We start from the raw sequence: 112,356 nt of genomic DNA, 5'->3' as shown, positions 1-112,356 counted from the left end.
GTGATGTCCGCGCTGGTCGCCACCACCGAGGCGGAGCGTGCCGAGTACGGCGCCGAGGAGGTGACCGAGCACGGCCGGACGATGATCGAGAAGTTCGACGCGGCGGCCGCGCTGGCCCCCGCGGCGCTGCGAGCGGACTACGCGCAGGCGCGTCCGCAGGTGGTCGAGTACGCCGACGCGGCGGCCGGGACCGTGAGCTCCGCCGCGACCGATCCGGCGGCCGCCCAGCGGTCGCTGGCCGGCTTCCTGGAGACCTACGCGGCCCTCGAGGAGAGCCTCGGCGCCCTGGACGACCGGGTGGCGGCCGAGGTGACCGCGGCCAGCGAACGCGGCCGGGCGGCGTCGGAGTCGAGCAGCACGTTCATCAAGGTGGCGGCGACCGTGGCGAACCTGCTCACGGTGATCGCCTGTCTGCTCACCATCCGGGCGGTCCGGCGGCCGCTGCGCTCGATGCGCGAGACGCTGCGCACGCTGGCCCAGCGCGACCTGACCGTGCGGGCGCCGGTCGTCAACCGCGACGAGTTCGGCGAGATGGCCGGGGCGCTGAACGAGGCGCTGGCCGCGCTGCAGAGCACGGTCGCGGCGACCGCGGCCCGGGTGGACACCCTGGGTGAGGCGAGCTCCGAGCTGCAGGTGCTCGCCGGTGAACTGGACAGCTCCGCCGAGCGGACCTCGTCGCAGGCCCGGAACGCGGACAGTTCGGCCGGGCACGTCTCCGGGTCGGTGCACGACATGCTGTCCGCAACTGATCAGCTCTCCGCCTCGATCCGGGAGATCGCGAAGCAGGCCTCGTCGGCGGCCAGCACGACGAACGAGGCGACGGCGACCGCGAACCGGACCGCGGAGGCGGTGGGCCGGCTGAGCGAGGCGAGCCGGGAGGTCGGCGACATCGTCCGGATGATCACCAACATCGCGGAGCAGACGAACCTGCTGGCGCTCAACGCCAGCATCGAGGCCGCCCGGGCCGGGCACGCCGGCAAGGGTTTCGCGGTGGTCGCCACCGAGGTCAAGGACCTGGCGCAGGAGACCGCGCAGGCGACCGGCGAGATCACCTCGAAGATCCTGGCCATCCAGGAGATGACCACGGGCACCGCGGAGGCGATCGAGGCGATCGCCGCGGTGATCAAAAGAATCGACGAGGGTCAGCGTACGATCGCCGCCGCGGTGGAACAGCAGGCGGCCACCACCGACCTGATGGCCCGCAATGTCGGCGCCGTCTCGGCGGCCGCCACCCAGATCAGCGGCACGGTCTCGCACATCACCGAGTCGAGCGCGTCCACCGCCGAGGGGGCGAACACCACCCGGCACTCGGCGGGGATGGTCAGCGGAGCGGCCGACGAGATCCGCTCCCTGATCGGCCAGTTCCGCTACTGATCCCGGTCACTTCCGGGAGCTCAGCACGCAGAACTCGTTGCCCTCCGGGTCGGCCAGCACCACCCAGCCGACGCCCTGCTGACCGATGTCGGCCTGCCGGGCGCCCATGTCCACCAGCCGCTCCACCTCGGCCTCCTGGTCGTCCGGGCGCAGGTCGATGTGCAGCCGGTTCTTCACCACCTTGGCATCGGTGACCGGCGTGAAGAGCAGACCGGGCAGCTCGTCCGGGGTGCGGCGGATCTCGACCTCGTCCGGGGTCTCGTTCACGATCACGTAGCCGAGCGCCTCGGCCCACCACTGTGCCAGCCGTGCCGGATCCTTCGCGTCCACCACGACCTGCTCCCACCGGACCGGCATGAAACCTCCCGAAATCGATAAATGGCGATCATGTTACGCGACCCGAGTGGGTGACACCGGGGCAAACAGCGCACCGGCCGTGCGACGACGCACCTCGATGCGTTCCCAGGATGACGTTCCGTGATTCCAGGTTCACCGGCGACCGCGTCGATGCGGCGCCTGCTCACCGAACTGGGCGAGTCGGGACGTACCGGCGCGCTGCACATTGGCGGCGCTCCCGGCGGGGTGCTCTACCTGACCGCCGGCCGCATCACCTACGCCGAGACACCGGCCCGTCCGGGTCTCGGTGAACGTCTCGTGTCCTCGGGGCGGCTGGCCCCGCACGCGTGGCGGACCGCCTACGCCGAGGGCCGCGGCACCCACCGGGTCGGCCGGGCCCTGCTCCGCGACGGCCGGCTCGGACAGAACGAACTGGCCCTGCGGGTGGTGGCGGTGATCGCCGACGCCACCCACGAGCTGCTGCAGCAGGCACACGCGCCGGCCCGTTTCGCACCCGGCGAACGGCACTGGCTCGGCGAGGTGGCCGGCGTGGAACTGGGGTCGCTCGGGCACCTGACGGCCGTACGGCTGCGGGCTGTTCCGGGCCCGCGGCGCCCGCGCTCCCGGCGGCCCGTAACGGCCGGCGGCATCCGGCGGGAACGACTTCCCGCAGGTGGACCATGACGCACAAAACGTGCGACTTGTCGTCGCAGTGTCACCGGAGGATGGCCCACGGTGGCGGCACGGGAAGCACCGGACGTCGCCAGGGCAACGGAGCCCGGTACGACCGGGAGCGACGAAGCGCTGAGGAGTGAAGTGCCCGGCGTCGATCACTGTCTACAGGAGGCCATGACGATCCCCGGCGCTGTCGGGGCCAGCATCGTCGACTACACCACGGGGTTCCCGGTCGCCACGACCGGAGCCGCCCCCAACGCCGACCACGAGGCCGCCGCAGCCGGCACGGCCGAGGTGGTCCAGGCCGCGAACAGCCGGTCGCTGTTCGTCTCGGCCATCCCGCACGACCTACTCGAAGACCTGATCATCACCACCGCCGGGGGCTACCACCTCCTGCGGATCGTGCAGACCGAGTTCGACAGCCGGCTGGTCCTGTACGTCTGGCTGGACCGGGTGCGCGGCAACCTCGCCGTGGCCCGCCGCCAGATGCAACGCCTCACCGACGAATTGGTCGCGACCTGAACGGGAGTACTAGGTGACCTCCACGAAGACCGCAACGCCCGGAAGCCTGCTGATGCAGGTCGCCGGCGAGCGGCAGACCGGAGCGCTGATGGTGGGTGGCCACCCCGGCGGCGCGGTCTACGTCTTCGAGGGCCGGATCATCTACGCCGAGTCACCGGCGGCGCCGGGCGTCGGCGCGCTGCTCACCTCCTCCGGGCGGCTCGCCGCGCGGACCTGGCAGAACGCGCTCGACCTGGGCACCTCAACGGCCCGGGTCGGGCGGCTGCTGGTCGAGCAGGGCCACCTCACCCAGGGCGAACTGGAACTCTGCGTGCTCACCGCGACCTACGACGCGGCGTACTTCGCGCTCAGCTCGCCGTCCGCCCCGGTGGACTTCCTGCCGGGCGCGACGCACTGGATCGGCCCGGTCGTGCACATCGACGCGACCGCCGTCGACCGCGAGGTGGGCCGCCGGGTCCGGCTGCTCGACGAGATCATCGCGAACCCGCGGATCGACACCGCGGCGGTCATCCCGGTCACCCGGGCGCCGCGGGAACGGGTCGTGCTGACCGCGCTCCAGTGGGAGCTGCTGGTGCATGCCGACGGCCAGCGTACCCCCGCTGACCTGGCTCTTCTGCTGGGCCGCGCGGGCTTCGCGACCATCCAGGAGCTACGGCGCCTCGCGGCGCTGGGTCTGATCGAACAGCCCGAGGTACGCCCGAACGACGCTCCCGACTTCGTCCGGCTGCCACAGCCGCGCGGGGCCGCCGCGCCGCTCGCCCGGTCGGCCCCGGACTCCCACGCTCGGCCGGCCCCGGCCCCGAATCCCCGGCCGGCAGCGGACCCGCTCGCCGGGCCGGCGCCGGACAACAGCGACGCGCCGACCGTACCGGTGATCAGCGGGGCGGAGCCCGTGCCCGTCCGCGCCAACCCGCCGAACAGCGACCCACCGCTGGCCCCGCCGTCCGGCGACAACAACGCGGGGGTGTACCGGCCACCCCGGCTGGCCCGCCGTAAACCCGGCGCCAAGCTCCCCAAGGAGATGGCGACCGAGAACCCGCCGGTGCACCAGGGCACCGACGAAGTCCTGCTCAAGCGCATACGCACCGCATTGAGGGCACTGCGGTGACGCGCGCACCCCCTTTCAGCCGAAGGAGCGAGGAACCCATGACGGTGGATCCGGCGGTACTCGAGGAGCTCGGCCGCCTGCGCAGCAAGGTGCCCGAACTCTCCGGCAGCGTGCTCGCCACCGCCGACGGGCTCGTCGTCGCGCACGATTCGCACGGCATGGAGCCGGACACCCTGGCCGCGCTGGCCGCGGCACACCTGGCACTGGCCCGGCGGTTCGCCCACGCGGTCAACCACGGCGAACTCCGGGAGTCGGTGGTGGAGTGCGACGGCGGCTACATCACGTCGTACGCCGCCGGCCCGAACGCGCTGCTCACCGTGGTCACCTCGGGTGACGCGAACCTCGCCATGGTCCATCTGGAGGCGCGTCGCTGCGTACGCCGCCTCATTCGCATCATGGCCCTGGAAGCCGCGCCGCAGATGCGGCCGGAGATCCCCACGCAGGCCGGTCCCTCGACCCCGCTGGCCCGGCGGACGCCGATGGCCACGCTGCCGAACGTCGGCCGCCGCCGCCAGGCGGCCGGCTGACCGGCAACCGATCCGCGGCTCAGCCGCACAGAGGCGTGGCATCCGCCATGCCGGACCCGGCGCCGACGTCCGCACCGGACGCGGCCCGCCACCCACCGCAACGGAGGAACGAATCCCATGACCGACATGGACACCTCGCTCAAGGAAATCATGGAGATCGACGGCTGCATCGGCGTCGCGCTCGTGGACCACACCAGCGGGATGGCCCTGGGCACCCTGGGCGGAGGCAAGGACCTCGACCTGACCGTCGCGGCAGCCGGCAACACCGATGTGGTCCGGGCCAAGCTGCGGGCGATGGAGATGCTCAACCTGTCCGAGAAGATCGAGGACATCCTGATCACCCTGGACACGCAGTACCACATGATCCGGCCGCTCACGAGCCGGTCCGGCAAGGGGCTGTTCCTGTATGTGGCGTTGCGCCGGGACCGCTCGAACCTGGCGATGGCCCGGCACCACCTGCGCCGCATCGAGAACGAGCTCGACGTCTGACCCCGGCGGCGTGATCGCCACCCCTGGCGGGGAGGGCCCGCACCGCCCTCCCCGCCCACGCCGGGCCATCTGACCGGCAACTACCATCTGCACTCATGACGGCCCGCGAGATCGTCGACCGCGTCCGGGCCGGAGAGATCGACCACGAGACAGCGCTCGACCTGCTGACCGGCGCGCCCGCCGCCGAGGTGGACACGGCGCTTCAGGCGGCGCTGACCGAGCAGTTCGAGCGCCTGTTCCGCAACGGCTGGCAGCCCCTCGAGCTGCACCGGGCGGTCGCCCGCCGAGGGAACCCGGTCCAGGCCCGGCTGGTCGCCGAGGCGGCGACGGCGTTCCTGCGGGGCAAGGAGCCGGTGGACGAGCGCTGGCGCGAGCAGATCCCGAAATATCAGGAGAAGCGGCACGATCGGATCGCGGTCCTGGACGCGTCCCTCGACCTGCTGTGCGAGCTGCGCCGGCTCCCGGCCATCGAGATCCTGGTCCCGCCGCCCGGCACCCCGCTCACCAAGGTGCCGCACCACGGCGACGAGCGCATCCTCGGGCGGGTGCGGGCGCTGCTGGCCAAGGCGGAGGCCACCGACTTCCCGGCCGAGGCGGAGACGTACAGCGCCAAGGCCCAGGAGCTGATCACCCGGTACCGGATCGAGGAGGTCACCGCGCCGGCGGTGGACGTCACGCCGTTCGCCCGCCGGATCGGGGTGGATCATCCGTACGAGAGCGAGAAGGCCAGCCTGCTCGACGCGGTGGCCCGGGCCAACACCTGCCGCACGGTCTGGTCGCCGGAGCTGGGCTTCAGCACGATCTTCGGCTTCGACTCCGACATCGATGCGGTCGAACTGCTCTACACGTCACTGTTGGTGCAGGCCAACCGGGCGATGACCCGGGACGAGCCGGCCCGCGGCAAAGCCCGGGTGAAGGCGTTCCGGCGGTCGTTCCTGGTCGCGTACGCGATCCGGATCGGCGAACGGCTCCGCCAGGCGACCGAGCGTGAGTTCGCCGGTCACGGCGACCTGCTGCCGGTGCTGCGCAAACGGGAGATCCAGGTGGACGCGGCGATGGACAAGGCGTTCCCGCGCACGGTCCGGGCCCGCGGCCGGCGGGTCTACAGCCTGGAAGGCTGGGAGTCCGGCCGGGCAGCAGCGGACGAGGCCGAATTGCGTTGACGGTTGCGGCAGACTGGGGGCATGCACCCGATTTGACGCTGACAACGGCTGTTCCACGCGGTGTGTGCCCTCGAGGAGGGCGTGCTTCTCTACCCGGTCTACGCGCTGCTCTTCGCCGACACCGGGCTCACGACCGCCGAGATCTCGTCGCTGTTCGCGATCTGGTCGGTGGTCTCCTTCGTGTGCGAGATCCCGGCCGGCGCCCTCGCCGACGTCTGGTCCCGTAAGCGGCTCTACGCGCTCGGCCAGCTCATCACGGCAGCCGGTTTCGCCTGCTGGCTGATCTGGCCCGCCTATCAGGGCTTCGCGCTCGGCTTCGTCCTGTGGGGCGTGGGCGGCGCGCTCAGCTCCGGCACGCTGGAAGCGCTCGTCTACGACGAACTCGGCGAATCCACCGCATACGCCCGGCTGATCGGCCGCTCCGGCACGGTCGCCCTGCTCGCGATGCTCGTCGCGACGCTGCTGGCCACTCCCGCCTATACGGCCGGCGGCTACCTCCTGGTCGGCCTGGCCAGCATTGTGACGGTCGCCGTGGGCGGCTTGCTCGCGCTTCGCCTCCCCGAGAAACCCCGCCCCGGTACGAGCGACGCGTCCCCGACCGGCGACCCCGGCACCGTGGGCGGTGGCGGGGCCGGCACGGCGAGCGGAATCGGCACGGCTAGCGAGTCCGGCGCGGCCGGCGAGACCGGCGCGGCGAGCGAGACCGGCGCGGCGAGCGAGACCGGCGTGGCGAGCGAGACCGGCGCGGCGAGCGAGACCGGCGCGGCGAGCGAGACCGGCGTGGCGAGCGAGACCGGCGCGGCCAGCGAGACCGGCGCGGCGAGCGAGACCGGCGCGGCGAGCGGGGGCGAGACCGGCACGGCGGGCGGTGGCGAGGCCGGCACGGCGAGCGGCGGTGAGGACGAGCCGGGTGGCTATCTGGCGATGCTGCGGGCCGGGCTGCGCGAGGTGAGCGGCAGCGGCCGGGTGGCGCGGGTGCTGCTCGTCAGCGCCGCCGTGCCCGGGTTCAGCGCGCTGGACGAGTACCTGCCGCTTCTCGCCCGGGAGAAGGGTTCGCCCACTTCGGGCGTACCCCTGGTGTTCGCCCTGATCGCCCTGGCAATGGCGGCCGGCAGTGCGCTGGCCGGCCGGATCCCGCCGACCTCGTCGCGTCCGCTAGCCGGCGCGCTGGCGCTGGCCGCCGCGCTGCTGGCGCTCGGCTCGCTGGTCCCGCACCTGGCCGGCATGGCCGCGGTGGCGGTCGCCTTCGGCCTGCTCCAGTTCGCCATGGTGCACGCCGAGACCCGCCTGCAGGAGAGCATCACCGGACCGGCCCGCACCACCGTCCTGTCGATCAGCGGCTTCGCCGCCGAGGTGTGCGCGGTCGCCCTTTACGCCGCGTTCGCCCTACCGATCTCCCTCCCGCTGCTGTTCAGCATCGCGGGCGTCCCACTGCTGGCCACGGCTCTGCTCGCCGCCCGCCGCTGACCGCCACCCTCGCTGCCACGGACCCGATTCTGCCCGGCCGGTACGACATTTTTTCGTTGTGCGCACGGCGCCGGCGCATCTACTGCGATGCCGGCCCCGGACTTTTTCCGGCAGCGCGAGCAACCTTTTCAGCGCTGCAAGAAACGTACGGGGCATCCCCATCGAAAGGCGATCCCCAATGCTCCGCAAGACGCTCCTGGCCGGAGTGACCGGCCTGCTGGCAGTGGCGGCCAGCGTGTACGGCCTGAAGATGGCCGACGCCGCGACCTACCCGAACCCCGGCGCGGTCACCGGTTCGACGTTCGCCCACGACCCGACCATGGTGAAGCGACCCACCGGCGGTTACCTGCTCGCCTACACGGCGCCGGGCATCGGGCTGAAGACCTCGTCGGACCGGACCCGGTTCACCGACGCCGGGAAGGCCTTTCCGAACGGCACGCCGTGGGCCGACCCGTACACGAACGGTGACACCAACCTGTGGGCGCCGGACATCTCGTACCACGGCGGCAAATACCTGATGTATTACTCGGCCTCCACGTTCGGCTCGAGCAAATCGGCGATCTTCCTGGCCGGCAGCACGACCGGCGCGGCCGGCACGTGGACGAACTACGGCAAGGTCATCGAAAGCACGACCAGCAGCGGGTTCAACGCGATCGACCCGAACCTGACCGTCACCCCGGCCGGCGAGTGGTACCTGAGCTTCGGCTCCTTCTGGTCCGGCATCAAGATGGTCAAGCTGAACCCGTCGACCGGCAAGCGGGCGGACAGCACGATCCACCACCTCGCCGAGCGGTTCGTGAACAGCAAGTCGGTCGAGGCGCCGCACATCTACTACCGCGGCGGCTACTACTACCTCTTCGTCGCGTTCGACTTCTGCTGCAAGGGCGCGTCCAGCACGTACCGAACGATGGTCGGCCGCTCCAAGTCGATCACCGGCCCGTACGTGGACCGGGCCGGCACCGCGATGACCGCGGGCGGCGGCACCGAGATCCTCGCCTCGCACGACGCCGTGCACGGCCCGGGACACCCGGCGGTCTTCGGCGACACCGACGCTGACGTGCTGGTCTACCACTACTACACGGCTGCGGGTGACGCCCGGCTCGGGATCAACCTGCTCCGCTGGGACTCGTCCGCCTGGCCGGTCGTCTACTGATCAGATCCGCCGCGACCGAGGCCGTGCCGGGTCGCGTACCCGGCCGCCTCGGTTCGGTTGCGGGCCCCGATCTTGGCGAACGCGTTGTTGATGTGCGTCTTCACGGTCGTCTCCGCCACGAACAGGGCCGCCGCGATCTCCGCGTTGGTCCGGCCGTGGGCGATCTGCCCGAGCACCTCGGCCTCGCGCTGAGTGAGCCCGTCCGGCAACCGGTCGGCGGGCGGGGGCGTCGCCGGCCGTCTCATCGCATCGGCCAGCCGGGCCGCGACCACCGGGTCGAACAGCGAGTGCCCGGCCGCCGCGGCCCGCAACGCCATCCCGATCTCGGTCCGCCCGGCGTCCTTGGTCAGATAACCGCGTGCGCCGGCCGCCAGCGCACCGGCGATCGAGTCCTCGTCGGCGTACGTGGTGAGCACGACCACGGCCACGTCGGGGAACTGCTCCCGGACCCGGGCGGTGGCGGTGATCCCGTCCAGAACCGGCATCCGCAGATCCATCAGGACGACGTCCGGCCGGTGCTCGGCGACGAGCTCCAGGGCCCGGGCGCCGTCCGCAGCCGATCCGACGACCTCGACACCGTCGGTGAGCTCCAGCAGGGCGGTCAGCCCCTCCCGGACCAGTTGCTGGTCATCGACGACCAGCACCCGCAGCAGCGTGTCCGTCACGATGGCACCTCCACGGTCACCCGCCAGATCTCGCCGGCCCGGCCGGCCGTCACCGTGCCGCCGACCAGGGCGATCCGCTCCCTGGCTCCGGTCAGGCCGTGTCCGCCCGTACCCCCGCTGTTGTCGTCAGCCGGCGCCGGATTGTCCACCGTGAGCCGCACCGCCGCCGCGCCATGATCCAGGGTCATCGCGATCGGCGCGCCCGGCGCATGCCGGGCCGCGTTGGTGAGCGCCTCGCGCGCCACCCGCAGCAGCGCGACCTCCGCGCCGGGTGACAGCGCGCGAGGGCAACCATCGGTGCGCAGGGTGATTTCCACCCCATGATCGGTACGGTGACCGTCCACCAGGTCGGCAAGTGCTCGCGACAGCGATGGCACATCCTCCCGCAACGCGGCCACCGCCGAACGCGCCTCGGTCAGCCCGTCGGCGGCCAGCTTCCGGGCCCGGCGGACCCGTGCGGCGGCGCCCTCGACATCACCCTTCTCGGTCAGCTGCGCCTCGGCCACCTCCAACTGCACGCCGAGCGCGCCGAGCGAATGGGCCAGCACGTCGTGCAGCTCACGGGCGATCCGGGTCCGCTCGTTCAGCGCCGCGGCCCGGGCCTGGGCCTCCTGCATGCGCGAAGTCTGCTCCAGCAGCAGCGCGGTCTGCTCGGCACGCAGCCGGTACTCACGCCGGTGCAGGCTGAAGAGCACCAGCACGGCGATCAGCGCGGGCTGCGTCAGCATGGCCGCCGGCCCGCGGCCGGCGAGCCACAGGCCGGTCAGCAGAACCACCAGGACGGTTGCGGTGAGCACGAGGATGGCCCACATCGGGGTACGCGGAAGCAGGACGAAGGTGAACAGCGCCGCATAGAGGTAGAGCAGCGCGTGCGCGTCCTCGGGCAGTCCGGCCACGGTCGCCGGAAGGACCGCCGCGCAGGCCAGTGCGGTCCGCGCGAGCCGGGGCCACCGCCGGTCGGCCACCAGGAAGAGGGTCCAGCAGGCCAGGGCACCGGCGAGCACCGGACGCACGCCCGGACTCGCCGGTCCCGCGGTCAGGAAAGCCCAGAGCAGCAGCGCGCTGAGCACGATCCGGACCAGCCAGCCGGTCTCCGGGTCGTCCGCCCGGAGCCTCTCGCGCAGGGTCAACCTTGCTCCCCCACCAGGGTCAGGATCAGGTCGATCATCAACAGACGGTAGGCGACGAACGCGAGGCCCGCCACGCCGAGTATCACCAGAACGGCGATGATCGCGCGGCCGGTGACCCGTCCGCCGTCCCGCTCGATGACCTTGCCGATGACCTGACCGGCGAGCCGGGTGCTCCGGTTGCCCTCACGGTCACCGGTCAGGACGTAGTTGACGGCGCTCGTCTTCTTGTTGCGTTCGCGTTCGGTCATACCCGGAAAGCTACGAACCGGACGGGGTGGACCGGCACCTTCGGAGGGTGGAGATCCGGGTGGAGCCGCTCAGCCGCCGGACTCGTCGGTCTCGGCGCCCTCCGGGACGGTGTCGTCGTCCCGGCTGTCCAGCCAGCCGTGCGGCAGGGACACCTTGCCGGGCGCGTTGACCCGGCCGCGCGGCTGGCCCAGCGCCTCGGCCGGGAACGGCACCGCCGGGTCCAGCTTGGCGAGCAGGTCGTCCAGCTCGGCGAGCGACGAGATCATCGCCAGGTTGCGGCGCAGCTCGCCGCCGACCGGGAAGCCCTTCAGGTACCACGCGACGTGCTTACGGAAGTCCGCACAACCGTGCTTCTCGTCCTCCAGCGCCTCGACCAGCAGCTGCGCGTGCCGGGAGATGATCTTCGCGACCTCACCGAGGGTGGGCAGCACCGGACGGTAGTCGGCGCCCTGGGTGAACGCGGCCTCCAGGTCGGCGAAGAGCCACGGTCGGCCGAGACAGCCACGGCCGACCACCACGCCGTCGACACCGGTGTGCTCGACCATCCGCAGCGCGTCCGAACCCTCCCAGATGTCGCCGTTGCCGAGCACCGGCACGTCGAGGGCCTGCTTCAGGGTGGCGATCGCGTCCCAGTCCGCCTTGCCGGAATAGCGCTGCTCGGCGGTGCGGGCGTGCAGGGCCACCGCGGCCACGCCGGCATCCTGCGCGGCGAGGCCTGCTTCCACGTACGTCAAATGGTCTTCATCGATGCCCTTGCGCATCTTGATCGTGACCGGGATGCCGTAGGGCTTCGCGGCCTCCACCGCCTGGCCCACGATCCGGGCGAAGAGCCGGCGCCGCCACGGCAGAGCCGACCCGCCGCCGCGCCGCGTCACCTTCGGCACCGGGCACCCGAAGTTCAGATCGATGTGATCGGCGAGGCCGTCCTCACCGATCATCCGGACCGCGGCCGCCGTGACGTCCGGGTCCACGCCGTAGAGCTGCAGGCTGCGGAAACCCTCGTCCTCGGCGAACGCGATCATCTTGAGCGTCTTGGGAATCCGCTCGACCAGCGCCCGCGTGGTGATCATCTCGCAGACGTAGACGCCGCCGCCCTGCTCCCGGCAGAGACGCCGGAACGCCACGTTGGTGATCCCCGCCATCGGGGCGAGCACGACAGGCGGGTTGACGGCATGGTCGCCGAGCATGAGCGGTGCGGTCACGCGCTCTAGGGTGACACGCCCCGCCCGTCTGCTCCGAATCGCCCGCTCGTTACCGTCCGCCCTCGCGGTCGATCAACGTGTCGAGCATGCCGATGATCTGCTCCACGCCGTCCTTGAGCGTGTGCGTGCTGAGAGTGAGATGCGCAAGCGCCGCGGCGTGCTCCTTGTGCATCGCCGTATGCCGGTCGAGCGTCGCAGTATGCCGGTCGAGCGTCGCGGTGTGCCGGTCGAGCGTCGCGGTGTGCTCGGACTGGGTCTTCGCCAGAGCCTTGAGAAGCTTGTCCTGGCCCCGCAGTTTCTCGGTGATGTCGGCGAGGTCGCGGTCCCGACCGGCCCGGAGCCTCTTCTGCTCGGCGATGTCGCGCTTCTGCTCGGCGATGTCGCGCTTCTGCTCGGCCACGTCGTGCTCCAGTCGGGTGACGCGCTCTTCAAGGGTGGGCATCGGTGCCTCCGGAGTGAAGGGTAGTCGCTCAACGAGCCGCCCGTTGAGCTCTCGCTGCGCATGACTATAGGCGCTGAGCCAGTTGTCGAGCGACCCCGAGAATCTGGCAGAGTTGTCAGGTTCGCTCGAACCTTGCGGCGTCCGGACTTACCCTGCGGATGATCTTGCGGGGTCCGGAGACAGGTTGCGGATTCACTCGGACGTGCCGGGCCGGTGACGCGGCTAGGTCGATGCGGCGGTTGATGCTGGGGGCATGGCCGTCGATTCGTCGATGGGTGCAGCTGTGGCGTTAGCGGCCGGACGGGCCGGTGCGCCGGTTCCGCTTGGTCGTGTGCAGGGCGGCTTTGAGATCGGCTTCCTTGCGGAGGACGGCACCGATTGCCGGGTCGCGCTGAAGCAGGCGTGGCAGTGCCGGTTGGAGTGGTGTCGGCCGGTACGGCAGTTTCCGCAGTACAAAGGGCAGCGGCATTTCCCGGGCCGGTGGTGGACGGCGACGATGGGCTGCCATGTCGGGTACGAGTCGTGGCTGGAACGTGATCACCTGATGCTGCTGGATTTCGACCCGGCGGTTGTCGCGGTGGCCTCGCAGCCGTTCTGGCTGTTCTGGACGATGGAGCAGGGGAAGGCTCGGTCGCACGTGCCGGATTACTTCGCGCGGCTGGTCGATGGCAGCGCTGTGGTGGTCGACTGTCGCCCGGCCGACCGCATCCGGCCGAGGGACGCCGCCGCGTTCGCGGCCACCCGCGATGCTTGTGATCAGCTCGGATGGCACTACCGCGTGGTGGGTGCCACGGATGTCGTTCTGACCCGCAACGTTCGCTGGCTGGCTGGTTACCGGCACCCTCGGCACCGGGTGCCTGCGGTCGCGGAAGCGTTGCAGCGGGTCTTCGTGCAGCCGGCTGCTCTGATGGCCGGCGGCGAGGCGGTTGGCGACCCGATCGCCGTGCTGCCGACGTTGTTTCATCTGCTGTGGCATCGCGAGTTGCTTGCTGACCTGTCGATGTCTTTGCATCCGGACACCACGGTCCGGGCCGCCGCAGCGGGGGTGCCCGCATGAACGTCTCGGGGTCCGCGCTGCGGCTGGGTGACTGGGTGCGGTTCGACGGCGACGATCATCAGGTGGTCGGGCTCAACGGCACTGCCGTGCGTCTTCGCTGTTCCGCAGGGGCCGAGCAGGTGCTGTTGATCGGATATCTGCTGGGTGCGTCAGACTTTTGCGTCGCCGGAACTGACCGAATCTCGGAAGTGGAGCCGTTCGGTCTGCTCGACTCGCTACCTGACGATGTCCTCGCCACGGCCAGGTGCTGGGAGCGTCACGTCGTGGAGGTCGAGACCGGGCTGCCGCCAGACGCGCCACCCGACGCGACGCCGAAGGTTGAGTACGACCCGATGAGGCACGGCCTGGCCGAGCGGCAGCGGGCCAAAGCGGCCGAGTTGGGCGTCAGCTACCGCACGATCGAGGGTCGCCGGTCTCGCTATCTCGCCCACGGGCTCTGGGGGTTGGTCGACCGAAGGGCAGTGCGGGCCTGGGCGGTTACGGGTCGCGCGGACGCCCGGCTGGTTGAGCGGTTCGCGAGATTCTCGCCGAGGAGACGGACGCATCGACCGGTACTCGGTCACGGTTGATGCGGCGGGTGGTCAAGCGGGTCGAGCAGATTCACGGGCCGGGGGTGGTGCCGTTACCCGGCCGGACGGCGTTCTACCAGTTGGTGGACCGGTTGTCCGAGGGCAGGCACACGTTCGGGTCGGCGGTGACGCGTCGGCAGATGGCCAATCGGCCGGCCGGGCCGTTCACTCCGACGTTCGCCTACCGGCCGGGTGAGCAGGTCCAGATCGACTCCACCCCGATCGACGTGATGGTGCTGCTCGACGACGGATTGCCGGTCCGGGCCGATCTGACCTTGGCGGTTGATGTCGCTACCCGCACGATCGGCGCCGCGGTGTTGCGGCCGGTCGGCACCAAGGCCGTCGATGCCGCGCTGCTGCTGGCCAAGATGCTCGTCCCTGAGCCGATGCGTCCGGGTTGGGCGAACGCGCTGCGGCTGTCCGCGTCCCGGATGCCCTATGCGCGGCTGGTCGACATCGATGCCCGGATGCGGGAGGCGGCGGCTCGGCCGGTGATCGTCCCGGATCAGATCGTCATCGACCACGGCCGGGTGTTCGTCTCGCAGACCTTCGTCCGGGCCTGCGAGCGGCTCGGCATCTCCGTCCAGCCGGCACGCAAGGGCACCCCGACCGACAAGGGCGTCGTCGAGGCCACGAACGCGGCGGTGAAGACCTTGTTCGCGCAGCACGTCGCCGGCTACACCGGCGGCAACCCGACCCTGCGCGGCCGCGACGTCACCGGCGAGTGGACCATCGGCGAGTTGCAGGACCTGCTCGACGAATGGCTCATCGCCGGCTGGCAGCACCGGCCGCACGACGATCTGCGGGACCCGCATCAGCCTCGGCGGATCCTCACACCGAACGAGAAGTACGCGACGCTGGTCGCTGCGGCCGGCTACCTGCCGCTGACCTTGACCGGCGAGGACTATCTCGAACTGCTGCCCGTTTCCTGGCGGCGGATCACCGACGAGGGCATCCGGATCGACAACCGCACCTACGACGACGCGGCCCTCAACCCCTACCGGCGCCAGCGTTCCGGGATCACGGCGAGACAGAACCGGTGGGAGGTCCACTACGACCCCTACGACGTCTCCCAGGTCCACATGCGCACCCCGGACGGCTGGATCACCGTCGCGTGGACCCACCTGCCGATGGTGTCCGCGCCGTTCGCCGACTTCACCTGGCGCCACGCCCGCCGCCTGGCCGGCACCGCAGCAACCGAGGCCGAGATCGCCCGGATCCTCGACGGGCTGCTCACCCGCGCGCAGCAAGGACCGGACAGAGCCGGCGCCCGTGTCACCGCCCGCACCCGCGCCGGGCAGGCCGCTCACCGACCCCTGTTACCGGAACCTGCCCCGCCGGAGGGCGCGAGCACCGCCCGGCCGGGCACCGAAGTCGTCGCGTTCGGCGTCTTCGACGCCGATGCAGAAGCAGAGAAGTGGCTATGAGCCTCGCCCCAGACGGTGGCGTGTTCGCGCCGGACGAACCGCCGACGACCAAGGAAGGCTGGCGCCGGTTCGTCGACTACCAGCCGCATCCACCCGCATTGCTCACTACTGAGCAAGCCCTGCAGCTCAGCGGTGAGCAACGGGCCGCGCACGACGAAAGACGTCATGACTACCATGCCGAACTACCGCTGGTGCACACCCCGACGATCCGGCAAGTGCTCAACACCGGCCGGCTGCTGATCCAGCTCAACCGGCGGCAAGTCTCCGCCCGGCGCGGCCTGATCCTGTCCGGCGCCTCGGGCACCGGCAAGACCACCGCGCTGACCCAGTTGGGGCGCACCCACGAACGCGCCGTCCGCAAGCGGCAGCCGTCGCTACCGCACCGGTTGCCGGTCGCCTATGTCACCGTCCCGCCGGCGGCCACGGCCCGGATGCTCGCCAAGGAGTTCGCCCGCTTCTACGGCCTGGCGTTCACCGACCACACCAACAACATGGCGGACATCGTCAACGCCGTCTGCACCACCGCGACCCGCACCGGCATCAACCTGGTTCTGGTCGACGAGATACACAACATCAGCCTCGCCACCCGCACCGGCGCCGAGGTGTCCGACCAGCTCAAATACTTCGCCGAGCGGCTGCCCGCCACCTTCGTCTACGCCGGTATCGATGTCGAAGCCCAAGGCTTGTTCACCGGCGTCCGCGGCCGGCAGATCGCAGGACGATTCACCCTCATCGGCTCGGCGCCGTTCGCCTACGGCACCGCCGAGCAACGGGCGGCCTGGCAGTCACTGATCGCCACCCTTGAAGCGATGCTGCGACTGCACCGTCACATCCCCGGCACGCTCGTCGCCCTGGACGAATATCTCTACCGCCGCACCGCCGGCATGATCGGCAGCCTGTCCCAGCTGATCCGCGGCGCGGCCATCCTCGCCATCGAGAACTCCACCGAACAGATCACCCGCGAACTGCTCGACACGGTCCCCGTCGACTACGCCGCCGAACGCAGCCATGTCACGCCCGCAACACGATCCAAGACCCGGCCCAAGTCCGCATGATGCGCTCGCGCCTCCCCATCGCCGTCGGCCCCGCGCACTGCGAAACCGTCACCTCCTACCTCAGCCGGCTCGCGACCCTGCACGCCATGCCCTTGCGTCTGCTCTGGCGGCAGGTCAGCCAGCCTCGCAACAACAGGACCCTCACCCGCATCGTCGTCGCCGAGCAACTCGCCGAGGTCACCGGCCACCCGATCGGCCGGCTCCGCAACGCCCTCATCGAGCTGCGCCACCCACAGCCCGACTGGTCGAGCATGCGCACCGAGCCGCAACGCGGCTGCCCTCGTTGCACCAGCCGCCATCCCGGCGGCCAGGTTCTGCAACTGCTCCCACACCACCGCTACGTCTGCCCCCACCACCACATCTGGATCGGCCCCCCGGATCTGGTCACTCTGCCCCTGGCCAACCTGGACACCGAACCCGCCATCGTCGCCGCTCAGCACGCCCACCTGCGGCTACTGCGCCGGCTCGGTCCCGTCGCGACCCATGACGCCGTCCTGACCGCGTTCCTCGTCTGCGGACATCGGTGGATGAACCCACCCAGCAGCACCACCGACGTCTGGCATCACTGGAACCACCGGCTCCACCGCATGATCCCGCCCGGCACCGAAGTCCGGCTCTTCAGCACCTCCCGCCTGTTCGCGGCGACCTATCCCGAAGTCATCGCGCTGGCCGCCCTCATCGGCTCGCCCTACTGGCGTCGGCTCGCCGCCGCCGACATCCGCCACCAGCGCCGCTTCACCGACGAGATCGCCCAGCGACTCGGCGACCCCCTCTACCGGCCCCGCGTCGCCAACGACCCTCTCGCGAAGTGGATCCACGAAGACTGCTGGCGTCTGCCGTCCCCACCGGCCAGCACCTACGAAACCGAGCACGACTTCGGCGGCGGAGCACCCCGCAAGGTCAGCTCCGCCATCATGAAACGTCACGCCAGCAGCCTCGCGTGGTTCACCAGCAACCGCTCAACCGGCCAACTCGGCCGGATCATGATCAGCCACCGTCACCTCGGACCGGTGATCATGCGCGGCCGCTCACCAACCCCACAGCACTTCGTCGGCTTCCTCTACAGCAGCCACAACACGAAGCAGTTCAACGTCCACCACGAGTCAGAGCACCCGACACACCGACGCCGGGTCGTCAAATCAGCCCAATACATCCGCACCGAACCCGCACCCACCGACTACCTCGACACGCTCACCAACAGCCACTGAACGGCGTATCCCGTAATCAGACACCGGCCGGTTCGAGGGCTACGCCAGGCCACCTTCAGTGAGAACCTGCGACAACGCATTGATCGTGTCGACTGCTTCAGCAGCGTCGCCCGGATCCGTCCACCCCTGATGCCAAGGACGCCCAGGGCCAGCAACGAACAACAGCGCGTCGAGCGCTGCCGGCGCCAACTCCGGCGCAGGCCGCGGCAGCCGGACATCCGAGGCAAGCTCCTCGTCAGCCAACTCTTCGCTGAATCCTTCCCCGCCCGAAAGACTTGCCGCGACCACCGCCACGGCGGCAACGACCTGATCCGGGAAGAAGTCCCGCCAGAGCAGCTCAGGCTTGTCCTTGACGAACTTGAACATGTGCTCCAGCGCTGCGGCGCGCCGCTCAGGCGCCCGTTCGGCCAGTTCTTCGAGGAAGTCCACGGCCCCATCGCTAGCGAACGCACCCGTCCCGAACGTTCCCATGCCCGCCGCCCTTCCTCGATCCGAACCCGAGCCTCGCCGAAGCCACGAGATCATCTCACCTACCGGCGCGCCCCGCCCTCAGACGAAATCCGCAACGTGAATCCGGACAACCAGCTTCGCTGCCGTCCGGACCTACCTTGCGGGTCGCTGGTCAAGGCCCGGTCCATCCGCAAGGTTCAAACGGACGCGACAAGAGTCAATGGCATGGGTGATGAGGTGAGTCCGCGGCGGCTGGTGGCCGTCTTCGCATCGCCGGTCGCTGAGGCGCTGCTGCGTTTCGGCAGTGAGCTCGGCTTTCAGACCGTGCTCGTGGAGCCGGATCCGACCCGGCTGGGCGGGACGCCGCGGCCGCACGGGGACACCTTCGTGGGCGACCTCGCGGCTGCCGAGCTGGACGAGCACACCGACGTCGTGCTGACCGACCACCACCGCAATGAGATCGGGGCCGTTCTCGAGGAGACCCTGGAGCGGCCGACCCGGTGGATCGGCATCGTGGGCAACCCGCGGCACGAGGGTCCGCACGTGGCGGCGCTACGGGAGCTGGGTGTGGCGGACGAGCAGATCGCGCGGGTTCGGCGGCCGATCGGGTTGAACATCGGTAGCCGTACCGGGCCGGAGATCGCCGTCGCGATCCTGGCCGGGCTGATCGCCGACCGCAATGACCGGCCCGGCGGGTTCGAGTTCTGATCCGCAAGAATGCGCAACGCGCATTCGCTCCTTATTGAATAGCTCTTGGTCTATTCACGCGCGCATTACCGAATGCCTAATGTATTCCCCATAAGGAAAACCAAGAACCGATAAAGGGGAATACATCATGAAACGAATCGCTCGCGCGACGGTGCTGCTCGCCGGCCTCGCCACGCTGATCTACACCATCGGCGCCCCGCACCTCAGCATCGGCTGAGCGTCATGAAGCGATTGATCCATGCCGCCTTTCTGCTGGCCGGCATCGCCACGCTGATCTACACGATCGGCGCCCCGCACATCAGCACCGGCTGACTGGAGAAGACCATGAAGCGAATGATCCGTGCCGCATTCCTGCTCGCCGGCCTCGGCACCCTCGTCTACACGATCGGCGCGCCCTACCTCAGCGGCGGCTGACGATGGCCGCTCTCATGCTGGCGCCGCTGCTGCTCGCCGTGCCCGCCGGTTATCTCGCCGGCGGGCGGCTGCGGCATCTGATCCACGTTCCGCTGCGGCACGCGTGGCTGCTGTGGCTGGCAGTCGGGCTGCAGTTCCTGCAACTGCGTCATGTCCGTCCCGGGTTCTCGCTGCTGATCCCGGTGTTCGGCCTGGTCTTCGCATTCCTGCTGGGCAACCTGCGCGGACGCGGCCGCGGCCTGCAACTGGCCGTCGGCGCGGTGCTGACCGGCGGGGCGCTGAACGCGGCGGCGATCGCCTCGAACGGGCGCATGCCGCACACCGCCGAGGCGCTTCGGGCCGCCGCCGCCCTTCCGGCCGATCCCACGGCCGCCAAACACTTCGTCGCTGACGCCGGCACCCGGCTGCTGTGGCTCGGCGACGTGATCCCGGTGCCGGCGATCCACGGCGTCATCTCGATCGGCGACATCGCCCTGCTGCTGGGCGCGGCCGGCATCGTCGTGGCCGGCATGCGAGGCAGTGCTGCGCGTCAGCCGTCGCGACGCTCGACGACGTAGTGGCCGCCTTTGCGGCTGAAGGCGTTCCACAGGTTGAAGGCGATGATCGCGATGCCGAAGATCAGCCAGAACGCCAGGAATCCCCAGTTGCCGGTGCGGCTCGTCTGGATCGCGCCGAAGACCAGGATCCCGGCGCCCACCACCGCACCGGCGACCGCCATCGGCCGTCCGCCCGGCATCCGCACCGGTTGCGGCTCGTCGCCGGTCGCCGCGGTAGCGCGGGGCGGGCCGAAGCCCTGCGCCGCGGTGGCGCGGGGCCGGCCGAAGCCCCTGCGCCGCGGTAGCGCGGGGCCGGCCGATGCCCTGGACCAGCGGCTTGCTGGGGCGCAAGACGGAGCGGGGCATGGCCCACGCCATGCCCCGCATCGTCATCGATCAAACTGTCAGCAACCGGGCAGGCGCTTGATCAGGTAGTCCTCGATCTGGTCCAGCGACACCCGCTCCTGCTTCATGGTGTCGCGGTCGCGCACGGTCACCGCGTTGTCGGTGAGGGTGTCGAAGTCGACCGTGACGCAGAACGGCGTACCGATCTCGTCCTGGCGCCGGTAGCGGCGCCCGATCGCCTGCGAGTCGTCGAACTCGACGACCCAGCGCTTGCGCAGGTTGGCCGAGAGCTCGCGCGCCTTCGGCGACAGCTCGGGGTTGCGCGAGAGCGGCAGCACGGCGACCTTGACCGGCGCGAGCCGGGGGTCGAACCGCATGACCGTACGCTTGTCGACCCCACCCTTGGTGTTCGGCGCCTCGTCCTCGTCGTAGGCCTCGAGCAGGAACGCCAGCACCGCGCGGGTCAGGCCGGCCGCCGGCTCGATCACGTACGGCACCCAGCGCTCGCCCTTCTCCTGGTCGAAGTAGGAGAGGTCGACCCCGGAGTGCTTGGAGTGCGTCGACAGGTCGAAGTCGGTGCGGTTCGCGATGCCCTCGAGCTCGGCGAACTCGCTGCCGCCGAACTGGAAGCGGTACTCGATGTCGACGGTCCGCTTCGAGTAGTGCGAGAGCTTCTCCTTCGGGTGCTCGAAGAAGCGCAGGTTGCTCTCGGACAGACCCAGGTCGCGATACCAGTCCCAGCGCTGCTGCAGCCAGTACTCGTGCCACTCCTCGTCGCTGCCGGGCGCGACGAAGAACTCCATCTCCATCTGCTCGAACTCGCGCGTACGGAAGATGAAGTTGCCCGGGGTGATCTCGTTGCGGAAGCTCTTGCCCACCTGGGCGATGCCGAACGGCGGCTTCTTGCGGGCCGCGGTCGCCACGTTGTTGTAGTTGACGAAGATGCCCTGGGCGGTCTCGGGCCGCAGGTAGTGCAGGCCTTCGGCGCTCTCGGTCGGGCCGAGGTAGGTCTTCATCAGGCCGTTGAACATCTTCGGCTCGGTGAAGGTGCCCTTGTTGCCGCAGTTCGGGCAGTTCAGCTCCTGGAGCGAGGACGGGAGCGAGCCGTGCTTCGCCTCCCACGCCTCCTCCAGGTGGTCGGCCCGGAACCGCTTGTGGCAGGACTGGCACTCGGTCAGCGGGTCGACGAACGCGTCGAGGTGACCGGAGGCGGCCCAGACGTCGCGGGACAGGATGACGGCGGAGTCCAGGCCGACGATGTCGTCACGCTGCTGGACCATCGTGCGCCACCACTGCCGGCGGACGTTCTCCTTCAGCTCCACGCCGAGCGGACCGTAGTCCCAGGCCGAGCGGGTTCCTCCGTAGATCTCGCTGGAGGGGAAGACGAAGCCGCGGCGCTTGGCCAGGCTGACGACGCTGTCGATACGGTCGGCAGGCATGTTCGGTTTCCTCCTACGCCGGCTGGGTGTCGGCGGGGAAATTCGTAGGTGACGGGACGAAAAGCGAGATTACTCCCCGAGCTCGCACACCTCGAACGCGCCCGTCGAAGTGTTCTGCGCCACCTCGGCCTGCAGGGTGGCCACGTCGCCGTCGGTGTAGGTCACCCGGACCGGGACGGTGAACGTGTACGAGTTGAAATCGCCGACCTGGAACGACCGGAACGGCTCGCTCGCGCTCATCCGCTCCGTGTACTCGGCGCGGCTCTCCTCGTCCTTCGAGTCCTGGCACAACTGCCGGTACGCCTTGTCGAAGTCGCGGTCCTGCACCGCTTCGAGATACCGGCTCACCACGACGGTGGTCTGCTCGTTGAGAGCCTCCTGACCCGCAGTCCCCAGCCCCCACAGCGCAGCCGCGCCGCCGCCGCAGACCAGCAGCAGCACCCCGCCGCCGATGCCGAAGCCCAGGCCGATCCGCCGGCCCTTGCCCTCGACCGGGGGCGCCGGGAAGGGCGGGTGCACGCCGGGACCGGGCGGGGGCGGCGGAATGGACCCGGGGTAGGGCGGCGCCGTGCTCATGTTTTCAGCCTAGTGCTCACCGCCACGGATCCGCGGCCCGGTCACTGGCGGTGATCACCACCTGCTCGCCGGGAGCGGCCTCGGCCAGGGTCTCGAAGGCCGACGGCTCGTCGAGCGACACCGCGAGCAACGGGGTGGCGTGCACCTTGACGTCGAAGTTGCCGAGGGCACGCCGGTAGGCTCCCACCGACTCCCACTCGGTGACCAGGGTCCAGGCGGACGGGTCCTCCAGGGCCCGGGCGAGCCGGCCGGAGCGGTATCCCGGACAGCGCGCCAGGGCCGCGAGCGCGGCATGCGCCTGCTCGCGGAATCCGTCCTGCGTGTCCGGTGGGACCTGGAAGCGGTTGAGCACCAGCATGTGACGAGGGTACGCACGCGACAGGAGCCGCCAGTGACACCGTCCGACCATTTCATGCGCCGCCTCTCGCGAGTGAGCCCGACGGCGGCGTTCGTCGGCGCGCTCGTGCTGCTCCTGGCCGGGCTCTTCCTGCCGGGCATCATCGGCGCCCTGCTGCTCGGGGTGCTGGCCGCCGGTCTGGGCGCTCTGACCTTCACCACCTGGCCGGTGCAGTCGCCGCCGACCCGGGTCATCCGGGTGGTCCTGCTCACCCTGCTGGTCGTGGCGGCGGTGTCGAAGGCGCTGTGACGAATCCATGCGCTTTTGACAATCATTGTCATTATCGACGACAGTTGCTGGCATGATGCGCCGCCTGCTACCCGCCCTGTTCCTTCTGGTTGCCCTGACCGGCTGTGGCGGGACGGCGAGCGACGACGGCAGACTTGCCGTCGTGACCGCCTTCTACCCGCTCCAGTTCGTCAGCGAGCGGGTCGGCGGCGACGTCGTCAGCGTCTCCAACCTCACCAAGCCCGGCGCGGAGCCGCACGACGTGGAGCTGACCGCGCAGCAGGTGGGCGAGATCACCGAGTCCGGCCTGGTGGTCTATCTGAGCGGTTTCCAGCCCGCGGTGGACGACGCGGTGAAGCAGAACGCCGGTGACCGCGCCTTCGACGCCGGCTCCGTGGTGGAGCTGTTGACCGCCGAGGCCGCGGACGCCCACGCCCACGAGGGCGAGGCCGAGGAGGCGCACGCCGAGGAGAGCGGCGCCACCGACCCGCACGTCTGGCTGGACCCGACCCGGCTGGCCACCATCGCGGAGAAGCTGGCTGAGCGGCTCGGCCAGGCCGATCCCGACCACGCGGCCGACTACACCGCCCGGGCCGCCGCCCTGCGCACCGAGCTGACCACCCTGGACGGCGAGTTCACCGCGGGGCTGAAGACCTGTGCGCGGCGTGAGCTGGTGACCAGCCACACCGCGTTCCACTACCTCGCCGACCGGTACCAGCTGACCCAGATCGGCATCACCGGCATCGACCCGCAGGCCGAGCCCTCCCCCGCCCGCCTCGCCGCGGTCGCCGAGGAGGCCAGGGAGCACGGCGCCACCACGATCTTCTTCGAGACGCTGGTCAGCCCGAAGGTCGCCGAGACCATCGCGAGCGAGGTGGGCGCCACCACCGCGGTGCTGGACCCGATCGAGGGCCTGACCGACGAGAACGCTGACTACTTCACCGTGATGCGCGCCAACCTGGCCGCGCTCACCAAGGGCCTGGGGTGCACCTCATGACAGTTGTCGAAGTACGGCACGGGGCCGCCGGATACGACGGCCGGGAGATCCTGCGGGACGTGTCGCTGAGCGTGGCCGCCGGCGACGTGGTCGCGATCCTCGGTGCCAACGGATCCGGCAAGTCCACCCTGATCCGCACCGTGCTGGGGCTGGTGCCGCTGCTGCGCGGCGAGATCGAGCTGTTCGGGACGCCGCAGCGCCGGTTCCGGCAGTGGGCCCGGATCGGGTACGTCCCGCAGCGTCTGGGCGCCGGCAGCGGCGTACCGGCCACGGTCGGGGAGGTGGTGGCGTCCGGGCGGCTGGCCCGGCGCGGCATCTTCCGGCTCCCCGGGGCCGCCGACAAGGCCGCGGTCCGCGACGCGCTCACCGACGTCGGCCTGCTGGACCGGATCGACGACCCGGTCGCCACCCTCTCCGGCGGCCAGCAGCAGCGCACCCTGATCGCCCGCGCCCTGGCCGGCAAGCCGGACCTGCTGGTGCTCGACGAGCCGAACGCCGGCGTGGACGCGGCCAGCCAGGAGGCGTTCGCCGCGGCGCTGACCCGGTTCGCCGGCAACGGCGGCACGATCCTGCTGGTGCTGCACGAGCTGGGCCCGCTGCGGCCGCTGATCGGCCGGGCCGTGGTGGTGCACGACGGGCGGATCGCGCACGAGGGGGCGCCGCCGGAGCCGGCCGGGCACCACGCCGAGCCGGACCACGACCACGTGCATCCGCATGCCGACGAGGTCAAGGCGGGCATCTGCGAGTGGGCGCCCACCGAGGGAGCGAAGACGTTCTGATGGAGCTGCTGGCGTACCCCTTCATGCTCCGCGCCCTGGCCGGCGCCCTGATCATCGGCCTGACCGCGCCGGCGCTGGGTATCTACCTGGTGCAGCGGCGCCTGTCCCTGATCGGGGACGGGATCGGCCACGTCGCGCTCACCGGCGTCGGGGTGGGCCTGCTCACCAACAACTCGCCGGTGCTGACCGCGGTGCTGGTCGCCACGATCGGCGCGGTCGGTGTCGAGCTGATCCGCGAACGCGGCCGCACCTCCGGCGACCTGGCGCTGGCGCTGCTCTTCTACGGGGGCATCGCGGGCGGTGTGGTGCTGGTCGGCCTCTCCGGCGACAAGAGCAACACCAACCTGATGCAGTACCTGTTCGGGTCGCTGATCACCACGTCGCCCGGGGACATCGCGGTGATCGGCGGTCTGGCCGCGGCGGTGCTGGTGGCGATGCTGCTGCTCCGGCCGGCGCTGTTCGCCCTCTGCAACGACGAGGAGTACGCCCGGGTCAGCGGCCTGCCGGTGCGTACGCTCAACATCCTGCTCGCGGTGACCACCGCGGTGACCGTGACCATCGCGATGCGCACCGTCGGCCTGCTGCTGGTCTCCGCCCTGATGGTCGTCCCGGTCGCCGCCGCCCAGCAGGTCACCCGCGGCTTCCGGACGACCATGGCGGCCGCGATGCTGATCGGCCTGGGCTCGGCCGGCCTCGGCGTTCTCGTCTCGGCCGAGGCGGACACCGCACCGGGCGCCACCACGGTCCTGATGGCCCTGCTCGCGTTCCTCGTCACGACGATCGGTGGGATGATCCGGCGGAACCTGCGCCGCCGGCAGACCCGCCCGCCGGTGACCGCCGAACCTCCGGATGTGGTGCTGCATGGCTGACGGCTACGAGGCGTACGAGTCGGCGGGTGCGCTGCTGCGCGCCCTCTCCGCGCCGATCCGGGTGGCGATCGTGGTGGAACTGGGCGACGGCGAACGATGCGTGCATGATTTGGTGGCGAAGTTGGGCGCCCCGCAGCCGCTGGTCTCCCAGCACCTGCGGGTTCTGCGTGGCGCCGGTGTGGTGCGGGGTGTGCGGCGCGGCCGGGAGATCGCATACTCCCTGGTGGACGAACACGTCGCCCACATCGTCACCGACGCCGTGAGCCACGCCAGGGAGAGCCGATAGTGAACCCGGACCAAGCCCCCCGCAACACCAAGCAGCGCAGCGCGGTCAGCGCCGTCCTCGCCGAGACCGAGGGCTTCCACAGCGCGCAGGACCTGCACGCGATGCTGCGGGACCGGGGCGAACGGGTCGGGCTGACGACGGTGTACCGGACGTTGCAGGGCCTCGCCGACGCCGGGGAGATCGACGTGATGCGCCCGCCCGGCGGTGAGCACCTGTACCGGCGGTGCAGCCAGGGGCATCACCACCACCTGGTGTGCCGTTCCTGCGGGCGGACCGTCGAGGTGGCCGGCCCGGCGGTCGAGTCCTGGGCCGACAAGGTGGCCGGTCAGCACGGCTTCGTCGACGTCTCGCACACGTTGGAGATCTTCGGGACATGCCCGGAGTGCGCCGCGAAGAGCTGAATGGGAACCTTCCGGTGTGAAGCTCTACGCCGACCGCGTTCCCGTCGCCCTTCGCCAGCTGATCACCGACCTTCTCGTCGTCGTCTGGGTCTACCTGTGGATCCGGGTCGCGCTCTGGATCCACGACCTGGTGCTGAAGCTCGCCGTGCCGGGTCAGAAGCTGGAGGGCGCCGGCAACGGCATCGCCGACAACCTGGCCGACGCCGGCGGCAAGGTGGACGACGTGCCGGTGGTCGGCGACGAGCTCACCGAGCCGTTCACCCGGGCCGCGGACGCGGCCCGGGCGCTGGCCGACGCCGGCCGGGAGCAGCAGGAGTTCGTCGACCAGATGGCGCTGATCCTGCCGCTGATGGCGATCGCGGTGCCACTGGCGCTGGTGCTCTTCGTCTGGCTGCCGCTACGGCTGCGCTGGATCCGCCGGGCGGGGGTGGCCGCCGCGGTGCGCACCGACCCGGCCGGCCGGGATCTGCTGGCGCTGCGGGCCCTGGCCGGCCGCCCGCTCAACGAGCTGGCCAGGCTGGGCCCGGACATCGCGCAGAGCTGGCGGGCCGGCGACCCGGAGGCTGTGGACGCGCTAGCCGAGCTGGAACTCAGGCGTCTCGGTCTGCGCGGCCGTCGCTGACGTCGTCGTCATCGTCATCGTCGTCCTCACCCCAGTTGCGGTGCGCGAACGGGAGCGCCACCCAGTAGGTGACGAACCAGCCCGCGGTGACCACGGTCAGCGGGACGGCCCACTTCCAGTCCAGCACGTAATCGGTGATCAGCAGGACGCTGCTGACCATCGAGATCAGCATGAACGCCAGACCCGCGGAAGCCATCTTGTGGGCGTACCGGACCAGCTCGGGCTTGCGGCCCTGCCGGAACAGCGCCCGGTGGAACGCCACCGGCGAGATGATCAGCGCCGTGGCGAACGCGGCGCTGATCAGCGCCACCACGTACACGTCCTTCTGGAACGCGGTGGCGTCCGGAAAGCCGTTGCTGAACGGGATGGTCAGCAGGAAGGCGAAAAGGATCTGCACACCGGTCTGTGCGACCCGCAGCTCCTGCAGCAGGTCCGCGAAGTTGCGGTCCCAGCGCTGCTTCTCGGTTTCGCCGGACGGATTCTTTCGGGGGGTGTGTGTTTCGACCGCCATGACGCGCCAGCGTTCCCCCGCACGCTCATGGTCAAACGTTGATGCGTGCCAGCACGGCGTCGGCCAGTTCGCGTGGTGCCTGTTCAGGCACCCAGTGGCTGACACCCTTCATCGCCACGAGCTGATAGTCACCTTCCACCCAATCGGCGGTCCGCAGGGCGGCGGTCAGCCCGACCACGCCGTCCCGGTCGCTCCACACATACGTGGTCGGGACCTTCACCACGCCGGTCGAGGCGATCTGATCGGTGGTGAACGCGCGGTACCAGTTCAGCCCGCCGGTGAGCCGGCCCGGCTCGTACATCGCCTCGACGTACTGCTCGGCGTGGTGCAGCGGGCGCAGCATCCAGCGCAGCAGCGTGCCGTTGCGGGCCAGCAGGAGCCGCTCGGCGACCGGCGACCGGAAGACCTCGAAGTAGGCGAAGCGGGCGCGCTGCGACGGGCGTACCCGCAGGGCCAGCATGAGCGCGCGCGGATGCGGCACCGAGATGGCGGTCAGCGTGCGCACCCGGCCCGGATGGCGGGCGGCGAGCAGCCAGGCCACGTGCGCGCCCCAGTCATGGCCGACCAGGTGGGCGCGTTCCACCCCCAGGGCGTCCAGCACGGCGAGAGCGTCCGAGGTCAGTTCCCCCATCCGGTACGCGGAGACCTCGGCGGGCCGGGCACCCGGTGAGTAGCCGCGCTGGTCCATCGCGTACGTGCGGAGACCGGCCGCGTGCAGGCGGGGTGTGAGCAGATCGAACTCGCGGTGATCCTGGGGAAAGCCGTGCAGCAGCAGGACCGGCTCGCCGTCCTCGGGGCCGCCCTCGTACACATCGAAGGTCAGCCCGCGAGCTTTGATCTCCATGTGATGGCTCCCTCTCTATTCCAGCCCTCTACCAGGTGTTAGCGTCATCGAAGCACATGTAATCCGACAGGGGAGCGCACAGCGCTGAGAGTGCGGGCGACCGCAGACCCTCGTACCTGATCTGGGTAATGCCAGCGCAGGAAGTTCGGTCTTCTCCAGCCGCGTCGTGTCCGGGCACTGCCGCCCGGCCGCGGCGTGCGTCTCCTCCCGGTACCCGCTGGGAGGCGTTTCAATGAAAAACACCAATCCGAATCGCTGGCGCACGATAGACGTCGTGATCGCCTCGGTCATCGCCGTGGCGTTCGGCGTGATCTTCTGGGCCTGGAACATGGTCTGGAGCGCCACCGAGAGCGCGTTCGCCTTCTTCCCGCCCGCGCAGACCCTGCTCTACGGCATCTGGCTGATGCCCGCGGTGCTGGGCGGGCTGATCATCCGCAAGCCGGGCGCCTCGCTCTACACCGAGCTGGTCGCGGCGATCATCTCGGCGCTGCTCGGCAACGCGTGGGGCGCGACCGTCATCCCGCAGGGCCTGATCCAGGGGCTGGGCGCGGAGCTGGCGTTCGCGGCGCTGCGCTACCGCTCCTTCAAACTGCCGGTGGCCCTGCTCGCCGGAGCGCTGACCGGTGTGAGCGCGGGCATCTACGACTTCTTCGTGTGGAACTCGGAGACCGCCCTCTGGTCCTACCGGATCCCGTACGCGCTGCTGACCGTGGTGAGCGGCGCCGTCCTGGCCGGGCTGGGCAGCTGGGCGCTGGTCCGGGCGCTGGTGCCGACCGGTGTGCTCGACCGGTTCGGAGCGGGCCGGGAACGGGCACTGATCTGAGTCATGAGTGAGGTTCGGCTTCGCGGGTTCGGGTGGCGGCACGCCGGGCGCCGCGCCTGGGCAGTCCGCGGACTCGACCTGCACATCCGGCACGGCGAGCGGGTGCTGCTGCTCGGTCCCTCCGGGGCCGGCAAGAGCACCCTGCTCGCCGCGCTGGCCGGCCTGCTCCCGGAGGACTCCGGCGAGGCCGAGGGCACGATCGAGATCGACGGTCTGCCACCCGCCGAGGCGCGCGAGCGGACCGGGATCGTCTTCCAGGATCCGCAGACGCAGCTGGTGATGGCGCGCAGCGGCGACGACGTGGCGTTCGGCTGCGAGAACCGGGGCGTGCCGGCCGGCGACATCTGGCCCCGGGTCAGTGACGTGCTGGATCGGGTCGGCTTCCCGTACCCGATCAATCGCTCCACCGCGGCCCTCTCCGGCGGCGAGGCGCAGCGCCTCGCCCTCGCCGGTGTCCTGGTCATGCGGCCCGGATTGTTGCTGCTCGATGAACCGACCGCCAACCTGGACCCGCTGGGCGCCGAACTGATCCGGGAGGCGGTGGCCCGGGCCACCGGCCCGGAGACCACGCTGATCATCGTGGAACACCGGGTCGCCGAGGCGCTCGAGCTGGTCGACCGGGTGGTGGTGCTGGAGCCGGGCGGCGGCGTGCGCGCCGACGGCGCACCCGATGTGATCTTCGCCGCCTACGGCGACAAGCTGGCCGACGAGGGCGTCTGGGTGCCGGGTTTCAACACCTCACCGATCAAGGCAACGACCATGGCAAACCCCGATCTGGTACGCGCGGAGCAGGTCACCGTGCCAGGCCGGTTGACTCCCGTCTCGATCGCCGCCGGCGCCGGTGAGGTGCTGGCGGTCACCGGTCCCAACGGCGCGGGGAAGTCCACCCTGGCCCTGCTGCTCGGCGGTCTGCTGGCGCCGGCCGCCGGGCGGATCGTGGCGTTCGGCGACAAACGGCCCCCGCACCGGTGGCGGGCCGCGACCCTGACCCAGCGGATCGGGTCGGTCTTCCAGAACCCGGAGCACCAGTTCGTCACCGGCCGGGTCGCCGACGAGCTCGCGCTCGGCCCACGCCGGGTCGGCCGGTCCCCGGACGAGGTCCGGCGGATCGTGGACGGGCTGCTGGAACGGCTGCGGCTGACGAAACTGGCGGCGGCCAACCCGTACACGCTCTCCGGCGGCGAGGCCCGGCGGCTCAGCGTGGCCACCGCCCTCGCCACCGCTCCGCAGCTGCTCATCCTCGACGAGCCGACGTTCGGGCAGGACCGGCGCACGTGGCGGGAACTGGTCGATCTCCTCGCCGAGCTGCGGGCCGAGGGGCACGGGATCGTCGCGGTCACCCATGATGACGCGTTCGTGCGTACGCTCGCCGACCGTACCGTTCCGCTCGGTGTGCCGGAGCCGGCGCCGCTGCCGCGGAGGTCGCGTCCGTGACCCTCACCCTGGAACCGATCGCGGATCTGTCGGCGCCGCTCGCCCGGCGCAACCCGGTCGCCAAGCTGGGCGCCGCCCTGCTCTTCTCGCTGCCGCTGATCGCAACGGTCGATCCGTTCACGCCGGCCGCCGCGCTGCTGCTCGAGCTCGCCGTGCTGCCGTTCTTCGGCGTCCGCTACCGGGTGCTGGCCCGGCGCGCGGCGCCTCTGCTGCTGGCCGCTGCCGGGGTGCTGGTCACGATGGTGCTGTTCGCCGCCGAACGCAGTGGCGACCTGGTCTTCTCCGCCGGGCCGTTCGACGTCACCACCGGTGTGCTCGGCACCGCCACCGGGCTGATCCTGCGGATCTTCGCCGTGGCGCTGCCCGGCATGATCGTCTTCCTCACCACCGACCCCACCGATCTGGCCGACGCGCTGGTGCAGAACGCCAAGGCGCCGCCGCGGTTCGCGATCGGCGCGCTCGCCGCGTTCCGGCTGCTCCCGCTGCTGGCGCAGGAGTGGCGGGCGCTCACCCTGGCCCGCCGCGCGCGCGGCGTGGACGCCGGCCGCAATCCGGTGGCCAGGCTGCGGCTCTTCGCCTCGACCGCGTTCGCGCTTCTGGTCGGCGCGCTGCGGCGCGGGGTCCGGCTGGCGGTGGCGATGGACGCCCGCGGCTTCGACTCGGGAACACCGCGGACGTACGCGCGCCGGCAGCACTTCACCGCCGCGGACACCGCCCTGCTGGCCTGCGCCGGAGTGGCCGCGGCCGCGATCCTGGCCGCCTCCGTGGCGTGGGGTGTTTTCCGGCCGATTGTCGGCTGATCGTTCGCCGGACGGTCACGGGATCGCCAGCGGCTGTTGTCCTGTTCGGACCAGGGTGACGATCATGGGTCACGGCCACGATCATCATCATTCTCCCGACGCCGTCGGGGGCGACCTTCCGGACGCCCTCGACCTCTCGGTTCCCACTTCCGAGCTCTCGTCGTCCGACGCGTCCCGCCGCCGCTTCCTGCTCGGCGCCGGCCTGCTCGGCGCCGGCGCAGCCTCGTCCGTGCTGGCGCGCCCGGGCGCGGCCGCCGCAGCCGGGCTGCCGCACACCCACGACAGCGCCGGCGGCGGCACGGCCAAGGGCGGCTTCCGGTGGCTCGCCGGCGATCACCACATCCACACCCAGTACAGCTCGGACGCCCAGTACCGGGTGATCGACCAGGCCCGGCACGGGCAGGCCTACGGGCTGGACTGGCTCGTCATCACCGACCACGGCAGCGCCACCCACGCCAAGATCGGTGTGGACAAGGTCAACCCGGACATCGTCGCGACGCGCTCCTCGCTGCCCGGCCTGCTCACCTTCCAGGGGCTGGAGTGGAACATCCCGGCCGCCGAGCACGCCACCGTCTTCGTGCACCCGGGCAGGAACGAGGTGGAGGTGCTCAAGCAGTTCGAGAACGCGTACGACGGCTCGCTGCTGCCGACCACCAACACCGCCGCCCAGAACGAGGCCATGGCGATCGCCGGCATCCAGTTCCTCGGCGAGCAGGTCCGCAAGCGCAAGATCGACGGCGCGCTGTTCTTCGCCAACCACCCGGCCCGGCGCGGCATCGACTCGCCGCACGAGATCCGCAACTGGCGCGACGCCGACCCGACCGTCGCGGTCGGCTTCGAGGGCGCGCCCGGCCACCAGGCCGCCGGCATCCCGGCCCCGAACGGTCGCGGCGGCGCCCGCGGCTACTACGACAACAACCCGTCGGCCGCGTCGTTCGCCGGCTACCCGCTGGAGAGCTACCGCACCTGGGGCGGCTTCGACTGGATGACCGCCACCGTCGGCGGCCTCTGGGACAGCCTGCTCGCCGAGGGCAAGGCGTGGTGGATCACCGTCAACTCGGACAGCCACGTCAACTACCTGGACCAGACCGACCGCGGGCCGGGCAGCGACTTCAACGCCAACGGCAAGTACAACGACCCGGTCTACACCGGCACGATCAACACCCAGGCCGGTGACTTCTGGCCCGGCTACTACGGCCGGACCAACGTGGGCGCGTCGACGTTCTCGTACAAGGCGGTCATGGACGGTCTGCGCGCGGGCCGCGTCTGGGTCGACCACGGCCGGCTGATCAAGGGCCTGGACGCCCGGGTCCGGGTCGCCGGTGACCGCCGCTCCGCGAACGGGACGCCGCTCGGCGGCGTGCTGCAGGTCAAGCGGGGCACCTCCACCGAGCTGGTCCTCGACATCGACCTGCAGGACATCCCGAACTGGGCCGGCTTCATCCCGGTCCTCAAGCGGGTCGACGTGATCGTCGGCACGGTCACCGGGCCGGTCGCCGACAAGGACGCGTTCACCACCCCGAACACCCGGGTGGTCAAGTCGTTCGAGGTCTCGCGGACCAGCGGGCGGATCTCGCTCAGCTACGACCTGGGACGCCTCGACAAGCCGTTCTACCTGCGGGTACGCGGCACCGACGGGAACCGCACCCAGCCCGGTCTGCTCGGCGCCTCGGTCGACCCGTACGGTCCCCAGCTCGATGTGGTCGGCTCCGCCGACCCGTGGGGTGACCTGTGGTTCTACACCAACCCCATCTGGGTCCTGCCTAGATGAGCTCCGCCTCGCGGATCATCGGGGTCAGCCTCGGCCACCGCACCCTGGCCGAGGCCGACCACTGGATCCAATCGCTGCAGCCGGCGCCGGTGCTGGCCTGCACCCACCTGGTCAGCGTGCCGTACCCGCACGTGGCGATCAGCCTCCTCACCACGTCGTCCTTCCGCACCGAACCGTCCCTCGCCGCGGCCGCGGACGCCGCTTCCTCGGGACAGACCGGGCGCGCAGTCCGGTTCCCCGGCGTGGAACGGCTGACCGGTGAGCTGACCGTCAGCGAAATCCTGCAACGCAGCTCGATCTCCCGGGTCGAGGTGCTGGGCTCCGGGCCGGCCGACCCGTCCACGGTCGTGGAGACCGGCGACTTCGTCCGGCCACAGTTCCGCGGCGGCGAACTGGTCCTGGTCGCCACCCCGGCGGCCGGTGGGCGGCTCGTCCCGTTCGAAAGGCGGGAACCGACCCCCTGCTGTGCGGATCACTGACGGGGCGCTTCCTAGGGTGGTGGGATGTCTCGTCCGCGTCTGCACGACCAACTGTCCGAGGCCTGCAGCGGCGTGCTGCTCTTCAGCATCACGCCGCCGCGGCGCAGTGCCACCGAGGAACGGGTCAAGGAGATCGCCGAGGTCACCCTCGACCGGCTCAGCAGGCTCGACCTCGACGGCCTGATCCTGTACGACATCGACGACGAGTCCGACCGCAACCCGGAAGAGCGGCCCTTCCCGTACCTGCCGACCCTCGACCCGGCGCACTACTACACCGGGTACCTGAGCGGCTGGCGGCAGCCGGTGATCATCTACCGCTGCGTCGGAAAGTACGCCGAGGACGAGCTCCGCACCTGGATGACCGGCGCGGACCCTTCCGTTCTCGGCGTCTTCGTCGGAGCCTCGTCCGGCAGCAAGGTCGTCCGCACCGGCCTGCGCCGCGCCCAGGAGCTGCGCGCCGAGACCCGCCCCGACCTGCCGCTCGGCGCGGTCGTCATCGGCGAACGGCGCGACGAACACCTGCGCATGCTGGCCAAGCAGGAACGCGGCACCTCGTTCTTCATCTCCCAGGTGATCTACCACGTCAACGAGACGAAGAACCTGATCTCCGACTACTTCTACGAGTGCCGAACCCGCGGCGTCGAGCCCCGCACGATCATCTTCACCCTGTCGCTGTGCGGCTCCCTGAAGACCCTGGAGTTCGTCCGCTGGCTCGGCGTGGACGTGCCCCGCTGGCTGGAGAACTCGATCCGGCACGCCCCCGACCCGCTCGCCGAGTCCTACCGCCAGTGCGTGGCGATCGCCAACGACCTCGCCACCTTCTGCGAGCACCTGGGCGTGCCGTACGGCTTCAACGTGGAAAGCGTCTCCATCCGCAAGGCCGAGATCGAAGCCTCCACCCACCTGGCCACCGAAATCGCATCCCTGCTCCGCGCCCGCCACGGATAGCCGAACGCTGGGCCCGGGCTCCGCCCGGACCCACCTGCCGTCAGTCGATCGTCCCGGCCTCGGCAACCCACCGAGTCTGCTGCCCGGTCACCTCAGCCACCTGGAGAAAGTCGGCGTCGTAGTGAAGCAGCGTCAGCCCATGCTGCTCCGCTGTCGCCGCGGTCAGCAGGTCGACCGGGCCTGCTGACCGATGTGTGCCCTTGTCGGTCAGCGCCTCCTGCACCTCGCGGGCCTCCTTGAAGACCCGGTCGGGCATCACCACCCAGCCGAACGTTTCCCTGATCAGCGACTCCTGCCGGTCCCGGTCAGCCCTCGACTTCGCCGTGTAGAGCAGCTCGATCTCCGTGATCGCGCAGGTCGCGATAGATCCGTCCGTGATCTCCCGCCGCCATTCGCGGCTCAACTCCGGGTTGCGCAGCAACCTGATGAGCGCGCTCGTGTCGACCAGGTACCTCACTTCTTCCACGGCCGATTCCGCTTGTCGACCAACTCGTCGAACTGACCGGTCGCGGCGATCTCCATCAACTCGTCGAGCGCCCGGCCACGGCGCGCTCGAGCCGCAGCGTCACGCAAGGCGGCGACGATGGTCTCGTCCTTGGTGGTCGTCCCGTACAGCTCGGCGGCGTCAGCCAACACCTCGCTGTCCGTATCGACCTCATGATTGGTCATCAGGTCCCCCATGGTTGCTGCCGACCTCCCCACTGTATGCCCGCAGATGCGTGCGCCTAGTTGCCTTACGCCTAGGCTAGTCGCGTGCATTGATCGACTCAATGGGAGGATGGCGGGATGTTGGTTGCCTTCTCTGTCACGCCGATCGGGAGCGGGGACTCCGTCGGCGACGCGGTCGCCGAGGCGGTCCGGGTGGTGCGCGCCTCCGGGCTGCCCAACCGGACCGATGCCATGTTCACCACGATCGAGGGTGAGTGGGACGAGGTGATGGCCGTCGTCAAGCAGGCCGTCGACGCGGTCGCGGCGGTCTCGCCGCGGGTCAGCCTCTCACTCAAGGCCGATGTGCGGCCGGGTGTCACCGGCGCGCTGACCGCCAAGGTGGAACACATCGAGCGGGTGCTGAACCAGTGACGAGACGGCTAGTCATGTGGGACATCGACTACACGCTGCTGCGCGGCGGCGGGGTCGCGGCCCGGGCGTGGAGGTCGGCGTTCACCGAGGTGACCGGGGTGGACTGGCGGGCGACGCCGAACTTCGGTGGGCGTACCGATCTGGACATCTGTGCCGAGGTCTTCACCTCGCACGGGGTGACCGACTGCACGCCGGAGCGATTCTTCGCCCGGTATGTGCAGATCATTCACGAGATCAAGCACGAGTTCGCCGAGCAGGGCGAGCTGATGCCGGGCGTCCGCGAGGTGCTGGGCCGCCTCGGTGACCACCCGGGCGTGGTGCAGACCCTGGTCACCGGCAACGTCCCGGAGGTGGCCGCGGTGAAGGTCGCGGCGTTCGGGCTGGCCGGGTCGTTCGACGCCGAGGTGGGTGGTTACGGCACCGACGACAGTGTGCGGGCCACCCTGGTCCGCCGCAGCCTGGAACGGGCCCGCACCAAGTACGGCGAGCCCTTCCGCCCGGTGGTGGTCGGCGACACGGTGAACGACGTGACGGCCGCGCTGGCGAACGGCGCAGTCGCGGTCGGCGTGGCGACCGGCGCGACCGCCGCGGCCGACCTGATCGCCGCCGGTGCGCACACCGTGCTGCCCGACCTGGCCGACGCGGACGCGGCGATCCGGGCCATCACCGCCTGAGCCGGACCGGTCAGGTCGGGCTGACCGGGTTGGGCAGGGCGCCGCCGAAGCGGCGGTCGCGCTGAGCGTAGAGCTCGCACGCATACCACAGATGGCGGCGGTCGAAGTCGGGCCAGAGGGTGTCCAGGTAGACCATCTCCGCATACGCCGACTGCCAGAGCAGGAAATTCGACGTACGCTGCTCGCCGGAGGGACGCAGGAACATGTCCACCTCCGGGATCTCGGGGTGGTAGAGGTACTTCGCGATCGTCTTCTCGTTGACCTTGTCGGCCTTGAGCTTGCCGGCCGCCACGTCCCGCGCGATCGCCGCCGCCGCGTCCGCGATCTCGGCCTGACCGCCGTAGTTGACGCAGAACTGCAGGGTGAGCGTCGAATTCTGCCGGCTCATCTCCTCGGCGGTCTGCAGCTCGGAGATCACGCTTTTCCACAGCCGCCCGGCCCGCCCCGACCAGACCACCCGGACGCCGAGGTCGACCAGCTGGTCGCGGCGGCGCCGGATCACGTCCCGGTTGAAGCCCATCAGGAACCGCACTTCCTCGGGGGAACGCTTCCAGTTCTCGGTGGAGAACGCGTACGCCGAGAGATAGGGGATGCCCATCTCGATGGCGCCCTCGATCGTGTCGAAGAGCGAATACTCCCCCTGCTCGTGCCCCTTGGTCCGGGACAGGCCCCGCTCCTTGGCCCAGCGGCCGTTGCCGTCCATCACGATCGCCACGTGACGTGGGACCGCGGCGGGCGGCAGCTTGGGTGGCCGGGCACCGGAGATGTGCGGGGTGGGCGGACGCGGGCTCAAGGGTTCAACTCCCGTCGATCGACAAGCGGGAGCGAGCGCAGCGCCCGCTCCATGTGCCATTGCAGGTGTGCGGCGACCAGGCCGCTGCACTCGCGCCGCACCGGCGGCTCGGTGGCGTCCGCGAACGCCCAGTCGCCGTGGGTCAGGGCGGCCATCAGGGTCAGGGTGACCGGGCTGGGGTGGGCGGCGCCGGGCGGACGGCAGTCCGGGCAGACCGCGCCGCCGGCCGGCACGGCGAAGGCGGCGTGCTGCCCGGGGGTGCCGCAGACGGCGCACTCGGTGACGGCGGGCGCCCAGCCGGCGAAGGCCATGGCACGCAACAAATACGCATCCAGCACCAGGCTGCCGGCGTGCTCGCCGGCCGCGAGCGACTTGAGCGCACCCAGGGTGAGCTGGAAGAGGCGCAGCGCGGGCTCCCGCTCGACCGGGGTGAGCCGCTCGGCGGTCTCGCAGATCGCGCTGGCCGCGGTGTATCGCGGGTAGTCGGTGAGGAAGCTCTTGCCGAACAGCGCGACCGCCTCGACCTGGCTGACCGAGTGCAGCGAGCTGCCCACCCCCTCGGGGGAGCCGGCGAGCTGCAGGTCGATGTGGCCGAACGGCTCCAGCCGGGCGCCGAAGCGCGAGCTGGTGCGGCGCACGCCCCGGGCGACCGCGCGCAGCCGGCCGTGCCGCCGGGTCAGCAGGGTGACGATCCGGTCGCTCTCGCCGAGTTTCTGCACGCGCAGCACCACCGCGTCGTCGCGGTAGAGCTGGCGTCGGTATCCGGCGGTCACCCCGTCATTCTGCCCGGTACCTACGACATACCCTGACCCGGATCTCAGGGTCGGCTCGGGGACGGGACTGATGGTGCCTGAGCGACCCAAGAAATAGCGTCAGGTCATGACCCGACGAGTTGCCGTTGCCCTTGCCGCCGCCACGCTCCTCGCCCTGGCCGGCTGTGACGGCGCGGTGGGCGCCGAGATGACCTTCGACGACGTCGTGCAGTCGAAGATCAGCGAGATCGTCCTGACCGGCGGCAACGCCGACGTGACGGTCACCACAGCAACCGGGACCGAGACCGTGATCAAGCGGGTGGTCCGCGGCGGGACCAACGCCGGCGAGGCGCACAAGCTCTCCGGGGCGGTCCTGACGCTGCCCACCGACTGCGGCCGCGACTGCCGCACCCGATACGAGATCAAGGCCCCCGCCGGGGTGACCGTCCGCGGCGACCTGCACTCCGGCGACGTCATGCTGGAGCGGGTGGGCCCGGTCGACCTGAAGCTGACCTCCGGCGACGTCGGAGTACGCGACGCCACCGGCAAGGTCGCGATCCGGGCCACCTCCGGCGACCTCGCGGTGGACGGCGCCCCCGAGGTCAACCTGGAGTGCACCTCCGGCGACCTGACCGCCCTGAACGTGTCCGGCCCGATCACCGCCCGCAGCTCGTCCGGTGACACGCACCTGGGCCTGGCCGTCCCCGCCTCGGTCACGGCCACGGTGACCAGCGGCAACCTGGATCTGATGGTGCCCGAGGGCAGTTACCGGGTGCGCACCGACACCGGCAGCGGCGACGAGACCCTGCACGGCGTGATCGACGACCCGAAGGCGAAGCACACGCTGGACCTGCGCACCCGCAGCGGCGACCTCACCGTGGTGCCCCGCTAGAGCGCCACGCTGGAGCTGAGCGCGGGCTGCTGGGCCGGTGCCGGGGAGACCGGCACCGGCACCGGCCGGCCCGGCACCAGGGTCGGCCGGCGGCCGGCTGCCCAGTCCTCCACCCAGCCGACCGCGGCGATCACCACACCGAGCAGCAGGAAGACCACCACGGTCCGCCAGCCGATGCCGGCGAACCCGTGCACCGGCAGTCCGAAGTGCGCGCCCACCTGGGTGACCGCGACGATCAGCGGCACATGCCAGAGGTAGATGGTCAGCGCCCGGGCGTTCAGCACGGTCAGCACCCGGTGTTCCCGGACCATCGGTGCGAAGCCGAGCGCGACCAGGATGAACGCCGCCGACCAGAGGGCGTTGCCGAGCGGGATGTCGTTGAGGTCGTACCCCCGCGGCCCGGGATGGGTGAGGACCCACGCCGCCGCGGGCACCGCCAGGACCCCGGCCATGACGAGCAGGCGCTTGCGGCCGAGCCGGCTGAGGTGACCGTCGTGGTGGGCGAAGCCGAGCAGCCAGGCGCCGCCGTACAGGGCCAGGTCGCGCGCGACCGGGGGCACCGTGAAGCCGCCCAGTTCCAGGACGGCCAGCGCCACGTACGGGGTCAGCACGGTGGCGAGCGGAAAACGCCGGAAGAGCGGCAGCGCGAGCGGGGAGAGCAGCACCAGCCAGAGGAAGTCCCGCAGGTACCAGGCGTGGCTCAGCGACTGCATCCACCAGCCGGTGGCTTCCGGGTCGACGATCGGGAAACCCCAGAGCAGGAGGCGTACGTCCCACGCGGTACCGGCCACCAGCATGGCCGGCACCGCGATCAGGGCGATCACCCAGAGCGATGGGAGGAGGCGGCGCAGCCGGCGTTCCACCGCCCACGTCCCGAACCGGTCCAGCGACGCCGCCATCAGCGAGCCGGCCAGCGCGAACATCACCGACATGGCGGGGAAGACGATGGTGAGCGCAGTCCAGCCGGTCAGGTGATAGATCACCACCCGAACGGTGGCCACGGCGCGCAGGAGGTCCAAGTACCGGTTCCGCATGGGTGAAGGTGTTACCCGCGTTCCGGCGAAAAGCGCAAACCCCGGTGAACTATCCCATAGTCAGAGAATGTCCAAATATCGATTTAAAAACCGAGTTTACGAAGTTGCTTCGGATCTCGCTGCCACTCCTTGGCGACCCGGACGTGAAGATCCAGATAAACCTTGCCGCCGATGAGCTCCTCGATCTCCGCGCGGGCACGTGAGCCGACCTCCTTGAGCCGGGCGCCGCGGCTCCCGATCACGATCGACTTCTGACTGTCCCGCTCCACGTAGAGATCCGCGTAGATCTTGGTCAGCTTCCCCTCGACCATCATCTCCTCGACCAGCACCGCGATCGAGTGGGGCAGCTCGTCCCGTACGCCCTCGAGAGCCGCCTCCCGGATCAGCTCCGCGATCAGCACCTGCTCCGGCTCGTCGGTCAGCACGTCGTCCGGGTACAACTGCGGGGACTCCGGCAGGTAACTCACCATCACGTCGGTCAGGTTCTCCACCTGATGCCCGGAGACCGCGCTGACCGGGATGATCTCGGCGAAGTCGTAGAGCTGCGAGACAGCGAGCAGCCGCTCGGCCAGGGTGGCCGGATCGACCAGGTCGACCTTCGTCACCACGGCGATCACGGTGGCCTTGAGCGCGCTGATCTCGGTCGAGATGAACCGGTCGCCACGCCCGATCGGCTCGTCCGCCGGGAAGCACACCCCGATCACGTCGACCTCGCTCCACGTCTCGCGGACCAGGTCGTTGAGCCGCTCACCGAGCAGCGTCCGCGGCCGGTGCAGACCGGGCGTGTCGACCAGCACCAGCTGGGAGTCCGGCCGGTGCAGGATGCCGCGGATGACGTGCCGGGTGGTCTGCGGCTTGTTCGAGGTGATCGCGATCTTCTGCCCGACGATGGCGTTCGTCAGCGTCGACTTGCCGGCATTGGGCCGGCCGACGAAACAGGCGAAACCGGCCCGGTAGACCCCATCCTCGGCCTTGGCGGCACGCGCGGCCTTGTGCCGGTGCACTTTCTGATTCTCGGTACGCGCAGCCGGCCGCTCCGGCGCCGCGGACTTCCCACCCCGCGAGTGGCGCGGCTTGCGCGCCCGCTGCTGCGACGGCTGCTGTTGTTGCTGCTGCTCGCCCTGCTCCCCGGCCCGCCGTGCCGCCCGGCGCTCCTGCCGGCGCAGCTCGTTGCGCTCCCCCGCCGTCAACCGGCGCTCGTCCGGCCCCTGGGCGCCGCTCTCCGCCGCCATCAGGAGGTGACCGTGCCGAGCAGCGAGCCGTTCGGCCCGGCCACGTGCACCGGCGCGTCGGCGGAGAGGTCACGCACCGCCGCGTAGCCCGCGCCGTCCAGCGTCGACGCCTCGGTCACCACCGCGGCCGCCTCCAGCCGGCTCGCCCCGGCCGACGCCGCCTGCGCCACGGCCAGCTGCAACGCGGTCAGCGGCAGGCTGGGCAGCGCCACCGAGGCCGCCGCGTAGGTCCGGCCGTCCTGATCGCGTACCGCTGCTCCCTCGACCGCGCCCACCCGGGCGCGTGAGCTGCGTGCCAGGGTGACGAGCTTGGCGTCCTCGGCGCTCAGCGCGGCGCCGCCGGCGCTCGGTACGGGGGTGGCGTCGAAGGTTTGCTCAGGCATCTGCGGGTTGTCTTTCCTCAGTCTCGGCAACGTTCTCATCGGCCTGCTCGGAAGGCGGGTCGGGCTCCACCCGGCGCACCAGCACCGAGTCGATCCGGTTCCGCCGCCCGGTGGCGCCCTCCGCGGTCAGGTGCAGGCCGCACACCTCCGCCTTGGCGCCGGGGATCGGCACCCGGCCCAGCGTCTGCGCCAGCAGACCACCGACCGTCTCCACCTCGTCGGCGGGCAACTCGACCCCGAACACCTCGCCGAGGTCCTCGATCGGCAGCCGGGCGGCCACCCGGACCGCGCCGTCCTCGAGGTGCTCGATCGGCGGGCGCTCCACGTCGTACTCATCGGTGATCTCGCCGACGATCTCCTCGAGGATGTCCTCGATCGTCACCAGGCCGGCGGTGCCACCGTACTCGTCCACCACGATCACCAGGTGGTTGCGGGCCGCCTGCATCTCGGACAGCAGGTCGTCGACCGGTTTCGACTCCGGCACGAACGTGGCGGGGCGCATCGCGTCCGCCACCGCCTGCGCCGTCGCCTCCGGGTCACCCGACTGGGTGCGGCGGATCACGTCTTTCAGATAGAGCAGGCCCAGCACGTCGTCGACGGTCTCGCCGATCACCGGGATCCGCGAGAAGCCGGACCGCAGGAAGAGGAAGAGCGCCTGCTGCAGCGTCTTCGGCGCCTCGATCCACACCATCTCGGTGCGCGGGACCATCACCTCACGGGCGATCGTGTCACCCAGCGCGAACACCGAGTGGATCATCTCGCGCTCGCCGTGCTCCACCACGCCCCGCTGCTCGGCCAGGTCGACCAGCTCCCGCAGCTCCACCTGGCTGCCGAACGGCCCCTCCGGGAAGCCCTTGCCGGGCGTCACCGCGTTGCCGATCAGGATCAGCAGGCTGGCCAGCGGGTTCAGCACCTTGCCCAGCCAGCGCACCAGCGGGGCGGTCGCGCGGCCCACCGCGTACGCGTGCTGCCGCCCCACCGTCCGCGGGGCGACCCCGACCACCACGAAGCTGACCAGCGTCATCGCACCGGCGGCCACCAGCGCGGCCCGCCAGCCGACGCCCCAGGTGTCCACCGCGACCAGCGCCACCATGGTCGTCGCGGTCAGCTCGCAGAGCAGCCGCAGCAGCAGGAGCAGGTTGACGTGGCGCACCACGTCGGAGGCGACCGCGGCCAGCGCACCCGCGCCGCGCCGTCCCTCCCGAGCCAGTTCGGCCGCCCGGGCCGGCGACACCGTGGCCAGCGCGGCGTCGGCCATCGACGCCAGGCCGGCCAGCAGCACCAGCAGCACCGCGACGATGATCAGTTGCAGGTCCGGCAGGCCCGCCGACACGGCGGAGCCGGCCGCGAGCTGATCGGCGGGGTCCACGGTTAGCCGGCCTTGCGGCCGGCGCGCCAGCTCTGCAGAAGCTTGTTCTGCAGGGCGAACATCTCCCGCTCCTCGTCCGGCTCGGCGTGGTCGTAGCCGAGCAGGTGCAGCGCGCCGTGCACGGTGAGCAGGTGCAGCTCGTCCGCGGCGGAGTGCCCGGCGACGGCGGCCTGTTTCGCCGCCACCTCGGGCGCCAGCACGATGTCACCGAGCAGGGCCGGCTCACCGGTCCCGGACTCGCCGGGACCGTGGTCGACACTGCCCTCGTCCATCGGGAACGCCAGCACGTCGGTGGGGCCGTCCCCGCCCATCCACCGATGGTTCAGCTCGGCCATGTAGTCGATGTCGACCAGCAGGATCGACAGCTCGGCGAGGGGGTTGACCCCCATCTCGTCCAGGGCGTGCCGGGCAACCGCGAGGATCGCGTCGGTGTCGACCTCGACTCCCGACTCGTTGGCGATCTCGATGGACATAGTGGTGCGATTACCCCTTGCGACTAGCGCCTGCGCCCCGACGACCGGCCACCAGTGGCGGTCCGGCCCGGCACGGCGTGAACGGATTGTGCTGCCTGTTGTTCCTGAACGGCGTCGAACCGCGCGTACGCGTCGACGATCTCGGCGACCAGCCGGTGCCGCACCACGTCGGAGCTGGACAGCTCCGCGAAGTGCACGTCCTCCACGTCGCGCAGGATCTCCCGCACCACCTTGAGGCCGCTGCTGGTGCCGCCGGGCAGGTCGACCTGGGTGACGTCACCGGTCACCACGATCTTCGCCCCGAAGCCGAGCCGGGTCAGGAACATCTTCATCTGCTCGGGCGTGGTGTTCTGCGCCTCGTCCAGAATGATGAACGCGTCGTTGAGCGTGCGGCCGCGCATGTACGCCAGCGGCGCGACCTCGATCGTCCCGGCCGCCATCAGGCGCGGGATCGACTCCGGGTCGAGCATGTCGTGCAGCGCGTCGTAAAGCGGCCGCAGGTAAGGATCGATCTTCTCGGTCAGGGTGCCGGGCAGGAAGCCGAGCCGCTCCCCCGCCTCGACCGCCGGCCGGGTCAGGATGATCCGGTTGATCTGCTTGGCCTGCAGCGCCTGCACCGCCTTGGCCATCGCCAGATACGTCTTACCGGTACCAGCGGGGCCGATGCCGAAGACGATGGTGTTCTCGTCGATGGCGTCGACGTAGCGTTTCTGCCCGAGCGTCTTGGGCCGGATGGTGCGCCCGCGCCGGGACAGGATGTTGAGAGTGAGCACCTCGGCCGGGCGCTCGGTGGTGTTGGCCTCGAGCATCGCGAGGGTGCGGCGGACCGCGTCGACGCTGAGCGTCTCCCCCTTCTCGATCAGCTCGATCAACTCGGAGAAGAGCCGCTCGGCAGTGGCGTTCTCGGCCGGCTCACCGGTGATGGTGATCTCGTTGCCGCGAACGTGCACGTCACTGTCGAGTGACCGCTCGATGAGACGGAGGATCTCGTCCTTGGCGCCGAGCAGGTTCACCATGATCTTCGGGTCACTCACCGAGATCTTGGTCTGCGCCCGCACCGGGCTGGACGAGCCCGTGCTGGAAGGGTTCGGCGTACCGGTCATAGGGCGGCCCTGCGGGCCTCCGCCACCTGCTCTCTAAATAAGCGTCGAAAGGATCGTGCCATCCTATCCGCTCCCCCGCCCGCCCGCCGATGCCATTATCGCCCACGCCACCCCGCAGATCACCCGCCCGGAGCAGGCTCCGGGCCGGACGAGGCGGGCCCGCCGTCGAAGCCTTCCTGCAGCCGGGTGAAGCGGTACGTCGCCCAGTGCATCCGGACCACCGAGCCCCCGGCGTCGCGGGTGAGCCGGAGCAGCTCCCCGGCCTCCCGCCCGGAGACGGTACGCAGCACGTCGGGCCGGTCCGGCAGCGGTTCGAAGACCGCCGGCGGCCGGTCGGCCGGCGCCTCGGCGACCCGGGCCTGCAGCTGCCCGTCGTGCCAGCCGAACACGAACTCGGATCCCTCGCTCCACCAGCGGCCCAGCGCCGACCGGTAGGCGACCGGCGCGGGCGGCGCCGCCCGCCACGGCCTGATGTCGGCCGGGTCGAGTTCGACGGCGAGCCGGAGCAGCTCGTGGACCAGCTCGTTGGTCTGCCCGGCGGTGCCGGAGGAGCCGAGCACCGCGCAGCCCAGCGCGCCCGGGTTGCCCTCGCCGCCGCGCCGGCCGTAGACGCCGGCCAGGAAACCGGGCATGGCGCCGTCGTGGCCGACGTGCATCACCCGTTTCGGCTCCGGGACCAGAATCAGGCCGAGGCCGAACCCGGCGCCCCAGAGCGCCTCGTCGGTGGGGGTGAGCGGCCAGCGCATCTCGTCGAGGGTGGCCGGGGTGAGGACCCGGCCGGCCGGGTCGACGCCGTGCGGATCGGCCAGGAAGGCCGCCCATTTCGCCATGTCGGCCGCGGTGCTCCAGAGCTGGGCGGCGGGGGCCACGCCGGCCAGGTCGACCGGCGGTTCCGGGCGGGCCGCGTCGGAGTACGCGTCGACCAGATACCCCACGACCGCCCCGGCCGGGGTCTCGACCGTGGTGTCGCCCAGGCCGAGCGGGGTGAGGATCCGTTCGGTGAGGATCTCCGCCCAGCTGCCGCCGCGCAGCTTGGCGACGAGCTGGCCGAGCACCGCGAGCCCCAGGTTGGAGTAGTGGAACCGGCGCGCGTTGGGCAGCACCCGTTCGGCCCGGTCGAGCTCGGCGAGCAGCCGGCCGGCGTCCGGGGTGATCAGCGTGTCCCACACGTCGCCGTACGGCTCGCGCTGGTAGCCGGCGGTGTGCGACAGGAGCCGGCGCAATGTGGCGTCGCCGTGCGCGGGGACGTCGAGGTACGCCGAGACCGGCGCGTCCAGGTCGAGCAGCCCCTCGTCGCGGGCCTGCATGACCAGGACCGCGGTGAACGTCTTGGTGACCGAGCCGATCCGGAACCGGCTGCCGGGACCGAGCGCCCGGCCCGGGGTGCCGGACTCGCCGACGGTGAAGACCCAGGGCTCCCGGTCGGCGCGGTGCAGGGCGACGGACAGGGCCGGGATGCGCCCGTCCGCCTGGGCTCGGCGCGCGGCCCGCTCGTACCGGGCGAGGGCGCTCACCGACCGGCCAGCATGGGGCCGAGTGGCGCGCCGCCGAGGACGTGCGCGTGGACGTGGAAGACCTCCTGACCGGAGTGCGGCCCGGTGTTGAAGATCACCCGGAACCCGTCGCCCAGGCCCTCCTGCTCGGCGACGGCGGCCGCGGCGGCCAGCACGTCGGCAGCGGCACCCGGGTCGGCTGCGAGGGCGATCACGTCGGCATGGTGGGCGACCGGGATGACCAGCACGTGGGTGGGAGCCTTGGGGTCGATGTCGCGGAAGGCGAGGGTGGTCTCGGTGCGGTGCACGACGGTCGCCGGGATCTCGCCGGCCACGATGCGGCAGAAAAGGCAGGAGGTTTCCACCTGTCGGATCTTAGGGGCTGGCTGTTGAATGAACGGCGGATCCACCGAGCATAGTTTGGGAGCGCTCTCATGACCGAAATCGAACACTTTCTCCAGAAGCTGATCCAGCAGTTGAGCCTCGAGGAGAAGGTGTCCCTGCTGACCGGACAGGACTTCTGGTCGCTGCCGGCGATCCCGCGGATCGGTCTGCGGTCCCTGGTCATGTCGGACGGCCCGGTCGGCGTACGCGGCACCGGTTACACCCCCGACGACCCGTCGGTGGCGCTGCCCAGCCCGACCGCGCTGGCGGCCGGCTGGGACGTGGCGCTGGCCGAACGCGCCGGCCGGCTGCTCGGGCAGGAGTCCCGGCGCAAGGGTGTGCACCTGCTGCTCGGCCCGACGGTGAACCTGCACCGCACCCCGCTGGGCGGCCGGCACTTCGAGTGCTACTCCGAGGACCCGCTGCTCACCGGCGAGATCGCGGCCGGTTTCGTGGCCGGCGTCCAGTCGCACGGCGTGGGCACCACGGTGAAGCACCTGGTGGGTAACGACTTCGAGACCGACCGGATGACCGTGGACGTCCAGATCCCCGAACGAGCCCTGCGCGAGCTCTACCTGGCGCCCTTCGAGCGGGTCGCCGAGGCCGGCGGGTGGGGTGTGATGAGCGCCTACAACGGGGTGAACGGCGCACCGATGGCCTCGAACGGGCGCATCCAGGACGAGATCCTGAAGCGGGAGTGGGGCTTCGACGGGGCGGTGGTCTCGGACTGGCGGGCCGCCCGGGACACGGTCGCGGCCGCGACCGGCGGGCTGGACATCGCCATGCCGGCGATGGACAACCCCTGGGGGCCGAAGCTGGTCGAGGCGGTCCGCTCCGGCCAGGTGGCCGAGGAACTGATCGATGACAAGGTACGCCGGGTGCTGCGGCTCGCCGCACGGACCGGTGCCCTGGAGGGTCTGCCGGCCGTGGACGTCCCGCTCGACGAGGACGGCGTGGCGGTGACGCACGAGGTGGCGGTCCGCTCGTTCGTGCTGGCGCGCAACGAGGACGCGGCGTTGCCACTGGACGCCGGCACGCTGAGCCGGGTCGCGGTGATCGGCGCGCTGGCGACCGACGCCCGGGTGCTCGGCGGCGGCAGCGCCCAGGTCACCCCGCAGCACGTGATCTCCCCGCTGGACGGGATCCGGGCGGCGCTGCCCGGCGTCGACGTGGCCTACGCGATCGGGGCCGACCCCCGCCCGTTCCTGCCGCCCGCGCAGGGCCCGGACTGGGCGCCGTTCACTTTCCGGATCGAGGACCACGAGTTCGGGGTGGAGACCGCGACCGTCCGCTGGATCGGCGACCTGCCCGGCGGCCTGGACGTCGCGCACGTCACCAGCCTGGAGCTGCGCACCGAGTTGACCCCGGAGACGGACGGCGAGCACGTCCTGGCGATCTCCGGGTTCGGCGCGTTCGAGCTGACCGTCGGCGCCGAGAAGCTCTACCAGGGCTCGCTGCACCCGCCCGGCACCGGTCGCGCCGATCTGCTGCTGCACCCGCGGGAGCAGCGGTTCACGGTGACGCTGCCGGCCGGCGTGCCGGTACCGGTCGTGCTGCGCCAAACCTTCGAGCCGGGCATGGCGCATTCGGTGTCGACCACGCTGGGTCACCGCGCACCCGGCCCGGACGAGGACGGCCTGATCGCCGAAGCGGTCGAGCTGGCCGCACGCTCGGATGTCGCGGTGATCGTGGTCGGCACCACCGAGCAGGTCGAGTCGGAGGGCTTCGACCGGACGTCGCTCGCGCTGCCCGGCCGGCAGGACGAGCTGGTGTCCCGGGTCGCGGCGGCGAACCCGCGGACCGTCGTGGTGGTCAACGCCGGCTCGCCGGTGCTGCTGCCGTGGTCCGGCGAGGTGGCGTCGGTGCTGCTCACCTGGTTCCCCGGGCAGGAGGCCGGCGCCGCGCTCGCCGATGTGCTGCTCGGCGTCGCGGAGCCGGGCGGCCGCCTGCCGACCACCTGGCCGCGCGACGAGCAGGACTGCCCGGTCCTCGAGGTGCAGCCGGCGGGCGGCGCGCTCGGCTACGACGAGGGCATCTTCGTCGGCTACCGCGGGTGGTTGCGCTCGGCGGCCACGCCGCTGTTCGCTTTCGGTCACGGTCTTGGCTACACCACCTGGGCGTACGGGGAACTCAGCGTCACCACGACCGAAGCGGTCGTCACGCTGACGAACACCGGCGAGCGCACCGGGCGTGAGGTCGTGCAGGTGTACCTCTCCGGCGGCGACAGCCCGGTCGAGCGGCCGCAGCGGTGGTTGGCCGGCTTCGCGAACGTGCAGGCCGGCCCGGGCGAGACGGTCACCGTCCGGATCCCGCTGCCGGAGCGCGCCTTCCAGGTATGGGACGGGGGCTGGCGTACCGTCCCGGGCACCTACACGGTGACCGCCGCGCACGCGATCGACGACGACCGGCTCTCCGCCCAGATCACCCTGAGCTGACCCGCCTGCCTCGCCGCTCTCCTCGGTTCGCGATCTTGTCGAGTTCCCCGGTGCACCGGGACCCCACAAGATCGCGAGCGGAGGGGCCGGCGAGTGGCGGGCGGCGGGGCGGCTACCAGCGGCCGAGACGGGTGGAGAGCACGGCGAGGGCGGCGACGCCGGCGGTCGAGGTGCGCAGAACGGCCTCACCGAGCCGGACGGCGACGGCTCCGGCCTCCTGGAAGGCGGTCAGCTCCGCGTCGCTGATCCCACCCTCCGGGCCGACCACCAGCACGATCTCCCCCGAGTCGGGCAGCGGCACCGCGGTCAGCCGGTCGGCCGCCTCCTCGTGCAGCACGTAGGCGGCCGCGGCGCCGGCGATCCGCGCGGTCACCTGTTTCGTCGAGCAGTCCGGGTCGCCGGCGACCTGCGGCAGCCAGGAGCGCCGGGCCTGTTTCGCCGCCTCCCGCGCGGTCGCCGCCCACTTGTCGCGCGCCTTGACACCGCGGTCGCCCCGCCACTGCGCCACCGAACGGGACGCCGCCCACGGCAGGATCTCGTCCACACCGGTCTCGGTCATCGCCTGCACGGCCAGCTCGCCCCGGTCGCCCTTGGCGATGCCCTGGACCACCACCAGCCGCGGATCGGCGGCCGGCTCCTCGGCCCAGCTGAGCATCATCAGTTCCACGCTGCCCCGGCCCACCGAGGTCACCTCGCCCCGGGCGGTGCCGCCCCGCCCGTCGGCGAGGATCAGCGCCTCACCCACGCGGAGCCGCTGCACGGTGGCGGCATGGTGGCCTTCCGGCCCGTCGAGCGTGAACGACGAGCCGGCGGGCAGATTCTCGACCAGGAACAGCGGTGCGGACACACCCGCACGGTACCGGGCGGGCCGCCCACCTGCTCAAGCCCGGCGGCCGCGCTGGAGGCCGGGACCACCGGCCTGCCTCGCGCGGACTCCCGGTGACGGTCAGGATTCGGCGGAGCGGCCCGTCACCGTACGATCAATGGCCGTTGAAAGCGTCTCGCATGCGGCTGAAGAAGCCGCCCTGCTTGCTCAGCTCCGCCACGTCCTCGCCGCGGGTCTTGGCGAACTCGCGCAGCATGCGCTCCTGGTCGGCGGTGAGCTTGGTCGGCGTCTTGACGTCGAGGTGCACGTAGAGCTCGCCGCGGCCCTGGCCGCGCAGGTGCGGCACGCCCTTGCCGCGGATGCGCAGCGTGCTGGCCGGTTGCGTGCCCGGCTTGACCTCGATGTTCTCCTCGCCGTCGAGGGTCTTGATGGTCATCCGGGTGCCGAGCGCGGCGGCGGTCATCGGAAGGGTGACCCGGCAGTGCAGGTCGTCGCCCTTGCGCGAGTAGACGTCGTGCGGCCGCTCGTGGATCTCCACGTAGAGGTCGCCTGCGGTGCCGCCGCCGGGACCGACCTCGCCCTGCTGGGCCAGGCGGATGCGCATGCCGTCCTCGACGCCCGCCGGGATCTTCACGGTGAGTGAGCGGCGGGTGCGGATGCGGCCGTCGCCGGCGCAGGTCGGGCAGGGGCTCGGGATGACCGTGCCGTGGCCCTGGCAGTTGGCGCAGGGACGCGACGAGACGACCTGGCCGAGGAAGGTGCGCTGCACCGACTGGACCTCGCCGCGGCCGGCGCAGACCTCGCAGGTGGCCAGGTGGGTGCCGGGCGCGGTGCCGGCGCCGGAGCACTGGGTGCAGAGGACCGCGGTGTCGACGGTGATCGGGGCCTCGACCCCGAACGCGGTCTCCACCAGGTCGAGTTCGAGGCGCAGGATCGCGTCGGCGCCGGGCCGGGTGCGTGGTCGCGGGCCCCGCGAGCCGCCGCCGGCCGCGGTGCCGAAGAACGCGTCCATGATGTCCTGGAAGCCGACGAACGGGCCGGCGCCACCGGGACCGCCGCCGGGGCCACCGCCGCCGGGCGCGAGCGGGTCACCGCCGAGGTCGACGATCTGCCGCTTCTGGTCGTCGGACAGCACCTCGTACGCCGCGTTGATCTCTTTGAACTTCTCGTGCGCCTCGGGATCCGGGTTGATGTCCGGGTGATACTGCCGAGCCAGTTTGCGGTAGGCGCGCTTGATCTCGTCGTCGGTGGCTTCCCGGTTCACACCGAGAATTCCGTAGTAGTCCTTGGCCACGGGGTTTGGAGTCCTCAATCGTCTGCGCGAATCCGTCAATTCTGTGCCAACAGGTCGCCAACGTAGCGTGCCACTGCACGAACAGTAGCGATGGTGCCCGGGTAATCCATGCGGGTCGGGCCCAGCACACCGAGCCCACCAACGATCGTCGCACCCGGTCCGTAACCGCTGCTCACCACGGACGCGGACCGCAGGTTGTCGATCTCGTTCTCGTCGCCGATCCGGACCCGGGTGGTGCTGGGCTCGAGGTCGCCGATGAGCTTGAGCAGGATGACCTCCTCCTCGAGGGCTTCGAGGACGGGGCGCAGCGTGCCCTGGAAGTCCAGCACACCGCCGCGTGTCAAGTTGGCAGTACCCGCCAGCGCGAGGCGCTCCTCACTGCGCTCGACGAGGGTCTCCAGCAGCACCGAGGCGAGACAGGCCATGTCGCCGCGGCGCTCGGGCGCGCACTCGTCGACCAGGTTCTGCACCAGAGGCGGCGCGTCGGCGAGTCGCTGACCAGCAAGTTTCTCGTTGACCCGGCGCCGCAGCTCCCAGACGTCCTCGGGCGGGAGCGGGCCGGGCATCTCCACCAGGCGCTGCTCGACCCGGCCGGTGTCGGTGATCATCACGAACATCAGCCGGGTGGTGGAAATCGGGACAAGTTCCAGATGGCGCACAGCGGAGCGGGACAGGCTCGGATACTGCACCACGGCGACCTGCCGGGTGAGCTGAGCCAGCAACCGGACAGTGCGGTGCACCACGTCGTCGAGGTCGACCGCGCCCACCATGAAACGCTCGATCGCACGGCGCTCGGCCGGGCTGAGCGGCTTGATCCGGGTCAACCGGTCGACGAAGAGCCGGTAACCGGCGTCGGTGGGCACCCGGCCGGCACTGGTGTGCGGCTGCCGGATGTAGCCCTCCTCCTCCAGCACGGCCATGTCGTTGCGGACCGTGGCCGGCGAGACGCCGAGCTGGTGGCGCTCCACGAGAGCCTTGCTGCCGACCGGCTCCCGGGTCTCGACGTAGTCCTCGACGATCGCCCGGAGCACCTCGAGCTTGCGGTCATCCAGACTCATATGACCCCTCCCCCTGACTGGCACTCCCGCGGATAGAGTGCCAGTCTACGTCGCGCCGGGCAGCTACGCGATGATCGAAAGTAGGACCGGGTGCAGACGTGCCGGGGAGGGCGGGCTCAGCCGGAGTGAGCAGCGGATCTAGCGTGTCACCATGATCGAACCGCCTCGTCCCTCCGGTGACGGCAATCCCGGGGACTTCCCACCTCCGCCGTACATCCCGCCGACCTCCGGCGCCGGCGGCTATCCGCCCCCGCCACCACCGCCGCCGGGCTACCAGCAGCCGGGTTACGGGTACGGATACCCGCCACCCCCGGCGGCCGACGACCGCAGCTGGATCCAGCTGACCCACTTCATCAGCGCACTCCTGGCGTTCCTGACCGGCAGCACGCTCGGCTGGGTGATGCCGCTCATCGCGTTCCTGTCGCGGGGCAGCCAGTCGCCGGCGGTCCGCGCCGAGGCGGCGCAGGCCCTGAACTTCCAGATCCTCTGGTCGATCATCACCGTGCTCGGCTACTTCCTGATGTGCGTCCTCGTCGGTTTCGTCATCGTCCCCGTGGCCTGGCTGATCGCCTGGATCGTGCCCCTGATCGCCGGGTTCAAGGCGACCGGCAACCAGCCGTTCCGCTACCCCTTGAACATCTCGATCATCAAGTGACCCCGGACGCGCCGGGCACGGTCCGGCGCGCCTCACAACACGTCGCGGATCACTGCGTCGGCCAGCAGCCGTCCGCGCAGGGTCAGCACCAGCCGCCCGGCCCGGTAAGCCTCCGGGTCCAGCAGACCGTCCTCCAGAGCCTGTGCGGCGCCCGCCCGGTCCACCCGGTCGAGCGGGATGCCCTCGCGCAGCCGCACCCGGAGCATCACGTCCTCCATGTGCCGGTCCTCGTCGGTCAGCAGCTCCCGCCCATGGCCCGGTGACTCGCCGGCGGCCAGGCGTTTCGCGTACGCCGCCGGATGCTTGACGTTCCACCAGCGCACCCCGCCGACGTGGCTGTGCGCGCCCGGTCCCAGCCCCCACCAGTCGGCGCCGGTCCAGTACAGCTCGTTGTGCCGGCAGTTTCCGCCGTTCTTCGCCCAGTTGGACACTTCGTACCAGTCGAAGCCGGCCCCGGTCAGGGCCGCCTCGGCGGCGAGGTACCGGTCGGCGGCGACGTCGTCCTCGGGGTAGGGCAGCTCACCCCGGCGCATCCGGGCCGCCATCCTCGTGCCGTCCTCGACGATCAGGGCGTACGCGCTGACGTGGTCCACCCCCGCGCCGATCACGGTGTCGAGTGATCTGGCGAAGTCCTCCGCGGTCTCCCCCGGCGTCCCGTAGATCAGGTCGAGGTTGACGTGCTCGAACCCGGCCTCGCGCGCTTCCGTCGCGGCCTGGGGCGCCCGGCCGGCGGTGTGCTTGCGGTCCAGGACGCGGAGGACGTTCTCGGCGGCCGACTGCATGCCGAGCGAGATCCGGTTGAAGCCATTTCGTCGCAATCTGGACAAATAGTTTTCGTCTACAGATTCTGGATTGGCTTCCGTGGTCACCTCGGCGTTCGGGGACAGACCCCAGGTGCGGTCGATGCCGTCCAGGATCCGGGCCAGGTCGTCCGCCGCCAGCAGGGTCGGCGTGCCACCGCCCACGAACACGGTGTCCACCGCAGCCGGCTCGATGACCCGCGCGGCCAGGGCCAGCTCGCTGAGGACCGTGTCCGCGTACTCCTCCCGGCTCGCGCCGCCGCCCAGCTCACCCGGCGTGTAGGTGTTGAAGTCGCAGTAGCCGCAGCGGCTGGCGCAGAACGGCACATGCACGTAGACGGCGAAGCCGTTCTTGCCCACCTGCCTGGTGGCTTCGTCGGGGAGCGACCCGTCGGAGGGTACGGGTTCACCATCGGGGAGTGCGCCGGCCATCCGTCCAGCGTAGTTAAGGTTCCGGACATGGATCCGGTCCGCACCCTGACTCTGGACAACCCGGCCAGCCGCAACGCGCTCTCCACCGCGGTGCTGCGCGGCCTGCTCGACGACCTGGCCGCGGCCGCCGCCGATCCGGCGTGCCGAGTGGTCGTTCTCACCCACACCGGCCCGGTGTTCTGCTCCGGCGTCGATCTGAAGGAGACCGCTGCCGCCCGTCCCGGCGACAAGCTGCCCGCCGAGATGCTCGCCGACGTTCTCGCCGCGCTCTGGGAGTTCCCCAAGCCGGTGGTCGCGCGGATCGGCGGGGCGGCCCGGGCCGGCGGTCTCGGCCTGATCGGCGCCGCCGACATCGCGGTCTGCACGACGGACGCGACGTTCGCGTTCACCGAGGTCCGGCTGGGCGTGATCCCGGCGGTGATCAGCTCGACGGTCCTGCCGCGGCTGTCACCACGGGCCGCGGCCGAGCTCTACCTGACCGGCGACGTCTTCGACGGCCCGCGGGCCGCGGAGATCGGTCTGGTCACGGCCGCGGTCGCGGCCGAGGATCTGGACGGCACGGTGAGCAGGTACTGCGCATCCCTCATCCGCGGCGGGCCGCTCGCGCTGGCCGGGACCAAACAACTGCTGCGGCGTACGCGTAAGGAGCCGATCCGAGCCGAATTGGTGGATCTCGCCGAGCGCTCCGCCGGATACTTCAAATCGGCCGAAGGTCGCGAGGGCGTGGCCGCCGTCCGGGAGAAGCGGGACCCGTCCTGGCTGACCTGACCTCCCGACCTTTTGATCGACTCCGTTGGGTGGCCCGGTGGCAGTCACGCCGGGCCTTGAGCGCTCGTTGTCTAGGCTTGGCGTCCGGCGACAGAGGAGGTGCGGGTGCGAGCGAAGCCACTGGTGGGTGTCGTCACCCTGCTTGCCCTCGTCGGAGTGCTCGGCGTGGTCGTGGTGGTGAACACTCTGGCCGGCAACCTGCAGCTGCCACGGCTCGGTCCCGCGTGCACGGTCAAAGCCGACGGTGAGGTGACCCTCGACACGGTCCAGATGGCCAACGCGGCGACGATCGCCGCGGTCGGCGTGCGCCGCGGGATGCCCGAGCAGGCCGTGGTGATCGCGCTTGCGACCGCCTTCCAGGAGTCCAAGCTGGAGAATCTGGACGACGGCGACCGCGACTCGGTCGGGCTGTTCCAGCAGCGGCCCAGCCAGGGCTGGGGCACGGTCGAGCAGATCAAGGACCCTCGGTACGCGGCGGGCAAGTTCTACTCCGGGCTCAAGAAGGTCAAGGGCTGGCAGGAGATGCGAGTCACCGACGCCGCGCAGAAGGTGCAGCGGTCGGCGTACCCGGAGGCGTACGAGAAGTGGGCCGACGAGTCCCGGGTGCTCGCCGCCGCGCTGACCGGCCGGGCCACCGGCGCGGTGGAGTGCACGGTCAGCGGCACCCCGGCGGTGCGCGGCGCCGAGGCGGCCACCACGCTGCTGGCCAGCCTCAAGCTGGACTGGGGCAAGAAGCTGCCGAGCACGGCGCCGGCCGCCCGGGCAGCCGGCCTCACGGTCGAGGTGGCGAACGCCAACATCGGCTGGCGGTACGCGCACTGGCTGGTCTCGCACGCCTCCGCCACCGGCCTCGAACGGGTACGTTTCGGCGACCTGGAATGGCACGCGCCGGAGGGAAAGTGGCAGCCGGTCACCGACGGCAGCGGCAGTGTGACGAGCCAGGTGGTGGCGGAGGTCTTCAGTTAGACCCGTCCGCAACTATCGGTGACTAACCGTAATTTTTCGGAGACGGAAACACGGGTTGCGCTGTGTATATATCGACATGGACACTGCGCTACCGCGCTGGTACTAAGTAGAGCGTGTTGATGGCGGCCGAATGGATCCTGCTGGGTGCGGGGAGTGTCGCCGCGATCCTGACCGGGATCTACCGGTATCGCCCGGCCCGAAAAGCGCCGTGGTTCCTGCTCGCCGGCGCCGTCGCCGCGCTGGCCGCCGGCGACGTCTGCTACGAGCACCGGCGGATGGATCTCGCCGACGCCTGCTACCTCCTGATGTTCGGCCTGGTCGTGCTGAGCCTGCTGCAGTTCACCCGCGGCGGTGCGCTGCTCGTCGACCGGGCCCGGCTCATCGACCTGCTCGCGGTCACCTGCTCCAGCCTGCTGGTGATCTGGGTCTTCGTAATCGGCTCGGGCGGTCAGCTCGGCGCGGTCAACGCCGCCGACGTCATCGGCGGCCTGCTACTTCTCGGCGTCGCGATCCGGCTGGTCGTGGCCGATCGCCGCAATATGGCGGCGCTGCTGCTGCTCGCCGGCGCCGTCGGTCTGCTGGCCGGCGACATCGCGTTCCCGCTCACCCGCACTCTCGCCGCCGAGTCGGCGTACGTGGTGCTGTATCTGGCCTGGGGCCTGTCCGCCCTGCACCCGTCGATGGCGCGTCTCACCGAACCACGCGCGCCGCAGCCGGAGCCGGGCCGGTTCCGCTGGAGTGTGCTGCTGGCCGCCTCCGCCGCGACACCGCCGGTCGTGCTGCTGATCGAGGCGCTCTCCGGGACGATCCGCGACGGATTGGTGATCGCCGTCACCACCGCGGTCACCATGGCGCTCACCATCACCCGGCTGGCCGACGTGATCCACCAGCACAGTCAGGCGCTGACCCGCGAGCACGGATTGCGTACGGCCAACACCGCCCTGGTCGCCGCGGCCGACGCGCCCGCCGTCGAGACCGCGGTCCGCGCCGCGGTCGACCGGCTCCTTCCTTCCCACGCGGTCCGCCGGGTGATGCTCGCCACCGACGACGGCCGGCTCGCCTCCCTCGGGCTGCCGCCCGCCCCGCCCGGCTCGGAGTCGCGCAGCTGGTGGGCGCAGGCCGACGAGCCGGAGGAACGCACCCTGATCTGCCCGCTGCGGCTGGAACCGCTGGCGGTGGCCCGCCCCAGCGGCGGCGCGCTGATCCTGACCGGGCGCAAAGATGCCCTGGTCGCCGGCCGCGACGCCCTGGAGGTGCTGGCCGGGGAGGCCGCCCTCGCCCTGGACCGGATCACCCTGGTCGAGGCGATCGGCCGCCGGGACAGCGACATCTACCTGCGCACGGTGATCCCGAACACTGCGGAGATCATGGCGGTGATCGACTCCGACCAGCGGGTCCGCTACGCGAGCCCGGCCCTGCGGCGCCTGCTCGACGCCGACGAGCTGCCGCCGCTCACCGCCTTGGACGACCTGGTCCATCCGGACGACCGCGCCCGGGTCCGGCGCGCCCTGACCGCCGAGGGCGACGGAACGGTGTTCTGCGCGCTGCGGCGGCCGGATCACACGCAGGTGCTGGTCGAGATGACGTACCGCGACCTGCGCGAAGACCGCCTGGTCCAGGGCCTGGTGGTGACGATGCTCGACATCACCGACCGCCACGACCCCTTCGAGCGACGCCCGCTGGCCGACCAGGCAAGCGACCAGCCGGCCCAGGTCAACCGCCGCAGCGCCCAGCACAAGTTCCGCTACTGACCCCCGGCCCTTCTCCGCCCGGCCCTTTCTCCGCCCGGCCCCTTCTCCGCCCGGCCCCTTCTCCGCCCGGCCCCTTCTCCGCCCGGCCGCGTCCCGCATGGTCGGCCTCTCCAACTTCCGATTCGGCCCCATTCCGGCTGGGTTGTCGCCTGCTGCCCGGACCGATCCCGCCTCACCGCCGCGGGCCTTCGCCGGCCCGGCCGGACTTTCGGCCGGGCCCGCTGTTCCGGTAGCCGCATTCCCGGCTCTGAGCGGCCTTTCCTTACGACCGCATTCTGGCCGGGCCCGGATACGCCGAAACGCCGGCCCGCGGGGGCGGGGCCGGCGTTTCTGACGATGCGATCCGAATTACCGGGTGAGGCGACGGCGACCGCCGACGCCGGCGACCAGGGCCACACCGATCGCGGCCAGGACCACCTGGAAGAAGAACTCGATCCAGTCGAAACCGGCGGTGTCAGCGACACCGGCCGCCCGGGCGATCACGGTGCCCAGCAGGGCGGCGACCACACCGACGACCATGGTCAGCCAGATCGGGATGTTCTGCCGGCCCGGTACCACGAGCCGGCCGAGCGCGCCGATGACGAGGCCGACGATGAGAGCGACGATGATTCCGGTGAGCGTCAGTTCCATGAGGTTCCTCCTCGGGGGTGGAGCAATGGGTTGCGTCCGTCGAGCCCCTGAGTTCCCGACCTCTCAAAAACTCAAACCGCCCTATTTTCTTTTTGGAACCGCTCCCACCCCTGGAGCGCGCTCAAGCGCCTACTTCGCGCCCGGCCCCTCGGTGTCTACTTCTTGCCCGCCCCCTTGGCGTCGCCCGCTTCAGACGTGGACAGCGCGGCGATGAAGGCCTCCTGGGGCACCTCCACCCGGCCGACCATCTTCATCCGCTTCTTGCCTTCCTTCTGCTTCTCCAGCAGCTTCCGCTTCCGGCTGATGTCACCGCCGTAGCACTTCGCCAGCACATCCTTACGGATCGCGCGGATCGTCTCGCGGGCGATGATCCGGCTGCCGATGGCCGCCTGGATGGGCACCTCGAACTGCTGGCGCGGAATGAGTTTCTGCAGCTTGGCGGCGATCGTCGTGCCGTACGAGTACGCCTTGTCCTTGTGCACGATGGCACTGAACGCGTCCACCGGCTCACCGTGCAGCAGGATGTCCACCTTCACCAGGTCGGCGACCTGCTCACCGGAGGGCTCGTAGTCCAGCGACGCGTACCCCTTGGTCTTGCTCTTCAACTGGTCGAAGAAGTCGAAAATGATCTCCGCGAGCGGGAGCGTGTAGCGCAGTTCCACCCGTTCGGAGGACAGGTACTCCATGCCGAGCAGGCTGCCCCGGCGGCTCTGGCACAGCTCCATGACGGCGCCCACGTACTCGTTGGGCACCAGGACGGTGGCCCGGACCACCGGCTCGTGGATCTCCGCGATCTTCCCGTTGGGGAACTCGCTCGGGTTGGTGACCACCGTCTCGTTCGCGTCCTCGGTGATCACCTGGTAGACCACGTTCGGCGCGGTCGAGATCAGGTCGAGGCCGAACTCGCGCTCCAGCCGCTCGCCGATGATCTCCAGGTGCAGCAGGCCGAGGTAGCCGACCCGGAACCCGAAGCCGAGCGCCGCCGACGTCTCCGGCTCGTAGGTGAGGGCCGCGTCGTTGAGCTTCAGCTTGTCGAGGGCGTCCCGCAGGGCCGGGTAGTCCGAGCCGTCGATCGGATACAGACCCGAGTAGACCATCGGCTTCGGGTCCTTGTAGCCGCCGAGAGCTTCCTTCGCCGGCCGGTTGTTGCCGGTGACGGTGTCACCCACCTTGGACTGCCGGACGTCCTTCACCCCGGTGATCAGGTAGCCGACCTCGCCGACGCCGAGCGCTCCGGCCTTCTCCATCTCCGGCGAGACGACACCGATCTCGAGCAGCTCGTGCACCGCGCCGGTGGACATCATCTTGATCCGGTCGCGAGCCTCGATCCGCCCGTCGATCACCCGGACGTAGGTGACGACACCGCGATACACGTCGTACACCGAGTCGAAGATCATCGCGCGGGCCGGGGCGGCGGCGTCACCCTCCGGCGGCTGGAACTGCCGGACGATCTCGTCGAGCAGGTGGTCCACGCCGACACCGGTCTTGCCGGAGACCCGCAGGACGTCGCTCGGCTCGACGCCGATCAGCTTGGCGAGCTCCTCCGCGTACTTCTCGGGCTGCGCGGCCGGCAGGTCGATCTTGTTGAGCACCGGGATGATGTGCAGGTCGTTCTCCATCGCCAGGTACAGGTTGGCGAGGGTCTGCGCCTCGATCCCCTGTGCGGCGTCGACCAGCAGGATCGCGCCCTCACAGGCGGCCAGGCTGCGGGAGACCTCATACGTGAAGTCGACGTGCCCCGGCGTGTCGATCATGTTGAGCACGGCGGTCTCGCCGGTCTGGTCGCCCTCGCGAACCGTCCAGGGCATGCGCACGGCCTGCGACTTGATGGTGATGCCGCGCTCGCGTTCGATGTCCATCCGGTCGAGGTACTGCGCGCGCATCTGGCGCGGGTCGACCACCCCGGTGATCTGCAGCATCCGGTCGGCCAGCGTCGACTTGCCGTGGTCGATGTGAGCGATGATGCAGAAGTTGCGGATGCGGCTCGGATCAGTCGATCCGATCACGTTCACGCCGGGGTCGAGCGGTCCAGGCACGGTCTTCCGTTCTTCTCGGGCTGATCTTCGCGGGTCGGTCATCTTGCAGCCGGCCTTGGTGGCCTTGCGGCCCGGCCATCGCCATGCGGGCATGCACCGACCCAGCAGGCCGGCTTCCACCGAGCCCTCGCAGGCCGGCTTCCACCAAGCCCTCGCAGGCCGGCTTCCACCAAGCCCTCGCAGGCCGGCTTCCACCAAGCCCTCGCAGGCCGGCTTCCACCAAGCCCTCGCAGGCCGGCTTCCACCCGGCCCGGGTGGGGCCGGCGACCACCGGCGGCCAAGCCGGCGCCTCCTATCGTCCCACGCCCGCGCGGGACGGTCCGATCACACCCGTTCCAGCGGCCCGTGCGGGCTCGGCGGCAGCTCGACCGTGACCGGATCACCGGGACGAACCGGCCCGCCCCGCAGCACAACGGCCATCACGCCCGCCTTGCGCACAAGGTTGCCGTCCTGGTCACGACCGACCACCTCCTTCAACAGCCCGGACCGGTACCCGTTGATCTGCACACACGGATTACGCAGCCCGGCCACCACGATCGCCGGCCTCGGATCCCCACCAGCGGCATCCCGCTCGACAGCCGCCCGCACCGCCTCCGCGGCCCGCGCCGTCTCGTCATCCAGAGTCGCCGCCCGCGCCGCCGCAAGAACCGCAGCAACGGGATGCCCCAGGACACCGGCATCCAGCTCCGCCCCGCCTGCGCCACCATCTGCCACCCCGCGACCGCCACCATCTGCCACGCCGCGACCGCCACCATCCGCCACGCCGCGACCGCCGGCGTCTACCGGGGCGCGAACGCCCGCGCTCGCGCCCGGCGCGTCTGGCTCGCCGAAGCGCAGGATCGTGCCGCGCGGCAGCCCCAGCAGGTCGATTCCGCTGGTGGTGACGTTCTCCCCGAGCCCGCCCGGAGGGACCTCGTAGCCCTTGCCGGCCACCTCCTCGAACAACTCCGCGTGGATCAAGTGCACCTGCCGCAGGTTCGGCTGGGTGGGATCCGCCGCCACCCGTCCACGGTGCCGGACCAGCACGCCCGCATGGGTGTCGCCCTCCACGCCGATGCCCGCGACCAGGACGATCTCCTCCCGGTTCGGCTTGGTGAACGAGTAGCCGCCGTTACGGCTGACCGCGGTGACCGTCCCCGAAACACTCATGCGGCCGAGTCTGCGCGACCTCCACCACCGCCATCGACGCCGTTTCTCGCGATCCGGTCAGTCCGGTGGCTCCAGGAAGAGGGCGGCCAGCCGCGGCAACCGGCGGTGCATCTCCTCCTCGTTGTCGAAGTCCCAGAGGTCAGCGGCCTCGGGCCGGGTGCGTGGCCGGTCAGGCACGGGTGGCAGCGGCTCACCGGTCGCCTTCTCGTAGGCCCGGTCGGCGATGGTCAGCACCTCCTCGGCCTCGAAGACCGCGCCGGTATCGGCGGCCGCCCGCACCGCGGGCATCTCGGCGAGCACATCGGGCGAGCGCACCGCCCCGGCGACCGCGGCCCGCCCGTGCGCGACCAGCCAGCCGCGGAAACTGTCGAAGCCCTCCTCGGAGCAGCCCCCGTTGATCAGGTAGGCCGCGGCCCACAGATCCTCCGTGCCGGACGCGGCGAGCACCTTGTCGAGGTGCCGGCCCCAGGCGACGATCTCCTCCGGATCGCGCGAGGCCAGGTCGGCCACGGCCCGCTCAGCCACCTCGGCGGGCGAGGCAGGCCGGTCCACGGTCGCGCGGTCGATGACCGCCCAGAAATCGTCGGTTCTCATGGCTGCGATCCTCCCAGTGGGCGTTGTTGCGATCCTCCCAGTGGGGTACGACAATTCCGCCGGCGACAGGATGGGGACATGCGGCCGATCTCGTTGCCCGACGTACCGTACGACGCGACCGCCGTACGCCCCGGTTGGTCTGATCTTCCGAAACGTGTGCGCCGTGCGATCGAAGCCCAGCTCGGCGCGCCTGTCACCGCCGCGCGCAGCGCAGGCGGCGGCTTCACCCGCGCCTTCGCCGCGGTGCTCACCACCGCGGCCGGCACCAGCGCGTTCGTCAAGGCGGCGCCGTTGCGGGAGCCGATTTCCGATTGGTACGCGCGAGAGCACGCCATCACCTCAGCGCTCCCCGACGGGGTCAACGCCGCCCGGCCCAGCTGGACGCTCGTCGAGGCCGGATGGTTCATCCTGTGCCTGGAGACGATCGACGGCCGCATCCCGGCACTGCCCTGGACCCCGGAGGACCTGGACGCCGCGCTCTCCGCCTGGTCGGAGGCCTCCTGGGCGCTGGCCGAGCCCACGCCCGAACTGCTCGCCGTCGGGCTGCCCGCCCTGCCGGACATCCTGCGCGCCGAGATGTCCTGGTGGTCGCTGATCGAGGCGGGCCGGGAGCCGATGCCGGTGACCGCGTACGGCACCGTCGCTCCGGACCGGCTGGCCGAGCTCGCCGACCTGGAACGCCGTCTGCCGCCGAAAGCCGGTGGTTCGGGGATGTGCCACGGCGACCTGCGGGTCGACAACGTGCTCATCGACGGGACCGGCAAGGCCTGGCTGTGCGACTGGACCTGGCCCTGCCTCGGCGCCCCCTGGTACGACACGGTGACCCTGTTGATCAGCGCGTACGCCAGTGGACTGGACGTCGACGCCCACCTCCGCAGATGGCATCCGCCAGAGGACGGGGTGGACGGCGCGCTGGCGGCGCTCGCCGGGTACTGGCTGGTGCGCGCGTCGGACGGGCCGAGCAGTGCGTCACCGCACAGCCGGCAGCACCAGAGGTTCAGCGGTGAACAGGCCCTGGCCTGGCTCGCCGAACGCCGAGCCTGGAACCGGTGAGCCGGCCGGCCGCCGGAGCCGTTTTGGCGGCTCGTAGGGGTGCTGGTAGTCTGGCTCATCGCGTGTGGTGACACGTTTCTGTCGGCTGCACCGGCTCCCAGCCGGGACAGGCGACCGTCGCGACCACCGCTTGAGACCATTTCCGAACCTAGTCAGGACAAGGCTGTCGCGTGGCGAACATCAAGTCCCAGATCAAGCGCAACCGGCAGAACGAGAAGGCCCGTCTGCGCAACAAGTCGGTCAAGTCGTCGCTGAAGACCGTGATTCGCAAGCTTCACGAGGCGAGCGACGCCGGCAACACCGAGACGGCCACCGCGCTGCTGCGTGACGCTTCGCGTCAGCTGGACAAGGCTGTCAGCAAGGGCGTCATCCACAAGAACCAGGCGGCCAACCGCAAGTCGGCCATCGCCAAGAAGATCGCCTCGCTGTCTGCCTGATCCGTTCGCTACGGATCGGGTCACGGCCGCATGGACGCGGCCGCTGACAACGTTCGCCTCAGCCGGCGGACAAAGGCTTTTGTGAAATCGGGCACCGCAGGACCTTCGGGTCTGTGGCGGTGCCCGTTTCCGTGGACGGCTGCTGAAGGCCGCCTAATCAGCGCAGGTGTCCCGCGCCCTCGCAAGGCCTGTGTCCAATGCCCGGCCGAGGGCCGAGGGCTGAGAGCCGAGGGCTGAGAGCCAAGTGGCCCGCGACACCTCACCGACGCCGGCGACAGGCCCGCAATCATCCCGGCCCCGAGACCGGCGACAGGCGATGCCTGGGGAACATGCCGGCCCGCCGCTGAAAGCCGACGGCGAGTATGGAAAACCGTCGTTCGCCGGCGAACTACTCGTAGCGGCGGACAGCCGACTGGCGGGCTATCTGCTGGCGCACATCCAGTTGCTCGGCCCAGGCTCGCCGGACCGGCACACCACCCGGGACATTCCGGGCCGCCGGATTGTCAGCACCGTCACTCTGACCGTGGACAGACCCAGACCGCGCATAACCAGACACCGGCATCGCACCGGACCGATCAGGCCCCGCGCCGCCGCCCGGCCCGTTCACCGCACCCGGGTGCTCCGGAGCGCCGGCCGCCGGGTCCGCCGACCGGAATCCGGCATTCGCATATCCAGTACTGCGCCAGTCGATCGGTGCGCTCACCCCGTACCGATTCGGATCTTCTGATGCCTGCCCAGCCGCACCCGGCTCGTTGTGGAATGACCGGGAGGCCGCGGCGGAATGCCCGCCCGCAACGCCGGACCCGTAAACACTCGGCCCGGCAGCGGGCATCGTCGCAGGCCGCAGCACCGAAGCCCGCGCCGCGGCCGGCTTGACCGCCGCCTGCGACTGGACGAACGTGCCGGCGACCAGGTCGTTGAACTTGACCATCAGCGCCACTGCCACCGGCAAAACGACGACGCCCCACCAGCTGACCAGCTCGGCCAGGGCCAGAAGGATCCCGAGGACCACCGCGCCCTCGAGGAAGACGAAGCAGAGCAGGCCGCTGGGCGCGAGGTGCCGCAGCCGCAACATCCGGGCGTAGAGGGGCTGCGGAGCTGACTCAGCGCGGCGCGACCGAACCGTACGCGTCAACGGGCACCGCCGTCCCGCCGGGCCGCCGCCACCGCGAAGACCGCCTGCTCCAGCGCATATCCCCGGTCCTCGGCGCCGCCCTTGACGGCCGCGTTGCAGTCAGCCGCGGCCCGCATCGCGTCGATCAGGCCCTCCGGCGTCCAGCCGCGGCTGCGCTCCTGGGCCCGCTGGATCTTCCAAGCCGGCATGCCGAGGGTGCTCGCGAGCTGGTAGGGATTGCCGCGTCCGGCCGAGGCGACCCGCGCCACGGTACGCACGCCGTCGGCAATAGCGTCCGCGATGGGCACCGGGTCGACGCCCACGTGCAACGCCCAGCGCAGCGCCTCCAGCGCCCCGGGCAGGTCGCCGACGATCGCCGCGTCGGCCACCGTGAAGCCGCTGACCTCGGCCCGCCCCTTGTAGTAGCGGGCCACGACCGCCTCGTTGATCTTGCCGTCGGTGTCGGCGAGCAGCTGCGAACAGGCCGCGGCGATCTCGCGCAGGTCGTTGCCGACCGCGGCCAGGAGCGCGGACGCGGCGGCCTCGTCGCACCGGGCGCCGTTGCGGCGGAACTCGTCGCGCACGAAGGCGACCCGCTCACGATCATTCTTGAGCTTCATGGCCGGAACGACGGTGGCCCCGGCCGCACGCAGACCGTCGGCGAACGCCTTGCCCTTGGCTCCACCGAGGTGCGTGACGATCAGGGTGACCTCGGGGTCGGGATTCTTCGCATAGGCCAGCAGCGCCGCGATGAGGTCCTTGCGCGCGTCCTGACCGCTTCGGATCACCAGCACCCGCTGGCCGCCGAAGAGCGACGGGCTCAGCATCTCGGCCACCTCGCCGGCCGAGAGCGCCCCCGCCTCATACTCCCGGACGTCGGCGCCGGGGTCGGCCGCCCGGGCAGCTTCGACGGCCGCGGCGACGGCGCGGGCGGCGAGCAGCTCCTCATCGCCTTGAACGAGCAGCAAGGAGGCGGGTGGCACGGAGTTCACGGGCAATATCGTCGCACGGTGCACCGACAAGTCCGCGCGGCTCACTCCTTCGCGCATGGATGCCGATCACCGAATGCGAAACCCGACATATCTCCAGCCGCGGAGGCGACCTCGGCCGTAGAGTCGTTTGCTCAGGCCCGACGCCGACCGAACCCCACTACCTCATCGCCGCTCCGCGATGAGAAGAGTCGCGCCAATTGTCCGATTCGCTACGCCCCTCACTCGGGCGTGTCGGGCCCTACTTCGGCGGCGGATCGCCGCGAGCGGCAACCGCCAGACCCTCCCCCGCGATCACGGCAGCCACGTCACCCGACTCATCGGTACGCAGGATCCGCGCCCCGCCCCGAGCCAACCTGCCCAGCACCGCCGGGTTCGGATGCCCGTAGTCGTTGTCCAGGCCCACCGACACGAGGGCGACCGCCGGGTCCACCGCGTCGAGCATGTCGGGCGCCTGCAACGCGCTGCCGTGGTGCGCCACCTTCAACACGTCCGCCCGCAGCCCGTCGACGCCCAGATTGCGGACCAGATCGTCCTGCTCCTCGGTCTCCGCGTCACCCGGTAACAGGACGCTCCGGCCACTGATCGTCGCCCGCAGGATCAGCGAGTTGTTGTTCGGGTCGGAGTTGGTGCCCCGCATCGGCTCGATCGGGCCGAGCACCTCCACCCGCAATCCACCCACCTCGTACGCCCATCCCGGCCCCACCGCCCGCAACGGAATCCCGGCCCGGGCCGCCGCCCGTTCCACATCCGCCCGGCCACCCGCCGGTTCCGGCCAGTCGGGCCCGATCACCGCGGCCACCTGCCGCCCCCTGAACACACCGGTGACCCCGCCGATGTGGTCGGCGTGGAAGTGGCTGACCGCGAGCAACACCACCTGGCGGATGTCGAGGCGCCGCAGGCACTGGTCGACCGCGTTCGGTTCCGGCCCGGCGTCGACGACCACCGCCCGGCCCGCTCCGGCAGGCAGCACGACGGCGTCACCCTGACCGACCGCGCAGGCGATCACCAGCCAGCCCGGCGGCGGCCACCCGGACGCGAGGATCCGCACGGGGAGCGCTCCGAGCATCGCGCCCAGCGCGACGATGGTTGCCAATCGGCGTACGAGTACGCGTCGCGCCGCCACCAGAAACGCCACGGTGAGCGCCGCCAGCAGCAACCCGCCGACCGCCCCGCCAGGCCAGGGCACCGCGCCGGCCGGCACGCGTGCTCCGGTGTGCGCGACGAGAACCAGCCATTCGGTCGGCCAGTGACCGAGCCACGCCAGGAACCCGGCACCGGCCGGCCACACCGGTGAAACCACCGCCGCTCCAACACCGAGGAGCGTGGCCGGGGCGATCGCCGGAACCGCGACCAGGTTGGCGGGCACCGAGACGAGGCTGATCGTCCCGGACAGCGCGGCGACCACCGGGCCACAGGCCACCTGGGCCGCGGCCGGCACCGCCAGCGCCTCGGCGACACCGGGCGGACAACCTCGCCGCCGCAGCCCGTCCCGCCAGGCCGGTGCGAGCAGCAACAGCCCGGACGTCGCCAGCACCGACAGAGCGAAGCCGGGATCGGCGGCGAGTTCCGGGTCCGCGACGATCAGTACGGCAGCGCCCGCGGCCAGCGCCGGAACAGCCGCCCGAGGCCGGTCGGTAGCGAGTCCCAGCAGCCCGATGGCGCCCATCGCGGCGGCCCGCACCACGCTCGGCGACGGCCGGGCCAGGATGACGAAACCGGCCAGCGCGACGGCGCACACGCAGGCGGCGAGCACCGGTCCGGCCCGGACTCGGCGCACCACGAAGAGCACGACACCGACCACGATCGCCACATTTGTACCGCTTACCGCCGTTAAATGCGTCATCCCGGTGGTGCGGAAGTCCTCCTCCAGCGCCGGGTCCAGCCGGCTGGTGTCACCGACCACGAGCCCGGGCAGGAGACCACCGGACTCGTCCGGCAACGGTTCGCACGCTATCTGCAGGCCGTCGCGCAGCACCCCGGCGGCCCGCTGTGCCCACGACGATCGCCCAATCAGGACCGGCGGCTTCCGCGCCGAGATCACCGCCGCCCGCAGATCACCGGGTCGCGGCGGCGAGAGACGGCCGGTGGTGGTCACCCGCTGGCCCGGCAGCAGCCCGCGCCAGCCCGGGTCCGAGCCGAGCACCAGCGCCCGGGCCGACAGCCGCACCGGCGGCTGGTCTTCAGCCCGCACGGTACGCAACTCGACGGCGACCAGATAAGTGGGCGGCCCGGCCGAGCGGGGCAACAGCCGCGGATCGTCCCGGACGATCACCTCGACGTCGACCGGCTCACCGGCCTGCACGAGCGAGACCAGCGCATCAGCCTCCCGAACCGACACCCGGGCCGCGGTGGCGATGGCCCCGCAGCCGGCACCGAGCGCGACCGCGATCCCGATCCACCGCACCGCCGCCGAGCGAAGCCAACCCGGGACCCGCCCGCTGCCGCGCCGCGCACGTCCGGTAGCCGGCCGCAAGGAGGCCCGGCGAAGTCGAGGTAGCAGGAGCGCGACGGCGATGGCCAGGGCGATGCCGCCGAGCATGATGCCGACGCCGGCGGAGAGGTGCAGTGCGGCCAGGGCGGAGAGCCAGGCTCCAACGGTGAAGCCGGCCAACCGCAGGTCCGGCACGCGACGGTCGGCGCGGCCGGCAGGGCCGGCCCGGTCGAGCCCGCCGGGGCGGTCGGGGCGCTCGGGGCGCTTCTGATCGGATCGGCTCATCAGACCGTGACCAGGTCTTTGAGCTGCTCATACCGGGCGTCGCCGATGCCGTCGACCTTGCGGAGATCGGCCACCGCGCGGAAGCCGCCCTGGGCGTCCCGGGCATCCAGGATCCGCTGGGCCAGCACCGGTCCCACGCCGGGCAGGGAATCGAGGTCGGAGAGGGTGGCCATGTTCAGGTTGATCAGGCCGCCGGGTGCCCCGGGCGCGGCGCCGGGCACGCCCGCCCCGGGAACGGCGGCGCCTGGTGCGGCCGATACGCCCACCATGATGAGCTCGCCGTCGGTCACCCGGCGGGCAAGGTTCAGCATCGCCACGTCGACGCCGGGTTCGGCGCCGCCGGCCGCGGTCAGCGCGTCGGCGACCCGTGCGCCGGCCGGGAGGCGGACCAGGCCGGGCTTGCGGACCTTCCCGCCTACGGCGACCACCACCTCTCCCGCTCCCGGTCCCGCGGGCGGTCCCGCAGAGGCGCTCATGGTCGTCTCGAAGGCGGGGGCGACCTGATCCACCCGCGGCCGCGACCGCCAAGCCAGGAACGCCGCGATGAGAACCACGGCCACGGCAACCGCCGCCAAGGCGCGGACACCGGGCCGCCCAGGGTCGAAGGCATGCAGCCAGGCTCGCTTCCCCTCGCCACCGAATGCCCCGCCACCCAGCTCGGGAGAGGCGCCCCGCAGGGAACCCGGCTCGGGGGCGGGAGCGGGAGAGGACTCAGGCAGAAGGCCCGGCTCAGGAAAGGGACCGGGCGAGATGTCCGGCTCAGAAGACGGGCCGCTCAACACGCCCGGCTGAAAAGAGGGCCCAGCATCGGGAGGGCCGCTCAGCACACCCGGCCCCGGCAGGAGGCCGGCGTCAGGAGCAGGACCGCTCAGCACGCCCGGCTCAGGAGACGGGACGCGCAGAACAGCGGGCTGGGCGCCGGAAAGGCCGCGCGGCGCAGGTGGATCCCACGGGTAGGACGGTGTGGCGGCGCGGCCCGGCGAGGGATCAGAGGGCGGCGCCGAACCCGGACCGGGCCAGAAGTCGGCGAAGCCGGGACGGTTCGGGTCGGCCGCGGAGGGAACCGATGAGGAAGCGGAGACGCCGCCGCGCGCGGTACCCACGCCACCGGCGGGCGGCCTCCCGAAAGGGTGATCCGGTTCCTCCTCCGCGGACCAGCCGGGGATGATGTCCGCCCAGTCGAGGGGTCCGTCGTCCGCCGCGGGCCCGGCCGGTGGGAGCACCGCCCGCAGCCGCGCTTCGACGATGTCACCGCTATCCTTCGCCTCTCGCACACTCCAGAAAGTAGGAACTCTGCCGCCTCGCCGCCGGGACCCCTGTGGACAGCGCGGCATTGTGGACGACCATCACGATCTTTCGTTTCTGTGCTAAGGACTGTGCCTGTGACTACGACCGATGCCGTCGCCGCGGCCGTTCACCGGCTGCGGGCGGCAGGCTGCGTGTTCGCCGAGGAAGAGGCGGAGGTGCTGCGCGAGGCATCCGGCCACGACGACGCCGCGCTGGCCGCTCTGGTCGAGCGCCGGGCCGCGGGCGAGCCCCTCGAACAGGTCGTCGGCTATGCCGATTTCTGCGGCGTCCGGGTCCGGCTCCGCCCCGGCGTCTTCGTCCCCCGGGTCCGCAGCGAGCTACTGGTCCAACTGGCCGTCGAAGCCGGCCGAGGCACAGAGAATAAGGCCCGCCGAGGCACGGAGGAAGAGGCCAGCCGAGGCACGGAGCAAGCAGAGGAAGAGGAAGTAGTCGTGGATCTCTGCTGTGGCTCCGGCGCCCTGGGGCTGGCCGTCCGGCACCGCAGGCCCGGCATCACCCTGCACGCCGCCGATCTGGACCCCGTAGCCGTAGCCTGCGCCCGCGAGAACCTCGGCAGCAACGTCCATCAGGGCGACCTCTTCACCGCCCTCCCCGCCGACCTGCGCGGCCGGATAGATGTGCTCCTCGCCAACGTCCCCTACGTCGCGACCAGCCACATCCCTTTCCTCCCGGCCGAGGCCCGCGACCACGAACCCCGCATCGCCCTGGACGGCGGCGACGACGGCCTGGCCGTCTTCCGCTCGGTCGCGGCCGAAGCCCGAAGCTGGTTGACCCCGCACGGCACTCTGATCTCGGAGATCACCGAAGCGCAGACCGGAACGGCCATCGAGATCGCCCTTGAGAACGGATTGACGGCCACCGTCGCCACCGACGATGATCTCGACGCCCGTGCGATCATCGCCCGCCCGGACCGGCGGCGATAGGGACGGCGAGGCAGGAGAGGACAGGCGTCGTGGGCCTCATTCGGAGGATCGCCCGGGCCCGGCTCGCCGCCCGGGTGATCCGGCGGCTACGCCGGGCGGGTGTCACCGGCGCGCGCTACCACTCCCGGGCGTTCGAGATCCGGTTCACTGCCGCCGGCGACGTCGAGCCGACGATTCTGCAGCTCGAGCCGCTGCTGGTCCGGCGGGCCAAGCGCCGTGAACTGGACGATTTCGTGGGCGGCCTGCTGCGTACCCCCGGCATGCCGGCCGAGTGGCAGGAGGCCGCGCCGCTGCTGCGCCCGGTGCTGCGCGGCGCCGCGCCGGGCGCGCCGCTGCGCCGCCCCACCTTGCCTTTTCTGTCCGAGTTCGTGGTGGTCGATCAGCCGGACACGATGACGTACGTGACTCCGGCCCAATTCCTCGACTGGCACGTCTCCGCCGACCTGATCTTCGCCACCGCCCGCTCGAATCTCTCCGGCGCCGTCCTTCGCGGGGTCGCCTCCGGCCCGACCGTCGTCCGCTTCGTCGACGACGGCGACGCGTACTGGACCTCGCACCTGCTGCTGGCGAACTGGCTGGCCGGCCTCGCCGAGCAGGTCGGCGGCACCCCGGTCGCGTTCGCCCCGGAGCGCGGCACCCTGCTGGTCGCCGCGGACGGCAGCGACCACCTGCCCGGCCTGTTCGCCCAGGCCGAGGAGTTCTACCTGAGTTCGGCGCGCGGCCTGACCCCGATGGCGTACGTCAGCGACGACCAGGGCTGCACAGTCCCCTACTCCGCGCCGCCCGGCCACCCGCTGCACAGCCTGGTCCAGCGGGCCGAACGGGTGCTGGCGATCGGCGAGTACGCCCGTCAGGCCGAGAACTCCACGCTCCCGCTGGCCCCGTTGCGGCTGACCGGCTCGGCGGCGGACGGCTGGCGTACCCGCGCGGTGTGGGCGACCGACGCGCCGGCCCTGCTCCCGGAGGCGGACGAGGTGCAGTTGGGCGATCGGGTGCTGGCCTGGTCGGCCCTGCTGCCGCACCTCAGCGTGGCCGAGGAGCTGTCCCCGGCCCGCTGGCACGGGAAGGGCTGGCCCGAGCGTCCCTAGCGGCGGTGCACCACGACGCCGGCCAGTCCGGGACCGGTGTGGGCGGCCACCACGGCGCCCACCTCGGTCAGGTAGCAGTCCCGCAGCCGGTCGCCGAGCCGCACGCTGATCGCGTCGACCAGCGCCGACGCCCGGTCCGGGGTGCCCAGGTGGTGCACGGCCACGTCCGCCTCGCCGTCGCCGGCCGCCTCGACCGCCAGGTCGACCAGCCGGGTCAGCGCCCGCCCCGCGGTCCGCACCTTGTCGCGGACCACGACCGCGCCGTCCAGCACGTGCAGGATCGGCTTGACCGAGAGGGCGGTGCCGACCAGCGCCGACGCCGCCCCGATCCGGCCGCCGCGGCGCAGGAACTCGAGCGTGTCCACGTAGAAGAAGGTGCTCACTTTTTCGGCGTTCTCGACCGCGGTACGGCGTACCGTCTCCAGGTCTTGACCTTGGGCTGCGGCCGTGGCCGCGGCAAGCGCCGGGAAGCCCAGCCCCATCGCGGCTGTCCCGCTGTCCACCACCCGAACTTGCGGGCCGACCTCGGCGGCGGCCAGCTGGGCCGCCTCGAAGGTGCCGGAGAGCTTGGCGGACAGGTGCACCGAGACCACGCCGTCGGCGCCGTTGTCGAGGAGCCGACGGTACTCCGCGGCGAACTGGGAGGGCGCCGGCCGGGACGTGCTGACGGCGGCACGGCGTGTGCCGAGCGCCCGGGCGACCTCGGCGGGCGAGATCTCCAGGCCCTCCAGCCCGTCCCAGCCGTTGATGACGACGGTGAGCGGCACGATGGTCAGGTCATATGTGCCGCTCAGCTCACCCGGCAGGTACGCGGTGGAGTCGGTCACGACCGCGATGGTCATGCAGGCAAGGTACTTGATGAAGTTGTGCGTCAGCTGGCGGCTACCGAGCTGACCACGAACGGCTCGCCCTGCATGCAGGTGGTCATCATGCCTGCCTCGGGCTTGCCGACCACCGTGATCTCGCTGCCGGCCTTGACGGACGACTTCACCGTCGCGTCCTTGAAGATCAGCAGATGCTCGCCGTCGGTGGTCTTGAGCAGCAGGCAGCCGGGTTCCACACCCTCGGTGACGGTGCCGGTGATCGTGGTGCCGCCACCGGAGGGGACCGGCTCGACGACATTCAGGGAGGGGGATGGGGCCGGCGCGGGGGCGCCGGCGTCGATGGTGTTGTTGTTCGCGCAGCCGGCCGCGAAGGCCAGGATCAGCGCGGCGGGGACAACGCTTCGACGGATCAACATGGTTCTTGGACGCTACCCGATCGGCTGAGGTTCCCTCAGACCGGCGGGGGAACGGGCCGATCGGCGAAGACGCCCACGTTGTACGCCCCCAGCTGCCAGCCCCGCGCGGGGTCGTCGGTCAGCTCGACCCAGTGACAGTTCTGCAGGGCCCGCAGCGTACGCAACTGCTCGCGGGGCCAGCCGAGCAGATGCCCGACGCCCTGCCGTGCCGCCGCGCCGTGGGTCGCCACGACCACCGTGCCGCCGGGTGCCAGCCCGGCCGCGTCCTGGATCGCCTCGGAGACCCGTTTACCCAGGTCGTCGAGGGTCTCCACGTCGCCACCGATGACGTCCTCGCCGGCCGTCCAGCGGGCGTGCTCGTCGGGTCGCTGCTCGGCCACCTCGGCCATGGTGAGGCCCTGCCAGGCGCCGAAGTAGCGCTCCCGCAGCCGGTCGTCGGTGCTGACCGGGAGGCCGGTCAGGCCGGCCAGCGCGGCGGCGGTGTCGGCGGCGCGGCGCAGGTCGCTGGAGACGATCGCGTCCGGGCGCATCCGGATCAGCAGCTCCGCCGCCTCGGCGGCCTGTCGCCGGCCCAGGTCGTTGAGCGGCACGTCGGTCTGGCCCTGAACCCGGCGCCCCGCGTTCCAATCGGTGTTGCCGTGCCGCCAGACGATGAGCCGGGTCACTCTGCGGAGGCCTCGACCATGTCCCGGTCCACGAACGGGATGATCGGGCAGTCCTTCCACAGCTTGTCGAGGGCGTAGAACTCGCGCTCCTCGGTGTGCTGGACGTGCACCACGATGTCGACGTAGTCCAGCAGCACCCACCGGCCCTGCCGCTCACCCTCGCGACGCACCGGCTTCGCCTTCTCCGGCAGGTTGACGAGAGCTTCCTCGATGGCGTCCACGACCGCGACCACCTGACGCTCGTTCGACGCCGAGGCGATGACGAACGCGTCGGTGATGTAGAGCTGGTCGGCGACGTCGATGACGGAGATGTCCTGCGCCTTCTTGTCGGCGGCGGCCTGAGCGGCCGTCAGCGCGAGTTCCAGAGCGCGTTCGGTGACGGGCAAAAGAGTCCCCTCGAGTCGACTATCAGGACTTCAAGCGTCTCACACCGGTGGTGAAATCCCCGAGTCCCGATAGAGGCCCCGCTTGTTGATGTATTGCACGACACCATCCGGCACCAGGTACCAGACCGGGTGGCCGGCAGCCACCCGGTTACGGCAGTCGCTGGACGAGATCGCCATGGCCGGCACCTCGACCAGGGTCACGCTCTCCGGCGGCAGGTGCTCCCCGGAGAGCTCGAAACCCGGCCGGGTGACGCCGATGAAGTGCGCCAGCTCCAGCATGGTGAACGCGTCTTTCCAGGACAGGATCCGAGCCAGCGCGTCGGCGCCGGTGATGAAGTAGAGCTCCGCGGACTGGCCGTAGACGGCTCGCATGTCGCGGAGCGTGTCGACGGTGTAGGTGGGGCCGTCCCGGTCCATGTCGGCGCGGCTCACGTGGAAGCGCGGGTTCGACGCGGTGGCGATCACCGTCATCAGGTAGCGGTCCTCGGCGGGCGAGACCTTGCCCTTCTCGTACGGCTGGCCGGTGGGGACGAACATCACCTCGTCCAGCTCGAAGCGGTCCTGCACCTCGCTCGCGGCGACCAGGTGGCCGTGGTGGATGGGGTCGAAGGTGCCACCCATGATTCCCACTCGGCGTCCGGACATCTCAGAAATATAGATCAACCGTCTAGGCGCTTACGAACTGCGGCGAGCAGGTCGTTCGCGGTGAACGGCTTCTCCAGCAGGGCCACGCCCGGGTCGAGCGTGCCCTGCGAGGCCAGGACCGGCTGGGCGTACCCGGACATGTAGAGCACCCGGGTGCCCGGCCGGGCCACCACCAGCCGCTCGGCCAGCTCCTTGCCCAGCATGCCGGGCATCACCACGTCGCTGACCAGCAGGTCGATCTCCCCGTCGTGCCCGGCGGCCAGCTCCAGCGCCTGGGCCCCGCCCTCGGCCGAGAGCACGCGATAGCCGGCGCCGGTGAGGATCCGGCCGGCCACGTCGCGCAGCGCGTCCTCGTCCTCCACGACGAGCAGCGTCTCGCCGTGGCCGTCGGTGGCGCCCGGCTGCTCGTCCACGTCCGCCGGCGCCGCCGTGGCCCCGGCCGGCAACAGCACGGTGACCGTGGTGCCGAGGCCCACCTCGCTGGTCATGCTCACCTCACCGCCGGCCTGGGTGACGATGCCGTAGACGGTGGCCAGGCCGAGACCGGTCCCCTCGCCGCTGCCCTTCGTGGTGAAGAACGGCTCGAAGGCGCGTTCCAGCACGTCGGGGGCCATGCCGCGGCCGGAGTCGCTGACCCGCAGCCGGACCCGGTCGTCGAGCAGGCCGGTGTCGATCACCAGGTTGCCGCCGGCCGGCATGGCGTCCCGCGCGTTCAGGGCGAGGTTCACCAGTAGCTGCTCGATCTGGCTGGGGTCGCAGGTCACGGTCGGCAGGCCGGGGTCCGGCCGGAAGATCAACGTGATGTGCTCGCCGAGCGTACGCCGCAGCAGTTCCTGAACCTCGACGATGTGCGCGTTGAGGTCCACCGGTTGCGGCCGGACCACTTCCCGCCGGGCGAAAGCGAGCAGCTGGTGGGTGAGATCGGTGCCCCGTTTACCGGCCCGGACCACCTGCTGGGCATCGGCCGCGATCATCGAGACGTCCGGTTCGGCGGACTCCGCCTCCTCGATCACGAAGCTGGCGTAGTTCAGGATCACGCCGAGCATGTTGTTGAAGTCGTGGGCGATCCCACCGGCCAGCTGACCGAGACTCTCCAGCCGCTGGCTGCGGTGCGCCTGGGCCTCGGCGAGCAGCCGCGCCTTCTCCTCCTCGGTGCGCACCCGCTCGGTCACGTCCCGCACCACCGCGACCGCGAGCCGTCCCTGCGGGGTCTCGATGATCGTGGTGGACGACTCGACCGGGAACGAGCTGCCGTCCCGGCGCCGGGCGGTGGTCACGATCGAGCCGATCGAGCCGGGCGGACTCTCGTCGAACAGCCGGCGCCGTTCCGCGCGGAGCACCCGGGCCTCGTCGGTCATCAGCACCTCGACGGACTGGCCGACGAGTTCGGAGCGGGGCCAGCCGTACACCTGCTCGGCACGGTCGTTGGCCAGCACGATCCGCTCGCCGTCGATCACCAGGATCGCGTCCGGCGCGGCCTGCAACAGGCCACCGGCCAACTCCTCGGACCACTCCACGCATCCACCCCCGTAGCCTCAGGCTACGAGGTCACGGGGGCGGAAACGGGCGAATCCCGTCAACCTCGCGCGGTCAGGGCGCGGCGCATGTCGTCGTCGGCGTCCTGCACGACGCGGCGCAGGATCGGGTTGAGGTCGGTGCGGGCCAGCAGCTCGGCGGCGAGTTGCCGGGTGCGTGCGGAGACCACCACGTCGGGGTACGACGCGGTCGCGGTCCGTTCCGCGCTCATCCCGCTGCGGACCCGCATCATCTCCGGCATCTCGGCGAAATAGCGCTCGGCGTACGCCTCCAGCAGTCCCAACTGCTCCGGGTGCCAGAAGCCGGCCGCGGTGAGTTCGGCCAGCCGGTTCGACAGGGACGGGTCGCCGACCACCGCGGACCACGCCGTCTCCTTGGCCGCAGTGTCGGGCAGGGCCGCCCGGCAGCGGGCCGCCCACTGCTCGCCGCTGGCGCTGCGGTCCCGGTCGAGTTCGGCGTCGATGTCGTCGTGGCCGGCCGCGCCGAGCACCGCGAGCCGGTACCGGATCAGCCAGCGCAGGTCGGCGTCGACGGCCAGCCCATGCGGCACGTTCTCGCCGGCCAGCCAGCCGCGCAGCCGGGCCACCTCGGTGGTCGAGCCGATCAGGCCGCGCGCCGCCGCGAGCTGGCGGGAGCCGCCGGCCGGGGACGCGGCGAGCAGCCGGTCGGCGGCCTGCGCGACGAGTTCCAGGGCGGCCGGGCGGGTCTCCGGGGTGGCGTACCGGTCGACCAGACCGCGGGTGGCGCGCAGCACGTCCTCGATGAGCACCACCTCGGTCTCCACCGGCAGCGCGGCGAGGACCAGGGTGACCAGCTCGGCGACCGGGCGCTCGCCGTCGACCACGGCATCCAGGGTGGCGGCCCAGATCACGGCGCGGGCCAGCGAGTCGTCGAGCAGCGGGAGCAGCATCGGCACGGCAGCGGCGGAGTCGTCGTCGAGCCGGATCTTCGCGTACGTCAGGTCGCCGTCGTTGAGCAGCAGCAGGTCGGCGGCGGGTTCCCCGGCGAGCTCGGCGATCACGGTACGCCCGGAAGCGTCCAGTTCGGCCTCCACGTGCCGGCGGCGTACCACCGTCCCGTCCGGCGCCCGGTCGAACAGACCCAGGCCGACCCGGTGCGGGCGCAGCGTCGGGTGCTCCGCCGGCGCGGTCTGCACCACCGCGACCTCGGCGTAGTTCCCGCCGTCCCGGGTGACCTCGGCGCGCAGGGTGTTGACCTGTGCCCGGCGCAGCCACACCTCGGCCCAGCCGGACAGGTCCCGCCCGCTGGCCTCGGAGAGCGCCCTGAGCAGGTCGGCGAGGGTGGCGTTGCCGAACGCGTGCGCCGCGAAGTGGGCGTTCAGCCCGGCCAGGAAGTCCTTGTCACCGAGCCAGGCGACGAGCTGCTTGAGCACGGCCGCGCCCTTGGCGTACGAGATGCCGTCGAAGTTGAGCAGCGCCTCGTCGGTGTCGGACACCTGTGACGGCGCCACCGGGTGGGTGGACGGCCGCTGGTCGGCGCGCAGCCCCCACGCCTTGCGGTGCATCGCGAAGGTGGTCCAGGTGCCGCGGTAGCGGGTGGCCTCGGCGGTGACCCGGGTGCCCAGGTACTCCGCGAACGACTCGTTGAGCCACAGGTCGTCCCACCACTTCATGGTCACCAGGTCGCCGAACCACATGTGCGCCATCTCGTGCGCGATCACGTTGGCCCGGTGCTCCCGCTCGCTGTCGGTCACCGCGGACCGCGGGATCATCTCGTCCCGGAAGACCACCAGCCCGGGGTACTCCATCGCGCCGAAGTTGAACTCGGGCGCGAAGGCCTGCTGGTAGTGCTCGAACGGATACCGGATGTCGAACATCTCGTGGAACCGGTCCAGGCACTGCTTGGTGAGCTCCAGGATCTCCGGCGCCTCGCTGTCCAGGTGCTCGGCGAGCGCGGCGCGGGCGTAGAGCGCCAGCGGGATGCCGTCGTGCTCGTCGGTGACCACGTGGTACGGCCCGGCGACCAGGCTGGCCAGGTACGTGGAGATCCGCTTGGTGGGGGCGAACTCCCAGCGGCCGCCGTTGCGCGACACCAGCGTGCCGTTGGTCGCGACGATCCACTCCGGCGGCGCGGTGACGCTCACCCGGAACGACGCCTTGAGGTCGGGCTGGTCGAAGCTGGGCAGCACCCGCCCGGCGTTGTTGATGAACAGGTGCTGGTAGAGGTAGACGCCGCCGTCGGCCGGGTCCACGTAGCGGTGCAGGCCCTCGCCGTTGTTCGAGTACCGCATCGTCGCGTCCACGACCAGTTCGTTGCGCTCGGCCAGGCCGGTGAGCTCCAGGCGCGTGCCGGTGGACGCGGTGGCCGGGACCGGCTCGCCGTTCAGCGTGATCGACCGCACCTCGGCCGGCTCGAACTCGAGGAACGTGGCGGCGCCGGCCCGGGCCCGGAAGCGGACCACCGTACAGGAGCGGAAGGTGTCGCCGTCCGCGGTGAGGTCCAGGTCGACGTGGTACTCCTCGACGTCGACGACGGACGCGCGCTCCGCGGCCTCGGCACGGGTCAGGGTCGGCATGGTGACAATCATGCCCGGCGGGTCACGTGGCCTGTGCAGGCGCGCCTGACAGACGCGAGAATCGCCACCGATCGCTCACGACCGGGTTTCTGCTAGCCTCGACTCATGCGCGTTCACAACCACAGCTGGTGGCTGCCCTGACGGGGCGGCACACCCACACGCGCGATCACTTCCGCGGCCGCCCGGACTCCGGGCGGCCGCGATGCGTCTCACCGCGATCTCCCGGGCGCCGGCGGTCACCCGTACCCCCGCAAGGAGATCATCATGGCACCCACCCGCCGCCTGACCGGCTTCCAGCCCACCGGCCGGCTCCATCTCGGCAATCTGCTGGGGGCTCTGCGCCCCTTGATCGCGGCGCAGAGCGCCGCTGAGTCCATCGCGCTGATCGCGGATCTGCACGCGATGACGGTGGATCACCACCCCAGCGAGGTACGCGCATCCGCGCTCGAACAAGCGACCCTCCTCCTGGCCGCCGGGGTGGACCCGGCGCGCACCCCGATCGTGCTGCAGTCCCAGGTCCGCGAGCACACCGAGCTGCACTACCTGCTGGAGTGCGTGACCGGCTACGGCGAGGCGGCCCGCATGATCCAGTTCAAGGAGAAGTCCGCGGGCGGCGGCCCGGTCCGGCTCAGCCTGCTGACCTACCCGGTCCTGATGAGCGCCGACATTTTGCTCTACGACGCGAACCAGGTGCCGGTCGGCGACGATCAGAGCCAGCATTTGGAGCTGACCCGCACCCTCGCCACCCGGTTCAACACCCGCTACGGCGCCACGTTCACGGTGCCCGAGGGGATCCGCCCGGACGCTGCCGCCCGGGTCATGGACATGGCCGACCCCACCAGCAAGATGAGCAAGACTAGCGGAACCGGCCGGATCGCCCTGCTCGACCCGCCCGAGGTGGTGCGGCGCACGATCGCCCGCGCGGTCACCGACGAGTTCGCTGTGGTGCGCCGCGATCCCGAGCGGCAGCCGGGCATCACCAACCTGATCGGCATCCTGGCCGCCTGCACCGGGCAGGAGCCGGCCGACCAGAGTTCCTACGGCGCGCTGAAACGCCAGGTCACCGACGCGGTCGAGGCGCTGCTCGCGCCGATCAGGGCGCGGCACGCCGAGCTGGCCGACGATCCGGCGTACGTGCGGAAGGTCCTCGCCGAGAGCGCGGAGCTGGTGCGCCCCACCGCCGCGACGACGGTCGCCAGGGCCCGCCGGGCGATCGGGCTACTGGACTAACGCCGGCAGCCGCTTCTCGAAGGCGTACCGGCCGAGCGCCGGGATCGGCTGGTATCCCGCCGACTGGAAGAGGGCGATCGCCGCGGGCAGACACCCGGTGTCCAACCGGATCACCGGGAAGCCCGCGGCGAGCGCCTCCTCCTCGATCGCCACGATCATCTGCCGGGCCAGGCCGCGGCCACGAAACGCCGGGCGCACGTACATCCGCTTCAGCTCGGCCGCGCCCGGCTCCAGCGGCTGCCAGGCGCCGCAGGCCACGGCCCGGCTGTTCACCGCCCCGACCAGATACGCCGCGTCATCGCTCGGCTGGAATATCCGGTCTCCCGCCCCGGTGCCGGCTTCCGCCAGTTCGCGCTGCTGAGCAGTGACGAGGGCGGCCAGCTCGGGGTCCAGGGCGGGACGGCATTCGATCAGCACCCAGGTGACTCTAGGTGACGAGCATGGCCAGCGGGTTGCGCCGACCTGGACGGTGCCCTATTCGTCGGTGTCCTCGTCGTCCTCGACCAGCACCGGCATGTGCGAGTTCGCCACGCTGGACACCGTGCCGTCGGCCGCCATGTGCAGAACCTCGTCCTCGTTGCGGACCCGGCGGGCCTTGCGGGCAGCGAGCCGCTGCGCCGCGGAGGGCCGGGTGTCCAGCTCCTCCAGGCGGGAGTCGGTGCCGCGCGGACCAGAGACGTACTCCCCCGCGTTCGGCTGCCAGTCGAACTCCCGCTGACCGATCCGCACCGGGGAGCCGGCCTGGGCGCCCTTCTTGGCGAGCGCCGCCTCGACGCCGAGCCGGTCCAGCCGGTCGGCCAGATAGCCGATCGCCTCGTCGTTGTCGAAGTTGGTCTGCCGGACCCAGCGCTCCACCTGGGTGCCGCGGATCACGAACACGCCGTCCTCGTCCAGCTCGATGGTGAAGCCCGCGTCGTCAACCGCCCTCGGCCGGATCACGATCCGGGTCGCCTCCTCGACCGGCTTGGCCGCACGGTTCTCAGCGACCAGCTTGGCCAGCGCGAAGCCGAACTCCCGGAGACCCTCCCGGGTCACCGCGCTCAGCTCGAAGACCTGGTATCCGCGGGCCTCCAGGTCGGGCCGGACCATCTCGGCCAGGTCCCGGCCGTCCGGAATGTCGATCTTGTTGAGCACCACCATCCGGGGCCGGTCCTCCAGCCCGCCGTACGCCGCCAGCTCCGCCTCGATCGCGTCCAGGTCGGCGAGCGGATCCCGCTCGATCTCCGGCGCCGCCGCGTCCAGCACGTGCACCAGCACCGAGGTGCGCTCGATGTGCCGCAGGAACTGCATGCCCAGGCCTTTGCCGGTGGCCGCGCCCGGGATCAGGCCGGGCACGTCGGCGATGGTGAAGGTGTCGTCGCCGGCCTGCACCACGCCCAGGTTCGGCACCAGGGTGGTGAACGGGTAGTCGGCGATCTTCGGCTTGGCCGCGGACATCACCGCGATCAGCGACGACTTGCCGGCCGACGGGAAGCCCACCAGGCCGACGTCAGCGACGCTCTTCAGCTCCAGCACGACGTCCAGCTGGTCGCCCGGCTCGCCCAGCTCGGCGAAGCCCGGAACCTTGCGGCGGGTGTTCGCCAGCGACCGGTTGCCCCGGCCACCGCGACCGCCCCGGGCCACCTCGAACTCCGTGCCGGCCCCGATCAGGTCGGCCAGCACCTCGCCGTCGGCGGTCTGCACCACCGTTCCGTCCGGCACCTTGAGCACGAGGTTCTTACCGTTCGCCCCGTCCCGGTTCGCACCGGCGCCACCGCCGCCGTTGGTCGCCTTGACGTGCGGGTGGAAGTGGAAGTCCAGCAGGGTGTGCTGCTGCGGGTCCACGACCAGGGTGATGCTGCCGCCGTGGCCGCCGTCACCGCCGTCGGGGCCGCCGAGCGGCTTGAACTTCTCCCGGTGCACGGAGACACAGCCGTGCCCGCCGTCACCCGCCTGCAGGTGCAGCACTACCCGGTCGACGAACGTGGTCACTTCAGCACTCCCTAGCCGAGAAAAAACAACAGCGGGCCGCGGACCCGAGGGTCCACGGCCCGCTGTAGAGAAAAACTACTCCGCGACCGGCACGATGCTGACGGTCTTGCGGCCGCGCGAGGTGCCGAACAGGACGTTGCCCGTGGCAAGCGCGAAGAGCGTGTCGTCGCCACCACGGCCGACCAGGTCGCCCGGGTGGAACTTCGTGCCCCGCTGACGGATCAGGATCTCGCCGGCGCTGACCAGCTGGCCGCCGAACCGCTTCACACCGAGTCGCTGGGCGGCGGACTCACGGCCGTTACGCGAGCTAGATGCACCCTTTTTGTGAGCCATGCCTGCGCCTACTTCCCGCTCTTGATGCCGGTCACCTTGACGCGGGTCAGCGGCTGACGGTGCCCCTGGCGCTTGTGGTATCCGGTCTTGTTCTTGAACTTGTGGATCCGGATCTTCGGACCCTTGGTGTGCTCGGCAATCTCGCCGGACACCGTAACGTTGGCAAGCTTGGCCGCGTCGGTCACCAGGTTGTCACCGTCGACGAGGAGGACTGCGGCGAGGGTCAGCGCATCGCCGGGCGCACCCGCGAGCTTCTCGACCTCGATCACGTCGCCCTCGGCAACCTTGTACTGCTTGCCGCCGGTCTTGACGATCGCGTACATCGACGCGGACTCCCTGAGACTTACGCAGCCGGAAGACTGCTGGCGGATACTGCTGGGGATCCCGGCTGGCGCCGCGAGGCGCGCACGGAACAGGCGCCGAAAAAGCGCCGTCGGCAAGCCTACTTCATCGCAGGCCTGAGACCCAAACCGGGCCTAGCTTCGACCGCACGCCTTGTCCAGCGTGGCATGCAGGCCGGCGAGTTTCTTGTCATCGATCTTGTCGAGATCGCCCTTCAGCGCCTTGACCTCCGCACCCATCGCGGCCAGCGCCTTCTTCAGTTTCGGCTCGGCGGCGAGCTTGGACATGTCGAGCAGAGCGAACGAGAAGTTGTCCACGTTCCGGGTCACCTTCTGCTTCGCCTGCTGCTTGGCCTGGGCGTTCTCGCCGGAGGCCTCGATCAGCAGCTGGTAGTCCTGGGCGAAGGTCTTGCCGAAGCTGGTGCTGGTCCGCGAGGCCTGCTCACAGATGGCCTCGCTGTCCGCGCTCAGGGCGGCATCGCCGGCCGCAGCGTCCGGTCCCGCCGGCGCCTCGGCACCGGCGGACGCCGCGGGAGCAGCGCCCTCGGGTGCGGCCGCGCCGGCCACCGACGAGGCCGGCGCCGGAGCGGACGCTTCCGGCTGGTCGGCGGAGCAACCGGTCAGGAGCAGAGCGGAAAGGCCGGCCGCGGCCAGCAGAACGGTACGCATGGGGATGGGTCTCCTCCGGGGGACAGGATCGACCCGCCGAGGGTAACGGATGACACAGCCCGGTAGTTAACTTTCTTTACAGCTAACTACCGGGCCACAAGATCAGGGCCGCGTACGCCTACGCGCGCCACCCCGCCGAGACCTGCGACGCGCGCCCGTGCCCGCGCCGACCGGCTCGTCGTCGTCCTCGTCCTCCTCGGCCGCGTCCGGGTCATCAGCGCCGACCAGCCGCATCGGCTCCGCCGCCTCGTACTCCGCGCCGTTCGCGTCGGCCGACTCGTAACGGGACAGGTCGTACCCGCTCATGTCGTAGTCGTCGTCACTGCCCGTGGTGGTCAGCGCCGGCTTGGCGGCCGGGCGCACGATGCCCGAACCCACGACCGGCGTCTCCACCGGCGCCGGGGCCTGTTCCTGCGCCGCTGCCTGCTCCGGCGCCGGCGTCTCCTCGACCGGCGGCGCCTCGGCGACCTCGGCCACCGGGCCGGTCTCCTCGACCGCCGGAGTCTCCTCCACCACAGCCGGGGCCGCGTTCTCGCCACCACCGCGACGACGGCGCTGCTTGCCGCCCGACTGCTGCGGCGGCTGCTGCTGTGCCGGCGCCTCGGTACGCGCCGCCGCCGCCACCGCCTTCACCTGGGTGGCAGCGCCGTTCCCGCCGCCACCACGCTTCTCCGGAACCGGCTCCTGGTGAATGATCAGCCCGCGGCCCTTGCAGTGGTCACAGGTCTCGCTGAACGCCTCCAGCAGGCCCGCGCCGATCCGCTTACGGGTCATCTGCACCAGGCCCAGCGAGGTGATCTCGGTGACCTGGTGCTTGGTCCGGTCCCGGCCCAGGCACTCGGTCAGCCGGCGCAGCACCAGATCGCGGTTGCTCTCCAGCACCATGTCGATGAAGTCGATCACCACGATGCCGCCGAGGTCGCGCAGCCGCAGCTGGCGCACGATCTCCTCGGCCGCCTCCAGGTTGTTCCGGGTGACCGTCTCCTCCAGGTTGCCGCCCGCGCCGGTGTACTTACCGGTGTTGACGTCGACCACGGTCATCGCCTCGGTCCGGTCGATCACCAGGTGACCGCCGGACGGGAGGAAGACCTTGCGGTCCAGGCCCTTGAGGATCTGCTCGTCGATCCGGTGCTCGGCGAAGACGTCGCTGGCGCCGGTGTGCCGGTGCAACCGCTCGACCAGGTCCGGGGAGACCGACTCGAGGTAGTTCTGCACCTCGGCGTACGCCTGCTCGCCCTGCACGATCAGGTCCCGGAAGTCCTCGTTGAAGAGGTCCCGGACCACTCGGATGACCAGGTCCGGCTCCTCGGACAGCGCCCGCGGGGCGTTGCCGTCGGCGGCCTTGGCCTGGATGTCCTCCCACTGCGCCTGCAGCCGCTTGACGTCGCGGGCCAGCTCGTCCTCGCTGGCGCCCTCGGCCGCAGTCCGGACGATCACGCCGGCGCCGTCCGGCACCAGCTTCTTCAGGATGTCCCGGAGCCGCTTGCGCTCGTTGTCCGGCAGCTTGCGGCTGATCCCGGAGGCGTTGCCGTTGGGCACATAGACCAGGTGCCGGCCGGAGAGCGCGATGTGGCTGGTCAGCCGGGCGCCCTTGTGACCGATCGGGTCCTTGGTGACCTGCACCAGCACGGAGTCGCCGGAACGCAGCGCCTGCTCGATCGAGCGGGCCCGGCCCTCCAGGCCGGTGGCGTCCCAGTTGACCTCACCGGCGTAGAGCACGGCGTTGCGGCCGCGACCCACATCGACGAAGGCGGCCTCCATGCTCGGCAGCACGTTCTGCACCTTGCCGAGGTAGACGTTGCCGACCATGGTGCCGGAGGTGGCCCGGGCGACGTAGTGCTCGACCAGGATGCCGTCCTCGAGGACCGCGATCTGGGTCCGGTCCTGCTTCTGCCGGACCACCATCACCCGGTCGACCGCCTCACGGCGAGCCAGGAACTCCGACTCGCTCAGGATCGGCGGGCGGGTCCGGCGCTGCTCACGGCCGTCCCGGCGGCGCTGGCGCTTGGCCTCCAGCCGGGTCGAACCGGAGACCCCCTGGACCTCATCGGTACGCCGGGGCTCGCGCACCCGGACCACGGTGTGCACACCGTCCTCGATGCCGCCGGCCTCGCCGTCACCGGTCGAGCCCTTGCGACGCCGTCGACGCCGGCGGCGGGTGACACCGTCGCCCTCGCCCTCGTCGGACTCCTCGTCCTCCTCTTCGGCGTCGGCGGAAGCCTCCGCACCCTCCTCGGAGTCGGTGTCGCCCTCGTCGGCCTCGTCCGACGGGCCCTTCCCGCGGCCCCGGCCACGGCGGCCCCGGCGGCGACGGCGGCGGCCGCCACCGTCCTCGTCGTCATCGGAGTCGTCGTCCACGCCGTCCTCGACGTCGTCGGCGCTCTCGTCGACGTCGTCGACCACGGCCTGCTCGGTCTCGACGGCCTCGACCTCGGCGGGCTCCTCGGCCGCGCCCCGGCGACGGCGGCGGCTGCGGCGGGTGCCCTCGGCCTCCTCGGCAACCGGCTGCTCGGTCTCGGTGACCTCGGCCACGGCTTCAGCGGGCGCTTCGGCGGCGGGTGCAGCCGAAGCGGCAGACGCGGGCTGGCGGCGACGCCGGCCGGACGGCGGCGCGACCTCGGCCTCCACCTCGGCGGCCGGCTCCGCGGCACGACGGCGGCGGCTGACCGGCGCCGGCTCGGCCTCGGCGGGGTCGGGGGGCATGAAGAGCACGGCGGGCGGCAGCGCGGCACGGCGGGCCCGGGTGGGCCGGGCCGGCTGCTCCTCCACGAAGTCATCGTCGAGCGGCAGGATGCCGACGACCGGGACCCCGGCGGCGCGGGCCGCCGCGGCAGCCTCCACGGCGGCGTCCTCGATGAGCGCGGCCTCGTCCTCGTCGATCTCGTCCTCCGCGGTCACCGCGGGGTCGACCGGCGGCGCAGCGGCAGCGCTCGGCGAAGCCGAAGTCTGAGCGGCAGGAACAGCACCGGCCTGGCCGGCAACAGGGGCCTGGCCGGCAGAAGCAGCAGGGGCCTGGCCGGCAACGGGGGCCTGGCCGGCAGAAGCGGCAGGGGCCTGGCCGGCAGAAGCGGCAGGGGCGTCCACCGCAGCGGCCACCGTCGTGGGCGCTTCAACGGCCGGCTCCGCGGCGGAGGCGGCCGGCGCCGCGACGGAAGCAGCGGGGGCAGCAGCCTTGCGGCGGCTCCGGGTGGCTTTCTTCACCGGCGCAACCGGCGCCTCGGCAACCTCGGCCGCGGGACCAGCGGCGGTCTCAGCAGAAGAACCAGCGGCAGACCCGGCCGCAGAACCAGCAGCCGTCTCAGCCGGGGAACCAGCGGCGGGCTCAGCCGGCGGCGCAGCGGCCTTCCGCCGGCTCCGGGTGGCTTTCTTCACCGGCGCGACCGGGGCCTCAGCCTCCGGCGCGCCCGAGGTCTCGGCAGACCGGGCGGCGTCCACCGCGCCGGCCGCCTCGATGGCGGCTCCCGGCTCAGCTCCGCCGGTCACGGCATCGGCCTCCGGCGGGGGCGCTGCCGCTTTGCGACGCGGAGCCCGCGTCCGGCGTGCCGGGGTGGTGCTTGCGGCGGCTTCTGCGGGCGGCGTGACTGCTCCGTCCCGTTCACCGCCCTGATCTCCCAGGTTGACTGGGGGCTCGTTATCGAGCATGGGGCGCTCTCCAGTTCTCGCGACCCCGGGCGCGTTTGAGCGCTGCCACGCAGGGTCGCTGCAAGTGTTCCGCGCCCGGCCATTACAGCCGGGCTGCCGAAGTCTGCCAAATGAACTTTTCTCAACCTGGCATCGAGCCGAAGGCGACCGGGCCGGTTGGCCGGCGCCGGGTCGTGCAGCCCTCGCCACGCTGAAAACAGTTCAACGAACGCCGACCGCTTTCCGGCTAGCGTCCTCCGATGCCGACGTCCCCGCGATCCGCGTCCAACGGATCGACGATCTCCCCCTGCGCGGTGAGTGTGCCCTGGGCCAGCCGGGTCACCCTGGGGGGCACCGGCGGCTCCAGGCCGGCCACCACGCGCAGGCCGGAAAGGACGTCATCGGGCCGCACGGCGGGCGTAACCTGCCGTACGACAAGGTCGATTATCGCACACGGTACGCCAATGGCCCCGGAAGGTAGGTCTGCCTCCCCGCTGACCGTGCAGCTGTTCACCGCCGCGCGGGCGTCGAAAGTCCGCCGGCCCTGCTTGGTCATGCGCTCCACCAGCACTTCCGGAGCGTCGAGGAAGCTGGTGACGGCTTCTTTCGCAGTGACCGGTTCCACACCGGGCAGCTCGATCTGCCAGCGGGAGGCGTCGATCCGGTCGGCCAGGCTGCCGCCACCCTCGGGGGCGATCACCGCTTCCAGGATGTCCAGGCCGGGTGAGAGCGCGGCGTCCAGCGCGACCCGCAGCTGCTCCGGGTCGACCGGGGCCTGCAGGCCGATCTCCAGGTATTCGGCCTCGCTGCCGACGCCGGTGGGCGCTGCGCTGGCGTACGAAATCTTGGGGTGTGGGGTGAAGCCCTGGGAATAGGCGATCGGCACCGCCGCGCGCCGCAGTGCCCGCTCGAAGGCGCGGGCGAAGTCGCGGTGCGAGGTGAAGCGCAGCGGACCGCGTTTCGCGTAGCGAAGACGGAGCCGCTGCACGACCGGGGCCTGACCGCCAACAGGTTGGTTCTTCGGGGGAATCGTCGGTCTCCTAAGCAGGGACCCGCAGGTTGTTCACGGGTGTCAGGGGAAGCAGCTTCTTGCCGGTCGGGCCGATCTGGATCTCGGTGTCCATGGCCGGGCAGACGCCGCAGTCGAAGCACGGGGTCCAGCGGCAGTCGTCCTGCTCGTACTCGCTGAGCGAGTCCTGCCAGTCCTGCCAGAGCCAGTCCTTGTCGAGGCCGGAGTCCAGGTGGTCCCAGGGCAGGACCTCGAGCTCCTCGCGCTCACGGGTGGTGAACCAGTCCAGGTCGACACCGAAGTCCGGGAGCACCTCGGCGCAGGCCTCGACCCAGCGCGAGTACGAGAAGTGCTCGCTCCAGCCGTCGAACCGGCCGCCCTTCTCCCAGACCCGGCGGATGACCTGGCCGACCCGGCGGTCGCCGCGGGACAGCAGTCCCTCGATCAGCGACGGCTCGCCGTCGTGGTAGCGGAAACCGATCGCCCGGCCCAGCGACCGATCGCTGTTGATCTCCTGCTTGAGCAGCTTGAGGCGGGCGTCGATGACCTCGGGGCGCTCCATCGAGGCCCACTGGAACGGGGTGTGCGGCTTCGGCACGAACCCGCCGATCGACACCGTGCAGCGGATGTCCTTGGTGCCGGCGGCCTCGCGGCCGGCCCGGATCACCTCGTGCGCCATGTGCGCGATCTCCAGGACGTCCTCGTCGGTCTCGGTGGGCAGGCCGCACATGAAGTACAGCTTCACCTGGCGCCAGCCGTTGGAGTACGCCGTCACGACCGTACGGATCAGGTCTTCCTTGGTCACCATCTTGTTAATGACCTTGCGGATCCGCTCCGAGCCCCCCTCGGGGGCGAAGGTGAGGCCGGTGCGCCGGCCGTTGCGGGAGAGTTCCTGGGCCAGGTCGATGTTGAAGGCGTCGACCCGGGTGGAGGGCAGGGACAGCGAGACGTTGGTGTCCGCGTACTGCTCGGCGAGGCCGGAGCACATGTCACCGATCTCGGAGTGGTCGGCGCTGGAGAGCGAGAGCAGGCCGACCTCGTTGAAGCCGGAGAACTCCAGGCCCTCCTTCACCATCTGGCCGACCGTGGTGATCGACCGCTCCCGGACCGGGCGGGTGATCATGCCGGCCTGGCAGAACCGGCAACCCCGGGTGCAGCCGCGGAAGATCTCCACGGCGTAGCGCTCGTGCACTGTCTCGGCGAGCGGGACCAGGGGCTTCTTCGGGTACGGCCAGGCGTCCAGATCCATCGTGGTCCGCTTGGCGACCCGGAAGGGCACGTCCGGCCGGTTCGGCACGACGCGCTGGATCCGGCCGTCCGGCAGGTAGTCCACGTCGTAGAAGCGCGGCACATAGATGCTCTCGGTCCGCGCGAGACGCAGCAGCAGCTCGTCCCGGCCGCCCGGGCAGCCCTCGGCCTTCCACTCCCGGATGATCCCGGTGATCTCCAGGACCGCTTCCTCGCCGTCACCGAGCACGGCGGCGTCGATGAAGTCGGCGATCGGCTCCGGGTTGAAGCTCGCGTGCCCACCGGCCAGGACGATCGGGTGGCTCTCGTCGCGGTCGGCGCTGTCCAGCGGGATGCCGGCGAGGTCGAGCGCAGAGAGCATGTTGGTGTAGCCGAGCTCGGTGGCGAACGACAGGCCGAGCACGTCGAACGCCTTGACCGGCCGGTGCGCGTCGACGGTGAACGCCGGGACGCCGTTCTCCTTCATCAGCGCCTCGAGGTCCGGCCAGACCGCGTAGGTCCGCTCGGCGAGCACGTCCTCCTGCTCGTTGAGCACCTCGTAGAGGATCTGCACGCCCTGGTTGGGCAGGCCGACCTCGTACGCGTCCGGGTACATCAGCGCCCACCGGACGGTGGTGGCGTCCCAGTCCTTGACGACGGCGCCGAGCTCGCCGCCCACGTACTGGATCGGTTTGCTGACCCGGGGCAGCAACTGCTCGAGCTGCGGGAAGACGGAACTCACGCTCATGGGTGTCCAGGGTACGCGGACTAGGAGTCCAGTTCCGCCGCGGCCCGCTCCAGGTCGGTGGCGAGCAGGTCGGCACGGAACGCGCAGAGCTGCAGCGTCATCCGGGCGGCCCCGCGCTCCCCGACGACCAGCTTGATCGGCTTCCCCCGGTCGTCCAGGTCACCGACGATCAGGTCGAGCAGCCGGACCCCGGCGCTGTCCAGGAACGAGACCGCGGTCAGGTCGATCACCACCGCGTCCGCGTCGGTGGTGCGGGCGACGATCGCCCGGCCGATGTCGTTGGCGTTGGCCAGGTCGATCTCGCCCTTGAGGTGGACCAGCTCCGCCACCCCGCGCTGGGAGAAACTCACCCACTGGTCGGTCATCGTGCTCCTCCTCGATGCCGTCGCATGGTGACCGTCGTCCCCTCACCACGGTCGAAGAAGACCTCGTCCATCGAATCCTCGATCAGCTGCAGCCCGCGACCACGGACGAAGTCGGCGCCCGGGCCACGCCAGCTGCCCCGGTCGGTGACCCGGACCTCGACCGCGTCCGCGCTGACCGTGGCCGCCACGTCGACCACGCCGAACGGGTCGTCCCGGTAGCCGTGCTCGATCGCGTTCGCCACCGCCTCGGAGCAGGCCAGCAGGACCGCGTCCACGCACTCCGGGTCGACCGCGTGCCCGACCAGCCAGCCGCGCAGGTCGGCCCGGAGCAGCGCGATCTGCAGCGGGTCGGCGCCGATCGAGCGTTCCAGCCGCTCCTCGGTGCCGAGGGTCAGGCAGAGCAGGCAGACGTCGTCGCCGTGGTCACGGCCGACCATGGTGTCGGCGAGCCCGGCGGTCAGGCCCTTGAGCGGCGCGTCGCGGCGCCGGGCGTACTCCCGGGCCAGCGCCTCGAAGCCGCGGTCGATGGCCCGGCCGCGGCGCTCCACCAGGCCGTCGGTGTAGAGCAGCAGGCGGCTTCCGGCAGCCAGGCGGACCCGGTGTTCGGTACGCCGGCGGTCACCGGCCCGCGAGCCGAGCGGCGCCGACCGGGCCTGCAACAGGTACTGCGGGGAGCCGGCCGGCTCGTGCAGCAGCGGCGGCAGGTGACCGGCGCAGGCGTACGACAGCTCGCCGCTGAGCAGGTCCACCTCGGCGTAGACGACGGTGGCCATCCGGGCCGTGTCGACCCGGTCGCAGAACCGGTCCAGCCCCTCCAGCAGCCGGGCCGGCCCGTTCTCCGCCGAGGCGAGGGCCCGGATCGCGCTGCGCAGCTGGCCCATCGTGGTGGCCGCCTCGATCCCCCGGCCCACCACGTCGCCGACCACCACGGCCAGCTTGTTCGGCGTGATCAGGAAGGCGTCGAACCAGTCGCCGCCGACCTCCAGATCCTGCGCCGCCGCCTGGTAGTAGGTCTCCACCGCGAACCGCGGGTCACCGCCCGGCACGTCACCGGCGAGCAGACTGCGCTGCAGCGTACGAGCGATCGCGCGCTCCTGCTCGTAGAGGCGGGCGTTCTCCAGTGCCAGCGCGGCCCGGTCGGCCAGGTCGACCAGGAACAGCCGCTCGGCCTCGGCGCCACGCCGGTCCGGCGCCATCCGCAGGGCCAGGGTGCCCAGCACCCGGCCACGCACGGTGAGCGGAAGCACGGTGCAGCCCAGCTCGTCACCGTCGGTCCGATAGCTGGGTTCGGCCGACTCGATCACCTCGGCGATCCGGGCGGCGAGCCGGTCCGGGTCGGGAGCCGGCCCACCCGCGTCCTCGATCAGGCCGGCCGGGCCGATCTGGAGCCGGACCGTCGCCCAGTCGGCGATCTCCGGGACCACCCGTTCGACCAGGCGGCGCGCCCGTTGCAGCAGGCGGTGCTCCTCGTCCAGGGACCGGGTGGTGCGGTCCAGGAACTGGGACCTCTCCTCCCGGCGGCGGGCGTCGTCGTAGAGCCTTGCCCGGTCCAGCGCCTGCCCGGCCTGCTGCCCGAGCAGCCGGATCACCCGCAACTCACCGTCGCTGAGGGTGCGCTCCTCGCGGAAGCTGAATGCCAGGACGCCGAGCACCAGCACCCCGTTCTGATCGTCGGCGGGACCGGTGGTCAGCGGCAGCAGCACCACCGTGCTGCGGTTCGAGGCCCGCATCGCCTCGGCCAGGTCCGGGAAGTGCTCGTCCGCCTCGGCCAGCGTGCCGACCATGTGCAGGTCGCCGCGCCGGGCGACCTGGGCGACTGCCCGATCCGACGAGCGGGGCATGTCGTTCCAGTTGCCGGTGGTCGGGTCGGTGGAGGCCACCGCGATCAGCTGGTCGCGATCCGGATCGACCAGATAGATGCTGGCGCTGGCCGCCTGAAACGCGGGCTCCGGCGCCCGCACCACGGCCTCGGCCACCTCGGCCTCGGTCGGCGCCGCGGCAAGATCGGCCACTATCTGCTGCAGGACCCGGACCCGCTGCTCGGAGGCCTCCGCGGCCCGCCGGGCGTCGAGCAGCTCACGCTCGTAGCTGCGCCGTTCGGTCGCGTTGAAGACCATCGTCCGGATGATCCGCGGCGCGCCGCCGGGACCGCGCTCGAGCACCGAGTTCACCAGGGTGGGGACCTTGCTCCCGTCCTGGCGGACCACGTCAAGGGCGATCTCGTGCACCTCGTCCTGCATGGTCAGCAACGGCGCATAGTGCGTCTCGTGATACAGCTGGCAGCCGGGAGTCAACAGGTCACGGAACCTGCGGTGCCCGATCAGGTCGGACCTCGCATACCCGGTCCAGGCCAGGAACGTCTGGTTGACCCGAACGATCGTGCCGTCCGGGAGCGTTGTGAGGTAACCGCACGGCGCATGCTCGTACAGGTCCTCAGGATCGTCGTCCCAGGGCAGCCGTAACTCTTGTGTCACGTCCGGCCCACCAGTTTCACTCACGCCACTCCACGGGGTTGCTTCGGTTTTCCGCCGCGGGGCCAGCACTGTCCACCGATCATGCCCGCTGTCTACAACCAGGACTTGATCGCGTCAACCGTCTCCTCCGGAGCGCTCAGGTTCGGACAGTGCCCGGTCGCGTTCAGGGCCACGAAGCTGCTCTCCGGGGTGTGCTTGTGGACGTACTCACCGACCACGGTGGGCGCGATCACGTCATCCGAACACTGCAGGATCAGCGATGGTACGCGTGACCGCGGCAAATCAGCCCGGTTGTCGGAGAGGAACGTGACCCGGGCGAACTTCTTCGCGATCTCCGGGTCGGTACGGCAGAAGCTGTTCGTCAGCTCCTCACCCAGCTCGGGCCGCTCCGGGTTCCCCATGATCACCGGAGCCATCGCGCTGGACCAGCCCAGATAGTTGCTGTCCAGCGACTCCAGCATCTCCTCGATGTCGGACCGGCCGAACCCGCCGAAGTAGCCGTCGGAGTCATCGTTGATGTACCGCGGCGAGGGGCCCACCATCACCAGCCCGGCGAACCGGTCCGGCTCACGGTTGGCGGCCAGCAGGCCGATCATCGAGCTCACCGAGTGCCCCACGAAGATCACATCGCGCAGGTCATGCTCCCGGATGATCTCCAGAACGTCCTCGGCGTAGCCGTCGAGCGTGGCGTACCGCTCGTCGGAATACGCCGACAGGTCGGATTTGCCGTTGCCGACATGGTCGAACAGCACGATCCGATGAGTGTCCGCGAAGGCCGGGGTGACGAAGCGCCACATGTTCTGATCACAGCCGTACCCATGGGCGAACAGCATCGGCCGGCCGGACTCGGACCCGGTCACGGTGACGGCGTTTCTCTGCGTGGTTCTCAACGAACCCTCCGGGCGGGGTGGCGGTGAACGGATCTCCGGGGGTGACTCCCGGCACTTCCCGGCCGCGTGGGCCGAGCGGATGCCAGGTCCGGGTAACCATACGACTCCGGAGCGTTTCGCACATCGCCCTCGTTGTCCGGCATTCGCGCCGGGAGTCCGGTTCCGGCTTCGGCGTCCCCCTGGCGCGCGGCCCCTAACCTGGGAGAAGACGTTCGAGCCCAGGCGTGCGGGAGGAGAAGAGAAACAATGGCCGACCAGCCGCCGGTGGACTCGACCCCGGCCGCCGGAATACCCGAAGCGCCCGGGAACGCGGATTCCGGTGATCCGGCAACCCTGGACATCCCGCCCCGCTGGAGCGGCGCCGCGCCCGTGCCCGAGACCGCGCCCCGCCGCTCACGCTGGGCCCGCCTCTGGGACCGCGTGAACGGTACGGAGGCCGCCGCGGAGCCGGACAACTGGGCAACCATGCCGGCCGTCGACCCGTGGGCCGACCAGGACACCCCGATCTGGCCAGAGACGTACGCGACGCACACCACCTACCCACCCACCCACCTGGACGCCCCGGCAAGCTCGCCCCCAACCCACGTCGACAGCGCCGCCCCACCCACCCGCTTTGACGGCGCGCCTCCGCCCGCCCGCGTCGAGGGCGCAAATCCACCCACGCGGATCGACGGCCCGGACAGCGCTGTTCCGCCTACGCGGCTGGACCCGGCGGCCGCGGCGCACGCTCATGCCGCCTCGCCGGCCGCGGCCAAGGCGGCGGACGCGGTCGAGAAGGCGATGTCCGACGCGATGTCGGCCGGGGCCAAGGCCCTGGAAGCGGCGAAAGCGGCTGCCGCCGCGGCGGCTGCGGTGGTCTCGGACCAGGCGGCGAAGGCCGGCCAGGTCGCCAAAGCCGGCCAGGCCGCGATCGCCGGTCAGGCCGCCAAACTCAGTCAGGCGGGCACCACCCCGGCCGACCCATCGCGGGACGGGGACTCCGCGCGGCAGGCAGGCACCACGGAAGCCGCCGGCTCGGGCAGGACCGGCACGGCCGCACCAGGCGGGACGGCCAGGCCGGGCACGGCCAAGCCGGGCACGGCCAAGCCGGGCTGGGCCAGTGCGGCCACACCGGGCGGGGCCGGTACCGCCACACCGGGCGGGACGGCCAGGCCTGGTACGGCTGCACCGGGCCGGATGGGCAAGCCCGCGCCTACCGGGATTCCCGGGCCGGGGACCTATCCCCCGCCGGCCGGCGGCACCGGGCTGCCTCCGATGCGCCCGGCGAAGCAGCGTCTCTGGCGGCGGCGCCCGAAGACCGCCGGCGGGCCGCCGCAGCAGCCGCGGTCCCGGATCCCGGTCCAGCCACGACCCGCTCCTACGCGACCCGCCACACCCCCCGGACCTCCGGCGCCGCCACCCTGGGCCGCGCGCCCGACCCCGCCCCGGCGCCCTCGGCGGCTTCGTCGCTGGCTGCGGCGGATGACCCTGCTGACCGTGCTGGGCCTGGTGCTGTGCTGCGGCGGCCCGCTCGCCTACTGGCAGTTCCCGGCCGCCCGCCAGTTCCCGGTCTCCGCGGTGCTGCCGGACAGCTTCGCCGACCTCGACCTGCGCGACACCGCGGCCGCACAGCGGGCAGCCGAACGGCTCGCCACGCAGTTGCAGGAGGCCGGCTCGTCGGGTGAGGCGTTCGCCGGCACCTACGCCGACGGCCGAGGCAAGCGGGTCACGCTCTTCGGCGTCACCGGCTGGCGACTCACCCCGGGCTCCGACGTGGACGCCCAGCTGGCGCGCCTCACCGACGAGCTGAAACTGAAGAACGTCGAGTCGTTCGAAGTCGGCGAGTACGGCGTCCACCAGCGCTGCGGCATCGGCCGCCTCGACGGCAATTCAGTGGTGGCCTGCGCCTGGGCCGACCACGGCAGCCTGGCCACCGCCCTGCTCACCCGCCGCTCTCTCGACGAGAGCGCCGAACTGGTCGCCGGCCTGCGCTCCGTCGTCCTGACCCCGAAGTACTGGGGCTGAACAACCCGCCCGCGCCACCCACGCACCGCCCTGGCACGCCCGCCCACCCGCTCAACCCGCGCAAACGACGGCCGAACCCACCCAGCCGTCCTCCACGCATCCAACAACCGCACCATTCCATGCCTGCCCGACGGCCCGCCCCACCCAGCCGTCGCCCACGCACCCAACAACCCCTCGGGTTACCTGCGTGAGTGGCGGCTCGCGACGGCCAGCCGCCGTACAGACGGGCTTCAGACCCCGGATACCTGCGTGAGTGGCGGCTCGCGACGGCCAGCCGCCGTACAGGCGCGCTTCAGACCTCGGATTACCTGCGTGAGCGGCGGCTCGCGACGGCCAGCCGCCGTGCAGACGGGCTTCAGACCTCGGATTACCTGCGTGAGCGGCGGCTCGCGACGGCCAGCCGCCGTACAGGCGCGTTTCAGACCTCGGATTACCTGCGTGAACGACGGCTCGCGACGGCCAGCCGCCGTACAGGCGCGCTTCAGACCTCGGATTACCTGCGTGAACGACGGCTCGCGACGGCCAGCCGCCGTACAGGCGCGCTTCAGGCCCCGGATTACCTGCGTGAACGACGGCTCGCGACGGCCAGCCGCCACGCAGACGCGCTTCAGAACCCGGATTACCTGCGTGAACGGCGGCTCGCGACGGCCAGCCGCCATGTAGGCGGGTATCGGCGGCATTCCATGCCTGGATGACGGCTGGGCGCCCACGGCCGTCGCGCAGCCGAGTTAACTGAGGCAGGTGAGCACTCGGCGTTGGTGATTGTCGGAGCAGCCGCACTGAGGCGGGCTCGCCCCGACCTCACCAGCTCGCGCGGATCCGCCTCATGCGACGCTGCGCCCACGCGGCCCCGCAGGGGGGTTCGGCGCTTCGGTCCTGAGTGGCGGACGGTAGTCGTGCGAGAGTGCGGCCGGGTGACCACGCCACGCCGCCTGCACGGACTCGGCAGCCGCGTTGGGGGTGCCCGGGCCGCGCGGCCGAGTGAGGGCGCGGTCGGCCGGCCAGGCCACCTGCTTAAGCCCGGCGGCCGCGCTGGGGCCCGGAGTGGCGCCCAGGCCGCGCGGTAGCCGAGGGACGGGCAGAATCGGCGGGACTGCGATGCCCGTACCGGAAAAGATGCGTGACCGGCCTGCGAAGCGCGACCACGGATGGGAGCGCTACTCCTCGCGCTTGGCCGGGGCGTAGCGCGGCACGTACTCCTGGCCGGTCAGTTTCTGGATCTCGGCCATCACCTGGTCGGTGAGTTCGCGCAGCGCCGTCCGGTCGTCGGAGCGGCCGGTCGTCTCGATCGGGCGACCGAATTTGATCGTGATCGTGTCGCGCATCAGCTTGGGGTAAAGGCGGCCGATGGGCTGCACCTTCTCGGTGCCGAGCATGCCGACCGGGATGATCGGGACGCCGGCGGCGACGGCCAGCCGGGCGACGCCGGTGCGGCCGCGGTAGAGCTTGCCGTCCGGGGAGCGGGTGCCCTCGGGGTAGACGGCGACCAGGTCACCGCCCTGCAGCGCCGGGATGGCCGCGTCGAAGGCGGTGAGCGCGGCGCGCCCGCCGGCCCGCTCGACGCGGATCGCGCCGAGGCCCTCCATCAGCTTGCGGTTGAGGAAGCCCTTCACGCCCTTGCCGGTGAAGTAGTCCGACTTTGCCCAGAACGCCAGGTGTCGTGGGACGACCGCGCCGAGGAAGAGTTCGTCGGCGACCGAGAGGTGGTTGCCGGCGAAGATCGCACCGCCGGTACGCGGGATGTTCTCGATGCCTTCGACGTGCGGCCGCCAGCCAGTCATCAACGCCGTGCCGACGGTGACCTTGCCGATCGAGTAGAGCAGCGGCAACTCGTCCTCCGGGACCTGGGTGCCTAGTAGTTAAGGGGCGCTGTGAGGTTATCGGACGACAAGGCCGAAGTACCTAATGATCTTGCGCCGGAGCCCGGACATTCGCCCGCACCAGGCGAACATCCGGGCCATTCGGCTGAATCACACTGTGGTGACGGTCACCGACACACGCTCGCCGTCCCCGACCTCGCCGGCGAAACCGGCGCCGATCTCGCCGGCGAAACCGGCGCCGACCTCACCGGCGGAACCGGCGTCGAGTGTGGCGAACTCCACCGAGGTGGCAAGCGTCTCACCAGCGACGAACTCCTGGTGCGCCTCGACCGCCGCACGCACCGCGTCCGAGGCGGACAGGACCAGCGCGATCCGGTCGCTGACGTCCAGGTCCGCGTCGCGGCGGGCCTGCTGGACGACGCGGATCACGTCGCGGGCCACGCCTTCGGCGGCAAGTTCCGGGGTGACCGCGCTGTCGAGCACCACTACGCCCCCGCCGGCCGGCAGCGGCGCGGAGTTCTCCACGTCCGCGGCGACCAGCTTCAGCTCGTACTCGCCGTCGGCCAGGGTGACCCCGGCCGCCACCGGAGCGCCGTCGACGAGCTGCCACTCGCCGCTCTTGACCGCCTTGATCACCTGCTGCACCTGCTTGCCGACCCGGGGGCCGAGCGCGCGCGGGACCACGGTGAGGACCTGCTGGCAGTACGCGGCCACGTCGTCGGTGAAGACCACGTCCTTGACGTTGATCTCGTCCTTGAGCAGGTCACCGAGCCCGGCCAGGGCCGCGCCGGACGGGGTGGCGACAGTCGCCGACGCGAGCGGCAGCCGGACCCGCAGGCCCTTCGCCTTGCGCAGCGACAGCGCCGCCGAAGCCACGTCCCGGATCGCGTCCATCGACGCCACGAGCTCGTGGTCGGCCGGGAACGCATCCGCCGAGGGCCAGTCGGTCAGGTGCACCGAACGGCCGCCGGTCAGGCCGCGCCAGATCTCCTCGGTGGTCAGCGGCGCGAGCGGCGCCACCACCCGGGTGACCGTCTCGAGCACGGTGGCCAGGGTGTCGAAGGCGTCCTCGTCGCCGGCCCAGAAACGGTCCCGGGAGCGGCGGACGTACCAGTTGGTCAGCGCGTCCAGGTAGGCACGGATGCTGCCGGCGGCGCCGGAGATGTCGTACTCGTCCATCTGGCGCTGCACGTCGCTGACCAGCTCGCCGGTCTTGGCAAGGATGTAACGGTCGAGCAGATGCTGCGAATCGGCGCGCAGCCTGGCCTCGTACCCCGATGCGTTCGCATAGAGGCTGAAGAAGTACCAGACGTTCCAGAGCGGGAGCAGGACCTGACGGACCGAGTCGCGGATGGCGACCTCGGTGACCGGCATGTCGCCGCCGCGCAGCACCGGCGAGGACATCAGCATCCAGCGCATCGCGTCCGAGCCGTACGTGTCGAACACCTGGTAGACGTCCGGATAGTTGCGCAGCGACTTGGACATCTTGCGGCCGTCCTCGCCCTGCAGGATGCCGTGACTCAGGCAGTTGCGGAACGCGGGCCGGTCGAAGAGCGCGGTGGCCAGCACGTGCATGGTGTAGAACCAGCCGCGGGTCTGCCCGATGTACTCGACGATGAAGTCGCCCGGGTAGTGGTGCTCGAACCAGTCCTTGTTCTCGAACGGGTAGTGCACCTGGGCGAACGGCATCGAGCCGGACTCGAACCAGCAGTCCAGCACCTCCGGCACCCGCCGCATGGTGGACTGCCCGGTCGGGTCGTCCGGGTTCGGCCGGGTCAGCTCGTCGACGTACGGCCGGTGCAGGTCCGTCACGCGCACGCCGAAGTCGCGCTCGATCTCCTCGTAGGAGCCGTAGACATCGACGCGAGGATAGGAAGGGTCGTCGGACTTCCAGACCGGGATCGGCGAACCCCAGAACCGGTTCCGGGAGATCGACCAGTCCCGGGCGTTCGACAGCCACTTGCCGAACGAACCGTCCTTGATGTGCGACGGCGTCCAGCTGATCTGCTGGTTGAGCTCGACCATCCGGTCGCGGAACTTCGTCACCGCGACGAACCAGGAGGACACCGCCTTGTAGACCAGCGGGGTGTCACAGCGCCAGCAGTGCGGGTACGAGTGCGTGTACCCGTCGTGGCGCAGCACGACGCCGCGCTCCTTCAGGACCGCGATCACCGGCTTGTTGGCGTCGAAGACCTGCAGGCCCTGGAAGTCGGGGACCAGCGAGGTGAACCGGGTGTGCTCGTCGACGGTCACCACGGTCGGGATGCCGGCGGCGTTGCAGGCGTTCTGGTCGTCCTCACCGAAGGCGGGGGCCATGTGCACGACGCCCGTACCGTCCTCGGTGGTCACGAAGTCGGCGCCGAGCACCTGGAAGGCGTTCTCACCGCCGGGCTCCACCAGGAAGTCGAACAGCGGGGTGTAGCGGCGCCCGACGAGGTCGCGGCCGAGGATCGAGCCGGTCTGCTCGTACCCCTCAAGCTCTTTGGCGTAGGCACCCACCCGGCCGGCGCCGATGATCAGCTTCTGGCCGGATTCATCGGTCAAAATCGCGTACTCGATGTCCGGGCCCACCGCCAGCGCGAGGTTGGACGGCAGAGTCCACGGCGTGGTCGTCCACACCGCGATGTCCTCCCCGGTGGAGAGGCGGAAGCGAACCGTCAGCGCCGGATCCGTGCGGTCCCGGTAGACGTCGTCCATCCGGGTCTCGGTGTTGGACAGCGGCGTCTCGCACCGGAAGCAGTAGGCGAGGACCCGGAAACCCTCGTAGACCAGGCCTTTGTCATGCAGCGTCTTGAACGCCCACATGACCGACTCCATGTACGCCGGGTCGAGGGTCTTGTAGTCGTCCTCGAAGTCCACCCAGCGGGCCTGGCGCGTGACGTACCGCTCCCAGTCCTTGGTGTAGGCGAGCACCGACGTACGGCAGGCCTCGTTGAACTTGTCGATGCCCAGCTCGACGATCTGCGCCTTCGTGGTGATGCCGAGCTGCTTCTCGGCCTCCACCTCGGCCGGCAGGCCGTGCGTGTCCCAGCCGAACCGCCGCTCCACCCGCCGGCCGCGCATCGTCTGGTAGCGCGGAACCAGGTCCTTCACGTACCCGGTGAACAGGTGACCGTAGTGCGGCAGGCCGTTGGCGAACGGCGGGCCGTCGTAGAAGACGTACTCGTTCGAGCCGTTCTCCCCGGCCGGCCGCTGCGCGACGGACGCCTCGAAGGTCTTGTCGGCCGCCCAGTGCTCGAGCACCGCGCGCTCGACCGCCGGCAGGTCCGGCGAGGCCGGTACGCCGGTGGCGTCACTGTGCTTCGGATAGGCCATGGTTCTCCTCAAGCAGTCCACGTCTGTTCGTGACTGCGAGGACGAGCTTCTGCAAGCCCGCGGTACCACCTCGCTTGACGGGGTGACCCCGCCCGCTCATTCGCCGGCTGCTGCGCGTGCCGAAACGCCCGGTTCTACCAGGGGTGCTGAGCTGACCCCGTTCTTCCGGAGGCTCCCCGGTGATGGCCGGTTCGTCGCCTGCGTGTGCACAACGATACCGGGCACACTTTGCTTCCCTCACTAGACTCCACCTCGTGATCCGGATCGAGATCGATGAGCCGACGCTGTCCCGGACCCGGATCGCGATCAGTCCGCTCGGCGAGCTGATCTGCGGTCTCTATCTGCTGCGCCGCAATCCCGAGGTGCCCTGGCCATACCAGTCGTGGGCGGTGCGGGCCCGGGAGGCCCTGCGGAGTGTTCCGCTCCCGCTCTACATGGAGCGGCTGCAGGGCGCCTACCCGGACTTCCTCGATCCGATCCCGGAAAGCCCGGCGCCGACGATCACCGAACAGCTCGAGCAGATCCGGGCCACCCCGGCCGAGCTGATCGAGGAGCAGCTGGCCATGCACTACCCGCCGGACCGGGTGCCGCCGGAACTGCTGCCGTTCCGCGACGACCGCCGGGCGGCTCTGGACCGGCTGGCCGCCGACCTGGGCGCCTTCTGGGACACCGCGATGGCGCCATACTGGCCGGCCATGCGCGCCGCCCTGGACGAGGAGGTGCTGCTGCGGGCCCGCGCGCTGGCCGCCGACGGCCCGGACGCGCTGCTCGCCCGGCTGCACGACCGGATCCGCTGGGAGCCACCGGTGCTCACCCTGATCAAGCCGTACGAGCAGAGCTACCAGGCGATGAACAAGCGCCTGCTGCTGGTGCCGCTGATCTTCTCGCGCGGCGCGCTGAGCTGTTCCACCGATCACCCCGAGGTGATGATGGTGACCTACCAGTCCCGCGGCGCCGCGGTGCTGGCCGACTCCCCGGCGCCACCGCTTCCGGAGCAGTTCGACCGGCTCGGGATCCTGATCGGCCGGGGCCGGGCCACGGTGTTGCGCGCCCTGACCGTCCCGTCCACCACCACGGCGCTGGCGGTCGCGCTCGGCCTGGCCCCGAGCACCGTGTCCGAGCATCTCGCCGGTCTGCAGGCGGCCGGCGTGGTGCACCGGCGCCGGGCCGGGCGCCGGGTCCTGTACGGCCTGGAGCCGGCCGGCCTCGCGCTGGTCAGCCTGATCGGCGAAGATTCGGCGGAAACCGAATCCGTTTCCTGACCCACCGGGCCGCCCTAGCGTCGCGGCCATGGGAAGAAGTCAGTACGCCATCGAGGCGGAGGGCCTGCGCCGCACCTATCGCCGGCGTCGCGGCCCGGTCGTCGAAGCGGTCCGCGGCATCGACCTGACGGTTCGCCGCGGCGAGCTCTTCGGCCTGCTCGGGCCGAACGGCGCCGGCAAGACCACGACCATCAAGATGCTCAACACGCTGCTCATCCCGACCGCGGGCACGGCCCGGATCTGCGGCTACGACGTGGTCAGCCGGACCAGGGAGGTGCGGCGCCGGATCGGGTACGTCTTCGGCGGCGACCGTGGCCTCTACGACCGGCTCTCCGCGCTGGACAACCTGCGCTACTTCGCCGAGCTCTACGGTGTCCCGCCACGCCGGCAGAAGGAGACCATCGCCGAGCTGCTGGAGCTGGTCGGGCTGACCGGCCGGGAACGGGAGCGGGTCGAGGGCTACTCCCGGGGCATGCGCCAGCGGCTGCACATCGCCCGCGGCCTGCTGCACGACCCGGACGTGCTCTTCCTCGACGAGCCGTCGATCGGGGTGGACGCGGTCGCCGCCCGGGAGCTGCGCCGCACCGTCGCGGATCTGGCCGCCAACGGCACCACGGTGCTGCTGACCACGCACTACATGGCCGAGGCCGACGAGCTCTGCGACCGGATCGCGGTGATCGCCGACGGCCGGATCCAGGCATTGGGCACGCCGGCCGAGCTGCGCGGCCGGGCCGGCCGGGAGGCGACTTTGGAGGACGCGTACGTGGCGATCGTGAGCGCCGCCGCATGAGAACCCTGCTGCTCGGCATGGTGATGCACGTCAAACACCTGAGCCGGTCCCCGTTCGAGATCGCGCTGGCCCTGCTCATCCCGGTCGTCCAGGCCACCATGGCGGTGTACCTGTTCCGGGCCGGCGACCAGCCGCACCGTCTGCTCGAGGCCGCGGTCGGCGCGGGGCTGATGGGCGTCTGGGCCTCGGTGATCTCCGGATCCGGCGGGGCGATCCAGAACCAGCGCTGGCTCGGCACCCTGGAAATGATCATGATGACGCCCCGGCGGCCGGTCGCGGTGATCCTGCCGATCACCACCGCCACCGCGATCACCGGCACCTACGCCCTGCTCGCCACCCTGCTCTGGGGCCGCCTGCTGTACGGCATCCCGCTCGACCTCGCCCGCCCGCTCGCCTTCCTCGCGGCCACCGTCGCCTGCGTGTTCGGCCTGGGCATGTTCGGCCTGCTGCTCGCCTCCACGTTCGTGCTGCTGCGCAACGCGAACGCGCTCGCCAACCCGCTCGACTACCCGATCTGGCTGCTCTCCGGGATGCTGGTGCCGATCAGCGTGCTGCCGCCCTGGACCGCGCCGATCGCGGCCGTGCTGCCCACCACCTGGGGCGCCCGCGCCGTGCGGGAAGCCACCGTCGGCGGACCGGTCTGGCCGTCGATCGCGATCTGCCTGGCGATCAGCGCGGCCTGCCTGCTGCTCGGCGCGTACTGCCTCGCCTCGTTCGAACGCCGCGCCCGTGCGGCCGGAACCCTGGCGCTGTCATGAGAACACTGCGACTGATCACGACCGGGGGCGTGCTCGCGTACCGCGCCCTGTTCAACTGGACCTCGCCCGCGATGTACACCGGCACGCTGCTCGCCGGGCCGACGTTCCAGCTGCTCTTCTTCGCGTACCTGGGCCGGCAGCTGCAGGTCGCCGACGACGGGTTCTTCATCGTCGGCAACGCCGTGCTGGCGGCCTCGTCGGCGTGCGTCTTCGGCGGGACGATGGCGGTCGCCAACGAGCGCCGCTACGGGACTCTCGGGCCGGTGCTGCTGTCACCGCGAAGTCGCACCGCGATCTTCTGGGGGCGCGTTCTCCCGTACGCCGGGAACGGCCTGCTGATCGCAGCCTTCACGCTGACCACCGGCACTCTCCTGCTCGGCCTGCGGATTCCGCCCGCCGCGCTGCCCGGTCTCGCGCTCGCTCTGGCGGCCGGGTCGCTGGCCTGCGGGTTCTTCGGGCTCACGCTCGGCGCGCTGGGCCTGCGATTCCGGGACGTCTTCGTCGTCTCGAACGTCGCGGTGGCCGTCCTGCTGCTGCTCACCGGCGTCAACGTGCCACGCGGAAGCCTGCCGGAGTGGATGGCCGGTGTCGGGCACGTCCTGCCGATCACCCACGCGGCCGAGGCAGCCCGGCTGCTCGCCGCCGGGCGCGGCCTGGGTGCGGCCGCGCCCGCGCTGCTCGCCGAGTTGCTGGTCGGCGCCGGTTACGCGCTGCTCGCCGCGGTCCTCCTCAAGATCTTCGAGGCGGAGTCACGCCGGCGAGCGAGCCTGGAGACGCTCTAGAGCTTCGGGAACCAGAGGGCCAGCTCACGCTCGGCGCTCTCCGGCGAGTCGGAGGCGTGCACGAGGTTCTCCCGGTTGGAGAGCGCCAGGTCACCCCGGATGGTGCCGGCCGCCGCCTTGCGGCCGTCGGTGGCGCCGATCATGCCGCGCACCACCTCGATCACCGAGTCGCCGGAGAGCACCAGGGCAGCCAGCGGGCCGCTGGTCATAAAAGTCTTGAGCGGTGGGTAAAAAGCTTTGTCGACGTGCTCGGCGTAGTGCGCGTCGGCCAGCGAGGCGTCCATCGTGCGCAACTCCAGCGCTTCGATGACCAGGCCCTTACGCTCGAAGCGAGAAAGGATCTCGCCGAGCAGGCCGCGACGGACCGCGTCGGGCTTGATGAGCACGAGTGAACGCTCGGTGGTGCTGGACACGCGGTTCCTCCGTAAAAGACGAGCGGGAGTTCAGCCTATCGGTACCACGATCGGGCCGAGCGGGGATGCCCGGACCGGCGTACTTTCGCCAAGCCACCGGCGGGCCATAACCTGACGGGGAACAACCGTGGAGGTCCACAGTGGCGAACCAGACCGGCCGGCCCATCGCTCCCGCCCGCAAGCTGGTGGCGGCGGTCATGGGCACGCTCGCGGTCTTCGTGATCGTTTTCGGGCTCGGCATGTCGAGCATGGCCGTCGCGTTCTTCGGCGTCGCCGTCCTGGCACTCGCCATCGTGCTGGCCCTGGTCAACGTGTCCAACCGGCGCGGCGGGCGGGCCACCGTGGCCGGCAGTGCGGAGGTCCGGGCGATACCGCCGGCCCCGGTCTCGTCGGCGTACGGCCGGGCCGACATCGACGCCATCGTGGTGGCGCCGGGTCTGGGCACCTTCGAGACGGTGATCCGCGAGTCCCGCATCCCGGTGGCGAAGTGGCCGGCGCTCGGCACCACGTTGCCGATCACCGTGGACGTCGACGACACCCGCCGGGTCCGGGTCAACTGGAACGACGCTCCGGCCCGCGAGGACGGCGACCCGCCACCGCCGGCCGCCGCCACCGAGTACGCGCCGGACGACGAGATCGACGACGACGTGCTCGGCACCGACGAGCCGCCACCGCCCTGGGCGAACCGGGACGATCGCGACTGGGCGGTCGACGCCGACGAGCCGCCGCCTCCGCCGCAGCCGGAGTACCGCACGGCCGCCTACAGCGACACCCAGACGACCACGCCCGTCGTGGTCCGCCACACCCCCACCGGCACGATCGTCGAGGGCCAGCTGGTCGACGCCGACGAGGAGCCGCCGCCGCTTCCCCGCCGCGCCAAGGGGGCGAGCCGTTTCGGCCGTTCTTCCCCCCGTGATGAGAGCGCGCCCGATGCGGGCTCGTCCGACTTCAGCGCGGCCCACGCTTCCGCGCCGGACGCGGAGGCCACCACCGATCCGGATGATCCCGGCGGCTTCACCCCGGGCTTCATGCCAGGCCCCAGCACACCTACCGCACGCACATCCACCAGCCGCCCGCCCGGCACGCGCCCGAGCCCCAAACCGCGCGGCACCGCAGGCACGGTGACAGCCGAGAGACAACCCGCTTCCGGTACGCCCGAAGCACCCGCCCGAACCCCGTCCCAGCGCACTCCGGCCGACGACCCACCGGTCGACCTGCCCCTCGACGAGCCGTCCCCACCGGACGACGCCACCACCGCCTGGGCGCCCACCGGTCCCCCGTCGCGCCAGGACCCGGCCGCGACCGAGCCCGACACCATCGCCTGGCCCGCCGGCAGTGCCCCCACCAGCGAAGACGCCGAGCCGGTCCCGCCGTCCACCTCGTCCGGCCGGACCCGCTTCTTCGCCCAGCCCAACGACGTCACCGATCAGCTCCCCCGGCAGGCACCCACGCCGGACACCGACGATCCCGGCCACGCGGAACCCACCCCGACGTCCGCCCGCCCGGCGCCGGAGCCGATCCGCACCGCGGAGGCCGCCGTGCCGTCCCCGGTCTCGGCGCCACCCACCGCACCGGCTCCCGATCGTCCCTTCCCCAGCGCGCCACCACCGTCGACGCCCTCCCCGGCCGCACCGCCCACCGACGACATCGACATCCCGCTGGACGCCGACCCGGAGCCCGCGCCGGAGACCACTCCCGCCGCGTCCAGTGCCCTCGCAGACGGCATCATCGCGCCCCCGGCCGACACCATCCCGGCCGACACCGTCCCGGGCGACGCCGCTGAGGACCGTCCTGAGCGGGCTCCCAGCAGCCCTTGGGGCGACTTCGGCGGCGCAGCCGAGCCCGACGAACACGCCGCCGAAGTCATCACGGCGTACCCGAGCGCCCGCCCCGGCCCGGCCGGCGCGATCCACGGCGTCGGCATCACCGTGCTGGTGACCGACCTGCCCCGGTCGATCGCCTTCTACCGGGACATCCTCGGCTTCTTCGAGATCGACAGCGGCGAGAGCAGCGCCGTGCTCGCCTCCGGTGACACCCGTCTGGTGCTCCGGACCGTGCACAACCTGGCCGCCGACGCCGGCCGGCTGATCCACCTCAACCTGGAGGTCGGTGACGTGGACTCGGTCTACGAGGAGCTGCGGGAGAAGGGTGTGAAGTTCGTGCACTCGCCCCGCCCGGTGAACCGCGGCGACAAGCTGGAGCTCTGGTCCGCGACGTTCCGCGACCCGGACAACCACAACATCGCGATCACCCAGTGGCGTGCCATCCGCTGACCGGCGGAGCGGACGGTCCTCAGCCGAGGATCGTCCGCCGCACGTTGTAGTTGTAGGCCCAGACCGCACCGAAGATCAGCCCCAGTACGGCGAGCGACCAGTGCACCAGCCCGCAGGCGAGCAGGAGCACCTGCAGGATGGCGCCCGCCGGCCACGCCCAGGGCCGGCGCATGCAGCCGGCCAGCACGACGGCCACCACCGCCAGGGCGACCACCGCGGCGATCCCCCAGCCGGGGATGTCCCCGCTGAGTTTCTGGATCGGCACGATCGCCAGGAGCAGCACGATCGCCTCCAGCACCAGGGTTCCGGCGCCGAGTCCGCGTACCGCCGCTTCGGGGTTGCGCAGCCCGGAAGGGCGAGCCGCGCCCGGCTGCCCGCCCTCGGCCGGCATCGCGGCCTTCTCCGGCTCGGTCATCGTTTCAGCAGCTTCCGGGCGTCGGCGACGGTGACGACCGAACCGGTGATCAGCACACCGACCCCGCTCATCTCGCCGGACGCGTCCTCCTCGGCCAGCACCACGGCCTCCTCGATGGCGTCCGGCATGTTCTGCGCGATCTGGACCCGGTCCTCGCCGAAGACCGCGATCGCCAACTGAGCGAGCTCCTCGACCGGCATCGAACGCGGTGAGCTGTTCTGCGTCACCACGATCCGGGCGACCGCCGGTTCGAGCAGGTCGAGCAGGCCGGTGACGTCCTTGTCGCCGAGGACCGCCAGCACCGCCACCAGATGCCGGAAGGTGAACTCCTCCTCCAGCGCGGTGACCGTGGCGGCCATGCCGTGCGGGTTGTGCGCGCCGTCCAGCAGGATGGTCGGTGCGCTGCGGACCCGCTCCAGCCGGCCCGGCGAGTCGACCTGGGCGAAACCTTCCCGGACCAGCTCCAGTTCGAGCTGTTTGCCCGGGCCGGCGCCGAGGAACGCCTCGACCGCCGCAAGCGCGATCGCCGCGTTCTGCGCCTGGTGCGCCCCGAAGAGCGGCAGGAAGATCTCGTCGTAGACACCGCCGAGCCCCTGCAGGGTGAGCACCTGGCCGCCGACCGCCTGGGCCCGTTCGACCACGCCGAACTCGCTGCCCTCCCGGGCCAGCGTGGCGCCCATGTCCGCGCAGCGCTCCAGGATGGGCCGCATGGCCTCCTCGCTCTGCAGCGCGGTGATCACCGTGGCGTCCTTGTGGATGATGCCCACCTTGTGCCAGGCGATGTCCTCGATCGTGTCGCCCAGCCACTCGGTGTGGTCCAGCCCGATCGGCATCAGCACACAGACCCCGGCGTCGATGACGTTGGTGGCGTCCTCCTCGCCGCCGAGGCCCACCTCGACCACCGCGATGTCGACCGGGGCGTCGGCGAACGCCGCGTACGCCATCGCCGTGGTCATGTCGAAGTAGGTCAGCGGCTCGGGGTTGCGCGCATCGATCAGCTCGGCGAGCGGCGCGACCTCGTCGTACGTGGCGACGAGCCGGTCCTCGGAGATCGACTCGCCGTCCAGGCTGATCCGCTCCCGCACGGTCTCCAGGTGCGGGCTGGTGTAACGGCCGGTGTGCAGACCGTGGGCCCGCAGCAGCGCGTCAATCATCCGGGCCGTGCTGGTCTTGCCGTTGGTCCCGGTCAGGTGGATGGCCGGGTACGCCCGCTGCGGGCTGCCCAGCACGTCCATCAGGTCCCGGATCTTCTGCATGTCGAAGACCATGCGGGTGAAGCCGCGCTCGTTGAGCGCGGCCTCGACCTCGGCGTACTCGCTCATGCCGGCAACGCCTCGAGCGCCGCGGCGATCCGGACCAGATCCGCCTCGGCCGCCGCCAGGCGGTCCTTGATCTTGGCGACCACCTGCTCGGGCGCCTTGCCGATGAACGCCTCGTTGCCGAGCTTGGCCCGGCACTGGGTCGCCTCCTTCTCGGCGGCCGCGCGGTCCTTCTCCAGCCGGGCCCGCTCGGCCTTGACGTCGATCGCCCCGCGGGTGTCCAGGTCGACCGTGATGCCGCCGCTCACCGCGAGGGTCGCGGTGGCCGTGAAGCCGGCGGCCGGCGCGTCGAGCCGGGCCAGCGAACGGATCAGCGGCTCATGCGTGTCGATGCCGACGTTGCCCAGGCCGGTGAGCGCCGCACCGACCCGCTGGCTCGGCTTGAGGCCCTGGTCCGAACGGAACCGCCGGACCTCGGTGACCACCTTCTGCAGAGCGGCCAGCTCATCCTCGGCGGCGTCGTCGATCAGCGCCCTGTCGACCGTCGGCCAGGACGCGCGCATCACGGTCTCGCCGCCGGTCAGCGCAATCCACAGCTCCTCGGTGACGAACGGGATCACCGGGTGCAGCAGGCGCAGCAGCTGGTCGAGGACGTGCCCGAGGACCCGCTGGGTCGTCGTGCTGCCGGCCGCGAGCACCGGCTTGCTCAGCTCGAGATACCAGTCGCAGACGTCGTCCCACGCGAAGTGGTACAGGGCGTCGCAGACCTTCGCGTACTCGTACCGCTCGAAGTGCTCGTTGACCTCGCCGATGGTGTGCTGCAGGCGGGACACGATCCACTTGTCGATCGCGGACAGCTCGGAGCTGTCCGGCAGGTCACCGTCGACCGTCGCGCCGTTCATCAGCGCGAACCGGGTGGCGTTCCAGAGCTTGTTGCAGAAGTTCCGCGAGCCCTGGCACCACTCCTCGCTGACCGGCACGTCCGAGCCGGGGTTCGCGCCCCGGGCCAGCGTGAACCGGGTGGCGTCGGCGCCGTACCGGTCGATCCAGTCCAGCGGGTCGACGACGTTGCCGAACGACTTCGACATCTTCTTGCCGAACTGGTCGCGCACCATGCCGTGCAGGTTCACCACGTCGAACGGCTGCTTGCCGTCCATCGCGTACAGACCGAACATCATCATCCGGGCGACCCAGAAGAAGAGGATGTCGTACCCGGTGACCAGCACGCTGGTCGGGTAGAACTTCTCCAGCTCGGCGGTCTGCTCCGGCCAGCCCAGCGTGGAGAACGGCCACAGACCCGAGGAGAACCAGGTGTCCAGCACGTCCTCGTCCTGGCGCCAGCCGTCACCCGACGGCGGCTGCTCGTCCGGTCCGACGCAGACGACCTCGCCGGCCGGGCCGTACCAGACCGGGATCCGGTGGCCCCACCACAGCTGCCGGGAGATGCACCAGTCGTGCATGTTGTCGACCCAGGCGAAGTACCGCTTGGACAGCTCGGCCGGCTCGATCTTCACCCGGCCGTCGCGCACGGCGTCACCCGCCGCCTTCGCCAGCGGCCCGGTCTTCACGAACCACTGCAGCGACAGCCGCGGCTCCACGGTGGTCTTGCACCGCGAGCAGTGGCCCACCGAGTGCAGGTAGGGCCGCTTTTCAGCGACGATCCGACCCTGCTCCCGCAGGGCCGCCACGATGGCCGGTCGCGCTTCGAAGCGGTCCAGGCCTTCAAACGGTCCCGGTACGGTGATGACGGCTCGTTCGTCCATGATGGTGAGGCTCGGCAGCCCGTGCCGCTGCCCGATCTCGAAGTCGTTCGGGTCGTGGGCCGGGGTCACCTTCACCGCACCGGTGCCGAACGACGGGTCGACGTGCTCGTCGGCCACGATCGGGATGCGCCGGCCGGTCAGCGGCAGCTCCACCTCGGTGCCGATCAGGTGCTTGTACCGCTCGTCGTCCGGGTGCACCGCCACCGCGGTGTCGCCGAGCATCGTCTCCGCCCGGGTGGTTGCCACGACGATCGCGTTGTCGCCCGCGCCGTACCGGATCGAGACGAGTTCACCCTCGTCGTCGCTGTGCTCCACCTCGATGTCGCTGAGCGCGGTGAGGCAGCGCGGGCACCAGTTGATGATCCGGTTCGCGCGGTAGATCAGGTCGTCGTCGAACATCTTCTTGAAGATGGTCTGGACGGCCCGCGACAGCCCCTCGTCCATGGTGAAGCGCTCACGGCTCCAGTCGACGGAGTCGCCGAGCCGCTTCATCTGCCCGAGGATGGCGCCGCCGGACTCGGCCTTCCACTCCCACACCCGCTGTACGAACTTCTCGCGGCCCAGGTCGTGCCGGGACAGCTGCTGCTCGGCGAGCTTGCGCTCCACCACGTTCTGCGTGGCGATGCCGGCGTGGTCCATGCCGGGCAGCCAGAGCACCTCGAAGCCCTGCATCCGCTTCAACCGGACCAGGGTGTCCTGGATGGTGTGGTCGAGGGCGTGGCCGACGTGCAGCGAGCCGGTCACGTTCGGCGGCGGGATGACGATGGTGAACGGCGGCTTGTCGCTCTTCGGGTCGGCGGTGAAGTAGCCCTCCGATACCCACCGCTCGTACCGCCGCTGCTCTACCTCGCCCGGCTGGTACTGGGCGGAGAGGCCACCGGTGGGCCGGCTGTCGGGGGTACGGGTCTGGGTTTCATCGGTCACCCGACAAGTCTACGGAGCCCCGCCGAGCGCCCGGTATTCGCACCTCCTCGGTCGGGGGAGGCTACGCTCGCCTGATGTCCGACCGCGGCCAACCGATCCCCCCGTCCGCCGACTCCCCCGCTCCGCAGGACGAGACCCCGCTCGAGATCAACGAGACGCCGTTCCCGCTGACCGGCGACGACGAGCCCGACCCGCGCGACGCCGAGTCCCGTCGCAAGGTCCGTACGGTCGTGCTCGGCGCCCTGCTCACCGTCTCCCTCGCCGGCGCAGCCTCCCTCGGCTACTGGGGGTGGAAGGTCAACTCCCAGCGGAACACGACACTCTCCGCGCCCCCGGCGATCGGCGCTCTCACGCTGAACAGCAGCGAGGACGCCACCGCCACCGCGGACTACCTGCAGGGCGCCCTGTCCGCCGAGGTCAGCATGGACAAGACCGTGGGGGGCGTCTACAGCACCGCCGACGGCAAGAACGTCCTCTTCTTCGGCGGCACGACGCTGCTCTGGTCCCCGGCAAAAGACCTGGACACGTCCTTCGAGCTGATCTCCGACCAGGAAGGCGCGGTCACCGATCTCCACGAGGTCGACGCCGGCGAGCTCGGCGGCACCATGAAGTGCGGCGTCACCCACAGCGAAGGCAGCGACCTGACAGTGTGCGGCTGGGCCGACCACGGCAGCCTCGCCCTGGCGATGTTCCCCGAACAGGACGAGTCCGTCGCCGCCCCGCTGATGCGCGAGATCCGCGAGGCCACCCAGACCCGCGACTAACCACCCCGCCGCCCTGCCGGCCGCGGTTCCATAAACAAAAAGAAAGGCCCACCCGTTCCCGGGTGGGCCTTTCTGTCACGTTGAGTCCGGCGGCGTCCTACTCTCCCACACCCTCCCGAGTGCAGTACCATCGGCGCTGGCGGGCTTAGCTACCGGGTTCGGAATGTAACCGGGCGTTTCCCCACCGCTATGACCACCGAAACAACCATCAGCGTGGAACAAACCAGCAACCCGGGCCGACCTTTAGAGGCCGAACTACCGGGGTGGTTGTTCGTTTGCTGTGAATCACACAGTGGACGCAAGCAGAAAATTTAGGGTGGTTAAGCCCTCGGCCTATTAGTACCGGTCAACTCAACACGTTACCGTGCTTACATTTCCGGCCTATCAACCCAGTCGTCTAGCTGGGAGCCTTACCCACTCAAGGTGGTGGGATACCTCATCTCGAAGCGAGCTTCCCGCTTAGATGCTTTCAGCGGTTATCCCTTCCGAACGTAGCCAACCAGCCGTGCCCTTGGCAGAACAACTGGCACACCAGAGGTTCGTCCGTCCCGGTCCTCTCGTACTAGGGACAGCCCTTCTCAAGTATCCAACGCGCACGGCGGATAGGGACCGAACTGTCTCACGACGTTCTAAACCCAGCTCGCGTACCGCTTTAATGGGCGAACAGCCCAACCCTTGGGACCTGCTACAGCCCCAGGATGCGACGAGCCGACATCGAGGTGCCAAACCATCCCGTCGATATGGACTCTTGGGGAAGATCAGCCTG

Annotated in this window: 111 protein-coding genes, 2 rRNA genes and 1 riboswitch (2 of these 114 only partly in view); of the genes, 50 read left to right on the top strand and 63 right to left on the bottom strand. The window is 71.0% G+C overall.

The annotated features are described in order from the left end of the window. On the top strand, positions 1 to 1,374 hold the 3' portion of the coding sequence (locus OHA21_RS46560; protein WP_328466558.1) for a methyl-accepting chemotaxis protein. 213 nt of this gene lie to the left of the window's left edge; 1,374 of the gene's 1,587 nt are visible here — the last part of the coding sequence; its start codon lies off the left edge, out of view; it ends in the stop codon at positions 1,372 to 1,374. A gap of 6 nt (positions 1,375 to 1,380) precedes the next feature. Here the strand turns inward: OHA21_RS46560 and OHA21_RS46555 are convergent, their stop codons facing one another. Further along, entirely contained in the window at positions 1,381 to 1,731 is a 351-nt protein-coding gene (locus OHA21_RS46555) for a VOC family protein (protein WP_328466556.1), read from the bottom strand. Positions 1,732 to 1,851: 120 nt separating this feature from the next. On the opposite strand from OHA21_RS46555, the gene OHA21_RS46550 reads away from it, so the two are divergent. The 8 genes from OHA21_RS46550 (at position 1,852) to OHA21_RS46515 (ending at position 8,814) form a co-directional block, all read left to right on the top strand. Next, positions 1,852 to 2,394 (top strand): DUF4388 domain-containing protein, encoded by a 543-nt coding sequence (locus OHA21_RS46550; protein WP_328466554.1) that lies wholly within the window; start codon positions 1,852 to 1,854, stop codon positions 2,392 to 2,394. A 165-nt stretch (positions 2,395 to 2,559) separates the two neighbouring features. Further along, entirely contained in the window at positions 2,560 to 2,907 is a 348-nt protein-coding gene (locus OHA21_RS46545; protein ID WP_328466552.1) for a hypothetical protein, read from the top strand. 13 nt (positions 2,908 to 2,920) lie between these two features. Then, positions 2,921 to 4,015: a DUF4388 domain-containing protein gene (locus OHA21_RS46540; RefSeq protein WP_328466550.1), complete on the top strand. Its 1,095-nt coding sequence runs from the start codon at positions 2,921 to 2,923 to the stop codon at positions 4,013 to 4,015. A 38-nt stretch (positions 4,016 to 4,053) separates the two neighbouring features. After that, positions 4,054 to 4,542 (top strand): roadblock/LC7 domain-containing protein, encoded by a 489-nt coding sequence (locus OHA21_RS46535; RefSeq protein ID WP_328466548.1) that lies wholly within the window; start codon positions 4,054 to 4,056, stop codon positions 4,540 to 4,542. Between the two features lie 117 nt (positions 4,543 to 4,659). Beyond that, the gene (locus OHA21_RS46530) at positions 4,660 to 5,031 is read left to right on the top strand and encodes a hypothetical protein (protein WP_328466546.1); all 372 of its coding nucleotides are present in this window, start codon (positions 4,660 to 4,662) and stop codon (positions 5,029 to 5,031) included. 95 nt (positions 5,032 to 5,126) lie between these two features. Beyond that, positions 5,127 to 6,194, top strand: a complete 1,068-nt coding sequence (locus OHA21_RS46525) for a DUF2786 domain-containing protein (protein WP_328466544.1) — start codon at positions 5,127 to 5,129, stop codon at positions 6,192 to 6,194. A gap of 81 nt (positions 6,195 to 6,275) precedes the next feature. After that, positions 6,276 to 7,661, top strand: a complete 1,386-nt coding sequence (locus tag OHA21_RS46520) for an MFS transporter (protein ID WP_328466542.1) — start codon at positions 6,276 to 6,278, stop codon at positions 7,659 to 7,661. A 178-nt stretch (positions 7,662 to 7,839) separates the two neighbouring features. Next, the gene (locus OHA21_RS46515) at positions 7,840 to 8,814 is read left to right on the top strand and encodes an arabinan endo-1,5-alpha-L-arabinosidase (RefSeq protein ID WP_328466540.1); all 975 of its coding nucleotides are present in this window, start codon (positions 7,840 to 7,842) and stop codon (positions 8,812 to 8,814) included. Here OHA21_RS46515 and OHA21_RS46510 read toward each other — a convergent pair. The 5 genes from OHA21_RS46510 to OHA21_RS46490 form a co-directional block, all read right to left on the bottom strand. Then, positions 8,808 to 9,479 (bottom strand): response regulator transcription factor, encoded by a 672-nt coding sequence (locus tag OHA21_RS46510; RefSeq protein WP_328466538.1) that lies wholly within the window; start codon positions 9,477 to 9,479, stop codon positions 8,808 to 8,810. The genes OHA21_RS46515 and OHA21_RS46510 overlap by 7 nt on opposite strands. Next, a complete protein-coding gene (locus OHA21_RS46505; protein ID WP_328466536.1) occupies positions 9,476 to 10,609 on the bottom strand; it encodes a sensor histidine kinase in 1,134 nt (377 codons plus the stop codon). The genes OHA21_RS46510 and OHA21_RS46505 overlap by 4 nt, the downstream gene beginning before the upstream one ends. After that, on the bottom strand, positions 10,606 to 10,857 hold the full coding sequence (locus OHA21_RS46500; RefSeq protein WP_328466534.1) for a hypothetical protein: 252 nt from the start codon (positions 10,855 to 10,857) through the stop codon (positions 10,606 to 10,608). Before OHA21_RS46500 ends, OHA21_RS46505 begins: the two co-directional genes overlap by 4 nt. 69 nt (positions 10,858 to 10,926) lie before the next feature. Beyond that, positions 10,927 to 12,045 (bottom strand): tRNA dihydrouridine synthase DusB, encoded by a 1,119-nt coding sequence (gene dusB / locus OHA21_RS46495; RefSeq protein ID WP_328478956.1) that lies wholly within the window; start codon positions 12,043 to 12,045, stop codon positions 10,927 to 10,929. Positions 12,046 to 12,109: 64 nt separating this feature from the next. Then, complete coding sequence (locus tag OHA21_RS46490; RefSeq protein WP_328466532.1) at positions 12,110 to 12,460, bottom strand: hypothetical protein; 351 nt, start codon at positions 12,458 to 12,460, stop codon at positions 12,110 to 12,112. A 295-nt stretch (positions 12,461 to 12,755) separates the two neighbouring features. On the opposite strand from OHA21_RS46490, the gene OHA21_RS46485 reads away from it, so the two are divergent. From OHA21_RS46485 to OHA21_RS46465, 5 genes are read left to right on the top strand one after another with little or no spacing between them, the layout of a single operon-like run. Next, a complete protein-coding gene (locus tag OHA21_RS46485; RefSeq protein WP_328466530.1) occupies positions 12,756 to 13,559 on the top strand; it encodes a TnsA-like heteromeric transposase endonuclease subunit in 804 nt (267 codons plus the stop codon). Continuing rightward, positions 13,556 to 14,128, top strand: a complete 573-nt coding sequence (locus OHA21_RS46480; RefSeq protein ID WP_328466528.1) for a helix-turn-helix domain-containing protein — start codon at positions 13,556 to 13,558, stop codon at positions 14,126 to 14,128. Before OHA21_RS46485 ends, OHA21_RS46480 begins: the two co-directional genes overlap by 4 nt. After that, positions 14,128 to 15,555 carry a Mu transposase C-terminal domain-containing protein gene (locus OHA21_RS46475; protein WP_328466526.1) on the top strand — a complete coding sequence of 476 codons (1,428 nt, stop codon included), beginning with the start codon at positions 14,128 to 14,130 and terminating at the stop codon, positions 15,553 to 15,555. The genes OHA21_RS46480 and OHA21_RS46475 overlap by 1 nt, the downstream gene beginning before the upstream one ends. Beyond that, positions 15,552 to 16,610 (top strand): ATP-binding protein, encoded by a 1,059-nt coding sequence (locus OHA21_RS46470; RefSeq protein ID WP_328466524.1) that lies wholly within the window; start codon positions 15,552 to 15,554, stop codon positions 16,608 to 16,610. Before OHA21_RS46475 ends, OHA21_RS46470 begins: the two co-directional genes overlap by 4 nt. After that, positions 16,607 to 17,818 (top strand): TniQ family protein, encoded by a 1,212-nt coding sequence (locus OHA21_RS46465; protein WP_328466522.1) that lies wholly within the window; start codon positions 16,607 to 16,609, stop codon positions 17,816 to 17,818. Before OHA21_RS46470 ends, OHA21_RS46465 begins: the two co-directional genes overlap by 4 nt. A gap of 39 nt (positions 17,819 to 17,857) precedes the next feature. Here the strand turns inward: OHA21_RS46465 and OHA21_RS46460 are convergent, their stop codons facing one another. Beyond that, a complete protein-coding gene (locus tag OHA21_RS46460; protein ID WP_328466520.1) occupies positions 17,858 to 18,289 on the bottom strand; it encodes a DUF4259 domain-containing protein in 432 nt (143 codons plus the stop codon). A 204-nt stretch (positions 18,290 to 18,493) separates the two neighbouring features. Here OHA21_RS46460 and OHA21_RS46455 point away from each other — a divergent pair, with 204 nt between their 5' ends. Together OHA21_RS46455 and OHA21_RS46450 are read left to right on the top strand one after the other, a co-directional pair. Next, positions 18,494 to 18,976 (top strand): XdhC family protein, encoded by a 483-nt coding sequence (locus OHA21_RS46455; protein WP_328466518.1) that lies wholly within the window; start codon positions 18,494 to 18,496, stop codon positions 18,974 to 18,976. 416 nt (positions 18,977 to 19,392) lie between these two features. After that, positions 19,393 to 19,947 carry a DUF5317 family protein gene (locus tag OHA21_RS46450; protein WP_328466516.1) on the top strand — a complete coding sequence of 185 codons (555 nt, stop codon included), beginning with the start codon at positions 19,393 to 19,395 and terminating at the stop codon, positions 19,945 to 19,947. Here the strand turns inward: OHA21_RS46450 and OHA21_RS46445 are convergent. The 4 genes from OHA21_RS46445 to OHA21_RS46430 all read right to left on the bottom strand — a co-directional run bounded on the left by OHA21_RS46445 (position 19,920) and on the right by OHA21_RS46430 (position 22,644). Beyond that, positions 19,920 to 20,108 carry a hypothetical protein gene (locus tag OHA21_RS46445; protein ID WP_328466514.1) on the bottom strand — a complete coding sequence of 63 codons (189 nt, stop codon included), beginning with the start codon at positions 20,106 to 20,108 and terminating at the stop codon, positions 19,920 to 19,922. The genes OHA21_RS46450 and OHA21_RS46445 overlap by 28 nt on opposite strands. Before the next feature lie 222 nt (positions 20,109 to 20,330). Further along, the gene (locus tag OHA21_RS46440) at positions 20,331 to 21,710 is read right to left on the bottom strand and encodes a glycine--tRNA ligase (RefSeq protein WP_328466512.1); all 1,380 of its coding nucleotides are present in this window, start codon (positions 21,708 to 21,710) and stop codon (positions 20,331 to 20,333) included. 69 nt (positions 21,711 to 21,779) lie between these two features. Beyond that, on the bottom strand, positions 21,780 to 22,286 hold the full coding sequence (locus OHA21_RS46435; RefSeq protein ID WP_328466510.1) for a hypothetical protein: 507 nt from the start codon (positions 22,284 to 22,286) through the stop codon (positions 21,780 to 21,782). 16 nt (positions 22,287 to 22,302) lie between these two features. Continuing rightward, positions 22,303 to 22,644, bottom strand: a complete 342-nt coding sequence (locus OHA21_RS46430; RefSeq protein ID WP_328466508.1) for an antibiotic biosynthesis monooxygenase family protein — start codon at positions 22,642 to 22,644, stop codon at positions 22,303 to 22,305. 33 nt (positions 22,645 to 22,677) lie between these two features. Between OHA21_RS46430 and OHA21_RS46425 the strand changes: the two genes are divergently transcribed. The 7 genes from OHA21_RS46425 to OHA21_RS46395 are packed head-to-tail and all read left to right on the top strand — an operon-like array spanning position 22,678 to position 26,865. Continuing rightward, positions 22,678 to 22,932, top strand: coding sequence for a DUF6703 family protein (locus OHA21_RS46425; RefSeq protein WP_328466506.1), 255 nt, complete (start codon positions 22,678 to 22,680; stop codon positions 22,930 to 22,932). A 52-nt stretch (positions 22,933 to 22,984) separates the two neighbouring features. Then, positions 22,985 to 23,908, top strand: coding sequence for a metal ABC transporter substrate-binding protein (locus OHA21_RS46420; protein ID WP_328466504.1), 924 nt, complete (start codon positions 22,985 to 22,987; stop codon positions 23,906 to 23,908). Further along, entirely contained in the window at positions 23,905 to 24,687 is a 783-nt protein-coding gene (locus tag OHA21_RS46415; protein WP_328466502.1) for a metal ABC transporter ATP-binding protein, read from the top strand. The genes OHA21_RS46420 and OHA21_RS46415 overlap by 4 nt, the downstream gene beginning before the upstream one ends. After that, positions 24,687 to 25,556, top strand: coding sequence for a metal ABC transporter permease (locus OHA21_RS46410; RefSeq protein ID WP_328466500.1), 870 nt, complete (start codon positions 24,687 to 24,689; stop codon positions 25,554 to 25,556). The genes OHA21_RS46415 and OHA21_RS46410 overlap by 1 nt, the downstream gene beginning before the upstream one ends. Then, on the top strand, positions 25,549 to 25,842 hold the full coding sequence (locus tag OHA21_RS46405) for an ArsR/SmtB family transcription factor (protein WP_328466498.1): 294 nt from the start codon (positions 25,549 to 25,551) through the stop codon (positions 25,840 to 25,842). Before OHA21_RS46410 ends, OHA21_RS46405 begins: the two co-directional genes overlap by 8 nt. Continuing rightward, the gene (locus OHA21_RS46400; protein ID WP_442875212.1) at positions 25,839 to 26,243 is read left to right on the top strand and encodes a Fur family transcriptional regulator; all 405 of its coding nucleotides are present in this window, start codon (positions 25,839 to 25,841) and stop codon (positions 26,241 to 26,243) included. Before OHA21_RS46405 ends, OHA21_RS46400 begins: the two co-directional genes overlap by 4 nt. Positions 26,244 to 26,259: 16 nt before the next feature. Beyond that, complete coding sequence (locus OHA21_RS46395) at positions 26,260 to 26,865, top strand: hypothetical protein (RefSeq protein ID WP_328466494.1); 606 nt, start codon at positions 26,260 to 26,262, stop codon at positions 26,863 to 26,865. Here the strand turns inward: OHA21_RS46395 and OHA21_RS46390 are convergent. Together OHA21_RS46390 and OHA21_RS46385 are read right to left on the bottom strand one after the other, a co-directional pair. Beyond that, positions 26,834 to 27,376, bottom strand: a complete 543-nt coding sequence (locus OHA21_RS46390) for a DUF6328 family protein (RefSeq protein WP_328466492.1) — start codon at positions 27,374 to 27,376, stop codon at positions 26,834 to 26,836. The genes OHA21_RS46395 and OHA21_RS46390 overlap by 32 nt on opposite strands. A gap of 31 nt (positions 27,377 to 27,407) precedes the next feature. Next, entirely contained in the window at positions 27,408 to 28,220 is an 813-nt protein-coding gene (locus OHA21_RS46385; protein WP_328466490.1) for an alpha/beta fold hydrolase, read from the bottom strand. A gap of 58 nt (positions 28,221 to 28,278) precedes the next feature. Next, positions 28,279 to 28,381: riboswitch (TPP riboswitch) on the top strand. Between the two features lie 71 nt (positions 28,382 to 28,452). On the opposite strand from OHA21_RS46385, the gene OHA21_RS46380 reads away from it, so the two are divergent. The 6 genes from OHA21_RS46380 (at position 28,453) to OHA21_RS46355 (ending at position 34,475) form a co-directional block, all read left to right on the top strand. Beyond that, positions 28,453 to 29,043 carry an ECF transporter S component gene (locus tag OHA21_RS46380; protein ID WP_328466488.1) on the top strand — a complete coding sequence of 197 codons (591 nt, stop codon included), beginning with the start codon at positions 28,453 to 28,455 and terminating at the stop codon, positions 29,041 to 29,043. A 3-nt stretch (positions 29,044 to 29,046) separates the two neighbouring features. Continuing rightward, on the top strand, positions 29,047 to 30,477 hold the full coding sequence (locus OHA21_RS46375) for an ABC transporter ATP-binding protein (RefSeq protein ID WP_328466486.1): 1,431 nt from the start codon (positions 29,047 to 29,049) through the stop codon (positions 30,475 to 30,477). After that, positions 30,474 to 31,277, top strand: a complete 804-nt coding sequence (locus tag OHA21_RS46370; protein WP_328466484.1) for an energy-coupling factor transporter transmembrane component T family protein — start codon at positions 30,474 to 30,476, stop codon at positions 31,275 to 31,277. Before OHA21_RS46375 ends, OHA21_RS46370 begins: the two co-directional genes overlap by 4 nt. 64 nt (positions 31,278 to 31,341) lie before the next feature. Beyond that, positions 31,342 to 33,048, top strand: coding sequence for a histidinol-phosphatase (locus OHA21_RS46365; RefSeq protein WP_328466482.1), 1,707 nt, complete (start codon positions 31,342 to 31,344; stop codon positions 33,046 to 33,048). Then, entirely contained in the window at positions 33,045 to 33,527 is a 483-nt protein-coding gene (locus OHA21_RS46360) for a hypothetical protein (RefSeq protein ID WP_328466480.1), read from the top strand. Before OHA21_RS46365 ends, OHA21_RS46360 begins: the two co-directional genes overlap by 4 nt. A 24-nt stretch (positions 33,528 to 33,551) precedes the next feature. Further along, on the top strand, positions 33,552 to 34,475 hold the full coding sequence (locus tag OHA21_RS46355; protein ID WP_328466478.1) for a 5,10-methylenetetrahydrofolate reductase: 924 nt from the start codon (positions 33,552 to 33,554) through the stop codon (positions 34,473 to 34,475). Between the two features lie 40 nt (positions 34,476 to 34,515). Here OHA21_RS46355 and OHA21_RS46350 read toward each other — a convergent pair whose 3' ends face one another. Together OHA21_RS46350 and OHA21_RS46345 are read right to left on the bottom strand one after the other, a co-directional pair. After that, the gene (locus tag OHA21_RS46350) at positions 34,516 to 34,941 is read right to left on the bottom strand and encodes a PIN domain nuclease (RefSeq protein ID WP_328466476.1); all 426 of its coding nucleotides are present in this window, start codon (positions 34,939 to 34,941) and stop codon (positions 34,516 to 34,518) included. Beyond that, positions 34,929 to 35,144: a DUF2191 domain-containing protein gene (locus OHA21_RS46345; protein WP_328466474.1), complete on the bottom strand. Its 216-nt coding sequence runs from the start codon at positions 35,142 to 35,144 to the stop codon at positions 34,929 to 34,931. Before OHA21_RS46345 ends, OHA21_RS46350 begins: the two co-directional genes overlap by 13 nt. Before the next feature lie 117 nt (positions 35,145 to 35,261). On the opposite strand from OHA21_RS46345, the gene OHA21_RS46340 reads away from it, so the two are divergent. Then, positions 35,262 to 35,555 carry an MTH1187 family thiamine-binding protein gene (locus tag OHA21_RS46340; RefSeq protein WP_328466472.1) on the top strand — a complete coding sequence of 98 codons (294 nt, stop codon included), beginning with the start codon at positions 35,262 to 35,264 and terminating at the stop codon, positions 35,553 to 35,555. After that, a complete protein-coding gene (locus OHA21_RS46335; RefSeq protein ID WP_328466470.1) occupies positions 35,552 to 36,229 on the top strand; it encodes an HAD family hydrolase in 678 nt (225 codons plus the stop codon). Before OHA21_RS46340 ends, OHA21_RS46335 begins: the two co-directional genes overlap by 4 nt. Positions 36,230 to 36,239: 10 nt before the next feature. Here the strand turns inward: OHA21_RS46335 and OHA21_RS46330 are convergent, their stop codons facing one another. Beyond that, positions 36,240 to 37,022, bottom strand: coding sequence for an isoprenyl transferase (locus OHA21_RS46330; RefSeq protein ID WP_328466468.1), 783 nt, complete (start codon positions 37,020 to 37,022; stop codon positions 36,240 to 36,242). After that, a complete protein-coding gene (gene recO / locus OHA21_RS46325; RefSeq protein WP_328466466.1) occupies positions 37,019 to 37,795 on the bottom strand; it encodes a DNA repair protein RecO in 777 nt (258 codons plus the stop codon). The genes OHA21_RS46330 and recO overlap by 4 nt, the downstream gene beginning before the upstream one ends. A gap of 106 nt (positions 37,796 to 37,901) precedes the next feature. Between recO and OHA21_RS46320 the strand changes: the two genes are divergently transcribed. Continuing rightward, positions 37,902 to 38,666 carry a DUF4097 family beta strand repeat-containing protein gene (locus tag OHA21_RS46320; protein ID WP_328466464.1) on the top strand — a complete coding sequence of 255 codons (765 nt, stop codon included), beginning with the start codon at positions 37,902 to 37,904 and terminating at the stop codon, positions 38,664 to 38,666. Here the strand turns inward: OHA21_RS46320 and OHA21_RS46315 are convergent. The 8 genes from OHA21_RS46315 to OHA21_RS46280 form a co-directional block, all read right to left on the bottom strand. After that, positions 38,663 to 39,700, bottom strand: coding sequence for an acyltransferase family protein (locus OHA21_RS46315; RefSeq protein ID WP_328466462.1), 1,038 nt, complete (start codon positions 39,698 to 39,700; stop codon positions 38,663 to 38,665). The genes OHA21_RS46320 and OHA21_RS46315 overlap by 4 nt on opposite strands. Before the next feature lie 83 nt (positions 39,701 to 39,783). Next, entirely contained in the window at positions 39,784 to 40,704 is a 921-nt protein-coding gene (gene era / locus OHA21_RS46310; RefSeq protein WP_328478954.1) for a GTPase Era, read from the bottom strand. A gap of 227 nt (positions 40,705 to 40,931) precedes the next feature. Beyond that, the gene (locus OHA21_RS46305) at positions 40,932 to 41,315 is read right to left on the bottom strand and encodes a cytidine deaminase (protein WP_328466460.1); all 384 of its coding nucleotides are present in this window, start codon (positions 41,313 to 41,315) and stop codon (positions 40,932 to 40,934) included. After that, on the bottom strand, positions 41,308 to 42,684 hold the full coding sequence (locus tag OHA21_RS46300) for a hemolysin family protein (RefSeq protein ID WP_328466458.1): 1,377 nt from the start codon (positions 42,682 to 42,684) through the stop codon (positions 41,308 to 41,310). Before OHA21_RS46300 ends, OHA21_RS46305 begins: the two co-directional genes overlap by 8 nt. A gap of 2 nt (positions 42,685 to 42,686) precedes the next feature. Continuing rightward, positions 42,687 to 43,157 carry an rRNA maturation RNase YbeY gene (gene ybeY, locus OHA21_RS46295; protein WP_328466456.1) on the bottom strand — a complete coding sequence of 157 codons (471 nt, stop codon included), beginning with the start codon at positions 43,155 to 43,157 and terminating at the stop codon, positions 42,687 to 42,689. Between the two features lie 23 nt (positions 43,158 to 43,180). Continuing rightward, complete coding sequence (locus OHA21_RS46290) at positions 43,181 to 44,260, bottom strand: PhoH family protein (RefSeq protein ID WP_328466454.1); 1,080 nt, start codon at positions 44,258 to 44,260, stop codon at positions 43,181 to 43,183. A gap of 119 nt (positions 44,261 to 44,379) precedes the next feature. Further along, positions 44,380 to 45,774: a serine hydrolase domain-containing protein gene (locus tag OHA21_RS46285; RefSeq protein ID WP_328466452.1), complete on the bottom strand. Its 1,395-nt coding sequence runs from the start codon at positions 45,772 to 45,774 to the stop codon at positions 44,380 to 44,382. Further along, on the bottom strand, positions 45,771 to 46,118 hold the full coding sequence (locus OHA21_RS46280; RefSeq protein WP_328466450.1) for an HIT domain-containing protein: 348 nt from the start codon (positions 46,116 to 46,118) through the stop codon (positions 45,771 to 45,773). Before OHA21_RS46280 ends, OHA21_RS46285 begins: the two co-directional genes overlap by 4 nt. Positions 46,119 to 46,187: 69 nt before the next feature. Here OHA21_RS46280 and OHA21_RS46275 point away from each other — a divergent pair, with 69 nt between their 5' ends. After that, positions 46,188 to 48,572, top strand: a complete 2,385-nt coding sequence (locus OHA21_RS46275; RefSeq protein ID WP_328466448.1) for a beta-glucosidase — start codon at positions 46,188 to 46,190, stop codon at positions 48,570 to 48,572. Between the two features lie 112 nt (positions 48,573 to 48,684). Here OHA21_RS46275 and OHA21_RS46270 read toward each other — a convergent pair whose 3' ends face one another. The 3 genes from OHA21_RS46270 to hrcA form a co-directional block, all read right to left on the bottom strand. After that, complete coding sequence (locus tag OHA21_RS46270) at positions 48,685 to 49,419, bottom strand: 16S rRNA (uracil(1498)-N(3))-methyltransferase (protein WP_328466446.1); 735 nt, start codon at positions 49,417 to 49,419, stop codon at positions 48,685 to 48,687. Between the two features lie 133 nt (positions 49,420 to 49,552). Continuing rightward, positions 49,553 to 50,692 carry a molecular chaperone DnaJ gene (dnaJ, locus tag OHA21_RS46265; RefSeq protein WP_328466444.1) on the bottom strand — a complete coding sequence of 380 codons (1,140 nt, stop codon included), beginning with the start codon at positions 50,690 to 50,692 and terminating at the stop codon, positions 49,553 to 49,555. Between the two features lie 35 nt (positions 50,693 to 50,727). After that, complete coding sequence (gene hrcA, locus OHA21_RS46260; RefSeq protein ID WP_328466442.1) at positions 50,728 to 51,750, bottom strand: heat-inducible transcriptional repressor HrcA; 1,023 nt, start codon at positions 51,748 to 51,750, stop codon at positions 50,728 to 50,730. Between the two features lie 151 nt (positions 51,751 to 51,901). On the opposite strand from hrcA, the gene OHA21_RS46255 reads away from it, so the two are divergent. Continuing rightward, positions 51,902 to 52,405: a DUF4870 domain-containing protein gene (locus OHA21_RS46255; protein ID WP_328466439.1), complete on the top strand. Its 504-nt coding sequence runs from the start codon at positions 51,902 to 51,904 to the stop codon at positions 52,403 to 52,405. Between the two features lie 32 nt (positions 52,406 to 52,437). Here the strand turns inward: OHA21_RS46255 and hemW are convergent, their stop codons facing one another. Next, positions 52,438 to 53,637 (bottom strand): radical SAM family heme chaperone HemW, encoded by a 1,200-nt coding sequence (gene hemW / locus OHA21_RS46250; protein WP_328466437.1) that lies wholly within the window; start codon positions 53,635 to 53,637, stop codon positions 52,438 to 52,440. 27 nt (positions 53,638 to 53,664) lie between these two features. Here hemW and OHA21_RS46245 point away from each other — a divergent pair, with 27 nt between their 5' ends. The 3 genes from OHA21_RS46245 to OHA21_RS46235 all read left to right on the top strand — a co-directional run bounded on the left by OHA21_RS46245 (position 53,665) and on the right by OHA21_RS46235 (position 57,122). Next, entirely contained in the window at positions 53,665 to 54,405 is a 741-nt protein-coding gene (locus OHA21_RS46245; RefSeq protein ID WP_328466435.1) for an enoyl-CoA hydratase-related protein, read from the top strand. A 99-nt stretch (positions 54,406 to 54,504) separates the two neighbouring features. Then, positions 54,505 to 55,371 carry a hypothetical protein gene (locus OHA21_RS46240; protein ID WP_328466433.1) on the top strand — a complete coding sequence of 289 codons (867 nt, stop codon included), beginning with the start codon at positions 54,505 to 54,507 and terminating at the stop codon, positions 55,369 to 55,371. A 119-nt stretch (positions 55,372 to 55,490) separates the two neighbouring features. Further along, on the top strand, positions 55,491 to 57,122 hold the full coding sequence (locus OHA21_RS46235; protein WP_328466431.1) for a PAS domain-containing protein: 1,632 nt from the start codon (positions 55,491 to 55,493) through the stop codon (positions 57,120 to 57,122). A 348-nt stretch (positions 57,123 to 57,470) separates the two neighbouring features. On the opposite strand, the gene OHA21_RS46230 is transcribed toward OHA21_RS46235, so the two are convergent. From OHA21_RS46230 to OHA21_RS46215, 4 genes are all read right to left on the bottom strand, one after another. Then, a complete protein-coding gene (locus tag OHA21_RS46230) occupies positions 57,471 to 57,752 on the bottom strand; it encodes a GlsB/YeaQ/YmgE family stress response membrane protein (RefSeq protein WP_328466429.1) in 282 nt (93 codons plus the stop codon). 155 nt (positions 57,753 to 57,907) lie between these two features. Continuing rightward, entirely contained in the window at positions 57,908 to 59,788 is a 1,881-nt protein-coding gene (gene lepA, locus OHA21_RS46225; protein WP_328466427.1) for a translation elongation factor 4, read from the bottom strand. A 324-nt stretch (positions 59,789 to 60,112) separates the two neighbouring features. Then, on the bottom strand, positions 60,113 to 60,937 hold the full coding sequence (locus tag OHA21_RS46220) for an MOSC domain-containing protein (protein ID WP_328466425.1): 825 nt from the start codon (positions 60,935 to 60,937) through the stop codon (positions 60,113 to 60,115). 57 nt (positions 60,938 to 60,994) lie between these two features. Continuing rightward, the gene (locus OHA21_RS46215) at positions 60,995 to 61,531 is read right to left on the bottom strand and encodes a DUF4240 domain-containing protein (RefSeq protein WP_328466423.1); all 537 of its coding nucleotides are present in this window, start codon (positions 61,529 to 61,531) and stop codon (positions 60,995 to 60,997) included. 78 nt (positions 61,532 to 61,609) lie between these two features. Here OHA21_RS46215 and OHA21_RS46210 point away from each other — a divergent pair, with 78 nt between their 5' ends. Next, positions 61,610 to 62,584 (top strand): phosphotransferase family protein, encoded by a 975-nt coding sequence (locus OHA21_RS46210; protein WP_328466421.1) that lies wholly within the window; start codon positions 61,610 to 61,612, stop codon positions 62,582 to 62,584. 170 nt (positions 62,585 to 62,754) lie between these two features. Then, positions 62,755 to 63,021 (top strand): 30S ribosomal protein S20, encoded by a 267-nt coding sequence (gene rpsT / locus OHA21_RS46205; RefSeq protein WP_196420515.1) that lies wholly within the window; start codon positions 62,755 to 62,757, stop codon positions 63,019 to 63,021. Positions 63,022 to 63,409: 388 nt separating this feature from the next. On the opposite strand, the gene OHA21_RS46200 is transcribed toward rpsT, so the two are convergent. The 4 genes from OHA21_RS46200 to OHA21_RS46185 form a co-directional block, all read right to left on the bottom strand. Then, entirely contained in the window at positions 63,410 to 64,156 is a 747-nt protein-coding gene (locus OHA21_RS46200; RefSeq protein WP_328466414.1) for a hypothetical protein, read from the bottom strand. Then, positions 64,153 to 65,127: a DNA polymerase III subunit delta gene (holA, locus tag OHA21_RS46195; protein ID WP_328466412.1), complete on the bottom strand. Its 975-nt coding sequence runs from the start codon at positions 65,125 to 65,127 to the stop codon at positions 64,153 to 64,155. Before holA ends, OHA21_RS46200 begins: the two co-directional genes overlap by 4 nt. Before the next feature lie 238 nt (positions 65,128 to 65,365). Next, positions 65,366 to 67,843 (bottom strand): ComEC/Rec2 family competence protein, encoded by a 2,478-nt coding sequence (locus tag OHA21_RS46190; RefSeq protein ID WP_328466410.1) that lies wholly within the window; start codon positions 67,841 to 67,843, stop codon positions 65,366 to 65,368. Continuing rightward, positions 67,843 to 68,595, bottom strand: a complete 753-nt coding sequence (locus tag OHA21_RS46185; RefSeq protein ID WP_442875211.1) for a helix-hairpin-helix domain-containing protein — start codon at positions 68,593 to 68,595, stop codon at positions 67,843 to 67,845. Before OHA21_RS46185 ends, OHA21_RS46190 begins: the two co-directional genes overlap by 1 nt. Positions 68,596 to 69,225: 630 nt before the next feature. On the opposite strand from OHA21_RS46185, the gene OHA21_RS46180 reads away from it, so the two are divergent. After that, a complete protein-coding gene (locus OHA21_RS46180; RefSeq protein ID WP_328466408.1) occupies positions 69,226 to 70,074 on the top strand; it encodes a putative protein N(5)-glutamine methyltransferase in 849 nt (282 codons plus the stop codon). A 29-nt stretch (positions 70,075 to 70,103) separates the two neighbouring features. Beyond that, positions 70,104 to 71,162, top strand: a complete 1,059-nt coding sequence (locus tag OHA21_RS46175; RefSeq protein ID WP_328466406.1) for a hypothetical protein — start codon at positions 70,104 to 70,106, stop codon at positions 71,160 to 71,162. Here the strand turns inward: OHA21_RS46175 and OHA21_RS46170 are convergent. Genes OHA21_RS46170 through pepN form a run of 7 tightly spaced genes read right to left on the bottom strand, consistent with a single transcriptional unit; the run spans position 71,159 to position 78,170 of the window. After that, a complete protein-coding gene (locus tag OHA21_RS46170) occupies positions 71,159 to 72,004 on the bottom strand; it encodes a DegV family protein (protein WP_328466404.1) in 846 nt (281 codons plus the stop codon). The genes OHA21_RS46175 and OHA21_RS46170 overlap by 4 nt on opposite strands. Before the next feature lie 29 nt (positions 72,005 to 72,033). Then, a complete protein-coding gene (locus OHA21_RS46165; protein WP_328466402.1) occupies positions 72,034 to 72,402 on the bottom strand; it encodes a hypothetical protein in 369 nt (122 codons plus the stop codon). Positions 72,403 to 72,437: 35 nt separating this feature from the next. After that, positions 72,438 to 73,067: a histidine phosphatase family protein gene (locus tag OHA21_RS46160; RefSeq protein WP_328466400.1), complete on the bottom strand. Its 630-nt coding sequence runs from the start codon at positions 73,065 to 73,067 to the stop codon at positions 72,438 to 72,440. Continuing rightward, a complete protein-coding gene (gene rsfS, locus OHA21_RS46155) occupies positions 73,064 to 73,453 on the bottom strand; it encodes a ribosome silencing factor (protein ID WP_328466398.1) in 390 nt (129 codons plus the stop codon). Before rsfS ends, OHA21_RS46160 begins: the two co-directional genes overlap by 4 nt. A 39-nt stretch (positions 73,454 to 73,492) precedes the next feature. Beyond that, positions 73,493 to 74,098 carry a nicotinate-nucleotide adenylyltransferase gene (nadD, locus tag OHA21_RS46150; RefSeq protein ID WP_328466396.1) on the bottom strand — a complete coding sequence of 202 codons (606 nt, stop codon included), beginning with the start codon at positions 74,096 to 74,098 and terminating at the stop codon, positions 73,493 to 73,495. 14 nt (positions 74,099 to 74,112) lie between these two features. Next, positions 74,113 to 75,615, bottom strand: coding sequence for an ATP-binding protein (locus OHA21_RS46145; RefSeq protein ID WP_328466394.1), 1,503 nt, complete (start codon positions 75,613 to 75,615; stop codon positions 74,113 to 74,115). 59 nt (positions 75,616 to 75,674) lie between these two features. Then, a complete protein-coding gene (gene pepN, locus OHA21_RS46140; RefSeq protein ID WP_328466392.1) occupies positions 75,675 to 78,170 on the bottom strand; it encodes an aminopeptidase N in 2,496 nt (831 codons plus the stop codon). Positions 78,171 to 78,434: 264 nt separating this feature from the next. Between pepN and trpS the strand changes: the two genes are divergently transcribed. Further along, positions 78,435 to 79,400, top strand: a complete 966-nt coding sequence (gene trpS / locus OHA21_RS46135) for a tryptophan--tRNA ligase (RefSeq protein ID WP_328466390.1) — start codon at positions 78,435 to 78,437, stop codon at positions 79,398 to 79,400. On the opposite strand, the gene OHA21_RS46130 is transcribed toward trpS, so the two are convergent. From OHA21_RS46130 to OHA21_RS46080, 11 genes are all read right to left on the bottom strand, one after another. Continuing rightward, positions 79,389 to 79,817, bottom strand: a complete 429-nt coding sequence (locus OHA21_RS46130; RefSeq protein WP_328466388.1) for a GNAT family N-acetyltransferase — start codon at positions 79,815 to 79,817, stop codon at positions 79,389 to 79,391. The two genes, trpS and OHA21_RS46130, sit on opposite strands and share 12 nt — an antisense overlap. 57 nt (positions 79,818 to 79,874) lie before the next feature. Further along, positions 79,875 to 81,371 (bottom strand): GTPase ObgE, encoded by a 1,497-nt coding sequence (gene obgE, locus OHA21_RS46125; RefSeq protein ID WP_328466386.1) that lies wholly within the window; start codon positions 81,369 to 81,371, stop codon positions 79,875 to 79,877. 75 nt (positions 81,372 to 81,446) lie between these two features. Further along, positions 81,447 to 81,704 carry a 50S ribosomal protein L27 gene (gene rpmA / locus OHA21_RS46120; protein ID WP_328466384.1) on the bottom strand — a complete coding sequence of 86 codons (258 nt, stop codon included), beginning with the start codon at positions 81,702 to 81,704 and terminating at the stop codon, positions 81,447 to 81,449. 8 nt (positions 81,705 to 81,712) lie between these two features. Then, positions 81,713 to 82,027 carry a 50S ribosomal protein L21 gene (gene rplU / locus OHA21_RS46115; RefSeq protein ID WP_328466382.1) on the bottom strand — a complete coding sequence of 105 codons (315 nt, stop codon included), beginning with the start codon at positions 82,025 to 82,027 and terminating at the stop codon, positions 81,713 to 81,715. Between the two features lie 153 nt (positions 82,028 to 82,180). Beyond that, positions 82,181 to 82,714, bottom strand: a complete 534-nt coding sequence (locus OHA21_RS46110) for a hypothetical protein (protein WP_328466380.1) — start codon at positions 82,712 to 82,714, stop codon at positions 82,181 to 82,183. Between the two features lie 102 nt (positions 82,715 to 82,816). Further along, positions 82,817 to 86,356, bottom strand: coding sequence for an Rne/Rng family ribonuclease (locus OHA21_RS46105; RefSeq protein WP_328466378.1), 3,540 nt, complete (start codon positions 86,354 to 86,356; stop codon positions 82,817 to 82,819). Between the two features lie 226 nt (positions 86,357 to 86,582). Continuing rightward, the gene (locus OHA21_RS46100; RefSeq protein WP_328466376.1) at positions 86,583 to 87,323 is read right to left on the bottom strand and encodes a TIGR03936 family radical SAM-associated protein; all 741 of its coding nucleotides are present in this window, start codon (positions 87,321 to 87,323) and stop codon (positions 86,583 to 86,585) included. 52 nt (positions 87,324 to 87,375) lie between these two features. Then, entirely contained in the window at positions 87,376 to 89,319 is a 1,944-nt protein-coding gene (locus OHA21_RS46095; protein ID WP_328466374.1) for a TIGR03960 family B12-binding radical SAM protein, read from the bottom strand. Positions 89,320 to 89,339: 20 nt separating this feature from the next. Then, positions 89,340 to 89,684 carry an STAS domain-containing protein gene (locus OHA21_RS46090; protein WP_328466372.1) on the bottom strand — a complete coding sequence of 115 codons (345 nt, stop codon included), beginning with the start codon at positions 89,682 to 89,684 and terminating at the stop codon, positions 89,340 to 89,342. Then, entirely contained in the window at positions 89,681 to 92,158 is a 2,478-nt protein-coding gene (locus OHA21_RS46085; protein ID WP_328466370.1) for a SpoIIE family protein phosphatase, read from the bottom strand. The genes OHA21_RS46090 and OHA21_RS46085 overlap by 4 nt, the downstream gene beginning before the upstream one ends. A 92-nt stretch (positions 92,159 to 92,250) precedes the next feature. Then, positions 92,251 to 93,048, bottom strand: a complete 798-nt coding sequence (locus OHA21_RS46080; protein ID WP_328466367.1) for an alpha/beta fold hydrolase — start codon at positions 93,046 to 93,048, stop codon at positions 92,251 to 92,253. 246 nt (positions 93,049 to 93,294) lie between these two features. On the opposite strand from OHA21_RS46080, the gene OHA21_RS46075 reads away from it, so the two are divergent. Further along, positions 93,295 to 95,052 carry a hypothetical protein gene (locus tag OHA21_RS46075; RefSeq protein WP_328466365.1) on the top strand — a complete coding sequence of 586 codons (1,758 nt, stop codon included), beginning with the start codon at positions 93,295 to 93,297 and terminating at the stop codon, positions 95,050 to 95,052. 191 nt (positions 95,053 to 95,243) lie between these two features. Beyond that, complete coding sequence (locus tag OHA21_RS46070; protein ID WP_328466363.1) at positions 95,244 to 95,747, top strand: hypothetical protein; 504 nt, start codon at positions 95,244 to 95,246, stop codon at positions 95,745 to 95,747. Positions 95,748 to 96,209: 462 nt separating this feature from the next. Here OHA21_RS46070 and OHA21_RS46065 read toward each other — a convergent pair whose 3' ends face one another. Beyond that, positions 96,210 to 96,881, bottom strand: a complete 672-nt coding sequence (locus OHA21_RS46065) for a lysophospholipid acyltransferase family protein (protein WP_328466361.1) — start codon at positions 96,879 to 96,881, stop codon at positions 96,210 to 96,212. Positions 96,882 to 97,022: 141 nt separating this feature from the next. Then, the gene (gene ileS, locus OHA21_RS46060) at positions 97,023 to 100,187 is read right to left on the bottom strand and encodes an isoleucine--tRNA ligase (protein WP_328466359.1); all 3,165 of its coding nucleotides are present in this window, start codon (positions 100,185 to 100,187) and stop codon (positions 97,023 to 97,025) included. Between the two features lie 254 nt (positions 100,188 to 100,441). On the opposite strand from ileS, the gene OHA21_RS46055 reads away from it, so the two are divergent. Genes OHA21_RS46055 through OHA21_RS46040 form a run of 4 tightly spaced genes read left to right on the top strand, consistent with a single transcriptional unit; the run spans position 100,442 to position 103,779 of the window. Next, complete coding sequence (locus OHA21_RS46055) at positions 100,442 to 101,449, top strand: hypothetical protein (RefSeq protein ID WP_328466357.1); 1,008 nt, start codon at positions 100,442 to 100,444, stop codon at positions 101,447 to 101,449. 28 nt (positions 101,450 to 101,477) lie between these two features. Then, positions 101,478 to 102,239, top strand: coding sequence for an ABC transporter ATP-binding protein (locus OHA21_RS46050; RefSeq protein WP_328466355.1), 762 nt, complete (start codon positions 101,478 to 101,480; stop codon positions 102,237 to 102,239). Further along, positions 102,236 to 102,997 (top strand): ABC transporter permease, encoded by a 762-nt coding sequence (locus OHA21_RS46045; RefSeq protein ID WP_328466353.1) that lies wholly within the window; start codon positions 102,236 to 102,238, stop codon positions 102,995 to 102,997. Before OHA21_RS46050 ends, OHA21_RS46045 begins: the two co-directional genes overlap by 4 nt. Further along, the gene (locus OHA21_RS46040) at positions 102,994 to 103,779 is read left to right on the top strand and encodes an ABC transporter permease (protein ID WP_328466351.1); all 786 of its coding nucleotides are present in this window, start codon (positions 102,994 to 102,996) and stop codon (positions 103,777 to 103,779) included. The genes OHA21_RS46045 and OHA21_RS46040 overlap by 4 nt, the downstream gene beginning before the upstream one ends. Here the strand turns inward: OHA21_RS46040 and ndk are convergent. Continuing rightward, positions 103,776 to 104,192, bottom strand: coding sequence for a nucleoside-diphosphate kinase (gene ndk / locus OHA21_RS46035; RefSeq protein WP_328466349.1), 417 nt, complete (start codon positions 104,190 to 104,192; stop codon positions 103,776 to 103,778). The two genes, OHA21_RS46040 and ndk, sit on opposite strands and share 4 nt — an antisense overlap. Before the next feature lie 140 nt (positions 104,193 to 104,332). Here ndk and OHA21_RS52865 point away from each other — a divergent pair, with 140 nt between their 5' ends. Next, the gene (locus OHA21_RS52865) at positions 104,333 to 106,465 is read left to right on the top strand and encodes a VOC family protein (RefSeq protein WP_442875022.1); all 2,133 of its coding nucleotides are present in this window, start codon (positions 104,333 to 104,335) and stop codon (positions 106,463 to 106,465) included. A gap of 19 nt (positions 106,466 to 106,484) precedes the next feature. Here the strand turns inward: OHA21_RS52865 and OHA21_RS46025 are convergent, their stop codons facing one another. Genes OHA21_RS46025 through OHA21_RS46015 form a run of 3 tightly spaced genes read right to left on the bottom strand, consistent with a single transcriptional unit; the run spans position 106,485 to position 110,826 of the window. Further along, the gene (locus OHA21_RS46025) at positions 106,485 to 106,880 is read right to left on the bottom strand and encodes a DUF4233 domain-containing protein (RefSeq protein ID WP_328466347.1); all 396 of its coding nucleotides are present in this window, start codon (positions 106,878 to 106,880) and stop codon (positions 106,485 to 106,487) included. Further along, a complete protein-coding gene (locus tag OHA21_RS46020; protein ID WP_328466345.1) occupies positions 106,877 to 108,202 on the bottom strand; it encodes a bifunctional folylpolyglutamate synthase/dihydrofolate synthase in 1,326 nt (441 codons plus the stop codon). The genes OHA21_RS46025 and OHA21_RS46020 overlap by 4 nt, the downstream gene beginning before the upstream one ends. Next, entirely contained in the window at positions 108,199 to 110,826 is a 2,628-nt protein-coding gene (locus OHA21_RS46015) for a valine--tRNA ligase (protein WP_328466343.1), read from the bottom strand. Before OHA21_RS46015 ends, OHA21_RS46020 begins: the two co-directional genes overlap by 4 nt. Before the next feature lie 74 nt (positions 110,827 to 110,900). Between OHA21_RS46015 and OHA21_RS46010 the strand changes: the two genes are divergently transcribed. Then, positions 110,901 to 111,590: a hypothetical protein gene (locus OHA21_RS46010; RefSeq protein ID WP_328466341.1), complete on the top strand. Its 690-nt coding sequence runs from the start codon at positions 110,901 to 110,903 to the stop codon at positions 111,588 to 111,590. 84 nt (positions 111,591 to 111,674) lie between these two features. Here OHA21_RS46010 and rrf read toward each other — a convergent pair. Both rrf and OHA21_RS46000 read right to left on the bottom strand, forming a co-directional pair. Then, a 5S ribosomal RNA gene (gene rrf, locus OHA21_RS46005) occupies positions 111,675 to 111,791 on the bottom strand. Between the two features lie 115 nt (positions 111,792 to 111,906). Then, a 23S ribosomal RNA gene (locus tag OHA21_RS46000) occupies positions 111,907 to 112,356 on the bottom strand; it runs 2,660 nt beyond the window's last position.

This window comes from Actinoplanes sp. NBC_00393 (assembly GCF_036053395.1).
Lineage (GTDB): Bacteria > Actinomycetota > Actinomycetes > Mycobacteriales > Micromonosporaceae > Actinoplanes.
Note: the sequence above shows the minus strand (reverse complement) of the source record. Positions and strands in the feature narration are given on the sequence as shown.

Excerpts from the sequence above, each read along its gene's own strand:
- OHA21_RS46555 (WP_328466556.1), bottom strand. The coding sequence starts at position 1,731 with ATGCCGGTCCGGTGGGAGCAGGTCGTGGTGGACGCGAAGGATCCGGCA.
- OHA21_RS46545 (WP_328466552.1), top strand. The coding sequence starts at position 2,560 with ATGACGATCCCCGGCGCTGTCGGGGCCAGCATCGTCGACTACACCACG.
- OHA21_RS46535 (WP_328466548.1), top strand. The coding sequence starts at position 4,054 with ATGACGGTGGATCCGGCGGTACTCGAGGAGCTCGGCCGCCTGCGCAGC.
- OHA21_RS46530 (WP_328466546.1), top strand. The coding sequence starts at position 4,660 with ATGACCGACATGGACACCTCGCTCAAGGAAATCATGGAGATCGACGGC.
- OHA21_RS46525 (WP_328466544.1), top strand. The coding sequence starts at position 5,127 with ATGACGGCCCGCGAGATCGTCGACCGCGTCCGGGCCGGAGAGATCGAC.
- OHA21_RS46515 (WP_328466540.1), top strand. The coding sequence starts at position 7,840 with ATGCTCCGCAAGACGCTCCTGGCCGGAGTGACCGGCCTGCTGGCAGTG.
- OHA21_RS46500 (WP_328466534.1), bottom strand. The coding sequence starts at position 10,857 with ATGACCGAACGCGAACGCAACAAGAAGACGAGCGCCGTCAACTACGTC.
- dusB (WP_328478956.1), bottom strand. The coding sequence starts at position 12,045 with ATGCTCGGCGACCATGCCGTCAACCCGCCTGTCGTGCTCGCCCCGATG.
- OHA21_RS46485 (WP_328466530.1), top strand. The coding sequence starts at position 12,756 with ATGGCCGTCGATTCGTCGATGGGTGCAGCTGTGGCGTTAGCGGCCGGA.
- OHA21_RS46480 (WP_328466528.1), top strand. The coding sequence starts at position 13,556 with ATGAACGTCTCGGGGTCCGCGCTGCGGCTGGGTGACTGGGTGCGGTTC.
- OHA21_RS46475 (WP_328466526.1), top strand. The coding sequence starts at position 14,128 with ATGCGGCGGGTGGTCAAGCGGGTCGAGCAGATTCACGGGCCGGGGGTG.
- OHA21_RS46470 (WP_328466524.1), top strand. The coding sequence starts at position 15,552 with ATGAGCCTCGCCCCAGACGGTGGCGTGTTCGCGCCGGACGAACCGCCG.
- OHA21_RS46465 (WP_328466522.1), top strand. The coding sequence starts at position 16,607 with ATGATGCGCTCGCGCCTCCCCATCGCCGTCGGCCCCGCGCACTGCGAA.
- OHA21_RS46460 (WP_328466520.1), bottom strand. The coding sequence starts at position 18,289 with ATGGGAACGTTCGGGACGGGTGCGTTCGCTAGCGATGGGGCCGTGGAC.
- OHA21_RS46455 (WP_328466518.1), top strand. The coding sequence starts at position 18,494 with ATGGGTGATGAGGTGAGTCCGCGGCGGCTGGTGGCCGTCTTCGCATCG.
- OHA21_RS46450 (WP_328466516.1), top strand. The coding sequence starts at position 19,393 with ATGGCCGCTCTCATGCTGGCGCCGCTGCTGCTCGCCGTGCCCGCCGGT.
- OHA21_RS46445 (WP_328466514.1), bottom strand. The coding sequence starts at position 20,108 with ATGGCGGTCGCCGGTGCGGTGGTGGGCGCCGGGATCCTGGTCTTCGGC.
- OHA21_RS46440 (WP_328466512.1), bottom strand. The coding sequence starts at position 21,710 with ATGCCTGCCGACCGTATCGACAGCGTCGTCAGCCTGGCCAAGCGCCGC.
- OHA21_RS46435 (WP_328466510.1), bottom strand. The coding sequence starts at position 22,286 with ATGAGCACGGCGCCGCCCTACCCCGGGTCCATTCCGCCGCCCCCGCCC.
- OHA21_RS46430 (WP_328466508.1), bottom strand. The coding sequence starts at position 22,644 with ATGCTGGTGCTCAACCGCTTCCAGGTCCCACCGGACACGCAGGACGGA.
- OHA21_RS46420 (WP_328466504.1), top strand. The coding sequence starts at position 22,985 with ATGATGCGCCGCCTGCTACCCGCCCTGTTCCTTCTGGTTGCCCTGACC.
- OHA21_RS46415 (WP_328466502.1), top strand. The coding sequence starts at position 23,905 with ATGACAGTTGTCGAAGTACGGCACGGGGCCGCCGGATACGACGGCCGG.
- OHA21_RS46410 (WP_328466500.1), top strand. The coding sequence starts at position 24,687 with ATGGAGCTGCTGGCGTACCCCTTCATGCTCCGCGCCCTGGCCGGCGCC.
- OHA21_RS46405 (WP_328466498.1), top strand. The coding sequence starts at position 25,549 with ATGGCTGACGGCTACGAGGCGTACGAGTCGGCGGGTGCGCTGCTGCGC.
- OHA21_RS46390 (WP_328466492.1), bottom strand. The coding sequence starts at position 27,376 with ATGGCGGTCGAAACACACACCCCCCGAAAGAATCCGTCCGGCGAAACC.
- OHA21_RS46385 (WP_328466490.1), bottom strand. The coding sequence starts at position 28,220 with ATGGAGATCAAAGCTCGCGGGCTGACCTTCGATGTGTACGAGGGCGGC.
- OHA21_RS46380 (WP_328466488.1), top strand. The coding sequence starts at position 28,453 with ATGAAAAACACCAATCCGAATCGCTGGCGCACGATAGACGTCGTGATC.
- OHA21_RS46375 (WP_328466486.1), top strand. The coding sequence starts at position 29,047 with ATGAGTGAGGTTCGGCTTCGCGGGTTCGGGTGGCGGCACGCCGGGCGC.
- OHA21_RS46365 (WP_328466482.1), top strand. The coding sequence starts at position 31,342 with ATGGGTCACGGCCACGATCATCATCATTCTCCCGACGCCGTCGGGGGC.
- OHA21_RS46360 (WP_328466480.1), top strand. The coding sequence starts at position 33,045 with ATGAGCTCCGCCTCGCGGATCATCGGGGTCAGCCTCGGCCACCGCACC.
- OHA21_RS46355 (WP_328466478.1), top strand. The coding sequence starts at position 33,552 with ATGTCTCGTCCGCGTCTGCACGACCAACTGTCCGAGGCCTGCAGCGGC.
- OHA21_RS46345 (WP_328466474.1), bottom strand. The coding sequence starts at position 35,144 with ATGACCAATCATGAGGTCGATACGGACAGCGAGGTGTTGGCTGACGCC.
- OHA21_RS46340 (WP_328466472.1), top strand. The coding sequence starts at position 35,262 with ATGTTGGTTGCCTTCTCTGTCACGCCGATCGGGAGCGGGGACTCCGTC.
- OHA21_RS46320 (WP_328466464.1), top strand. The coding sequence starts at position 37,902 with ATGACCCGACGAGTTGCCGTTGCCCTTGCCGCCGCCACGCTCCTCGCC.
- OHA21_RS46315 (WP_328466462.1), bottom strand. The coding sequence starts at position 39,700 with ATGCGGAACCGGTACTTGGACCTCCTGCGCGCCGTGGCCACCGTTCGG.
- OHA21_RS46305 (WP_328466460.1), bottom strand. The coding sequence starts at position 41,315 with ATGCCTGAGCAAACCTTCGACGCCACCCCCGTACCGAGCGCCGGCGGC.
- ybeY (WP_328466456.1), bottom strand. The coding sequence starts at position 43,157 with ATGTCCATCGAGATCGCCAACGAGTCGGGAGTCGAGGTCGACACCGAC.
- OHA21_RS46290 (WP_328466454.1), bottom strand. The coding sequence starts at position 44,260 with ATGACCGGTACGCCGAACCCTTCCAGCACGGGCTCGTCCAGCCCGGTG.
- OHA21_RS46275 (WP_328466448.1), top strand. The coding sequence starts at position 46,188 with ATGACCGAAATCGAACACTTTCTCCAGAAGCTGATCCAGCAGTTGAGC.
- hrcA (WP_328466442.1), bottom strand. The coding sequence starts at position 51,750 with ATGAGTCTGGATGACCGCAAGCTCGAGGTGCTCCGGGCGATCGTCGAG.
- OHA21_RS46255 (WP_328466439.1), top strand. The coding sequence starts at position 51,902 with ATGATCGAACCGCCTCGTCCCTCCGGTGACGGCAATCCCGGGGACTTC.
- hemW (WP_328466437.1), bottom strand. The coding sequence starts at position 53,637 with ATGGCCGGCGCACTCCCCGATGGTGAACCCGTACCCTCCGACGGGTCG.
- OHA21_RS46245 (WP_328466435.1), top strand. The coding sequence starts at position 53,665 with ATGGATCCGGTCCGCACCCTGACTCTGGACAACCCGGCCAGCCGCAAC.
- OHA21_RS46235 (WP_328466431.1), top strand. The coding sequence starts at position 55,491 with ATGGCGGCCGAATGGATCCTGCTGGGTGCGGGGAGTGTCGCCGCGATC.
- OHA21_RS46230 (WP_328466429.1), bottom strand. The coding sequence starts at position 57,752 with ATGGAACTGACGCTCACCGGAATCATCGTCGCTCTCATCGTCGGCCTC.
- OHA21_RS46220 (WP_328466425.1), bottom strand. The coding sequence starts at position 60,937 with ATGAGTGTTTCGGGGACGGTCACCGCGGTCAGCCGTAACGGCGGCTAC.
- OHA21_RS46215 (WP_328466423.1), bottom strand. The coding sequence starts at position 61,531 with ATGAGAACCGACGATTTCTGGGCGGTCATCGACCGCGCGACCGTGGAC.
- OHA21_RS46210 (WP_328466421.1), top strand. The coding sequence starts at position 61,610 with ATGCGGCCGATCTCGTTGCCCGACGTACCGTACGACGCGACCGCCGTA.
- OHA21_RS46190 (WP_328466410.1), bottom strand. The coding sequence starts at position 67,843 with ATGAGCCGATCCGATCAGAAGCGCCCCGAGCGCCCCGACCGCCCCGGC.
- OHA21_RS46170 (WP_328466404.1), bottom strand. The coding sequence starts at position 72,004 with ATGACCATCGCGGTCGTGACCGACTCCACCGCGTACCTGCCGGGTGAG.
- OHA21_RS46165 (WP_328466402.1), bottom strand. The coding sequence starts at position 72,402 with ATGTTGATCCGTCGAAGCGTTGTCCCCGCCGCGCTGATCCTGGCCTTC.
- nadD (WP_328466396.1), bottom strand. The coding sequence starts at position 74,098 with ATGTCCGGACGCCGAGTGGGAATCATGGGTGGCACCTTCGACCCCATC.
- pepN (WP_328466392.1), bottom strand. The coding sequence starts at position 78,170 with ATGCCGACCCTGACCCGTGCCGAGGCCGCGGAGCGCGCGTCCGTCGTC.
- trpS (WP_328466390.1), top strand. The coding sequence starts at position 78,435 with ATGGCACCCACCCGCCGCCTGACCGGCTTCCAGCCCACCGGCCGGCTC.
- rpmA (WP_328466384.1), bottom strand. The coding sequence starts at position 81,704 with ATGGCTCACAAAAAGGGTGCATCTAGCTCGCGTAACGGCCGTGAGTCC.
- rplU (WP_328466382.1), bottom strand. The coding sequence starts at position 82,027 with ATGTACGCGATCGTCAAGACCGGCGGCAAGCAGTACAAGGTTGCCGAG.
- OHA21_RS46110 (WP_328466380.1), bottom strand. The coding sequence starts at position 82,714 with ATGCGTACCGTTCTGCTGGCCGCGGCCGGCCTTTCCGCTCTGCTCCTG.
- OHA21_RS46105 (WP_328466378.1), bottom strand. The coding sequence starts at position 86,356 with ATGCTCGATAACGAGCCCCCAGTCAACCTGGGAGATCAGGGCGGTGAA.
- OHA21_RS46095 (WP_328466374.1), bottom strand. The coding sequence starts at position 89,319 with ATGAGCGTGAGTTCCGTCTTCCCGCAGCTCGAGCAGTTGCTGCCCCGG.
- OHA21_RS46090 (WP_328466372.1), bottom strand. The coding sequence starts at position 89,684 with ATGACCGACCAGTGGGTGAGTTTCTCCCAGCGCGGGGTGGCGGAGCTG.
- OHA21_RS46075 (WP_328466365.1), top strand. The coding sequence starts at position 93,295 with ATGGCCGACCAGCCGCCGGTGGACTCGACCCCGGCCGCCGGAATACCC.
- ileS (WP_328466359.1), bottom strand. The coding sequence starts at position 100,187 with ATGGCCTATCCGAAGCACAGTGACGCCACCGGCGTACCGGCCTCGCCG.
- OHA21_RS46050 (WP_328466355.1), top strand. The coding sequence starts at position 101,478 with ATGGGAAGAAGTCAGTACGCCATCGAGGCGGAGGGCCTGCGCCGCACC.
- OHA21_RS46045 (WP_328466353.1), top strand. The coding sequence starts at position 102,236 with ATGAGAACCCTGCTGCTCGGCATGGTGATGCACGTCAAACACCTGAGC.
- OHA21_RS46040 (WP_328466351.1), top strand. The coding sequence starts at position 102,994 with ATGAGAACACTGCGACTGATCACGACCGGGGGCGTGCTCGCGTACCGC.
- OHA21_RS46025 (WP_328466347.1), bottom strand. The coding sequence starts at position 106,880 with ATGACCGAGCCGGAGAAGGCCGCGATGCCGGCCGAGGGCGGGCAGCCG.
- OHA21_RS46020 (WP_328466345.1), bottom strand. The coding sequence starts at position 108,202 with ATGAGCGAGTACGCCGAGGTCGAGGCCGCGCTCAACGAGCGCGGCTTC.
- OHA21_RS46010 (WP_328466341.1), top strand. The coding sequence starts at position 110,901 with ATGTCCGACCGCGGCCAACCGATCCCCCCGTCCGCCGACTCCCCCGCT.